Below are 115,343 nucleotides of genomic sequence, written 5' to 3'. Positions count from 1 at the left end.
GCGCCAGGCAATTGCCGCGCGCAGCCTGGACGAGCTGCTGGGCGACAAGGCGGCGCTGGACGGCGAGATCGCCTCACATGTGCAGGCCGCGATCGAGGGCCACGGCGTGCGGTTGCTCGGCGTCGGCATCAAGGACGTGATCCTGCCGGGTGAGATGAAGGAGATCCTCAACGGCGTGGTGCTGGCCGAGAAGCAGGCCCAGGCCAGCGTGATCCGTCGCCGCGAGGAGGCCAACGCCACGCGTTCGCAGCTCAACACCGCAAAGCTGATCGAGGACAACCCGGTGCTGATGCGCTTGAAGGAGCTGGAGGCACTGGAGAAGGTCACCGAGAAGATCGACAAGCTCACCGTGTTCGGCGGCCTGGATGGCGTGCTGAAGCAGCTGGTGACGATCAGGTAGGGGGTAGCGGCGGTGCAGGGACGCGCCGCCGGCCCATCAAGGACATAGACGAAGACATGGACACTCAACACAACTATCAATGGCTGCACGCCGAGGGCACCACGCCGATCAAGGGCTGGGTCAACGGTGTGCCGCTGGAAGCGCAGGCGCATGAGCAGCTGCGCAACATCGCCGCGATCCCGTTCGTCGGGCCGTGGGTGGCCGTGATGCCGGACGTGCACCTGGGCAAGGGCGCGACCGTGGGCTCGGTGATCCCGACCCGCGGTGCGATCATCCCGGCCGCGGTCGGCGTCGACATCGGCTGCGGCATGGCGGCGGTGCGCACCACGCTGCGCGCCAACGACCTGCCCGATGACCTGCGGCAACTGCGCAACAGCATCGAGCGCAGCATCCCGGTCGGCAATGGGCGCGGCGGCGAGCATCACCGCATGCCCGACAGCATCCACACCCGGCTGGTGCAGTCCGGGCTGGCCGCCGGCCTGGAGAAGATCAAGGACAGGCACCGCAAAATCCGCACCGACAAGCTGGACCGCCAGCTGGGTACGCTGGGCGGCGGCAACCACTTCATCGAACTGTGCCTGGACGAGACGGACACGGTGTGGGTGATGCTGCACAGCGGCTCACGCGGTACCGGCAACCTGATCGGCACCTACTTCATCGAGAAGGCGCGCGAGGAACTGGCCCGGCGCGTGCTGGGCTTCCACCTGCCGGACAAGGACCTGGCGTTCTTCATGGAAGGCGAGCCGCTGTTCGATGACTACGTCGAAGCGGTGTCGTGGGCGCAGGACTACGCCCGGCAGAACCGCGAGGCGATGATGTCGCGCGTGCTGGCCGAGATGCGCCACCGGCTGCCGAAGTTCCAGCTGGCGGCGATGGCGGTGAACTGCCACCACAACTACGTGCAGAGGGAGACGCACCACGGGCAGGAACTGCTGGTAACACGCAAGGGCGCGGTCAGTGCGCGTGAGGGCGAGCTGGGCATCATTCCCGGCAGCATGGGCACGCGCAGCTACATCGTGCGTGGCAAAGGCAACGCGGACAGCTTCCACAGCTGCAGCCACGGCGCCGGCCGGGTAATGAGCCGTGGCACGGCGCGCCAGCAGATCACCCTGGCCCAGCACCGCGAGGCCACCGCGCACGTGGAATGCCGCAAGGACAGCGGCGTGCTGGACGAGTCACCGGCCGCGTACAAGTCGATCGACGATGTGATGGCCGCGCAGCTCGACCTGGTCGACGTGGTGCACACGCTGCGCCAGGTGCTGTGCGTGAAGGGGTAACGGCGCGGTGCCGACCAAGGTCGGCACCCACCTGTGCAACGATCAGCGCGCCACGCTGTCCTCGGCCACCAGCGCGTGGTGCACGCCGATGCCCGCACGCACGCCCTCGGCAGCAGCCAACGTGATGTTGCCGACCGTCGTGGCGTCGCCTGCGGCATACACGTTCGGCACCGAGGTCTGCTTCATCATGTCGACTTCGATCAGCACACCGAGCGGACTCTCGGCCAGCGCACAGCCCAGCTGCTGCACCAGCGGCGTGGCCATCGCCTGGGTGGCCGGCACGAACAGCGCACGCTGGGCGACGCGGCGGCCATCGGCCAGTTCCACTTCCAGCCAGGTCGGCTGGTCGCCCTGCACGCCCAGCACCGGCGAGGTCTCGATCTGCACGCCGCGCTGCTGCATGGCGGCGCGCTCTTCATCAGTGACGTCCAGTCCCATGCTGAAGAACGTGACATTGCCCCAGTCGGCGAACAGCGGCGCCTTGCTGGCGGACATCGGATGGCCGCCAAGCAGGCCGATGGCACCACCACCCACTTCATAGCCATGGCAGTAGGGGCAGTGCAGCACGGTGCTGCCCCAGCGCTCGGTCAGTCCGGGCAACGCCGGCAACTGGTCGGCGATACCACTGGCCAGCAGCAGCTTGCGCGCCGCCATGACCTGGCCATCGGCGGTGCGTACTTCCACACCATCGGCGCTGGCGCTGGCCTGCACGGCTTCGGCATGCACCCAACGCACCGTGGGGTAGTCCAGCAGCTGCTGGCGCGCGGTCTTCAGCAGCTCGGCGCCGCTGACGCCATCCAGCCCCAGCACTCCGTGCGAATGACTGGCGAAACGATTGCGCGGCGAACCGGCGTCGATGACGGTGACCGGGCGACGGGCGCGGGCCAGGATCAGGCCGGCGGCAATGCCGGCGTAGCTGCCGCCGACGATGAGCACATCAGGATTCATGGTGACCTTCCAGGGAACGGTGATGGGCAAGATGGCGGGCGAAGTCGGCGCCGAGCTGGTCCAGCGTGGTCGCCTGCAGCCGCGCTTCGAGCAGGCGCTGCGCCTCGCGTGCGCCCTCGAGCAGGGCGCCGTTGACCAGCTGCTGGATCGGGCAGCCGCCACCCGAATCGCGGGCCCCGACCTGCACCAGCGGCGGTGCGCCCACGGCCAGATAGATGTCATGCAGGGTAATTGCGGCAGCATCGCGGGCCAGCAGGCTGCCGCCGCCGTGGCCGCGGGCACTGCTCACCAGGCCGGCCCTCTGGAGCTGCGTCAGCAGGCGCCGGATCACCACCGGATGGGTGGGCAGGCACGATGCCAGCTGCTCGGAGGTGCGCGGGGCGGCCTGGCCGACCAGGTGCGCCATTACATGCAGGGCGTCGGAAAGCGGGTTCGCGGATTTCATGTAACAACAATAGTTACATTTAAATCCTCTGTCGAGAGTCCGCATTCGTTCCATATGGACACATTTGTCCTATGAAACATCTCCTTCACATCACTAAACGAAACGCGAATGTGATGCACGTCCCACTTCAGCATGCGCGCATCGGGTCGATACCGCATTGCCCCTTCCCGAGAGTCCCTTCCATGAAAGCGTCTGTCCGTGCTCCGCGCCTGCAGTCCAAGCTGCTCGGCGCGGTTTCCGTTGGTCTGGCCGTGGTCCTGCTGTGCGCACTGGCGGGCCTGGCCTCCGCCTGGTTGAAGTTGTCCACCGAAGTTCCGCCCGAAGTCGCGCACAGCCGCGATGCGGAACGCCTGCAGCGTGAGTTCCGCGGCCAGGTACAGGAATGGAAGAACGTATTGCTGCGCGGCCGCGACGACGCACTGCGCCAGCGCCACCTGGAGGCGTTCGACAGCGAAGGCCGCCGGGTCGAGCAGCTGGCCAAGGGACTGACCAGCAGCCCGGATGCGCGCACGCGTGATCTGGCACAGGCCTTCATCGGCCTGCACGCACAGCTGCAGCAGGACTACCACGGGGCGCTGCAGGCGTTCGCCGAGGCCAGCTACGACCCCGCCGCCGGCGACAACCTCGTGCGCGGCAAGGATCGCCCGGTGGCGACGGCACTGGATGCGCTGAGCACGCACGCCACGCAGGTGGCCGAAGCGGCGCTGACGGCACGCTCGCAGCAGGCACGCCAGACCCTGCTGCTGTGCGCGGCGCTGACCGTGCTGGCTGCGGTGCTGCTGCTGATGGGGCTGGCCTGGTGGCTGCGGCGTGCCGTCGTGCAGCCGGTGCTGGCGGTGGAAGCCGCCGCGCGTGCAGTGGCTGCCGGCGACCTGCAGCACGTTGTGCAGGTGCGCAGCCGCGATGAGATCGGTCGCCTTGCGCAGGCCATGCAGGCGGTGCAGTCCACGCTGCGCGACGTGCTGGATGCACAGGCCACGATGGCACAGGCGCATGAAGCCGGCAGCATCAGCCACCGCATGGATGCCGATGCCTTCCCCGGCGCGTTCGGCACGATGGTGGCCGACAGCAACGCGCTGGTCGACGCGCATATCCAGGTAAAGCTGCGTGCGATTGCGATCATGGGCCGTTACGCGATCGGTGACCTCAGCGAGGACATGGAACGCCTGCCCGGCGAGAAGGCCGTGATCACCGACGCGTTGGATACGGCCAAGGCCAATCTCGGCGTGATCAATGGCGAGATCCGCCGCCTGGCCGAGGCCGCTGCCGCCGGTGACTTCAGCCAGCGCGGCGACAGCGCACGCTTCGAGCATGACTTCCGCGCGATGATCGACGGCCTGAACCGATTGATGCAGACCACCGAACTGAACCTCGGCGAGGTCTCCAGCATGCTGCGCGCGATTGCCGATGGCCGCCTCGGCGCGCGTATGCATGGTGATTTCCAGGGCGTGTTCGCGCGTATCGCCGGCGACGCCAACACCACCGCTACGCAGCTGGCAACCATCGTCACCGACATCAAGCACGCCTCCGGCAACATCCACACGGCGGCAGCGGAGATCGCCGCCGGCAACAACGATCTGTCACGCCGCACCGAACAGCAGGCGGCCAATCTGGAAGAGACGGCGGCATCGATGGAAGAACTGACCTCCACCGTGCGCCAGAACGCCGAGCATGCGCGCCAGGCCAACCAGCTGGCGATCGGCGCACACAGCGTGGCCTCGCAGGGCGGTGAAGTGGTCGGCCAGGTCGTGGCGACGATGGATGCGATCGAAGGCTCGTCACGGCAGATCGCCGAGATCATCAGCGTGATCGATGGCATCGCCTTCCAGACCAACATCCTCGCGCTGAACGCTGCGGTGGAAGCCGCGCGTGCCGGCGAGCAGGGCCGCGGCTTCGCGGTGGTCGCCAGTGAGGTCCGCACGCTGGCGCAGCGTTCGGCCGCTGCGGCGAAGGAGATCAAGTCGCTGATCGAAGCCTCGGTGGAACAGGTCGGGCACGGTGCACGGCGCGTGCGTGAGGCCGGCGACACCATGGCCGAGATCGTGGCGTCGGTGCAGCGCGTGACCGACATCATGGCCGAGATCTCCGCTGCCTCACAGGAGCAGAGCGCGGGCATCGAACAGGTCAGCCAGACCGTGATCCAGATGGACGGTACCACCCAGCAGAACGCCGCGCTTGTGGAGGAAGCCAGTGCCGCCGCACGCAGCCTGGAACAGCAGGCGAACCGCTTGATCGACGCGGTGGAGGTGTTCGATCTGTCGACATCGGCGGATGCGAAGGGCGGATTGGCCCACGCGGCCTGATGGGTCCGGTTGCCGGCCAGCGTCAGATGGGTAGCGCCCGACCGTTGGTCGGGCGATGGCAGGGGCAGTGCGGACCAACGGTCCGCACCCACCGTAACCTGCGGTAGTGCCGGCCGCTGGCCGACAACCCCACCACGACCTCAGCGCACGTAATCGCTCTGCGCCATCGCATCGGCAAGGTAATCCACGAACGAGCTGATCCGTGCGGACACCGCGGTGTTGCGGTAGTACACCGCGTGGATCGGCTGGTACACATCCAGCGTCTGCGCCGCCAGCACCGGCACCAGCGTGCCGGCAGCGCGGTCGCGGTCGGTGACGAAGTCGGACAGGCAGGTGATGCCGACGCCTTCCACCGCCAGTCGGCGTAGTGTTTCCCCGCTGGACACCGCGATATCCGGACGCACCCGCAGCAGGCCATCGGCGTCGCCCGGCAGCGGCCAGTGATTCAACGATTCCGGTTCGTTGAAGCTGAGCAGCGTGTGCTGGCCCAGCGCGGCGACGCTGGTCGGTTCGCCGTGTGCAGCCAGGTAGGCCGGGCTGGCCACCAGTCGCAGCTGGCACCGCCCCAACGGCCGCGCATGCAGGGTGGAGTCGGCCAGCGGCCCGATCCGGATCGCCAGATCGGTGCGCCGCTCGAGCAGGTCGATGTAGCGGTCGGAGCTGTTCAACTCCAGCTGCACTTCGGGGTAGCGCGCACGATAGCCGCTCACCAGCGGCGCGATCACGTGCAGCACGAACGGCATCGCCGCATCCACGCGCAGGCGCCCGGCCGGGCGCTCGCGGCGCGCCGCCATCTGTTCCTCGGCCGATTCCACCGCATCGATGATCGCCCGTGCATGGCGCAGGAATGCCTCGCCCTCGGCGGTCAGGTGCAGTCGGCGGGTGGTGCGGGTCAGCAGGGTGATCCCCAGCTTGTCCTCCAGCCGGCCCAGCGCACGGCTCACGCCCGAGGGCGTCTGCCCCAGCTGCTCGGCAGCGGCACTGATCGACCCGCTGTCGATGACCGTGAGGAAGGCCTGCATTTCGTCCAGGGTGGTCTTCATGCCGCCATTATTGACTGAGCGGCAATAGTGATTGGCGTGAAGACCGGTTTTTCGGCAAAGGTGCGCCGCGCACACTGCGCGCCTTCCTTCCCTCCGGAGCCGGCCATGATCCGTGGCATTCCCCTCGCCCTGCTGGCGTTGACCCTCGGTGCCTTCGCCATCGGCACCACCGAGTTCGTCATCGTCGGCCTGATTCCCACCATTGCCGCCGACCTCCAGGTCAGCCTGCCCTCGGCCGGCCTGCTGGTCTCGCTGTATGCCCTCGGCGTGGCCATCGGTGCGCCGGTGCTGACCGCGCTCACCGGCCGCGTACCGCGCAAGTCGCTGCTGGTGGCCCTGATGGTGCTGTTCACCCTCGGCAACGTCATCGCCTTCCTGGCGCCGGGCTACACCTCGCTGATCATCGCCCGCATCCTCACCGGCCTCGCCCACGGCGTGTTCTTCTCGATCGGTTCGATCATCGCCACCGCGGTGGTGCCGAAGGAGAAGGCCGCCAGCGCGATCGCGATCATGTTCACCGGCCTGACCGTGGCACTGGTGACCGGGGTGCCGCTGGGCACCTTCATCGGCCAGCACCTGGGCTGGCGCGCCACCTTCCTGGCGGTGGCCGGCCTCGGCGTGATCGCCCTGCTCGGCGCGCTGCTGTTCGTGCCGCGCAGCCTGCCGCAGAGTACGCCGGCCAGCTTCCGCCAGCAGCTGGCCGTGCTCGCCCAGCCCCGCCTCCTGCTGGTCTATGCGATGACCGCGCTGGGCTACGGCGGCACCTTCCTGGCCTTCACCTATCTGGCGCCGATCCTGCAGGACGTCACCGGTTTCTCCGCCAATGCGGTCAGCCTGGTGCTGCTGGTGTACGGCGTGTCGGTGGCGATCGGCAACCTGTGGGGTGGGCGCATGGCCGACCGCATGGGCCCGGTGCCCGCGTTGAAGCGCATCTTCGCCCTGTTGGCCGTCGTGCTGTTCGTGCTCACCTTCACCGCCTACAACACCTGGCTGATGCTGCTGACGGTACTGGCGCTGGGTGCGGTGGCGTTCGGCAACGTGCCCGGCCTGCAGGTGTACGTGGTCAAGCAGGCCCAGCGCTATGCGCCGCAGGCCACTGACGTGGCCTCGGGGCTGAACATTGCCGCCTTCAACATCGGCATCGCGCTGGGCGCCTCGCTCGGCGGCCTGGTGGTGGAGCACATCGGCCTGATGCACACGCCGTGGCTGGGCGCACTGGTGGTGGTAGGCGCGTATGCGTTGACGGTGCTCAGCGGCCGCCTGGACCGCCGCGACGGCATTGATGACCGCGCCGATGGCATCGCCGTAGCCGCGCATTGAGCGATGTCATGCCGTGCCGGCGCCTTGCCGGTACGGTGGTGCAATGCACCGTTGCCGGCACGCATGCAGCCAGTGGCCTACCCTTTGCCGGATATTCGCATCCCTCCCCCTCTGCTGGAGCTCCCCATGACTGTCCCCGCCTTCGGTCTCGGCACCTTCCGCCTGAAAGACCAGACCGTGATCGACTCCGTGCGCAACGCGCTGGATGTCGGCTACCGCGCCATCGATACCGCGCAGATCTACGGCAATGAAGCCGAGGTTGGCCAGGCCATCGCCGATTCCGGCGTGCCGCGCGAAGAGATCTACCTGACCACCAAGGTCTGGATCACCGAGTTCAAGCGCGAAGCGCTGCTGGCCAGCCTGCGTACCAGTCTGGAGAAGCTGCGCACCGACCACGTCGATCTGGCACTGATCCACTGGCCGTCGCCGAACGACAAGGTCGACGTGCCGATGGAGGAGTACCTGACCGCACTGGCCGAGGCCAAGGCACAGGGTCTGACGAAGGCGATCGGCATCTCCAACTTCACCATCGCGCAGACCCGCAAGGCGATCGGCATCCTCGGTGCCGACGCCATCGCCACCAACCAGATCGAGATCCACCCGTACCTGCAGAACCGCCTGCTGGTGAAGTTCCTGCAGGACAACGGCATCCACATCACTGCCTACATGAGCCTGGCCTATGGCGAGGTGATCAAGGACCCGGTGATCCAGGCCATTGCCGGCCGTCACCAGGCCACCCCGGCGCAGATCGCACTGGCCTGGGCGCTGCAGCAGGGTTTCTCGGTGATCCCGTCGTCGACCAAGCGCGAGAATCTCTCGAGCAACCTGGAAGCGGCAGCAATCCGCCTGACCGACGAAGACATGGCGCAGATCGCCAAGCTGGACCGCGGCCATCGCCTGGCCAACCCGGAAGGGATTGCACCCGCCTGGGATTGAACCCAACTGCGGTTGCGGATCGCAATCGGTAGGTGCCGACCTTGTCGGCACTGACCTCTGATCGATCATTGAAACACCGTGCGGACCAAGGTCCGCACCCACCAGAAGCGGCTTTGGCCTACGCCTGCAGCAACCACCCGCGCATCGCCGCACTGACTTCGTCTGGCTTTTCCATCGGTGCCAGGTGCCCGCAGTCGGGCACCACCACCAGCTGCGAATGCGGCACCAGGGCGTGCATTTCCTCGCTGACCGCCAGCGGCGTGATGCGGTCGTTTGCGCCGCACACGATCAACAGCGGATCGCGGTAACCGGCCAGCACATCATGCCCATCGCGGCGTTCCAGCGCGCTCTGGCGCAGGAACACTTCCGCGCCCAAGCGAGCGGTCATATCGCGCACGCGCTGCACCAGTACGTAGTCATCCAGCCGCGAGGCATCGATGTAGCTGCGCATCAGCGCGTCGCCGAAGCCATGGAACTTGCCGGGCAGGCGCACGCTGGCGCGCTGGCTGCGGCGCTGTTCGGCACGTTCCGGTGAATCAGCGTGGATCGAGGTATCGATCAACGCCAGCTGCAGCACGCGTTCCGGCGCGATGCGCAGGATCTGCTGGGCGACGAAACCGCCCAGCGAGAAACCGGCCAGCGCAAAATGCTCCGGTGCCTGCGCCAGCACGTCTTCGGCCACCGCCTGCAGGGTTTCGCCGCGGGTCTGGTCGCCTACCGTGCAATCGGCAATGTCGGCCAGGTCGGCCAGCTGCGCGCGCCACAGCTCGGCATCGTTGAGCAGGCCGGGCAGCAGCAACAGGGGAATACGGTCGGTCATGGGGGTATTGTCGCGCCAGCGTGGTGACGGAACCATGCCGCAACGGGCGATTGCGTTGTAGAGTCGAGCCATGCTCGACTTCTCCACAGCCAGTCGAGCATGGCTCGACTCTACAGAAGGCAGCGATACGGACGCGACCATGGCAGACCCCTACAACAGCGGCACCCCTTCCCCGCCCGCGCTGCGCTTCGACGATTCACTGGTCACCACCGCCTTCGAGCTACCCGGCCATCGCGTGGTGCGCAACCTCGGCGTGGTGCGCGGCATCACCGTGCGCTCGCGTTCGATCGTCGGCAACTTCCTGGGCGGCATCCAGACGATCTTCGGCGGCAACATCACCCTCTACACCGAGCTGTGCGAACAGGCCCGCGAGGAAACCTACCGCGACATGGTCAAGCATGCGCGGCAGCTGGGTGCCAACGCGATCATCGGCATGCGCTACGACGCCACCGATGTGATGACCGGCCTGACCGAAGTGCTGTGCTATGGCACGGCAGTGGTGGTGGAGCCATTGCGATGACGCAGATGCCAAGCGCACGCAGGAGCAGCCGAGCGTAGGCCCGGCTCTACAGGAATTACGCCACCGGCGGGACGTCGGGCACCTCGACCTGCTGCACCGGCAGGGTCACCATCATCACCGTCGGGTCGTCCGGGTCCAGCCGGGTCTTGAAGCCCAGGCTCTGGCACATCGCCAGCATGGTGCTGTTCTCGCGCAGCACCTGGCCTTCGACCACGTCCAGGCCCAGCCACTTGGCGTACTCGATCATGATCGCCATCAGCCGCCAGCCGATGCCGTGGCCCTTCAGGTCCGAGCGGATCAGGATGCCGTACTCGCCACGGTGGTAGTCCGCGTCGGCGTGCAGGCGCACCGCGCCCAGCATCTCGCCGCTGCGCGGTTCGATCGCCACCAGCGCAATCGAGCGTGCGTAGTCGAGCTGGGTCAGGCGCGCGATGAACTCGTGGCTGAAGTGCTTTACCGACTGGAAGAAACGCAGGCGCAGATCCTCATCGCTGACGCGGGCGAAGAACGCACGGAACAGCGCGTCGTCTTCCGGCCGCACCGGGCGCACGAAGGCGCGGCCGCCATCGGACAGTTCGATGATGCGCTCCCACTCTTTCGGGTACGGGAATACCGAAAAACGCGGATGGCCACGGCCCTTGTGCAGAATTCGCGAGGGCGCGATGGCCACGCGGGCGTCGAGGGCGAGGATGCCCTTGCCGTCGACCAGCAACGGATTGATGTCCAGCGTGCGTACTTCGGGAATGTCGGCGGCCAGTTGTGCCAGCTTGACCAGCGCCAATGCCAGTGCGCGCTCGTCGGCGGCAGGCACATCGCCATAGGCCTTGAGGATGCGCGAGGCACGGGTCTGGCCGATCAGCTCATGGGCCAGGCGCAGGTCCAGCGGCGGCAGCGCCAACGCCTTGTCGTTGATCACTTCAACTGCAGTACCGCCACGGCCGACCACGATCACCGGACCGAACGTCGCGTCATCGGCAATGCCAACGATCAGCTCGCGCGCCTTCGGGCGGACGATGGTCGGCTGTACCAGCAGGCCATCGATGCGTGCATCCGGCCGCAACTGGCGTGCGCGCGACAGGATCGCGTTGGCCGCGCTCTGCACCGCCGGCAGCGTGGACAGGTTGAGGCGCACGCCATCCACTTCCGACTTGTGCGGAATATCCGGCGAGAGAATCTTCAGTGCGACCGTGGCACCGCGCTCCAGCAGCGGCTGCGCCAGGTCCATTGCCTCGTGCGCATCGCGCGCATGCATCACCGGCGCGGAGGGAATGCCGTAGGCTTTGAGCAGTTCATGCGTGGCCAACGGGTCCAGCCATTGCTGGCCATTGGCCAATGCCGCATCGACCAGCGCGCGTGCGGCCGCGGCGTCGACACTGAAGTCCTGCGGCAGGCTGGGCGGCGTTTCCATCAACGCGCTCTGCGCTTCGCGGTAGCGCACCAGGTGCTGGAAGCCGCGCACCGCTTCGGCCTCGGTCGGATAGGTCGGCACCCGCGCCGCGTTGAGCGTGGCCGTGGCCTGGTCATCGTTGCCCAGCCACACCGCGAACACCGGCTTGTCGCGGTGATGGCGCGGGCGCAGGCCGAGCGTGCGGGTGAGTGCCTGCGCAGCGTCTGCAGACGAGGTGAATGCGGTCGGCACGTTGACCACCATCACCGCGTCATTCTCGTTGTCGGCCAGCAGCGCTTCGATGGCGGTGGCATAGCGCTCACCATCGGCGTCGACCACGATGTCGACCGGATTGCTGCGCGACCAGCCCTGCGGCAGCACCGCATCGAGCTTCTGCACCGTACTGTCGGACAGGTTTGCCAGCGTGCCGCGCAGCGCGATCAGCTGGTCCACGGCAAGGCGGCCGACACCGCCACCATTGCTGAGAATGGCCAGGCGACGACCGGGGAAGGTCCCCAACCGGCCCAGCGATTCAGCAGCGGTGAACAGTTCGTCCAGCGCGCTGACACGCAGCAGGCCGGCGCGGTTGAACGCCGCACCGTAGACGTCGTCGGCGCGGGCCAGGGCCTGCACATGGGTATCGCGGCTGCCCGGCTGCACCCGCTCGGCGCGGCCGGACTTCACCACCACCACCGGCTTGGCACGGGCGGCGGCACGCGCGGCCGACATGAACTTGCGCGCATCCTTGATCTGCTCGACATAGAGCAGGATGGCGCGGGTGCGGTAGTCGGTGGCGAAGTAATCGAGCAGGTCGCCGAAGTCGACGTCCATCGTGTCGCCCAGCGAAACCACGGCGGAGAAGCCGACCGAACGCGCCACACCCCACTCCACCAGCGCGGCGGCAATGGCCGAGGATTCGGAGATCAGGGCGAGGTCGCCGGCCTGCGGGAAGTGTGCGGCGATGCTGGCGTTGAGCCGTGCATGCGGTGCGATCACGCCCAGGCAGTGTGGGCCAAGGATGCGCAGGCCGTGCTTGCGCGCCACCGTCTCCACCTGTTCCGACAACGAGCCCGGGCCTTCGCCCAGGTGCGCGGTGAGGATGATCGCTGCCTGCACACCGCGTTCTGCGGCGGTACGCACCACCTGCGGCACGATCGCCGCCGGTGCGGTGATCACCACCAGGTCCGGCACCCAGTCCAGGTCCTTCAACCGTTTGATCGTGCGGATGCCATCGATCTCGGCATGCCGCGGGTTGATCCACGCCACCTTGCCGGGGAAACCGGTGCCGCGCAGGTTGCGCATCACCGCGCGGCCGGCCGAACGCTCACGCGGACTGCCGCCGATCACCGCGACCGACTGCGGACGGAACACAGACTGCAGGTGGTAGGTACTCATGCGCCTACGGTACCCAAAAAAGGGGACGGAGGGGATTAAGTCGTTTGTGCCGCAAACGACTTAATCCCCTCCGTCCCCTTTTTTGTTACAGCAGCGTGCCGTGCAGGATCATCGCGGCGATGCTGAAATAGATCACCAAGCCGGTCACATCCACCAGGGTGGCCACGAACGGCGCCGAAGCGCTGGCCGGGTCGAAGCCGAGTCGCTTGAGGATGAAGGGCAGCATCGAGCCGGACAGCGAACCGAAGGTGACGATGCCGACCAGCGCGGCGCCGATGGTGATCGCCAGCAGGATCCAGTGCTCGCCGTAGTCGTGCAGGCCGCCCAGCTGCCAGATCACGATGCGCACGATGGCCAGGCAGCCAAGGATCGCGCCCAGCACCATGCCGGTCGGGATCTCGCGCAGGGCCACCTTCCACCAGTCGCGCAGGCGCAGTTCGCGCAGCGCCAGGCTGCGGATCAGCAGCGAGGTGGCCTGCGAACCGGAATTGCCACCCGAACTCATGATCAGTGGAATGAACAGGGTCAACACCACCGCGCGTGCCAGTTCGTCCTCGTAGTGCTGCATCGCGCTGGCGGTCAGCATCTCACCCAGGAACAGCACGCTCAGCCAGCCGGCGCGCTTGCGCAGCATCTCGAGGAAGCCGATCTGCATGTACGGCTTGTCCAGTGCTTCCATGCCGCCGAACTTGTGCGCGTCCTCGGTGGATTCCTCGATCAGCGCATCGAGCACGTCGTCCACGGTGACGATACCCAGCATCTGCTGCTGGTCGTCCACCACCGGAATCGCCAGCAGGTCGTGGCGGCGGATCAGCCGCGCCACTTCTTCCTGGTCCATCAGCGCGTCCACCGTCACCGGCGGATTGACCTGCGCCACGTCCAGGATCGACTCCTCGGGCAGGCCGGTGATCAGCCTGCGCATGGTCACCACCTGCTGCAGCTGTTGGCTGGCCGGGTCCAGCACGTAGATCGCGTACACCGTTTCACGGGTGCGCTCGACCTGGCGGATGTGCTGCAGGGTCTGCGCCACGGTCCAGCTGGCAGGCACCGCCACGTACTCGGTGGTCATCAGCGCGCCGGCGGTGTTCGGCGGGTAGCTGAGCAGCTTCTGGATGGCCTGGCGGGCGTCGGTGCCCAGCAGCGGGATCAGCCGCGCGCGTTCCTCTTCGTCCAGCTCATGGACGATGTCGGTGGCGCGGTCGTCGGCCATCAGCCCAAGCAGCGCGGCGGCGCGCGCCGGCGGCAGCTCGGCCACCAGCTCCCCGCTGCGTTGCAGTTCGGGCGCTTCGAGCATCTTCACCGCACGCGGCAACGGCAGCGCGGCCAGCGTTTCCGCGGCGCGGGTCAGTTCCAGCGTGTTGAGGAATTCCACCGCATCGGCGGTGTTGTAGTTCGCCAGCGGTGCGGCCAGTGCGGCGGCATCGGCCACCTGGCGCAGCAATTGCTTCTGGTTCATCGGGTTTGCCTTGTGGGGGTGCGACCTCGCGCAACGCCAACGCAGGCAAACCGTCCCGATGTCAGGCGGTGGCCATCGCTGGCGTCGAACGAGGTCGACTTCTACTGTCGCTGGACATGGGTTGGGGACTCCGGGATGCCTATGCCGACGGACGCGCCGCCAGCGGCGGGCAGTCTGGACCCGTGGGCCATGCAGGTCAACCCGGCGGCCCTGCGGCGGGACCCGGCCGGTTGTTCTCGTGCGTACACAGACTGGCGCGCATAATGGTGCGGTGGCGTTCGCCACGCTTTCCCCCACCCGAACGGACGCACTGCGGGCTTCCCCGATGACCAGGTATTCCCATGCATAGCGGTGGTCTGGAACTGGCCCTGGTGCTGCTGCTGGCGGCGGTCATCGCCGTGCCGGTGTTCAAGAAGTTCGGCTTCGGCGCGGTACTGGGCTACCTGGCGGCCGGTGTGGTGCTGGGCCCGGACGGGCTGGGCTTCGTGCAGGATGCGGACCGCATCCTCGGCGCTGCCGAGATCGGCGTGGTGATGCTGCTCTTCGTGATCGGCCTGGAGCTGTCGCCGGCACGCCTGAAGGTGATGCGGCGCTCGGTGTTCGGCGCCGGTGCAGCGCAGGTGGCGCTGTCCGGGCTGGTGCTGGGCGGCCTGCTGCTGCTTGACCATTTCCAGTGGAAAAGCGCGCTGGTGGTGGGCGTGGCGCTGGCACTGTCGTCCACGGCGGTCGGCCTGCAGCTGCTGTCCGAGCACAAGGCGATCAACAGCGACCATGGCCGGCTTGGCTTTGCCATCCTGCTGTTCCAGGACCTGATCGCGATCCCGCTGCTGGCAGCCATCCCGCTGCTGGGCGGGGCGAAGAACGAGACCCTGCGCATCGAGGATGCGATGGTGGCGCTGGGTGCGCTGGCGGTGGTGATCCTGTGCGGGCGCCCGGTGCTGCGCAGGGTGTTCAGCATCATTGCACGCACCCGCAGCCCGGAAGTATTCACTGCCACCGCCCTGCTGGTGGTGCTCGGCACTGCCTGGTTCATGCAGGAGGCCGGCCTCAGCCCCAGCCTGGGTGCGTTCCTGGCTGGCGTGCTGCTGTCCGATTCGGAGTTCCGGCACGAACTGGAAGCGCAGATCGAGCCGTTCAAGGGGCTGCTGCTTGGCCTGTTCTTCATCGCGGTGGGCATGGGCATCGACCTCGACCGCATCGCCGCCGAGCCGTGGCTGATCGCTGCCGGGGTGGCGATCCTGCTGGTTGTGAAGTTCAGCCTGCTGTACGTGATCGGGCGTATCGCCAAACTCAGTTCGCGGCAGTCACTGCTGTTGGGCAGCGTGCTGTGGCTGGGCGGCGAGTTCGCCTTCGTCGTATTCAACGAGGCGCAGCGCGCGCACCTGCTGGGCAACGCCAACCACGACCGGCTGGTGGCGATCGTCGGCCTGTCGATGGCGATCACGCCGCTGCTGATGATCGCGCTGCTCAAGCTGCTGGGCCAGGAGAAGGCGGCGCCGCGCCAGGCCGCCGAGGCCGACAAGGTGGCGCCGGACAACCGGCCCAAGGTGCTGATCGCCGGCATGGGCCGCTTCGGCCAGGTGATCGCGCGCCTGCTGACCGCGCAGAAGGTGCCGTTCGTGGCGCTGGAAGCGAATCCGGACACCGTGGCCGACCTGCGCCGCTTCGGCAACCAGCTGTACTACGGCGACCCGACCCGGCCGGAGATGCTGCGCGCTGCGGGCGGCGAGCACATCGATGTGTTCGTGATCACCGTGGATGACCCGGAAACCAACCTACGCGCGGTGCGCATGGTGCGCCGGTTGTACCCGGACGCGAAGGTGCTGGCGCGTGCACGCAACCGCCAGCATGCGTGGCGCCTGATGGACATGTCGGCCGAGCCGTTCCGCGAAGTGTTCGGCACCAGCCTGGAGATGAGCGGTCGCGTGCTGACCGCGCTGGGCGTGGCGCCGGACGTGGCCGAGCGCCATGTGCAGCGCTTCCGTGAGCACGATGAGCAGCTGCTGCGCGACCAGTACCTGGTGTACGACGACGAGGCGGCGGTGATCCAGACCTCGCGCGATGCGCGCAACGACCTGATGCACCTGTTCGAGGCCGACGCGGAAAGCGACGGCAAGTAGGCGTGCCGGCCAGCGGCCGGCACTACCCTTTTCCAGGGATCAACCGTTGTCGCGCAGGAACCGCGCCATCGACGAAACACCCGGCACGCGCGGTTCGAACTCGCCGGCCACGTCGATGAAGCCACGCATCACCGCGATCTCGCGCGGGCTGCGGTTGAGGCTGTCGCGCGCTTCCGGATCGGCACCGGCGCGCAGCAGGCGCTGCACCAGCAGCGGCAGGCCATGCAGCGCGGCCAGGTGCAGCGGACCGAAGCCGCGCGGATCACGCACGTCCAGGCTGACGTCCTCATCCAGCAGGCGCTCTACCGCCGCCATCACCACCTGCTCGTCGCAGGCAGTGCCCGGCTCGGCACGCGCACCCAGCAGCAGCAGCAGCGGCGTGACCGAACCGGCGGCGGCCTGGTCCGGTTCGGCACCGGCCAGCAGCAGGGTGTCGAGCAGGGCCAGCAGGCGCGAGCGGTCGCGCGCACTGAAGCCGTACAGCGCGGCACAGTGCAGCGGGCCCAGCTGCTGCGCATCACCGGCATGCACGTCGGCGCCGGCGGTGAGCAGGCGCGCGACGATGTCCGGCAGGCCCAGCGCCGAGGCCAGCATCAGCACGGTCACGCCGCCCGGCAGGCGGTGTTCCAGCTTGGCGCCGGCATCGAGCAGGGCCGAAACGATATCCACCTGACGCATGCTGACCGCCGCCGACAGCGGCGTAGCCCCACTGGCCGCAGCGTGCTGCGGATCGGCGCCACGCGCCAGCAGCAGGTCGGTCACCGCCAGATGACCACCACCGGCGGCACGCAGCAGCGCGGTGCAGCCCTGTGCGTCGACCGCATCAACGGCGAAGCCCAGGTCGATCAGGCGGCGCACGGCATCCACATCACCGGCCATCGCGGCGGCCGGCAGATCGGCCTCGCGCAGCGTACGGCGCGGCAACGGCCATACCCGCCAGTCGAGCCAGTCGGCCAGATCACGTCGACCGATCGACAGCGCCACGCCCAGCGGCGTCTGGCCGTCGGCGGCACGGGCTTCCGGCGATGCACCGTGCTGCACCAGCAGCTTCAGCGCGCCTTCGCGGGCCAATGCAGTGGCCAGGTGCAATGCGGTCATGCCATGGCTGTCGCGCGCTTCGCGATCGACACCGGCCTTGAGCAGGGCCTGCTGCAGGCGCAGCCAGCCCAGGCGCACCGCCAGCGACAACGGCGGGTCACCGGCCGGCGAAGCGGCGAACGGATCGGCGCCACGTTCCAGCAGTTCCAGTGCCAGCTGTTCCAGGCCACGGGCGGCCTGGTCGTGCTGCGCACAAGCCGCCAGGAAACGCGCCAAGCCACCGCGTCCGGCCGGTGACAGGCCACGCTGCAGCATCACCTGCAGCGCCGGCACCGCATCGATGCCACGCGACAGCAGCGCGAACATCGGCGTGTCCGAGCAGGCATCGCGTACGTAGGGATCAGCACCGTGCGCCAGCAGCCAATCGACCGCGTCCGGCTCAAGCGCAAGTTCGGGGTCAAGCAGCAGGCTGCCCAGTTCTTCCGGCTGGCACAGCTTGGCCAGCGCGGCCATGCCGTCGGTGTTGCCGAAGCCCAGCGCTTCGCGCAGCAGGGTCAGCGGCGGGCGATCCGGCAGCAGGCCGCTGGCCGCGGCCGCTTCGCCGCGCTCGGCCAGACCATCGCTGACCGCAGCCGGCAACGGATAGGAGGGATCCAGCAGGGCCACGATCGCCCAGCGGCCGGCTTCGGCGGCGTAATCCACCGCACGACGGCCGACCGGATCGGTCGCATCGGCGGCAATACCCAGATCGACCAGGCGCTTGATCAGCAGCGGGGAGACGTCCTCGGCCATGACGGCCAGCTGCACCGCATTGCGGCCTTCGCCGTCCACCGCGATCAGGTCGGGCTTGTGCGGCAACAGATGTTCAATCACACCGGCGCGACCGGCGCGGGCCGCTTCCAGCCACGGCGTGCGACCAAGCGCATCGCGCGCTTCCAGATTGGCGCCGGCGGCGAGCAGCACACCGATGATTTCCACGTGGCCGGCCAGCGCCGCCTCGTGCAGCGCACTGCGGCGCTGGCGATCACGGGCGTCGGCGCGCGCCTTGTGCTTGAGCAGCAGCTGCACGCCGGCCGGATCATCGTCTTCGGTGGCGGCAGCGGCGAGCAGCACCGGCGTGCCCTCGGCCGGTTCGCTGCGCGCACCGCGTTCGAGCAGGAAGCGAGCCAAGCGCCAGTTGCCGACCTGGCAGGCCACGGCCAGCGGTGACCAGCCCTCGTTGTTCAACGCATCGACTTCGGCGGCAGCGTCGCGCAGCAGCGCCGCCACGCCCGGGTCGGAACTGCGCGCGGCATGGTGCAGCGGGGTGTTGCCATCGCTGTCGGTAGCACGCGAATCAGCGCCGTTGGCGAGCAGAGTCATGACCGCTTCGGGGCGACCATGCCAGCTGTCACGGGTGGCGGCCAGCAGCGGGGTCATGCCCCGGTGCGGTGCATTCACATCAACGCCGCGGGCGATCAGTTCGCGCAGCAGGCGCAGATCGGGCAGCACCGCCGCCAGCACCGCCAGGCTGCGCTGGTCGCGCCAGTTCGGGTCCGGCAGCGCATACGGATCGGCACCGGCCTGCAGCAGCTGCAGGCCGCGGTCGATGCGGCCATGGCGGGCGGCTTCATACAGTGCCGGGGTCAGCTCCTGCGGTGCCATCGCCTCCAGCGGCACGGATTCGGCCGCGGCGGCAAACATCGGTTCGTGCTCGTTGCTGGCCGTGGCCAACGGGCTGGAGCGCAACGACACCAGCGGCGCCGGCGCCACCCGCTGCAGCAGCAGGTGCAGCAGCGGCGACAGCACCAGCACCGCCAGCGCGGCAGGCCAGCGTGCGCTTTCCGGCAGCAGGTCGGGCCAGGCCGGCAACACCACCAGTGCAGCCAGTGCGATCACCAGCGCGGCCACGCCGAGGCCACGCCAGGCGGTCAGATCGCGCCCTGCCAGCGCCTGCCAATGCTGGGCCAGGCTGCCGTCAAGGCGTTCAACGTCGTTCCACAACGGCCAGGTACGCCAAGCCGCCAGCAGGCCGGCACTGACCAGCACGCTCAGACCCAGCACAGCGGCCAGGCTGCCGCTGTCGCGCAGCGCCGCCAGCGGCCAGGCCAGCAGCAGCGCCAGCAGCAGCGGTGCGGCGGCCCACAGCGCCAGCAGCGCGGGCAGGTCCTGGCGTGCGACCACCTTCAGCGGCAGCAGCGCACGGCTGCGGCGCCACCACGACACACCCAGCGCGAACGCAGGCTGCGCCAGGGCGGCAAGGATGGCACCCGGAATGCCGCCCACGGCGGCGCCCAGCGCCAGTACGGCACCCACGGCAAAGGCGATCGACAGTACGCGCGGACGGGAGGCGTCAGTCATAGTGCCGCGGCATCAGGCTGGCCACCGACGGCGGCACCTGCAGGTAGAACCCGCGTTCGCTCATTTCGCTGCGGACCTTTTCCGGATCGGCCTGGGCCAGGCGGCGCTGGGCATCCAGGGCCACCTCCAGGACGAAGGCAAGCGTCCCCAGCGAGGTGAGCAGCGGCGCAGGCAGCGCGCTGAAATCATCGCGTCGGGGAACGTAGACGTAGGTGTCCGGCTTGAGTTGGCTTTTATAGACGTAGGCGTGCATGTCCGCGGGACGATAACCCGGGAAGAGCCATGATTGTGTCGGAAAGCCGACACCGGGGAAAGCCGTCAGCCGACGATGGCGGCGCGATCGGCGGCGTTTCCCCTGCGGGGTTCAGCAATGTGGCGGTGGCGTTCAGCCACTCGCACACCTGGCGGCTGCGGGATCACTCGCCCCAGCGACGGAACACCAGGGACGTGTTGATGCCCCCGAATGCGAAGTTGTTGCTCATCACGTACTCGGCCTGGAGTTCGCGGCCCTGGCCGGTGATGAAGTCCAGCTGGCCGCAGCGCGGATCGACATCCACCAGGTTCAGGGTCGGGGCAAACCAGCCGGCACGCATCATCTCGATGCTCACCCAGGCCTCGAATGCACCGCAGGCGCCCAGCATATGCCCGACGTAGCTCTTCAGCGAGCTGATCGGCATCCGCGAGCCGAACACCTGCGCGGTAGCCTGGGTTTCGGCGATGTCGCCGTGCTCGGTCGCGGTACCGTGGGCGTTGACGTAGTCGATCTGCGCCGCGTCCAGTCCGGCATCCTCCAGCGCCAGGCGCATGGCCTGGGCCATGGTGTCCGCACTGGGCTGGGTGACGTGCTGGCCGTCGCTGTTGGTGCCGTACCCCACCACCTCGGCAAGGATGGTCGCACCACGCGCCTGCGCGTGCTCCAGGTCTTCCAGGATCAGCGTACACGCGCCCTCGCCCAGCACCAGGCCGTCGCGGCCGGCATCGAACGGGCGGGGCGTCGACTGCGGGGCGTCGTTCTGCACGCTGGTCGCGAACAAGGTGTCGAACACGGCAGCCGCGGCGGCGTCCAGCTGCTCGGCACCGCCGGCCACCATCACCGTCTGCTTGCCGCTGCGGATTGCCTCATAGGCCGCGCCGACGCCCTGGCTGCCGGATGTACAGGCACTGGACGTGGTGTAGACGCGCCCGGACAGACCGAAGAACACACCGATGTTGACCGGTGCGGTGTGGCTCATCATCTTCAGGTAGGTGGTGGCGCTGATGCCATCGGTGGTGAACTCGTTGAGCATGCGGCCGAGTTCGCCGATGGCCTCATGGCTGCCGGAGGAGGAGCCATAGGCCACTCCGGTACGCCCGCTGCGCAGCACCGGATGGTCGTGCAGCCCCGCTTCGTGCAGGGCGATTTCGGTGGCACGCACCGACATGATCGCCACCTTGCCCATCGAACGGGTGCTTTTGCGGTTGTAGGTCGGCGGCAGCTGGAACGGCTGCGCCGGTGCGGCCAGTCTGGTGTTCAGCCCGGCATAGACATCCCACTCGGGCATCGCGCGCACGGCGTTGCGGCCGCTGCGCAACTGCGCGTGGATGGTCGGCCAGTCGTGGCCGAGCGGACTGATGGCGGCGGCACCGGTCACCACCACGCGATGGTCGATGCCCATCAGAGCATGCCTCCGTTGACCGAAATCACCTGCCGGGTGATGTAGCCGGCCGGCTCGGACAGCAGGAAGGCCACCGTCGCCGCCACCTCATCGGGACGACCAACGCGGCCGGCAGGAATCAGTTTCAGCGCGTGCTCCACCACTTCCTCGTTGAGCATCTCCGTCTCGATCAGGCCCGGCGCCACGCAGTTGACCGTGATCTGGCGGCTGGCCAGTTCCAGTGCCAAGGCCTTGGTAGCGCCGATGATGCCGGCCTTGGCCGCGCTGTAGTTCACCTGGCCACGGTTGCCGGCAATGCCTGACACCGACGACAGGGTGACGATGCGGCCCGGCTTGCGCCGACGCACCATCGGCATGATCAACGGATGCAGCACGTTGTAGAAGCCATCCAGGTTGGTGTGGATGACCTGGTCCCAATCCTCCGGCGACAACGCCGGGAAAGCGCCGTCGCGGGCGATGCCCGCATTGCAGACCACGCCGTAATACGCGCCATGCGCGTCCACGTCGGCCTCCAGCGCCGCGCGGGCGGCATCACGATCGGACACATCGAAGGTGAGCACGCGCGCCTGCACGCCCAGCGCCTGGATCTCGGCGACCACGGCCTGTGCCTCGTCCACCCGGCTGCGGCAATGCACCGCTACATCGAATCCGTCATGGGCAACACGCAGCGCAATGGCGCGGCCGATCCCCCGGCTGGCGCCTGTCACCAGCACGCATCGATTCCCAGTCATGCCTGTCCACTCTCCAGATAGGCCTTCGCGTCGAGCGGCTCGTACACCGACACGTTGGCAACCGCCCATTCTTCCTCGCCCGCCAGGATCCGGCAGGCGAACATCCCCAGCCCATTGTCGCCCAGCAGTTCGCGACGCGCCTGCACACGCAGGCAGGTTCCGCTCGGGAAACCACTGCGCAGGCTGCTGTAGCGCCGACTGCCGAGCAGGAAGCCCAGCGGCGGCGCTGCGCCAGCCGCACGCGCGCGACACCCCGACCAGGCGGCAATCGCCTGCGCCATGTACTCGATGCCGATCCAGGCCGGCATTTCACCGTTCTCGATGAACAGACCCGTCCCGGGTACCACCAGTTCGGCCTCGATGCTGTCCTGGTCCCATCGCAGTATCCGCTGCAGCAGGCACATGTCCTGGCGATGTGGCACCACTTCCTCGATCGCGTAGAGAGGGTTCATCGGCGTTCCAGTGCCAACACCGCATTGCTGCCGCCGAAGGCAAACGAGTTGCTCAGTATCCGTCGCAGCGGGCGTGCCAGGCGGGTGCCTGGTGCCACCAGTGACAGTTCCGGCAGCGCCTCATCCACGGCGCCATCCCACCAGTGCGGTGGCAGCCGCTGCAGCGGGTTCTCGGCCAGCATCATCCAGCACAATGCCGCCTCGATCGCGCCGGAGGCGCCGAGCGTATGCCCGGTAAGCGGCTTGGTCGAGCTGGCCGGTACATCGGTACCGAGCACCTCCGAAACCGCCAGGCTTTCCATGGCGTCGTTGTGGTCGGTGGCGGTGCCATGCAGGTTCACGTAATCGACATCGGCGGGCGACCAGACAGCGCGCTTCAGTGCCTGCCGCAGCGCATCGATGGCGCCTTGGCCTTGTGGGTCGGGTGCGGACATGTGGTGGGCGTCGGAGGATTCACCCCATCCTGCCAGCGCCACCGGGCCGATGTCGCGGGTGAGCAGGAACAGCGCGGCGCCTTCCCCGATGTTGATGCCGGATCGATGTTGCGAGAACGGATTGCAGCGCAGCGCGGACACCGACTCAAGCGCGCTGAAACCCGCCACGGTAAAGCGGCACAGAGAATCGGCGCCACCGGCGATGACCGCATCGACCACCCCGGCGCGTAACAGGCGCGCAGCCGACACCAGGGCCTTGGCACTGGATGAACATGCCGTGGACAGCGTCCATGCCGGGCCCTGCGCACCACTGCGCAGCCGCACGAACTGCGCGGCCGTTCCCATTTCCTGCTGCGCGTAATCGTAGTCCGCCGGCCAATGACCGTTGCTGGCGTGGGAGCACATGGCCCGCTCGCCTTCGCCAATACCCGAAGTGCTGGTCCCCATCACCACAGCCACGCGCTCGGCGCCATAGCGGGCGATGGCCGCGGCCACCGCAGGCGCGATCTGCGCCAGCGCAACCGCCAGCAGCGCGTTGTTGCGCCCACGCAGGGCCAGCGGGAGTTCGTCCAGCGTCGGCAGCGGCGTGCACACCTCCCCCAACGCCAGGGTCCGCCCCGGCAACAGGCTGTCGTTGTTGCTCAGCCCACCCGGCACCTCGGCGAACATCGCCTCCGCCACCGCCGCGCGGCCCTCGCCCAGCGCGCAGACAATGCCCAGGTCGTTGAGGAAAACGGCAGTGTCCATCAGTCCTGCCCAGCCATATCGATCGATTCGATGCGCAGCGCGTAGCCTTCTGCGCGGTTGTCCAGCTGCAGGCTGCCATCCTGCAGGCGCTGCAGCTGCAGCCACACCGTACCGTCGCGCGACAGACTGCGCTGGTGGCCGTCATCACCGACCTGCCAGCCAGGCGGCAACACGGCGGCGATCGCGGCCGTCGGCCACAGCGCGAACTGCAGATCGTCCAGCACACGCTCCGCGCGAACCTGCGGCGGCAACCACGATGCACGCTGTTCGGTCAACTGCCGGCCATCCCAGCGCAGACGAACGCCGGTCTGGCCCATGGCCTGCACCGCCAGCTGCACCTGCTGCGCATCGGCTTCCAGCAGAGCATCGAGATCACGTTCGTGGCGCCCGAAGCGGAAATGCAGCTGCTGCTGCAGCGCCAGTGGCGTCGGCAGGCTGGACGGGGCCAACCGCAGCGGCGGCAGCTCGACCTGCGGCCTTGGCATGCGCCCGGCGCAGGCGGACAGCAGCGCGCACAGCAGCAGCGCCGCAATGCTGCGCACGATCAGCGGCGGCACGCGGCCTCCAGCACACGTGTACGGCAGCCGCTGTTGATGGGATTGTTCATGTAACGCCCTTCCGGATACGGGTCGAGGGGGGATAGATGATGTTCCCGAAGTGGTCGTCGCGCCAGCGTCGGGCCAAGGCGCCAGCGCTCCGATTCAGGACGGCGGCAATGCATGGGGTGACGGTCGGAACAACGGCGAGATAAGCCAGACCAGGCCGATGCCGAACAGCAACGTGAGGCCGAAGGCGCGCAGCGCTGGGGTCTGCGACAGCCCCAGCAGGCCGAACGACAGCCAGGTGCTGGCCGCGCCCACGCACACCGCCAGCCATGCGCTGGCATCGCCGCGGTGCTCGATCAGGAAGATGCCGTAGTCGATGCCCATGCCCAGCAGCAGCATCAGCGCCAGCACGTTGAACAGCTGCAGCGGCTGGCCGAACAGGCCCAGCAAACCCAGGGTCAGCGCACCGGCAATGAGCGTCGGCGCGAATACTCGCCAGGCCTGGCGGCGGTAGCGCAGCCACAGCGCGCCGAACACCAGCGCGATACCGACCAGCAGCAGCCCTCCCATCAGCTTGCGGTAGTGACCCAGCAGCTGCGAGAAATCGGCAGTGCGGTCCACCCAGCGCACGCCCGGCAGGCCTTCGGCCGCGCCCTGAAGGGTGGCCAGCGCATCGGCACGCGAGAGGTCATCGACCATCACCACGCTGATCATCTGCCCGCCCACGTCGCCCACCCACAGGTGGCGGAACGGCTGCGAGGCCGGCGAGGCCAGGAAGGCTTCGGCGGTGAGCGGCGCATTCGCGAACTGCGGTCGCTGCAGCGGCTCGCCCACGGCCTCGGACACGGCCGACAGCACACCCGGTTCCACTTTCGCGGTCAGCGCGGCATCGGCCTGCTGGCGCGATGGCGACGGCAGCCAATCGCTGATCGCGCGGTAGCCACCAATGCGTTTGTCGTTGGCCAATACACGCAGGCGCCCGGTCAATGCTTCCTCACGCTGCAGCAGCTGCGCGGCATCCACACCCTGCACCAGGTAGAACTGCGCCGGGCTGGGCATGCCCAGCAGCTGGCTGAGGCGGATCTGCTGTGCCATCAATGCCGGCGGCGAGGACTGCAGGCTGCGCAGGTCGTCGTTGCTCTGCAGGCGGGCGATGCCGATCGCAGACAGCGCCAGCGTGATGACCACGAACAGCGTCACCGCACGGCGACCATGCAGACGCGGGAATCGCTCCAGCGTGCTGCCCAGCCACTGCGAGAAACGGGTCTGTCGGATTTCACCACCATCCAGCCACGGGAACCAGAAGATCACCGTCAGGAACGCGGCCGCCAGGCCGACCACCGAGAACAGCGCCATCTGGCGCAGGCCCGGGAAAGGCGTCAGGCCAAGCGCCAGGTAGGCCAGTGCGCTGGTCAGCAGCGCCAGCCACAGGCCAGGCAGCAGGTGCCTCAGCAGCTTCCAGCGGCGATCAGCCGGCTCGGCCTGGCGCGAGGCGAACCAGTGAATGCCATAGTCCTCGGCCACGCCCACCAGCGAGGCACCGAACACCAGGGTCAACACGTGCACGTTGCCGAACACCAGCACGGTCACCGCCAGCGCCACGCCACAGCCGATCAGCAGCGACGTGGCCACCAGCAGGATCGGACGCAGCGAGCGGAACGCGAGCCACACCAGCAGCAGCACCGCCGCCAGCGAGCCCCAGCCGATGGTATTGATCTCCCGGTTGGCCTGCACTGCCGCCGCTTCGGCATGCAGCGGCACGCCCGCATGCAGGATCTCCAGGTCCGTAGCGGCAGCCTTCGCCGCCTGCCCGGCGCGTTCCAGCAATCCATCCAGATGGCGCTCGCCATCGAGCTTGAACGCCGAGCCCGGCGTATCGAACTGCAGTGCAGCCCAGTGCCTGCCTTCGGCGTCGAGCAGGCCATCATCGCCCAGCCGCAGGCCCGCGCCCTGGGCCTGCTGCTGCCACCATTGCGGCCACAGCGACAGCGGATCCTGCCGCCACTCGGTCAGACGTGGGGCCCCCATCGGGCCGTACAGCGCGGCCAGCGCCTGCTCGGCCAACGCGCCCGGTTCGCCGCCCTGCAGCTGCTCGCGCTGGGCCGGAGTCAGCAGGCGGTCGCGGTACGGCGCGTAGAACGCGCGTGCCTCATCGAACCAGCCTTCGATCGAGCCGCTGGGTACCAGCAACGCGTGATCGGCGTCCTTGGCCATGGCCGCAGCAAACGCGGCCTGCGCACGCTTGGCGGCAGCGCCGTCCTTGCTGCCGAGCAGCACCACCACCTGCCGCGAACTGCCATCGGCGATGCGCCGGGTGACGTCGCTCAACAGACGGTCATGCGCGTCCTGCGGCAGCAGCGCGAGGATGTCGGTGTCGATCCGCGATTGCTGGCTCCACAGGTGCCACTGCTGCACGCCCAGCGCCAGCAGCAGCACCAGCCAGGCGATGCCCAGCCAATGCCACCAGCGGCGCAACCGGTCCGGTGCATTCAACGCCACGTCCTCACTCAAAGCGGCGCGCCTCGTCTGCGCTGAGCGCGGCCGGAGCCTCGCTGAGCGCGTTGAACTGGATCAGCGTGCGGTCCTTGCTGGCCTCGACAATCTCGACCTGGCGCACGTAACGGTCGCCCTGCAGAGTCAGCGACTGGAACGCCTTGGCCAGCATCGCCGACTTCGGCGTCAGCTGCAGCCGCCAACCCTGCCCTTCGCGGCTGACCGTCACGGTGAACGGTCCGGACAGCGCCTGCACGTCGCCACTCATCAGCGCGAACATGATCGCGTTCACCGAGCGCATCGCCGGCTGCTGCCGCGCATCGAGCTCGACGCGGGTGCTGCCGTCACGCTGGCGGCTGAGGATGCGGTCGGCAGTGACCACCACCTCGGAGGGAAACGGCTTCAGCGTGGTCCAGATCACGCCATGCTGGCGCGCGACCACGAACCGGCCCTGCGAGCGCAATGGGTTCCTGAAGCCGCTGACCTGCTTTTCCTGCGTGAACTGGCCACGCAGTACGTCCGGCCGCGCCACCGCCTGGGTGATCGCGTCGATGGCCGGATCGGCGGCCTGCACCAGCGGTGCGGCCACCAGCAACACCGTGCACAGCAGCGCACGCGCGAAACGGTTGGCTCGGTTCATGGCGCAGGCACTCCCAGGCGTTCCCACAGTACCGGCGGGCACTGGTACAGCATTTCCCTGCTGGCCGCGTCCACCGCCACCTGGATGGTCATTGCGCGCGTCAGCACCTGGCCGCTCTGCGCATCGAGGATTTCATAGTCGATCTTCAGCCGGTTCTCCCATTCCACGAGGCGCGCGACCACGCGCAGCGGCTGGTTGAACAGCAGCGGGCGCACATACTTCACCCGTGCATCGACCACCGGCCAGAGGTAACCCGATTCGAGCATCTGCGGGTAGTCGTAGTTGTAACGACCCAGCAGCGCACAACGCGCGATCTCGAAGTACTTGAAGTAATGGCCATGCCAGACCACGTTCATCGGGTCGCAGTCATGGAAGGCCGGGGCCAGCGCAACTTCGGCCACCCGTTCGATTGCTTCATTCACCGGCATACAGCTCCCAACGTTGCGCGCGGATCTCCATCAGCAGGTCCCGCAGTTCGCGATCCAGCGCGCGGTCTTCTTCGACCAGGGCAATGCGCTGCCCCAGGTCGGCGTACATATCGGCCAGACTGCCATGCAGCTGCGCGTTCAGGCCAACCCGTTCGCGCAGCGCCAGGCCCTGGCGGGCAGCCACCAGCATCGCGGCCACCACCTGTTCGGTCAGTTCGATCACGCGCAGGCAGTCGCGCGCGGCGATGGTGCCCATGCTGACCTTGTCCTGGTTATGGCATTCAGTGGACCGCGAGAACACGCTGGCCGGCATGGTCTGCTTCAGTGCTTCGGCAGTCCACGCCGAAACGCTGATCTGCAGTGCCTTCAGGCCATGGTTGATGGCCGCACGCGGGCCGGTGGCGGCCGACAGGTTGGCCGGCAGTCCATGGCTGTAGCGCGCATCGACCACCAGCGCCAGCTGGCGGTCGAGCAGGTCGGCAATGTTGGCGACCGTGTTCTTCAGGGTATCCATCGCCAGCGCGATGTGGCCTCCGTAGAAGTGGCCGCCGTGCAGGATGCGCTCGCCATCCACATCGATCAGCGGATTGTCGTTGGCGCTGTTCAGTTCGGTTTCGATCAGCTGGCGCAGGAACGGCAGGCTGTCTTCCAGCACGCCGATCACATGCGGTGCGCAACGCAGCGAATAACGGTCCTGCAGGCGCTGTTCATTGCGCGGCGGGCGCTCGCTGTGCAGGTCGCTGCGCAGGCGCGCGGCAATGCGCATCTGGCCCGGGTGCGGCTTGGCTGCGAACAGGTCTTCGTCGAAGTGGTGCGCGTTGCCGTCGCTGGCCAGCACATTGAAGGCGGTCAGGCGCGTGGCCATGCGTGCCAGATAGTCGGCGCGCTGCCAGGCGAGGCAGGCCAGGCCGGTCATCACCGCGGTGCCGTTCATGATTGCCAGGCCTTCCTTCGGCCGCAGCTTCAGTGGCGCCATGCCGATCTTCGCCAGCACTTCGCCCGCTGGCTGCACGCGGCCGTCGTGCAGCACCTCGCGCTCGCCACACAGCACCGCCGCCACGTAGGACAGCGGGGTCAGGTCACCGCTGGCACCGACCGAACCTTCGGCCGGAATCAGCGGCAGTACATCGTGCTGCAGCAGCGTAGCCAGGCCTTCCAGCAGCGGTACGCTGACACCGGACATGCCACGCACCAGCGAGGCCAGGCGCGCGGCCAGCACCGCGCGGGTCTCGACCGGGTCCAGGTAACGGCCGAGGCCGCAACCATGGTAGGTGTACAGATGGTGCGGCAGTTCCGCTACCAGCGCCGGCGGAATGTTCACCGTGCACGAGTCGCCGTAGCCGGTGGTCACACCGTAGATGACGCCGTCATCGCGCAGCAGGCCGTCGAGGAAGTCGGCACCGCGCTGGATGTGCGCGCGGAACGCCGGCGCCTCGCTCAACGCGGCTTCGCAACGGCGCCGGGCCAGGGCAACCACGTCTTCGATGGTCAAGGGTGCATCGCCAAAGCGGCACACAGGTAAGGCGTCAGTCGTCATGCGGAGCCTGATCCCAGAAGGGGAAGAAATTGAACCAGTCCAGCGGCGACTGGATGACCTGCTGTTCCAGCCAGCCCGCATAGCGCTGCACCTGCGCGGACAATGCCGCATCACGCGACCCCCGTGGCAGCACGATGCGATCGGCGAACGGCTCGAACACGACCCGATAGCCCTCGCCCTCATGCAGGCAGGCCATGGTGTAGACCGGGCAGCCCAGTGCGGCGGCAAGTACATACCCACCGATGGGGAACGGCGCACGATGCCCGAGGAAATCGGCGCTGAGGCAGCGCCCACCACCGACCGGCGTGCGATCGCCGACAATGGCCACGAAACCGCCAGCGGCCACCTTGTCGGCCAGCATCATCGCCGTGGCAGGCCCCATTTCGGTGACCTGCACAAGTTCCACTGCTGCAAGCGGATCAAGCCGGCGCAGCAGGCGATTGAAGCGCTGCGCATGCGCGGTATGCACCAACACGGTAATGCACAGGCCGGGGACCCGCTCGGCCAGCACCTGGCACAGTTCCAGGCAGCCGATGTGCGCGGTAAGGATCAGCCCGCCTTCGCGCTGCGCGATCCTCTCCAGCACCGGGGTGCGATGCAGGTGGATGCGTTCGGGCGGATAGCGCCCACCGATGCCGAGGATCTTGTCCAGCATCGTGTCGGCAAATGCAAAGAAGTGGCGCAGGCTGTCGCGCCGGGTCGGCGCGCGACCCAGCACGCCGCTGTAGGCCTGCAGCCGCTGCAGATACTGCATCGAGGCCTCGCGGCCAACGCGGTTGCCCAGCCAGTGGCAGGCCACCACCGGCCACACGCACATGCGGAACGGCCAGCGCCCGAACCAGCGGTGCACCCAGTACAGGACCAGCACGCCGGCCACCGAGGTGGATTCACCGATATCGGCCCAGTGCGGGGCACCCTGAGGGGTCGCCATTTCAGCGCTGCCCCCGCAGGCGGCGGCGCAGCAGGCGCGGTGCGCGCCAGAGCATGCCGAAGAACAGGCGGGTGTGCATGCGGGTGATGCGTACGTTGTCGCGCCACATATCAAAGTGCGACACGCCATCGGAAGGATAGGTCACGCGCGTGGCCAGGTGCTCGACCGGCACCTGCCGCCAGTACAGGCGCACGATCACCTCGGTATCGAAATCCATGCGCCGGCCGATGGTCTCTTCGCCGGCCACGCGCAGAACCGGTGGCAGTGGGTACACGCGGAAGCCGCACATGGTGTCGCGCAGGTGCAGCGACAGCGTATTGATCCAGACCCAGATGTGGGTGGCGTAGCGGCCATACAGCCGTGCCTTCGGTACGCTGGCATCGTAGGCCGGGATACCACAGATCACTGCATCCGGATGGGCACGCGATACCTCGATGAAACGTGGCAGGTCGCTGGTATCGTGCTGGCCGTCGGCATCGATCTGCAGCACGTGGCTGTAGCCACGCGCGTGGGCCTCGGCGAAACCGGCCAGCATCGCCCCGCCCTTGCCCTGGTTGATGTCCAGGCGCAGCAGGTCGACCCCCTGGCGCTGCGCCAGCGAACGCAGCACTGCCGCACACGCGTCATGTGAGCCGTCGTCCACCAGCAGGCATGGAAGGCCGGAAGCCAGCACGCCGTCGACCACCGCCGCGATCGCATGTTCGTGGTCGTAGACAGGAATCACCACCAATGGCGCGAACGCGGCACTGGCACTGGAGGAATCAATCCGCATCGGCGAACACCACTTTTCCGCTGGAGTGCATTCCGTGGCTGGAGGTAAAGCGGAAACCCAGCACGCCACGCGCCGCATCCCAGTCCAGATGCAGGGTCAGCACGTCACCCGGCCGCGCGACGTGTTGGAACTTCACCGCGTCCATGCGCAGGAAACCCGCCGGCATCGCGAACGCCTGGCGGCCGAAACGCACCGCCCAGTCCAGCTGGGCCACACCGGGCAGGATGGGTGCCTGCGGGAAGTGGCCCTGGAACGGCCGCAGCGCCGGGTCGAGGGTCATGCGCAATGTCGCGCTGGACGTATCGCGGTGATCCCACAGCGGTACCGGCATCAGCGGCTGGAACAGTGCCGCCAGCGCCGCCTGGGTGACCTTGCCCTGCGCATTGAATGGCAGCGACTGGACCAGTCGCCAGCGACGTGGACGGGTCACTGCGTCGTGGCTGTGGGCCAGCCGCGCACCCAGGCGCTGGCCGAGTGCACGACGCGCCGCGTCACCACCGTCCAGCAACGCGGCATCTGCCGGCACCACCACCGCTGCAAGCTGCTCGCGCTGGCCCGGCAGCACCAGCACGCGTGCATCCTCCACTTCGGTGTCTTCGCGCAGCGCACGTTCCAGCGCATCCAGCGAGACACGCCGCTCTTCGATCTTGACGATGCGATCGGTTCGGCCCAGCAGGCGGAAACACCCATCGGCCAGCGCTTCGACGCGGTCCTGGGTGCGCCACCAGCCGGCGTTCTCCAGGTGTGGCGACGCCACGGCCAGGCATCCCTCCTCGATCCGCCACTGCACGCCCGGCAGTGGCTGCCACGGCGGCAGGTCGGTTTCCCAGCGACGCCAGGCGATGCCGCCGGTCTCGCTGCTGCCATACACCTCGGTGGGAGCCACGCCCAACCACTGCCGCACCTGCCGCGCCGCTTCTTCAGGCAGCGGGCCACCGGAGGAGAACACTGCGCGCAGGCGGCCATGCAGGCTGAACCAATCCAGCTGTTCGGGCAGGCGCTTGAGGTGGGCCGGGGTGGCCACCAGCACTGTTTCGGTACCGGACAGCGCCGCCACCAGATCTTCATGGAAGAACCGGCGCGGATGAATCAGGCGACCGGCGGCCAGCGGCCACAGCACACGGAACAGCAGCCCGTAGATGTGCTGGTGCGAAACCGTGCCATGCACCTCCGCCCCTTCCAGCTGCGCACCGAACGCAGCCTGCAGCGCGTCGACTTCGCGCGCCAGCTGGTCCAGGCGCTTGCTGATCGCGCTGGGTTGGCCGGTGCTGCCAGAGGTGAACACGCACAGCTCGCAGGCGCGCTCGTCCAGCATCCGCAACGTGCCGTCCACCTCTGCATCCACCACCGCCAGCGGGCGGTAGTCGGCGGGGACATCGCCAGCAAAACCACTCACCTGTGACTGCAGGGCCTGCAGCGTGGCCGGCAGGTTGTCAGCCGCCAGGAACACCCGCTTGCCGGCATGCCAGGCACCGTACAGCGCTGCAGCGAAGGCCACGGCATCGTCGAAGTACAGGGCCCAGTCGCGCCCCTCGGCAGCGGCAAAGGCCGAGCGCCACGCCAGCACGCGCCGGTGGAACCCGGCGTGGTCGAGCAGCACACCGTCGCAGACACCGACCGGGCGTTGCGGCCGCGCATCCAGCAGCAGCCGATCCAGGGCAATCCACTCAGCCATGCGTATGCACCGCCCTGACCCGTTGCCGCACCAGCCACTCACCCGCAAACAGGATTCCCATCAACACGTACGCCAGCAAACCGTTGTAGAGCATCCAGACCCGGTCCGACGCATACAGCGCGGTCAGCAGGGCCAGGCTGCCGTTGAGGACAAAGAAGCCGCACCACACCTGGGTGACGCGACGGGTATAGGGCACCGCCGACGCAGGCAGGTTCGGCTCCTGCAAGCGGGCCAGGCGCTCGACCACGGGAGGACCGAATCGAAGGCTGCCGGCAAACACGACCAGCATTACGGCATTGACCAGCGCCGGGTACAGCTTCAATGGCAGCGCCTGGTTGAGTACCGTCGCCAGCACTGCGAGCAGGCCGGCACCCGCTGCCGCGCCCCACCACACCGGTTGCCGCGCGCCCAGTGCCCGCAGCAGGGCCAGCGCGAACAACAGCAGCGACGACCAGCGCGGCTCGAAACGGCCCATCGCCAGATAGACCAGCAGCGGATAGGCCAACGAGATCGCAGCCACCGCCACCGTGCGTGCGCGTGCCATGGGAACGACGCTCGCGCTGCGGTCAGGCGGCCGCCTGGTCCGGCAGCAGGCCATGCGTCACATCGACGATGTCCTGCACCGTACGCACGGTCTTGAATGCTTCCGGCTGCAGGTTGCGACCCAGCAACGGCTTGAGCTGAACGATCAGATCGACCGCATCGATGCTGTCAATGTCCAGATCGTCGTTCAGCCGGGCCTGGGGCGTGATCCGGGCCGGTTCAATCTCGAAGCTGTCGGTGAGGATGGAAACGATGCGATCGAACAGTTCATTCTTGGTCATGGCAGTTCCTGGCACCGGTTACGACCGATGGGCGGCGACGAACTCGCCAAGCGCGCGCACGCTGGAAAAATGGCGGCGGGTCTCTTCCGAGTCGGATGACAGGCTCACACCGTACTTCTTCTGCAGCGCCAGGCCCAGTTCCAGCGCATCGATCGAATCCAGGCCAAGGCCCTCGACGAACAGCGGCGCAACCGGATCGATATCCTCCGGCGTGATGTCCTCCAGTGAAAGCGAGGAAATGATCAATACCTTGATCTCGTGCTCAAGTGCTTGCACGGGTGGGGTCTCCAGATAGGTCGAAGTAACGGGAAAGGTGCTCGGTGACGCGACGTGCCGCCAGGGCATTCCCTCCTGGCGAGTCGTCTTCGACCAGAAATGTCGAGATCGGGATATCTTCGCCGATCTGCAGCCGAACGTGAAAGCAACGTGAGGGAATACGATACCACTTCTGCCCTTTGGCCAGGGTCGGCGGAGTACAGGTGATCCGCACCGGCGTGATGTCCAGACGGCCGCGGACGGCGATGTTGGCGGCGCCGCGCTGCAGCCGCAGTGGCTGCCCGGGCACGCTGCGGGTGCCCTCCGGAAAAATGACCAGGCTGCCACCCGCACGGACCGCCTTCACGCAGTCATCGACCAGGCCCGGCCCATCGTCGTTGGCAATGTAGCCGGCGGCCCGCACCGCACCGCGCATGAACGGGCTGCTGGCTACCGCGCGCTTGACCACGCAGTCCGCGTTGGGCAGCAATGACACAAGGCAGACCACATCGATGAGTGTTGGATGGTTGGCCAGCACCAGCAGGCCGTCGCGCTGCAGGCGTTCGCGCCCTTCGATCTCGCAGGTCATCACACCCAGGCTGCGCATCAGCCGCAGCTGGCCGGCAAAGGCGAGCTGGACCAGGCGGCGGGCACGGCGGCGGCGCGCGAGTGGGTCGCGCATCAGCAGCAGCAGCGGCATTACCACCGTCCCCAGCACCAGCCCGCCCAGCCCAAAAGCAAGAAAGCACAGCGCCGTGCCGAACACACGCCAGGCATGATCGAGGCGGCGCAGCCCCTCAGCCACGGCGGCCCCAGGACCAGCGTTGTCCCTGCGTTACATGCTCAAGCGCCGGCATCCCCGACAACAGGAAACGGTGCAGGTCCAGTGCGTGCGGCAGATGGCCCGGCACGCCCTCGGCAGCACCCGCCGGTTCCCAGCGCAGTGACAGGGTTGGGCAGCCCTCGCGGGGCTGGGTGAGACGCCAGCACCATGCGAAGAACACGTCGGGTTCGTCGGCGAACGGCGCGTATATGCCCGGCAGGGGCGATTCGTACACCACCACACGCACCTCACGGGCGCCGTCGGCCAGCAGACCGACCGCTTCCAGGCAGGCGGCTTCCGCCGTGGCCCGGCCCGCGGCCAGCGCCAGGTAGTTGCCGCGATGACCACGGGCAATCGAGTACAGGGCGGCAATGGCGTTGTGCACCGACAGCCCGAAGGTCGTGGGCGACAGGGGTTCTTCGGCTGCCAGCGATGCCAGCAGATCCATCGAGCGGGGCACATCGCCATGTCGGCTGGCGAAAACCAAGGGCACCTGGCTGTCGGCACCCTGCGCGTCCTCGCACCAGCATGCGGCCTGGATCGCCATCCGGCCCAGCCGTTCGATACGCCGACGCTGCATCGCCGGGATTTCGGTGAGCGCTGGCGCGCCCTCGCCCACGGGCAGGAACGGCGCATCGGCCCAGCGCAGCCATTGGCTGCGCTCGGTCAGGCCAGGCGCCCAGGCGGCCCAGTCGACGACGGAGAATTCAATCATCTAGCGGTGGTGTTTCACTGGGGGAACGATAGGCACGGGCCACTCAAGGCGACGCGCGGCTCCCCCTTCCTGCAGCCGTGCGTCCGTCCAGGACGTTGCCGGCTACCCCCTTGGCTGCCGGAAAGGAGCGCACGCTATCACGTCCAACGCAGGGAATGCAGTCTTCACAAACAACAACGCGGGAACGGCCAGCCGCAGTTCCCGCGCAGGGTTCTCAGTGGTAGCCGGCGTCAGCGTGCACTTTGCCGCGAAATACCCGGTAGGACCACGCTGTATAGCCGAGGATGACTGGCAGCAATATGACCAGCCCGACCAGGGTGAATCCCAGCGAAGACGCCGGCGCGGCGGCCTGCCACAGCGTCATCGACGGCGGCAGCAGGTACGGCCACATGCCCAGCACCAGGCCAAGGAAGCCAAGCACGAACAGGGCCAGGCTGAGCAGGAAGGGCGGCAGATCGCGGCGCGGATGAGTGGCACTGCGCCACAGCGCGGCAGCCACCGCCAGGGTCAGCAACGGCACCGGCGAGAGCCACCAGAAGTTGCCGTCGCTGAACCAGCGTTCCATCAGGCGCGAATCGAGGAACGGCAACCAGCTGCTGACCAGGCCCATCGCCGCGATCACCGCCACCACCAGCGGGCGGGTCATCTGCCGCGCGAGCGCCTGCACGCGCCCTTCGGTCTTCAGGATCAGCCAGGTGCTGCCCAGCAGCGCATAACCGGCCACCAGCGCGGCACCGGTCAGCATGGCGAACGGGCTGAACCAGGCGAACGGGCCGCCGTGGTAGGCACCGTCCACCAGCGGGATGCCCTGCACCAGGGTGCCAAGGATCACCCCCTGGGCGAACGTGGCCAGCAGCGAACCGAGGCCGAACGCCACGCTCCACAGCCGGCGCGAACGATGTGCCTTGAAGCGGAACTCGAAGGCCACGCCGCGGAACACCAGCGCCACCACCAGCAGCAGCACCGGCAGGTACAGCGCCGACAACAGCGCCGCGTACGCCTTCGGGAACGCCGCCAGCAGGCCGGCGCCACCGAGCACCAGCCAGGTCTCGTTGCCGTCCCAGATCGGCGCGGCGGTGTTCATCATCAGGTCCAACTGATCCTCGTCCTCGGCGAACGGGGCCAGGATGCCGATGCCGAGCACGAAGCCGTCCAGCACCACGTACATCAGCACACCGAAGCCGATCACCGCGAACCATGCCACCGGCAGCCAGGTCATCAGGTCCATGTCAGCGCTCCTCCAGCGGTTCGTCGGCGGCCGACAACGGACGCGCCGGGGTGTGGCTGCCGTGGTCCAGCGACGGCCCTTCGGCATAGGGCTGCGGCCCGTGGCGCAGGATCTTCACCAGGTACCAGATGCCCCAGCCGAACACGAAGGCGTAGCCCACCACGTAGACGCCCAGCGACAGCGCGGTCATCCACGCGCTCTGCGGGCCCACTGCATCGGCGGTGCGCAGCACGCCATACACCACCCACGGCTGGCGGCCCATCTCGGTAACGAACCAACCCGACAGCAGCGCGATGAAACCGCTGGGCAGCATCCAGTTCCAGCCGCGCAGCAGCCACGGCGAATCCAGCAGCTTCTTCCGCCACAACTGGAAGGCCGACACCCAGGCCAACAGCAGCATCAACGTGCCCAGCCCCACCATGATGCGGAAGGCGAAGAACACCGGCGTCACCGGCGGGCGCTCGCTGGCCGGCACCGAGGTGAGAGGATCGAAGGTGCCGTCCAGGCTGTGGGTGAGAATCACGCTGCCCAGCTTCGGGATGGCCACTTCGAAATCGTTGCGCTCCTCCTTCTCGTTCGGCAGCGCGAACACCACCAGCGGCACGCCCTCGCCTTCCCTGGTTTCATGCCAGTGCGCTTCCATCGCCGCGATCTTCATCGGCTGGTGCTTGAGCGTGTTCAGGCCATGCATGTCGCCGACGAAGATCTGCACCGGCACGGTCAGTGCGGCGAACGCCACCGCCGCGATCAGCATGCGCCGTCCCGCTTCCACGTGCGTGCCCTTGCGCAGGTACCACGCGCCCACGCCACCGATCACGAAACAGGTGGTGATGAACGAGCCCAGCGCCATGTGTGCCAGGCGATAGGGGAACGACGGATTGAATACCACCTGCCACCAGTCCACCGGATGCACGATGCCGTTGACCATCTCGTAGCCGGCCGGGGTATGCAGCCAGCTGTTGGACGACAGGATCCAGAACGTGGAGAACAGCGTGCCCAGCGCGACCATGCAGGTGGACAGGAAATGCAGGCGCGGCGAGACCCGGCCCCAGCCGAACATCATCACGCCGAGGAAGCTGGCTTCCAGGAAGAACGCGGTCAGCACCTCGTAGGTCAGCAGCGGTCCGATGACGGTACCGGCCACCTCGCTCAGCCGCGGCCAGTTGGTACCGAACTGGAAGGCCATGACGATGCCGCTGACCACGCCCATGCCGAACGACACCGCGAAGATCTTCTGCCAGAAGAAATACAGCTCGCGCCACACGGGCAGCTTCGTGCGCAGCCAACGCCATTCGATGAAGGCCAGCCAGCTGGCCGTACCGATGGTGAAGGCGGGGAACAGCACGTGGAAACTGATGACGAATCCGAACTGGATCCGGGACAACAACAACGCGTCCAAGGGACGCCTCCTGCCTGAGACCGGTGGGATACCGGACCACTTTAGGAGGATTTCGTTAAGGTGGGATGCGACCGGGTGACGCGCTGCTTCACTTTGTCGCAGGGGGACCCGAATTACAGGATGAATGGGCTACAGAGGCTTCAGCAAGGTCAAGGGCGGCTCCTTGGCGATTCGCAGGGCCCGGGGTACCAGTGCAGTCAAGCAGGCCGCCATCACCAGCACGACAGCGCTCGATATCGAGAACCACGGTGAACCTGTGATGCCGTCCTGCGGCGACCCTACCCACTGCAACGACGACGCACCGAGCAGGGCGCCCAACGTGGTGAACAGTGAAACCTCGAACATGATTTCGGCAAAGATCACAGATCCGCGCGCACCCAAAGTGCGTCGGATTGCGATGGAGTGCCGGCGTCGATCAAGCCATGCACCTACAACTCCGGAAATTCCGGCCATCAGCACACCGAGAACAACGGCCGTCATGACCGCGAGCACGGTCGTAGCGAAGCGATCAGCTTTGACGTAGGCGTCGCGATATCCCGCCATCGTCTCGACACCGGTCGGATTCACGATCCGATAAGGCCGTTGCAGCGCATCGACAATGCGATCAAGCGATGAACGATCGACCATAGACCTCCACTTCGCCAGATAATAGCGACTCGCGCCCATGGGAAGGCCCGGAAGCAACGCCCACTGCGAGTCTCGCTCATTGCCTCCTGGCGCCGGCCCAGCAACAGACGCAAATACGCCCACGACGACCCGGCTGCTGCCGGGGCCGAAGTACAGGTGGCGGCCAACAGCACTCTCCGTTCCGAACAAATGTGCAGCCAGCGTTTCACTTATCAGCACCACCGGAGCGCCTTCAAGCATGTCGTCCTCTGCGGCATCCCGCCCCAGGACGATTCCCGCGCCCAGCATCGCCAGCAAGCCAGTGCTGGCAGTTACCACGGGAATGCGATCACATCCAGCAATGTCTGTCGTGCCGGAGCTCATCGAGTGCGCCATGGCCGACTCGCTGGTGCACACGCCGTATCGATGAGCTCTTCCCCCGAACGGAACGGAGTCGCTCACAGCCGCGCCCTGAACACCGGGTAGCCGGATCGCGGACAGGTCTGCCCGCAGCACTGCTTCATCCGCGCCTTCTTCGACATCCGAGACTCTGACCACACCAATCGATGCTGCCTCCCGGATGCTCCCGGTGTTCAATCTGGCGAAGCTGTCCAGCGTAGATTGCAGTGCGAACGCACATGCCAGGCTTGCAAGCGCTGCCTGCACTGCAAGCAGTGCGGCGCTTCCCAGGTGTCGTCGGGTCTCCCTCATCGATTCGAACATTTCAGGCAGCTCCCTTCGCGAAGGCACTCGACAGTGAGCTGACCCTGCAGATTTCAAACGATGGGACCAATGAGCAGAGCAACGTCGTGACGACTCCCAGGGCAGCCGCCATCAGCATTGCCCCAGCATGCATCGCTGTGATCGCGCTGGGCAGAACGTCTCCCGCAGCAACCACCCGGATTCCCAGTGCATAGGTGCCGACAGCGAGTGCACTGCTTGCGACTCCCGCCGCGATGGATTCCCACATGAGCTGGACGAACACGTCCCGGCGTCGCGCTCCCAGTGCACGTCGTATCGCGAGCTCCCGCCTACGGCGCCCCAGACTGAAGCTCAGCAGTGCCGCCGCATTGACGACGCACACACCGAGAAGGATCAGTGACAGCCGAAGCTGCATCCTGGCCCGCTCCGGAACCAGTCCCAGCCTGTCCAGCCACTCCATCAACGGCCAGAGTGCCACCTGTTGGGTACCTGGCGCGGTCCGAAGGCCCTTTGCCTGCGCATAGGCGTTCAGACCCGCGCGGTAGGCGGCGACATCATCTGCGGTAGGCAGCCACGCCCACAGTTGAAGCCATGAAACGTTCCCCCCTGCAAGATCCGTGTCCTGGTCACCACCCCAGATCGCCGTCCCGTCCACAACAGTCAACTTGTCCGCGATTGCGGTTTCAACTGGCAGGTAGATCTCGTCAGGCTCTACAAACGGCCGGCGTGTGAGATCTCCCTGAAACATCGGCACCGGATGCCAATCCTCCGCGACACCCACTACGGTGTAGGTGCGTCTGCCCAGTTCCAACGGATGACCAACGCAGTTCTGTGCACACTCACGCTTGGCGAGCGCACGCGACAGGACCACCATTCGACTCGCAGCATGTCCCTCCTCGGCAGTCCATGCCCGCCCTTGAACAACGGCAATGCCAAGGACACTGAAGACTTCGGACGTGGCGAACCTGGCGCGCAGTCTTGCGCTGGACTCTCCCGGCCGGGAGAGCGTCACCGCCCCCCCTGCCATAGCTGCCTGTTTCCACGTCCCGCCTTGGTTCAGAAGCGCCTTCGCGTCTGGCCAGGTCAGTGCCTGACCAGAATCCGGAGAACCACTGCGGAGTGCATCTGGACGCGCGTCAAGGTACGGGCGGAACAATGTCGAGCTCCGGTCTGGTGCGGGATCGGACGATGCCTGGAAAACAATGGAGAGCATCACAGTCGTGATCCCTACCCCTGCACCCAGCATGAGAGCGATTGCCAGATGAGTGCCGATTCGCTGCTTGAATCGGGCAAGCGAAAGCTGGATGTAGTAGAGCATCATCCAACTGCATCCGGTGTTGACTTACTGGCGCACCTGTCCATGTGATTCTCACTCCAACCCGTGGAAGCTGATGGTTGAGAGTCTCTGATTGTGAAACTCCGCCTCAAGCGGAGGCATGGAATTTGCAACTTTCCTCAGGAAACACACGTAGCTCGTGGACCTTGGATAGAGCGCCCGCCACTGATGACGAGACCGACGTGACGGAATCTGTCGGGAAAGGCCAACTGTCGATTTGCGGACAACGCCCGATGCCTGGATTTCTGATCGGGAGTTGGAGGAAGAAACGTCCCAAGGCAGGTGCAGACGTCAATGTTTCCCTAGACCCAGAAGTACCAGACCGCCGCAGCCACCAACGCGCCCAGCAACACCACCTGCACCACCACATAGCCCACGCCACTGTCGCGTGACTCAGCGGCGATCCGCTTCTGCAGCGCCTCGCTCACATCCGGCGTTTCTTCCTGCTGCACCTGCTCACGCAACGCGTGCGCCAGCGCGCGCTTTTCCGCATCGCGAGGGTCGGTCGATTGAGTCACAGCAGTTCTCCGGCGGCGGCATGCCGCGTCAGTTCCTGCTTCAGGACCTGGCGCGCGCGGTACAGGTGGCTCTTGATGGTACCGCGTGCCAGTCCGGTCACCTGCTCGATCTCGGCCAGATCGAAATCCTCCAGGTAATGCAGGCCGACGATCAGCCGCTGCGGCGCACTCAGCCGCTCGAGTGCCGCACCAAGCTGGCGCCCGGCCTGCAGCGCCTCGCTCAACTCAGCGGGCCCGGGACCTTCATCGCCGATCCCAAGTTCCTCCGGCACCTCCACGGCCATCATCCATTGCGCCTCCAGCCGCCGCCGGCGCAGGTGCTGCAGCGCCGTGGTGTAAGCGACCCGGGAAATCCAGGTGCGCAGCGAGGATTCAAAACGAAACCGATGCAACTGGCGGAACACGGCCAGGAAGGTTTCCTGCAGCAGGTCGGCCACCTGATCGCGGTCGCCCACCATGCGCCCGATCACGTGCGCGCAGGTGCGTTGATGGGTCTCGACCAGCTGCGAAAACGCCGCCTGCGAGCCGTCGATGATGGCTCGCACCAGAGCTTGGTCCGCATCCAGCGGTGCAGCGGGTGCCGCCGTCGCCGCCGTATCGTGGCGGCGGCGGCCCCGCAGTGCCGACAATGCTTCGCCGAGCAGGCTCATCTATGGGGCGCCCCCTGTGCCCATGGCATGGGCCGGCTCAGCCCTTGCGCGCAGCAGGACGGGTGAAGTGCCAGGCCAGCAGCTGGCCGAGGCCGGCACTACCGACCAGCGCGGCGGCGGCGCCAAAGGTCAGGTCACGGGCACCGATGGCTTCCAGCAGGGCCATGGCCAGGGCCAGGCAGACCAGGCTGATGCCCCAGCGCAGCGCGCCCTGGCGGCGGCGCTCTTCTTCCAGCACGGCCAGCGAGCGGATCACTTCCTCGGGCACGTGCGGGGCCACCAGTTTGCTGCGGGCGCGGGCATCGGCAATGGCATGGATCGCGTAGGCGATGCAGATGAAGAGGGTGATCGGGATCAGTTCCTGCATGGTCGGGCTCCTGTTCGGTGGATGATGCGGGTTCAGGAGAATGGATGCGCGAGGCCGGCCACCGGTTGCACCACTTTGCCAATCCCGCCGCCATGACCTGTGGCCCCTGCCCCGGGCCCTTGCGGCTGCTACGCTTGGCCGGTTTCCTCTACTGGTGCCGTCCGCCCATGTCCCGAGTGCTGCCCCTGTCCCTCCTGCTGTCGGCCGTGCTGGCCGCACCGGCTGCGCATGCCGCGCCGACGCCGATCACCATCGAACAGGCCATGGCCGACCCGGACTGGATCGGCCCGCCGGTCGAGAAGGCCTGGTGGTCGTGGAACAGCCAGCAGGTGGAATACCAGCTCAAGCGCAACGGCAGCCCGGTGCGCGATACCTTCCGCCAGCCGGTGGCCGGTGGCATGGCCGCGCAGGTGGCCGATGACCAGCGCGGCACCCTGGACGTGGCCGAGCCGGTCTATGACCGCAGCCGCAGCCGCAGTGCCTTCGTCCGCAATGGCGACGTGTTCGTGCGTGACCTGCGCAGCGGCGCGCTGACCCAGCTGACCCGCAGCAACGAGCGCGCGGGCAACGTGAACTTCGCCGCCGACAACGGCGTGATCTGGCGGGTCGGCCAGAACTGGTTCCACTGGACCGCCGCCAGCGGCGTGCAGCAGGTGGCCAGCCTGAAGGCTGAGAAGGACCCGCGCACGGCACCGAAGGCTGACGTGCTGCGCGACCAGCAGCTGCGCACGCTGGAAACCCTGCGCCGCGACCGTGACCAGCGCGAAGCACTGAAGGACCAGGACCAGCGCTGGCGCCAGGCCGACCCGACCCGCGCGCCGGGCCCGGTGTACCTGGGCGCCGACGTGGAGATCGCCGACAGCGTGCTGTCTCCGGACCTGACCCACTTGATCGTGGTGACCAAGCCGAAGGACTTCGACGACGGCCGTGGCGGCAAGATGCCGCTGTATGTGACCGAATCGGGCTACGAGGAAACCGAAGACACCCGCACCCGCGTCGGCCGCAACGGCTTCGAGCCGCACACGCTGTGGTACGTGGACGTGCGCACCGGCAAGGTCGAGAAGGTTTCGCTGGCCGGCCTGCCGGGCATCAGCACCGATCCGCTGGCCGAGCTGCGCCGCAAGGCCGGCAAGGACGCGCTGAAGGGCGAGCGCAGCCTGCAGGTGATGAGCGACTTCATGGGCGGTGGCATCCGCTGGAGCGCCGACGGCCAGCAGGCTGCGGTGATGCTGCGTGCCAACGACAACAAGGACCGCTGGATCGTCAGCATCAACGCCGCCGACGGCCGCGTGCAGAACCGCCATCGCCTGACCGACAACGCCTGGATCAACTGGGGCTTCAACGATTTCGGCTGGATGGCCGATGGCCGAACGCTGTGGCTGCTGTCGGAGGAATCGGGCTTCTCGCACCTGTACATCCAGACCGGCACTGCCAAGCCGCAGGCGCTGACCAGCGGCAAGTGGGAAACTTCGGCGCCGGTGCCGTCGGCCGATGGCAAGGGCTTCTACTTCCTGTGCAACCAGCAGGCGCCGCATGACTACGAAGTCTGCGCGGTCGACACCGGCAGCCGTCAGGTGCGCGAGCTGACCAGCCTCAATGGCGTGGAAGATTTCTCGCTGTCGCCGGACGGCCAGCAGCTGCTGGTGCGCTATTCCGGCGCCTACCTGCCGGCGCAGCTCGCCGTGCTGCCGAGCACCGGTGGCCAGGCCCGCGTGCTGACCGACACCCGCACCGCCGACTACAAGGCGCGCCAGTGGATCCAGCCGAAGCTGGTGGCAGTGCCGTCCAAGCATGGCGCCGGCGTGGTCTGGGCCAAGTACTACGAGCCCGAAAACAAGGAACCCGGCAGGAAGTATCCGATCGTGATGTTCGTGCACGGCGCCGGCTACCTGCAGAACGTGCACCAGCGCTACCCGGCCTACTTCCGCGAGCAGATGTTCCACAACCTGCTGGTGCAGAAGGGCTACATCGTGCTGGACATGGATTACCGCGGCAGCGAGGGCTACGGCCGCGACTGGCGTACGGCGATCTACCGCAACATGGGCCACCCGGAACTGGAAGACTACAAGGACGGCCTGGACTGGCTGGTCGACACCCAGCAGGGTGACCGCGACCACGCCGGCATCTACGGCGGTTCCTACGGCGGCTTCATGACCTTCATGGCGCTGTTCCGCTCGCCGGGCACGTTCAAGGCTGGCGCCGCGCTGCGCCCGGTGGTCGACTGGCACCAGTACAACCACGGCTATACCAGCAACATCCTCAACACCCCGGACATCGACCCGGAGGCGTACCGCGTGTCCTCGCCGATCGAGTACGCGCAGAACCTGCAGGACAACCTGCTGATCGCCCACGGCATGATGGATGACAACGTGTTCTTCCAGGACTCGGTGAACCTCACCCAGCGCCTGATCGAACTGCACAAGGACAACTGGTCGATCGCACCGTACCCGCTGGAGCGCCACGGCTACGTCCGCGCCGATTCCTGGCTGGACCAGTACAAGCGCATCCTCAAGCTGTTCGAGCAGAACCTGAAGTGAGCAACGCCGCGGCCACGATCCATATCGTGGCCGCGGTCATCCTGGATGACCGCGGCCGGGCGCTGGTGGTGCGCAAGCACGGCGCCAGCCGCTTCATCCAGCCCGGTGGCAAGCCTGAAGCCGGCGAAGCACCGCTGCAGGCACTGGCGCGCGAACTGGACGAAGAACTCGGTGTGCAGGTGTGCGCCGGGACCGCCGTCGCGCTGGGCACGTTCGAAGACTGGGCGGTGAACGAGCCCGGCCACCTCGTGCAGGCGCAGGCATGGTGGGTGCAGGTGGACGGCACGCCACAGGCACGCGCGGAGATCGCCGAACTGGCCTGGGTGCCGCTGCAGCCGCCGCACGGCCAGCCCTTGGCACCGTTGAGCGAACACCATATCCTGCCGGCCGTCGCCACCCGGGTGACAGCCCGCTGAGCGTGCGGGCGCCGACCGCAAGGACACCGGATGTCAATGTCGATCCCGCCGATTCCTTCGCTGGTCCAGCCGGGCTATCACGCCTGGGTGCGCCCGATCGCACAGGCTTCGTTCTGGCTGTCACTGCTGCTCACGGTCTACTTCGTGATGCAGGGACTGCTGCTGTGGCCGCTGCACAACCTTCCGATCTGGCACCTGGTTGAGAGGGAAGTGCAAGACCAGCACCTGCACAGCCTGATCTGGCTTTTGGCGCATCCGGTGGCCGCGTCGATGATTGTCGCGCTGCTGTGCCTGGCCTCGACCCTGGCCAGCTGGGGCCTGCTGCGCGAGCGCAGCTGGGGCCTGTGGAGCTTTGTGGTGATCCTGCTGCTGAGCGCATTGACCAACTTTGCGATCGCCGGCTGGTTGGACGTGTTCATGCGTGACGTCATCCCGTTTCTCTCCGACGACGCCGTCCTGCAGCAGGAACTCCATCTGAAACGCTGGTTGATCACGCTGACCGTGGTGGCCATGTCATTTGTGATCCTCGGCCTGCAGGGCTGGTTGGCCTGGCGCCTGTTGCGGCCGGACATCCGCTCGCGCTTCCACTGAGCCACACCTTTTCCCGCACGACAAGGACCGTCGCATGCGCTTGCTGACCCTTCTCCCCGCACTGCTGCTGTTGGCCGCGTTGCCTGCTGCCGCCAACGCGCTGCAGTGCGGCGAATACCGCAGCACCGATGGCGGCATGGCGCTGGTGTTCGAATCATCCACCACCGGCTATCGGGCTCTGGACGGTCAGGAACGCGCACCTCTGCGCATCGATCGCAGCGCCGGCGATCTGAACCTGGTGTTTCTCGACGACGGTGCATCCACCGCCATCAGCGTGGCTGCTGACGGGGCGCATATCAACGACGGTATGACCGACTTCGAGCTGCATCGACCCCAGGCTTGCCAGCGCGCCCCCGCGCCCGGCGCCTGCCTGGGCCAACCTGCGCTGTGCATTGCGCGGCTCGCGGATGCGCCCCCGCAACAGGCGCAAGGCGCGTGCGAGGAAGGCGTCGGCGCTGGATGCTCGGCGCTGCTGCGCCACTTTCTCGCTGCACCGGCCGCCGCGGCCGGTCAGCAGGACGCACCATTGCCTGCCGCGCAGCGCACCACGCTGCAGCGGCTCTGCCTGCACCAGCGCGGTGGGCGCTTCTGCACCGAGGTGGCCGAGCAGCAGTTGATCGCGCTGGAACCCACGCTGGCCGTGCAGGCGCTGCAGGTGGTCTGCGATGCGGGGCGCGTCAGTGCCTGCGAACGTACCGCGCCATTGCGTGAACTCGGCGCCCATCTACGCCTGGTGCCGGTCCAGCAGGTGCCCTGTGGCCGCTACCAGGCCGAGGGTGGCCAGGTCGACAGGCTCGACTTCGGCGATGGCACGCGCGGCCGCCTGCATGACGGCGCCATCCACCTGCAGCAGGACGGCGAAACCTTCGTCCTGCGCCAGCTGGGCAACGGCGACCTGCTCGGCATGGACACGCAGACCGGCTACCAGCAGTATCGGCCCCTCCCCAACGCACGCTGCCGGGCCGCGCCCGGCCATGATCACTGACCTTTACGCTGCCGTTCTGCCAGGAGTTACCGCATGCCTTCCGCCACCGACATCCGCCACCGCCTGTCACGGGGGTGGGGTGCTGCGCTTCTGTTGCTGCTGAGTCCGGTCGTGTCCGCACAGGCGCCGCTGTGCGGCACCTTCAAGGACGCCGACAGCGGTACCCGCCTGCAGGTGGAAAGCCCTGTGCAGGGCCGCCTGCTCGCGCCCGGCGTGGCGCCCGAACCGTATAACCTGGAGCGACTGGGCGAGTCGCTGGTGATGGCCAGCCTGGTCACCGGCAACGTCAGCGCACTGAAAATCGCCAGCGACGGCCGCGTCCTGGCCGGCGATGACCACCGCTACAGGTTGGAGAGCGCGACCGAGTGCCGCGCAGCACCGGCGTTTGCGGCCGGGAGTTGCCGCGCGGACATCGCGCAGTGCATCGATGACATGGCACTCGCCGGTCCCGAACGCTGGCGACAATGGTGCCGCGAGGATGTTCCCGTCGCCTGCAATCTGCTGATCGAGGACTACCGCAGCGATGCCCGCAACGACCTGCTGGTGGAAATGGCCCTTGCCAGCGATCGCGAAGAGCCGGCCACGCCAGCGGCCTGTGAACAGGACACCGCGAGCTACGACCGGGACGCGTGCGAGCAAGCCGAGACAGCCAGCCGTGCACGCGATATCGGTTGGGCGTTCTCACTGGCAGGCAGCACGCCGCACCAGGTGCCACTGCCTGCTGAGCAGCTGGACGAGGTCAGCACGCTGTGCCGCGAACATCCCAGCGCCAGCTTCTGCCATGCGACCGCCGTTGCGTTGTGGGCCTCCAAGCGCCTGTTGCCTGCACGCGATGCGCTGCAGCTGGCGTGCAGGGTCAGCGAGGATCCACAGGCCTGCAGCACGGCCACGCCGCTGGCGTCGCTGTCACCGGCGGATCTGGCCATAGCGCCTCTGGACGCACTGCCCTGTGGCCGCTACCAGGCACAGGCCGGCGACCTGGTGTTCGGCGAGGATGGCCAGGTCCGGGTGGCGGGGCAGGAGGCGCAACCTGCCACCCTGCGCGAGGGAGCCGTCCACGTGCGCAGCGGGAGAGGCGAGGACCGGGTGTTCTGGCGGCTGGCCAATGGCGATCTGGTGGCGAACGACCGCGACAACCGCTTCACCCGCTACCAGCGCGATGGGTCGGCCCCCCGCTGCGTCGCGCGCGCGGGTACCGGCACAGGGCCTGCGGTAAAGTAGGCGCCATGAACGAATTCGAGCGCGTTCGCGCCTACCTCACCGACCTGCAGGACCGCATCTGTGCGGCGATCGAGGCCGCCGACGGCCAGGCCCGCTTCCAGGAAGACCTGTGGCAGCGGGCCGAGGGCGGTGGCGGGCGTACCCGCGTGCTGCGCGACGGTGCGGTGTTCGAGCAGGCCGGCATCGGCTTCTCCGACGTGGCCGGCAGCCGCCTGCCGCCGTCGGCCTCGGCCAACCGCCCGGAACTGGCCGGCGCCTCCTGGCGTGCCACCGGCGTGTCGCTGGTGTTCCACCCGCTCAATCCCTACGTGCCGACCACCCATGCCAACGTGCGCTTCTTCCAGGCACAGCGCGACGGCGAAGTGGTGGCCAGCTGGTTCGGCGGCGGCTTCGACCTGACCCCGTTCTATCCGTTCGACGAGGACGTGCAGCACTGGCACCGGGTTGCGCGCGACCTGTGCACGCCGTTCGGCGAAGAACGTTATGCCGCACACAAGCGCTGGTGCGACGAGTACTTCTTCCTGCGGCACCGCAATGAAACGCGCGGTGTCGGCGGTCTGTTCTTCGACGACCTGCACGGCGACTTCGAGCGCGATTTCGATTACCTGCGCGCGGTCGGTGATGGCTTCCTCGACGCCTACCTGCCGATCGTGCAGCAGCGCAAGGACACCGCGCATGGCGAGCGCGAACGCGAGTTCCAGCTGTACCGTCGCGGCCGCTATGTGGAGTTCAACCTGGTCTATGACCGCGGCACGCTGTTCGGTCTGCAGAGCGGTGGCCGCAGCGAAAGCATCCTGATGAGCCTGCCGCCGCGGGTGCGTTGGGAGTACGGCTTCAGTCCGGAAGCGGGCAGCGCCGAGGCGCGCCTGGCCGACTATCTGGTGCCGCGCGACTGGCTCTGATCTTCCGGCGCCACGCCTGACGCGTGGCACTTTCTCCTGCCTGTGGTGCGCCCCGCACCGGACAGGCCCTGTCCCACTTCCTTCAAGGATGACCCATGCCTGCCGCTGTTTCCCTCCGCCCCCGCGCTGCGGGCTGGCGCTCCCTGCTGTTGCTCGCGCTGGCCTCGGCCAGCCTGCCGGCTGCCGCGCAATCGATGGCCTGCGGCACCTACAAGGACAGCGGCGGCAACACCACGCTGACCCTGGAGAGCGAAGGACACGGCTTCCTGTCCGGCCCCTACCAGGCCACCGAGGAACTGCGCGTTGCCCGCCAGGAAGACGTGCTCGGTACCGGCAACCTGTCCACCGGCCAGCTGGAAAACTGGTACTTCTCGGACAACGACCGCACGATCAGCACGCCCTATCGCGAGTTCACCCGTGAGCACGCCGCCGCCTGCAAGACGATGCCGGAACTCATCGAGGGCGGTTGCGTGATGAACACCTCCGACTGCCTGGAAGCGCTGCCGGAGGCCGCTCCCCAGAAGCTTCATGCATGGTGCGTTGAAGGCGTGGGCGCAGCCTGCATGCGTCTGCTGGAGACCTACCAGCAGCAGGCCAAGGACGCCGCGCCCAAAACGGAGGAACCGCCGATTCCCGAGATCTGCAGGAAGGAGCTGCCGTCGTTCGACGCCGAGGGTTGCATGACGGCAGCCAAGGAGATTGCCTCGGAAATGATGGGCAAGGCCCTGCTCGGCCTGCAGCATTCCGTGGATGCGCCCCTGCCGCCCGCGCAGCTTGATGAACTGATCGACCTTTGCCGCGTGCAGCAGGGCGAAACGTTCTGCGCCGACACCGCTGAAACCTTGTGGAGCAGTGGCCGCCTGCAGCAGGCCCGCGATGCGCTGCAGCGATCCTGTGCCCAGCGCGCCGATGCCCCGGCCTGCGGTCCGGCCAAGGACCTTGCCGTTCTCGCCAGCGCCTCCACCTCCGCGCTCACGCCGGTGCCGGCCACCGCACTGCCCTGTGGCAGCTTTGAAGCCGAGCGCAGCGTGTTGTCGCAGCTGCGCTTCCTCGAGGGGGGTGTGGTTGAGGCCGGTGGCCGCGAACAGCCACTGCGGGCGAGCCTGCGCGACGGCCGCATCCTCATCCATCGCGATATCGGCAGCGACTTCGTGCTGCAGCTGCTGCAGAACGGCAACCTGGTCGGCATCGACAGCGGCAACCGTTTCGCCTACTACGAGCGCAAACCGGCGGCCGGCACTACCCGCTGCACACCATGAATGATGCCGTGCAGCGCCGAGCCCATGCTCGGCGCTACACGATCAGGTGCTCTTCCGCGGAATGATGGTGATGTGTCCGGTCGTCTCCAGCAGGGCGATCTGCACGTCTTCGATCTGCAGCCCGCCCTGCTGGCGCAGCGCGGCGTCGAAATCAGCGCGACTGATCAGTTCGCGGCGGAGAACACCCTCCAAAAGCCGGCCATCGCGCGCGATCACGGTGGGTTCTCCTTCGATCATCCGCTCCATACGGCGATTCCGGGTGGTCAGCCAGCCCACCCCGTAATTGAGCAGGATGAGGGTGGCGGCCAGCAACAGGCCTCCACCCAGCGAAGTGTCCGTGCCCAGCAGCGCGTTCTGCACCGCATTGCCCAGCAGCACGATCAACAGCACGTCGAACGGCGTGATCTGGCCCAGCGCGCGTTTTCCGCCGAGGCGGACCATGCCCAGCACCACGACATAGACCACCACCGCGCGCAGGATGAATTCCCACCAGGGCATTGCCAGTGCGAACAGGTCGGGCATGGTCTTCCCCTGTGGAACGGTCGCCCAGCCTAGCATCTGGGGTCCGAAGTGCCGGCGGCGCAAATAAAAAGCCCCGCTGACCAGGGGGAGGTCAACGGGGCCGGGGAACGGGCACTTGGGGAGGAGTCCCCGTTCCGAGATCTGCTCCAGGGGATGGGAGAGATCCACAACAGGCATTGCGCCTGTCGAGAGTTATAGAAGCACTCCGAACACTAACGGTTCGTGAAGGGGCCCAATTTAATGAACATCGACCGGGGAAACATTCATGATCGAGTCAGAAACCTCTGACGAATGAACGAATTCACGTCGTTTTCCGCCTGAAACACCTTCAGTGCGCTTCGTCCCAGTTGTTGCCGATGCCGGTATCGACCACCAGCGGCACCCGCAACTTGGCCGCTTGCGACATGCGCTCCACCACCTGCAAACGCAAGTCTTCGACGAAACTGCTTTCGGTTTCGAACACCAGTTCATCGTGCACCTGCAGGATCATCCGTGCCGGTGCGCCGCTGTCACGCAGCCACTGGTCCACGTCCACCATCGCGCGTTTGATGATGTCGGCGGCGGTGCCCTGCATCGGCGCGTTGATCGCCGCGCGTTCGGCACCGGCGCGCAGGCCCTGGTTACGTGCATGAATGTCGTTCAGGTACAGGCGACGACCAAACAGGGTTTCCACATAGCCCTGGTCGCGGGCCTGCTGGCGCATCCGCTCCATGAAGTCGCGCACGCCCGGGTAGCGGCTGAAGTACAGCGCCACATAGTCCTGCGCCTGGCCACGGTCGATGCCCAGGTTGCGGGCCAGGCCGAAGGCGCTCATGCCGTACATCAGCCCGAAGTTGATCGCCTTGGCGGCGCGGCGCTCGTTCGGCGTCACGTCCTCCAGCGTACGCCCGAACACCTCGGCGGCGGTGGCACGGTGCACGTCGGCACCCTGCTCGAAGGCGCGCACCAGGCCCGGGTCTTCGGACAGGTGGGCCATGATCCGCAGCTCGATCTGCGAGTAATCGGCCGCCAGCAGCTGGAAGCCTTCCGGCGCCACGAACGCGCGGCGGATGCGGCGGCCGTCCTCGGTGCGGATCGGGATGTTCTGCAGGTTCGGGTCCGACGAGGACAGGCGGCCGGTGGCGGCACCGGACTGGTGGTAGCTGGTGTGCACCCGGCCGGTGTCCGGGTTGACCATCTCCGGCAGCTTGTCGGTGTAGGTGCTGCGCAGCTTGGCCAGGCCGCGGTAGTCGAGGATCACCCGCGGCAGCTCATGCTGGTCGGCAATGGCCTCCAGCGCCTCTTCATTGGTACTCGGCTGGCCCTTCGGGGTCTTCACCACCGCCGGCAGCTTCAGCTCGTCGAACAGTACCGCCTGCAACTGCTTGGGCGAATCCAGGTTGAAGCTGCGTCCGGCCAGTTCGGTGGCCTTCTGCTGCGCCGCCAACATGCGTGAGGACAGGTCCTGGCTCTGCCGGCGCAGTTCGTCGGTGTCGATCCGCACGCCGTTGGCTTCGATGCTGGTCAGCACCGGCACCAGCGGCATTTCGATGTCGCGGTACACGCTGTCCAACGCCCGTTCGGCCAACAGTTGCGGCTGCAGCGCACGGTGCAGGCGCAGCGTGATGTCGGCGTCCTCGGCCGCATAGCGGCTGGCTTCATCGATGCCCACCTGCGAGAACGGAATCTGCTTGGCACCCTTGCCGGCCACGTCCTCGAACTTGATGGTGCTGTAGCCCAGGTAACGCAGCGCCAGCGAATCCATGTCGTGGCGGGTGGCAGTGGAGTTGAGCACGAAGCTCTCGAGCATGGTGTCGTCGTGGTAACCCTGCACCTCCACGCCGTGACGGCGCAGCACATGCAGGTCGTACTTGCCGTGCTGGCCCAGTTTCTTCTTCGCCGGGTCCTGCAGCACCGGGCGCAGTGCATCCAGCACCTGCTGCATCGGCAGCTGGGCTGGCGCACCCGGGTAATCATGGCCAACCGGAATGTAGGCGGCCTTGCCCGGCTCGACCGCCAGGCTGATACCCACCAGGCGCGCACGCATCGCGTCCAGCGCATCGGTTTCGGTATCGAAGCTGATCAGGTCGGCCTGCTGCAGGCGCTCGACCCAGGCCTGCAGCTGCTCGGCGGTCAGCACGGTCTCGTATTCACCCGGCGCCGCCAGCGCCGGATCCAGCGTACCCGCGGCCGGTGCCTCGGCGCTGCCGCGGGCAAAGCCGGCGGCGGTGCCGCGCAGGCTTGGGGTGGCCTCACTGGCAGCGGCGGGCGCCGGCAGCGGTGCCCCCAGCTCCTTCAGCGCCTGGGTGAAGCCGTAGCGCGCATACAGCTCGGTCAGCTCCGGAACGTCCTGCTCGCGCAGGGCCAGCGTGGTCGGGCTGGCCTCCAGCGCGACGTCGGTGCGGATGGTCACCAGCTCACGGTTCAGCGGCAGGCGCTCCAGCGCGGCGCGCAGGTTTTCGCCGATCTTGCCCTTCATGGTCGGCGCGGCCGCCATCACGCCGTCCAGGTGCTGGTACTCGGCCAGCCACTTGGCGGCGGTCTTCGGCCCGCATTTCTCCACGCCCGGCACGTTGTCGACCGCGTCGCCCATCAGCGCCAGCAGGTCGATGATCTGGTCGGCGCGGACGCCGAACTTCTCCATCACCGCCGCATCCGAATCCATGCGGCTGCCGGTCATGGTGTTGACCAGCTCGATGCCCGGGCGCACCAGCTGGGCGAAGTCCTTGTCGCCGGTGGAAATGGTCACCTTCAGGTCCTGCGCCACGCCCTGCAGGGCCAGCGTGCCGATCACATCGTCGGCTTCCACGCCGGGAATGCGCAGGATGCTGATGCCCAGCGCCTCGACGATGCGGCACATCGGCTCGACCTGGCTGCGCAGCTCATCGGGCATCGGTGGGCGGTTGGCCTTGTACTGGTCGTACAGGTCATCGCGGAAGGTCTTGCCCGGCGCATCGACCACGAACGCCACGTAAGCCGGGCGTTCCTTCAGTGTCGAGCGCAGCATGTTGACCACGCCGAACAGCGCGCCGGTGGGTTCGCCCTGTGCATTGGACAGGGGCGGCAGCGCGTGGAACGCGCGGTACAGGTAACTGGACCCGTCGATCAGGACTAATCTGCTCATGGGTCGATTCTACGCGCCCGTGCCTGCATCGCGGCGACACGGTCCCCACGCCGCGATGGGGCATAATCGAAGCTCATTCCAGGCAAAGGAACCCCACCCATGAAGACTCTGATGCTGGCCTCTCTGCTCCTGCTGGCCGGCTGCGCCAGCATGGGTGGCGCCGGGGCTCCCCCGGTCGACGTCAAGGGCGCCGATGTCTCCAAGCGGACCATGGACAACGGTGACACCATCGAGGAGTACCGCGTGTCCGGGCAGCTGCGCATGGTCAAGGTGACCCCGTCGCGCGGCGCGCCGTACTACATGTACGACAAGAACGGCGATGGTCGTTTCGACAACGACAAGGACGGCGTGTCGCCGGTGTACTGGAAGCTGTACAGCTGGTGATGTGACCGGGGTCGGATCCGTGCGATCCAGTAGATCCTCGCCATGCGTGGATATGACGGCCCTCGGCCCCACAAAAAACAACGCCGGCGCGCATCCTGCGGCCGGCGTCGGGTCCCCTCCCCGGGAACGCTTGAGTCAGCGGATGACCAGCACCGGCAGCGTGCTGCGTGCCAGCACCTCGGCAGTCTGGCTGCCCAGCAGCACGCGGGTCACGCCACGGCGGCCGTGCGAGGTCATCACAATCAGGTCACTGTTGCGCTCGCCCGCCGTCTCGATGATGCCGTCGGCCGCATAGCGGTCGAGCACATGCACCGGATTGGCGGTAATGCCCTGCTCGGCGGCCTTGGCCAGCGCCGGCTGCAGCACCTTCTGCGCGCCTTCCTCGCGGTCGGCCTTGTACTCGGGGCTGTTCATGTAGCCCACGCTCCAGCCCATTGCGTCGTACATGCCGACGGCCCACGGCTCGGAAACGGTCACGATATCAACCTCGGCATTGAGGTCCTTGGCCAGCTCCAGGCCCTTGGCCAGGCCCTTGTCGGCCAGCTCGGAACCGTCGGTGGCAATCAGGATGCGCTTGTACATGGTGGGGCTCCGTGGCGGTCTGCCAGATGGGAACGACACCATTGCACACCGGATGTGGAGGCCGCGCCTTGAGCAGGATCAATCCGGCGCCGCGCAGCGGCGTGTGCGCATCGTCCGCTTGCCCGCCCCCTTACCGCAGCGCATGCTGGACCAGCGGCACCGCGCTGCCCCGGGAGAACGCACATGCAGGACAGCAAGCCAACACCACGAAGCCCCCTCAGGATCATCCTGTGGAGCCTCGCCGCCACCTTCGTCCTGCTCTGCGGCGGCTATCATCTGGGCAAGGATCTTGCCCAGCGCGACAACGCCCGGCAGTCAGCCGGCCGATAACCTGCTGCCGTAGAGTCGAGCTTGCTCGACTGCTTCTGCTCATAAAAAGGCAGTCGAGCAAGCTCGACTCTACAGCGCCCCCACCTTCAGGCGATCTGCACCACGCGTGCGTTCTGGCACAGCGGGTAGCTGGCCACGAATCCGGCGATCGCATCGCGCATCGCCTCGAACGATTCGCCATACATGTACAGCGCGGTCTCGGTCGGGCCCTGCCACCAGCTGCAGATCTCGCCCAGGCCGTCGATGTTCTCCGACAGCTGTTCGAACACATGGTTGGAATCGCACTGTTCGTAGACTTCGTCCGGCAGATTCAGGCCATCCAGGTAGATGCCCAGGCCTTCGGTCACGCCGAAGCTGCGGTCGGCTTCACCCGCGCCCTGCAGCTGCGAACCCTTCGGAGCACCCAGCTGTTCCAGCAGGTCGATCAGCTTCGGCACGCCGGCCGCATCGACCAGGGCAACTTCGATATCACCGTATTCGACCTCGCCGAGATCGGACATCGCGGTGCCGCCACCAGTCAGCTCGCCCACCTGGGCCGCCTGCAGCAGCGCGTCGAGCGGATCCTCGAACAGTTCGTGGCGATGCTCCGGCTGCAGCCGGGCGTTCAACTTCACGGTGACGTGCAGCGTGGGTTCGGTCATGGGGGCGGTCCTGGAAGAAGTGCCGCCTATTGTAGAGCCGAGCCATGTTCGGCTGGCTTTCCCGCCTCTGACGGTGATCAGATCACCGTCAGGTTGGCGTACGCCATCACCAGCCACTTGCTGCCGGCATCGGCAAACTCGACCTGCACGCGGGCGTGGGCGCCGCTGCCTTCGTAGTCGGTCACCATGCCCTCGCCGAACTTGGGATGGGTGACCAGCGCGCCGAGCTTGACCGGCGGCGCCTCGATCGAGGCATGGCCCATCACCCGGCTGGCACCCATCGAGGCCGGCCGCGAGACCTGTACCTTCGGGCGCACTTCGTGCAGCAGCTCGCGCGGAATCTCGCGCAGGAAGCGCGACGGCAGGCTGTAGTTGTCCTGCCCATGGATGCGGCGCGATTCGGCGTAGCTCAGCACCAGCTTCTGGCGCGCGCGGGTGATGCCGACGTAGGCCAGGCGGCGCTCTTCTTCCAGCCGCCCGCTTTCTTCCAGCGAACGTGCGCTGGGGAACAGGCCGTCTTCCATGCCCGCCAGGAACACCAGCGGGAATTCCAGGCCCTTGGCCGAGTGCAGGGTCATCAGCTGCACGCCGTCCTCGCCGGCCTGCGCCTGGCCCTCACCGGCCTCCAGCGCGGCATAGGCCAGGAACGCGACCAGCTCGTCCATGTCCTCGCCCACTTCCTCGATGTCGTCGGCGCGGCGCACGAAGCGCGAGGCGACCGAGACCAGTTCATCGAGGTTGTCGGTGCGCGATTCCGAATCCAGCGCGTTGCGGCTTTCCTTGCTCCAGTGCTCGCGCAGCTGCGAGCGGGCCAGCACGTGGTCCACGCGCTCGGCCAGGGTCATGTGCACGGTCTGCGCCTGCAGCTCGTTGACCAGCCCCAGGAAGCCGGCCAGTGCATTGCGCGCGCGTGCGGCCAGCGCACTGCCCTGGGTGACCAGCATCGTTGCTTCCCACAACGAGATGCCCTGCGCGCGTGCCTCGCGGCGCACTTCGTCCAGCGTGCGGTCGCCGATGCCCCGGGTGGGGGTGTTGACCGCGCGCTCGAAGGCGGCGTCATCGTTGCGGTTGGACAGCAGGCGCAGGTAAGCCAGCGCGTCCTTGATTTCGGCACGCTCGAAGAAGCGCATGCCACCATACACGCGGTACGGCACCTGTTCGCTCAGCAGCGCTTCTTCCAGCGCGCGCGACTGCGCGTTGCTGCGGTAGAGCACGGCCACTTCAGTGTAGCTGCCACCGTCGCGCACCCACTGACGGGCGCGCTCGACGATGTAGCGTGCCTCGTCCATCTCGTTGTACGCGGCATACAGATCGATCGGCTCGCCGTCGCCGCTGTCGGTCCACAGCTGCTTGCCGATGCGATCCGGATTGTGCGCGATCACCGCATTGGCGGCGCCGAGGATGTTGGCGGTGGAGCGGTAGTTCTGTTCCAGGCGGATGGTCTGCGCACCGGGGAAGTCACGCAGGAAGCCCTGCACGTTCTCGACCTTGGCACCGCGCCAGCCGTAGATGGCCTGGTCATCGTCGCCGACCACGAACACGTGGCCGGAATCACCGGCCAGCACGCGCACGAAGGCGTACTGGATGGCATTGGTGTCCTGGAACTCGTCCACCAGAATCTCGCGGAAGCGGGCGCGGTAGTGCGACAGCAGCGCCGGGTTGTCGCGCAGCAGTTCATGCGCGCGCAGCAGCAGCTCGGCGAAGTCGACCAGGCCGGCGCGGTCGCAGCGCGCCTGGTATTCGATGTAAGCCTGGCGCATGGTTTCCAGCCACGCGTCGTGCGGCTCGGGCTGGATGTGCTGCGGGCGGCGGCCCTCGTCCTTCTGCGCGTTGATCCACCACGCGATCTGCTTGGGCGGGTACTTGCCGTCGTCCAGCTCCAGCGCCTGCACCACGCGCTTGACCAGCCGCAGCTGGTCGTCCGAGTCCATCACCTGGAAGCCTTCGGGCAGCTTCGCGTCCTGCCAGTGCAGGCGCAGCAGGCGGTTGGCCAGGCCGTGGAAGGTACCGATCCACATGCCACGGCTGCCGTTAGGTAGCTGTGCGTCGATGCGGTGGCGCATTTCGCCGGCCGCCTTGTTGGTGAAGGTCACCGCGAAAATGCCGTGGGTCGGCACGCCGTCGACTTCATGCAGCCAGGCGATGCGGTGGGTAAGTACGCGGGTCTTGCCGGAACCGGCACCGGCCAGCACCAGGTGGTGGCCGGGGGGAGCGGAGACGGCTTCGCGCTGGGCCGGGTTCAGGCCATCAAGCAGGTGGGAGACATCCATGCCCCCATTTTACGGCATCGCCGTCGCGGCTCCTGCGACCACCTGGGTGGCCAGTGCCTGCGCCTGCTGACGCAGTTCAGGCACCGCCAGGCTTTCCCACAGGCTGCCGATGCGCAGGCTGCCGAGCACGCCCAGCCGTGCCTGCGGCTGGCCCCCGGCAGCACACAGGCGGTCGCCCGGCACCGTGCTGTCCAGGCCCAACCCATGCGGGCCGGGGCGGGCCAGCCCATCGGCCTGCAGCTGCTGCAGCAGCGGATTGCGCAACGCGCTGGCGCGGGTTTCCACGCCAGTGGCGTTGATCACCCCGCCAATCGTCCACCGCTGTTCATTGCCGGTGGCATCGCGGCCAGACAGCCGCAGGGCGTCGCCTTCGCGGCCGATGCGTTGCAGGCGGGACCGGTGAATACGCAGTTGGCCGCTTTCGATCAGCGCCTGCAGCTGTGCGTCGGCCTCTTCGGCGATGCGGTGGCGATGCACATCCCAGTAGCGCACCACATGGCGCAGGAAGCGGCGCTGGTCGGCCGCGTCGAGGCTGCACCACAGCGCCTGCCCGTGCGGACGGATACGGTCCATCACGCCCTGCCACGGCAGGCCGTCGGCCTGCGCCTGACGAGCGAACCGGCGCAATGCGCGCAGGCGCTGGCGCAGGTTCATCGGCAGCAGCGTGGCCGGGTCGAACGTGGGCAGGCCGCCATGCGCATGCGGCAACGGCAGCAGGCCATGGCGCGAGATCACATGCAGCAGGCCGGTGTGACCAGCGGCAACCAGGGCCAGCACGGTATCGGCCATGCTCAGGCCGGAGCCGACAATGGCCACAGCCTGCTCGCCGGCCAGGGTGCGTACGCCGTCGTAGTCCCAGGCCTCGATCACGTCATCGGCGGGCAGTGCCTCGGCACCGGCCACCGGCAGCGGCCGCATGCTGTTCCCGGTGGCGAGCACCGCCTGCGCGGCGTGCAGCGTGCTGCCATCGCCGAATGTCAGCTGGTAGCCGTGGTCATCCGGCTGCAGGCCCAGCACCGGCTGCGCGATCACCTGCAGCTGCGCCGGGCTGGCCGCAGCGGCCTCCTGCAGGCGCTGCTGCAGGTAGGCCGCAAAGTAGTGGCGGCATACATAGCGCTCGCCCAGCACCTCGCGCGCCTCGCCCGGGTAGGCGTTGGCGGCCATCAGGTAGTCGAGGAAATCGCCGGGCTGATCGGCAAACGCACTCATCTTCGCCGCCGGCACGTTCAGCAGGTGCTCCGGCCACGGCGTGGCGTAGGCGATGCCCTGGGCCAGCTGCGAGGCGGGTTCGAAGATGGCCAGCGCCAACGGCGCCTTGGCCTGGCGCAATACCTGGATCGCTACCAGCACCCCGGCCGCACCACCACCGATGATTGCCAGGTCCAGTTCGCCATTACGCGGTGAATCAGTCATGTGCCGATTGTAGGCCATCGGCGATGATGGGAATGACGGGGGTAGAGTCGACTGTTAGTCGACTGCTCTTGCAGAAAATCCCGCGCTGCGCGCGATAGTCGACTAACAGTCGACTCTACCCCTCCGGTTGCACCCATCCCGCCGGTTGTGCGCGCCACTCACATCAACGCATCGGCCAGCCGTGCGATGCCCTCGCGGCTGCGCCGCCACGTGGGGCGGCTGCGCCATTGCTGCAGATCCAGCTGCCGCGCTTCACGCAGGTAGCCATCCTCGATCGCACACAGCTGTTGCACCAGCGCGCGGTCGTAGCAGATCAGGCCGATCTCGGCATTCAGCGCGAACGAGCGGATGTCCATGTTGATCGAGCCGAGCACGGCGATGTCCTCGTCCACGCTCATGTGCTTGGCGTGCAGGAACTGCGGTTCGTACAGGGCGATGCGCACGCCACAGCGCAGCAGCTCGTCGTAGTACGCCTCCTGCGCCCATGAGGTCAGCCGCTGGTTGTTGCTGGCCGACAGGATCAGCTGCACCTGCACGCCGGACAATGCGGCGATACGCAGCGCACTCAGTGTGGCTTCGTCCGGCACGAAGTACGGGGTGACCATCACCAGCCGGCGTCGCGCCAGATGAATCAACGCCGCAACCGCATCACGCGCGTTGCTGTACGGGTAGGCCGGGCCGCTGGGCAGCAGCTGGGTGGCGATGTCGTCGCTGCACTCGGGCACATCGGCGATGACGTCCAGCCGCTGGCCGGTTTCCATGTACCAGTCGCTGGCGAACACCGCCTCCAGATGCGCCACCGCCGGGCCGCGCACGCGCGCCACCAGTTCGCGGTTCGGGTGGCCGGGCACGAACTGCGGACCCGCCAGGTTCTGTGAACCGACATAGGCCACTTCATTATCGATCACCGCAATCTTGCGGTGGTTGCGCAGGTCCATGCGGCCGCTGCGGCGCCAACGCAGGCCGCCGGGCAGCATCGCGCGTACTTCAACGTCACGTGATCGTAGTCGCTTGCTGTACGCGCGCAGTCCCCGTTTGGCGCCCACCGCGTCAAGCAGCACGCGGCACTGCACGCCACGTGCGGCGGCACGCTGCAGTGCTTCGACAATGGCCTCGCCGACCGCGTCATCGAACATCAGGTAGTACAGCAGGTGCACACGGTCTTCGGCCTGATCGATGTCGGCAATCAGCGTGTGCAGCGATTCGTCGTAGTCGGTCAGCAGGTCGACCGCGTTGCCGTGCACCGGCATGAAATCGCCCTGGCGCTGCACCAGCGGCACGATCTCAGCGCTGGCGGTGTCCGGCTGCGGGGTCCAGCGCAGGCGATGCTGCAGCGCCTGTTCCTCGCGGATGACCTGGGAGGCCTCGGCCTGGCGGCGGATGCGCTCGCGCGACAGCCATGGGTGGCCGAACAGCAGGTACAGCGGCAGGCCCAGCAGCGGCACGAAGCCGACCAGCAGCAGCCAGCTGCGCGCCGCACCCGGCGTGGTGCGGGTAGGAATCCAGCACAGCGCGACCAGCCGGATGAGCCAGTCGATCAGCAGCAGGTACGAACCCAGCAACCACTCGAACAGCATCGCGTCGTCCGTCGGGAGGTGATGGGCCATTCTGCCCAGCAGGGTGTGTAGAGTCGAGCCGCGCTCGACTGCGTTGAACCAGCGTGTCGACCAAGGTCGACACCTACCGGGGGCGGGACAAGTGTGCCAACCAAGGTTGGCACCTACCGGGTGTGGAGGGAGTGTGCCGACCAACGGTCGGCACCCACAGGCACCCACAGGCCCCACCGTCGGGCATGAAAAAACCCGCCACAAGGGCGGGTTTCTTCGGAAGCGACCAGCAATCCTTGCGGATTACTTGATCTTGCCTTCCTTGTACGGGACGTGCTTGCGCACGACCGGATCGTACTTGGAGAATTCCATCTTCCCCGGGGTGTTCTTCTTGTTCTTGTCGGTCGTGTAGAAGTGACCGGTACCAGCGGTCGAAATCATACGGACCTTATCGCGCTTGCCTGCCATGATCGTCTACTCCTCAGACCTTTTCGCCGCGCGCACGCAGCTCAGCCAGAACGGAATCGATACCGTTCTTGTCGATGGTGCGCAGTGCATGCGCGGAAACACGAAGCTTCACCCAGCGGTTTTCGCTGGCAACCCAGAAGCGGCGCTCGTGCAGATTCGGCAGGAAACGACGACGGGTCTTGTTGTTGGCGTGCGAGACGTTGTTACCCGTCTGCACTCGCTTGCCGGAAACCTGGCATACGCGGGACATTGCGCACCTCGATAGTAAGTTGTGTCAGCCCGTAGCCCGGGAGACGGCGGCCTCGATGGTTGCCCACCACACGTCAAGAGAATCAAAGGGTTACGCTGGCGTTGGGCGGCCGGGGACGTGCTCCCGGGGGCGCCGCCCGATAGAAAACCGGACACAGCGAGCCGCGCATTATGCACGGGTTCAAGCACTTGCGCAAGTTACCCACAGGCTGAGGCTGAATGCGACGGCCGCCTTCCTGTAGAGCCGAGCCCATGCTCGGCTGCTTCGGCCCGTAAGACCGAGCCGAGCATGGGCTCGGCTCTACAGCTACCAGGCCAGCTCAGCGCAGGTAGGGAATCACCTGAGCCAGCAGGTGCGCATCCTTCAACGCGCCATGCAGACCACGGTTGCCCGGGATGCGCAGGCGCTGCAGCACATCGTCCAGCTTGTTGCCCTGGCCGGGCCAGCGTCCCCGCGCCAGCTTCAGGCTGCAGGTGATGCGGCAATGCTGGGCCAGCGTGCCGGGGATGCCAGCCAGGCGCAGCTCGTTGTCCAGGAAGCCCACGTCGAAGGTGGCGTTGTGCGCGACCATCTCGCTGCCGCGCAGGAAGTCCAGCAGTTCGGCGGCCTTGCTGGAGAACAGCGGCTTGCCCAACAGCATCGCATCGCTGATGCCATGCACGCGCTGCGCGCCCCAATCGACCCTGCGCTGCGGCTGCAGGTAGGTGTGGAACTGGCGGCCGGTGAGCTGGCCATCGATCAGTTCGACGGCACCGATTTCGATGACCCGGTGCCCCAGGCGGTGGGAGATGCCGGTGGTTTCGGTATCCAGTGCGACGATGCGGCTCATCAGGGTGTGCGTTCTCCAGTACGTGCACGCCGATTTTCGCACGCGACCGATGCATTCACCCCAGCGCTTCCACCACCCAATCAATGAACACCCGCAACCGCTGGCTCATGTGCCGGTTCGGCGGAAACATCACGTGCATCGGCATTGGCGGCAGCTGCCAGTCCTGCAGCACCGGCAGCAGCTCGCCACGCGCCACATGCGGCCCGGACATATAGCTGGGCAGCGCCACCACGCCCAGCCCCGCAAGCGCAGCCGCCAGATAGGCGTTACCGTCGTCGAAACCGACCGTATAGCGGCCCTGCACCTCAACGCGCTCATCGCCGCGCTGGGCGCTGAACACCCGCGCCCGGCCACTACGAGGACTGAGGAAGCCGACCATGTGGTGATCGGGCCCTTCCAGCGCGCGTGGGTCTGTCGGCAGGCCGAAGCGCTGCGCATAGCCGGGGCTTGCGTGGAAACCGATCGGCAGCGCCGCCAGCGGCCGCGCCACCAGTGCCGGGTCGGCCGGGGTGCCACCACGGATCACGCAATCGACGTTGTCGGCGATGACATCGACCTCGCGGTCGCTGACGCCGATGTCCAGCTGGATCTCCGGGTAACGCGCCTGGAAATCCGGCAGCGCCGGTACCAGCTGCAACCGCGCGTAGGGTCCGGGCACATCCACGCGCAGCCGCCCGCGCGGCTGGGTAGCGGCGTCGCCCAGCCCGCCTTCCACCTCTTCCAGCTCGGCCAGCAGGCGGGCGATGCGCGGGTAGTAGGCCGCGCCATCGGCGGTGACGCTGACCCGGCGCGTGGTGCGGTTGAGCAGGCGCAGCCGCAGGTGCGCCTCAAGTTGCTGCACCAGCTGGGTGGCCGTAGTGCGGCTGATCTGAAGGGTCTGCGCGGCCCGGGTGAAGCTGCCGGTTTCCACCACGCGGGCAAAGGCCCGCATCGCCTCGAAACGGTCCATGGTGGGCCATGATTGTTTGGAATTGACAATCAATCTAGGCCGATCATCGCGGTTTATCCAGACAGCACTGGCGCGGAGGATGGCGTTCTCTCCCACGGGATCTTCCCCATGTCTCAGCGTGATGTCGTTTTTCCCGCCGGTCGCCAGGCCCTGTACGAGCGCAACCGCTACTCGCCGGCGATCCGTTCCAACGGCTTCCTGTTCGTCTCCGGCCAGGTCGGCAGCCGCGAGGACGGTTCACCCGAGCCGGACTTCGAAGCGCAGGTGCGCCGTGCCTTCGAGAATCTCAATGCGGTGCTGGCCGCTGCCGGCTGCACCTTCGATGACGTGGTCGACGTGACGGTGTTCCTGGTCGATCCGGAAACGAACTTCGAGAAGGCCTGGGCGATCGTGCCCGAGTACTGGGGCGAGGCGCCGCACCCGACCCTGACCGGTATCGGCGTGACCTGGCTGTATGGGTTCCAGTTCGAGATCAAGGTGATCGCGAAGCTGCCGTGACACGGGTAGTGCCGGCCGCTGGCCGGCAATGTGTCGGGGGTCGAAAAGCGTGTCGACCAAGGTCGACACCTACCAAGGCAGGAGGTCCGCACCAGGCAGGAGGTCGACACCTACCAAAGCAGGCGGCGCCGCCCACCTGAACGGGAGGTTCCGACGAATTCCCGAGGTGACCATTGATATTGTATCCGGCGAAAACCGCTTGCTAGCCTCCCTTCCATGCGCCGGATCACCCGCCAACTGCGTACGTACCTGATGATGCTGCTGATGGCGGCATTCGTGGTCGTTCCGGTGGCCGACGCACTGGTGTGTGCGGTGGAACCGCATGCCAGCAGCACCCATGTCGAGTCCCTTGCGGACGATGCAGGCGGTGACAGCGACAGCAAGCACACCGGTGCCTGCACGCATAACCACTGCCATCACTCCACGCTGAGCCTGCCAGCGAACGATTTCGCCGCCTTCGGTACGCCGCTGCCGGCGCGCTGGATGAATGCCGGCGACGTGGCGACCTATGCGGTCGCCCAGGATGAATTGACGCGTCCCCCCCCGGGCGTGAGTTGAGCGCGTCCCGCAATCGCGGGCTCCCGTTTCACTCACAACCGGAATCCCCCTATGTCGATCCTGACACCTCGGTCGCCGCGCGCGGCCGGGCTGGTCGTCGCCGTGTTGCTGGGCCTGGCCCCGGCGGCATCGGTGATGGCGCAAGCCGCCCCCTCCTACGACACCCTGCTTGAACGCCTGGACCAGCTGCCCGGTACCCGCGTGGGTACGGCACTGGCCGAGGCCGCCGACGCGCGCGCCGACCAGGCGCGTGCGTTGCCCAACCCTTCCCTTTCCTACTCCGCCGAAAACGCCTGGGGCACCGGCTCCTATGGCGGCATGGGCAAGGCCGATACCGTGCTCACCCTGTCCCAGCCGCTGGAGGTCTGGGGCCAGCGTGGCGCGCGTGTCCGTGCGGCCCGCGCCGAGGCACAGGCGGCCAACCTGCGTGGCGCGCAGAGTCGCAGCGATGTGGCCAGCCAGCTCGCGGTGGTCTACGCACAGGCGGAAAGTGCACTGCGCCGCTACACCCTGGCCGAAGAAGCGCTGACCCTCACCCGCGATGACGCCAACGCCGTCAACGCGATGGTCAAGCAGGGCCGCGAGCCGCAACTGCGCGCGGTGCAGGCGCAGAGCGAAGTGGCCAACGCCAGTGCTTCACTGGATGAGGCGCAGGCCTTCCGCGATGCCGCGCTGGCCCGCCTGGCCGGTGCCGCGCTGCTGGATGCGCCGGTGCAGTCGATCGACGACAGCCTGCTCGACCGCATGCCGCCGCTGCCGCGCGGCGCCACCGACGTGGCGCTGGCGGTGCGCATCGCCGAAGCCGAAGCCGATGCGGCGGGCAAGCTGGTCGACGTGGAGCGCAAGCGCGCCCTGCCCGACCTCAGCGTCACCGCCGCGCAGACCCGCTTCCGCGAAGGCGGCGAGCGTGCCTACAACCTCGGAGTCAGCCTCAGCATCCCGCTGTTCGACCGCAACCGCGGTGGCATCCGCGCCGCCAATGCCGACCAGCGCGCGGCCGAAGCACGCCTGGACCAGCAACGCCGCGACAGCGAGGCCGCACGCCTGTCCGCCGTTGCCGGACTGAAAGCCGCCAGCAGCCGTACCCGCGCCGCCGATGAAAGCGTGGTCGCCGCCGAAGAGGCGTACCGCCTGGCCCGCGTCGGCTTTGACGCCGGACGCATCTCGCAGCTGGAACTGCGCAGCACGCGCAGCGCCCTCATCGCCGCCCGCGGCACCGCCGTGGATGCGCGCCTGTCGCGCGTCGCCGCGGAAATCGATCTTGCCCGCCTTGAAGGGCGCGCACCTTTTGTGGAGGCCCCATGACTCTCTCCCGTACTTTCCCGCTGATCGGCGGCGTGCTGCTGACCGTCCTGCTGGCCGGCTGCGCTGGCAACGCGCAGACACCTGCCAATGAAGACCCCGCCGCGGCCAAGGCGGGCACCGACGATGGCCATGGCCACACGACCGACAGCAAGGAAGCCAAGGCGGAAGCCGCCAAGGCCCCTGCTGGCGCGGACGAAGGCGTGGTTGCACTGACCACGGAACAGATCAAGGCATCCGGTATCGAAGTGGTCGCGATCGGTCGCGGTGGCGGTGGTTCAACCCGGCTGTCCGGCAGGGTCGAGCCCACCGTGGGCGCCCGCGCTTCGGTGGCCTCCACGGTGACCGGCCGCGTCGAGCGCGTGCTGGTCGCGCCGGGCACGGCGGTGAAACAGAACCAGGCGCTGGCCATCGTGGTCAGTGGCGAGGCGGCGGTGTTCCGCGCCAATGCACTGGCCGCATCGGCCGAAGCCGAAGCCGCGCGCCTGGCCTATGGCCGCGACAAGGCCCTGGTCGACCAGGGCGTGGTCGCCCGCCAGGAAATGGAAGCCTCGCGCGCACGTTCGCTGGCGGCACAGGCCCAGGCCGCCGCCGCGCAGGCCCAGGCCGCCGCCAACGGGTCGCCGGACAGCAGCGGCCGTGTGCGCATCACCAGTCCGGTGGCCGGCATCGTCGGCAACGTGCAGGTCACCCCGGGTGGCGTAGTCGCCGCCGGCAGTGCAGTCGCCGACGTCGCCGACCCGTCGATGAACGAGCTGGTGTTCACCGCACCACCGGCGCTGGCCGCACAGGTCACGCCCGGCATGAAGCTGGAGGTGAGCGTGCCGGGTGGCAGCTTCACCGCCACCGTCACCGGTTCGGCCGCCGATGTCCGCCAGCAGGGCGGCGTCGCGGTGATCCGTGCCACGCCGGTGGATGCGTCGCTGCCACCGGCCGGCTCGCCGGTATCGGCCGTGGTCGTTACCGAGGGCCAGGATGGCTCGCTCAGCGTGCCGGCCGATGCGGTGCAGAACGTCGATGGCAGCAGCGCGGTGTTCGTCGCCGTTGAAGGCGGCTTCAAGGCGCAGCCGGTCCTGGCCGGGCGCCGCGCCGGTGACCGCATCGAGATCCTTGGTGGCTTGACCGGCAGCGAGCGCATCGTCGGTGCCAATGCCTTCCTGCTCAAGGCCGAACTGGCCAAGGGCGAAGCCGAGCACGGCCACTGAGGAGGCGACCATGTTCAAGCTGATCATTGAAACAGCGGTGCGCCACCGCTGGCTGGTGGTGTTCATGGCCGCGCTGATCGCCGCCGTGGGCCTGTTCCAGCTGGGCAAGCTGCCGATCGACGCGGTGCCGGACATCACCAACCGCCAGGTGCAGATCAACACGGTGGCACCGGCGCTGACCCCGGAGCAGATCGAGCGGCAGGTGACCTATCCGCTGGAAACCGCGCTGGCCGGCATTCCTGGCCTCACTACCACGCGTTCGCTGTCGCGTAATGGCTTCTCGCAGGTCACCGCCATCTTCACCGATGCGACCGACATCTACTTCGCCCGCCAACAGGTGGCCGAGCGCATGCGCGAAGCCACCGAAGACCTGCCCGATGGCGCATCGCCGATGCTGTCGCCGGTCACCACCGGTCTCGGCGAAGTGCTGATGTGGACGGTGGACTTCACCGCGTTCGATCCGGCCAAGCTGGCCAAGCCCGGTGAAGCGGGCTGGCAGGCCGGCGAGGTCTACCGCACGCCGGAAGGCAACCTGCTGCGTACGCCCGAAGAACGTGCGACCTACCTGCGCACCGTGCAGGACTGGATCATCGCGCCGCAGATGCGCTCCAGCCCGGGGCTGGCCGGCGTCGATACGGTCGGCGGCTACGTCAAGGAATACGGCGTGCATCCGGACAGCGCGCGGCTGGCCGCGCATGGCCTCGGCCTGGCCGATCTGGTCACCGCATTGCAGCGCTCCAACGTGCAGGCCGGTGCCGGCTTCGTGCAGCGTGCCGGCGAAGGCCTGGTGGTACGTGCTGACGGCCTGGCGCTGACCACCGATGACCTGGCACAGGCTCCGGTGGCCACCCGCAATGGCGTGGTGGTGCGCGTGGCCGATGTGGCCGACGTCGACCTGAGCCGCGCGCCGCGCCTGGGTGCGGCCAGCCGCAACGGCCATGAAGCCGTGCTGGGCACCGCGCTGATGATTGCCGGTGGCAACAGCCGCACCGTGGCGCAGGCAGCTGCGGCGCGCCTGGAACAGGTGAACAAATCGCTGCCGGCCGACATCGTGGCCGCGCCGGTGCTGGACCGCAGCGTGCTGGTCAATTCCACCATCAAGACCGTGGCCAGGAACCTCACCGAGGGCGCGCTGCTGGTGGTGGTGGTGCTGTTCCTGCTGCTGGGCAACCTGCGTGCAGCGACGATCACCGCGCTGGTGATTCCGCTGTCGTTCCTGTTCGCAGTGATCGGCATGAACCGCTTCGGCATCAGCGGCAACCTGATGAGCCTGGGTGCGCTGGACTTCGGCATCCTGGTGGACGGTGCGGTGATCGTGGTCGAGTCGACGCTGCTGATGCTGGGCCAGCGCCGCGCCGAGCTGGGTCGTGCATTGACCGCGATGGAGCGGCTGCGCGTGGCCGCCGATTCGGCAATGAAGATGGCGCGTCCAGCGGCGTTCGGACAGCTGATCATCCTGCTGGTGTTCGCGCCGATCCTCACGCTGGAAGGTGTGGAGGGCAAGACGTTCCACCCGATGGCGGCGACCTTCATGCTGGCCCTGGTCGGTGCCTTCATCTTCTCCTTCACCTTCGTGCCGGCGATGGCCGCGCTGCTGGTGCGCGAGCCCAAGGTGAAGGATGGCGACGCGCATGCGGACGACGGCGAGCACGAAACCAGGCTGATCCGCGTGCTGCGTGCGCGCATCGAACCAGCGGTGCGCAAGGCCGTGGCACATCCGCGCACGGTACTGGCCGGTGCGGTGATGATGGTGGTGGTGGGCATCGGCGCGTTCTCGCTGCTGGGCCGCGAGTTCATGCCGACGCTGGACGAAGGCAACGTGGCGATGCAGGCCCTGCGCGTGCCGTCGACCTCGCTGGAGCAGTCACTGGCGATGCAGCTGGCACTGGAAAAGGCGATCGCCAAGCAGCCGGAAGTGGAGACCATGTTCTCACGTACCGGTACCGCCGAGGCGGCCATCGACCCGATGCCGACCAATATCTCCGACAGCGTGATCGTACTGAAGCCGCGCAAGGACTGGCCCGATCCGAAGCTGGACAAGGAGGCATTGGTGGCGCGCTTTGAAACGCTGGCCGGGCAGCAGCTGGGCAACAGCTTCGAGTTCAGCCAGCCGATCGAACTGCGCTTCAACGAGCTGATTTCCGGCGTGCGTACCGACCTGGCGGTGATGATCTTTGGCGATGACTTCAGCCAGCTGCAGAAGGTGGCCGACCAGGTGGCGTTGAAACTGCGTGCGGTGGATGGCGCGGCCGACGTGCGGGTGGAACAGATCTCCGGCCTGCCCACGCTCAACGTGGCCATCGATCATGTGGCGGCGGCGCAGTACGGACTGACCGCTGCAGACGTGAGTGACGCGTTGTCCACAGGCATCGGCGGTACCGCGGCCGGCAAGATCTTCGAAGGCGACCGCCGCTTCAACGTGGTGGTGCGCCTGGACGATGCGTCACGCAACGATCCGGACCAGCTGGCCTCGCTGCCGATCGCCACGCCATCGGGGTTGGTGATTCCGTTGTCGTCGGTGGCGCGCATTACGGTGAGCGAAGGGCCGAACCAGATCAGCCGCAACAACGGCAGTCGCCGCGTGGTGGTGCAGGCCAACGTGCGCGGTCGCGATCTGGGCGGCTTCGTCGGCGAGGCGCAGGCCGCGGTGGCCGACGTGGCGCTGCCGCCGGGTGCCTACCTGACCTGGGGCGGTCAGTTCGAGAACCTGCAGCGCGCGGAGAAGCGGCTGGCGACGGTGGTACCGGTGGTGTTCCTGCTGATCGGCAGCCTGCTGTTCATGGCCCTGCGCAGTGGCAAGGAAGCCATTCTGGTGTTCAGCTGCGTACCGTTGGCGCTGGTCGGCGGCATCCTCGCACTGCTGCTGCGTGGCATGCCGTTCTCGGTGTCGGCAGCGGTGGGTTTCATCGCGGTATCCGGCGTGGCCACGTTGAACGGCCTGGTGCTGATGCAGGCGATCCGCGAGCGCCTGGACGCCGGTGACCTGCCGCTGCAGGCGGCGATCAACGGTGCCTCCAGCCGCATCCGCGCAGTGCTGACCACCGCGCTGGTGGCGATCGTCGGTTTCATTCCGATGGCGATTGCCAGCGGTTCGGGTGCGGAGGTGCAGAAGCCGCTGGCGACGGTGGTGATCGGTGGCCTGATCACCGCCACCGTGCTGACCCTGCTGGTGCTGCCGACCTTCGCAGCGCGGGTGGCCAAGCCACGGGCGGTGGGGTGAAACATGACGGGGTCGGATCCTGCGATCCGACCCCGTTTTCCGATCCCTGGTAGTGCCGGCCGCTGGCCGGCAATGTCGAACAATTGCGGTGCATGCGGGTTGCCGGCCAGCGGCCGGCACTACCCTTGCACGGTCAGGCCTTCTTGCGTTCGGCGATGTAGGCCTGGATCTGCTGTTCCAGCACCGGCAGCGGCACCGAGCCCTGCTTGAGCAGGGTGTCGTGGAAACCCTTGATGTCGAACTTGTCGCCCAGCTCCTTCTCGGCCTGCGCACGCAGGCGCACGATGGCGATCTCGCCCAGCTTGTAGCTCAGCGCCTGGCCCGGCCAGGATATGTAGCGGTCCACTTCGGTGGTCACTTCATGCTCGCTCAGCGCAGTGTGGTCACGCAGGTAGGCCAGCGCCTGCTCGCGGGTCCAGTCCTTGCTGTGCACGCCGGTGTCGATCACCAGGCGCGCGGCGCGCCACATCTCGTAGGTCAGGCGGCCGAAATCCTCGTACGGGGTCTCGTAGATGCCCATCTCCACGCCCAGCTTCTCGCAGTACAGCGCCCAGCCTTCGCCATAGGCGGAGATGTAGGCGTTGCGGCGGAACTCGGGCAGGTTCTTCTGCTCGGCGGCGATGGCGCCCTGCAGCGCGTGGCCCGGATCCGACTCATGCAGCGTGAGTGCCGGCAGGTTGTACAGCGGGCGCGACGGCAGGTTGTAGGTGTTAAGCCAGTAGGTGCCCATGCCACCGCGGCCGGCAGTCCAGAACGGTGCGATGTCCGGCGGCACCGGCACGATGGTGAAGCGGGCGCGCGGCAGGGTCATGTACTTGCCCAGCTGGCCATCGGCGCGCTTGGAGATCCACGCGGCACGCGACAGCAGCTCTTCCGGTGTCTTGGCGTAGAACTGCGGATCGGTACGCAGGAAGGTCAGGAACTCGGCGAAGCTGCCCTTGAACTTCACCTGCTTGATGATGTCGTTCATTTCCTTCTGGATGCGTGCGACTTCATCCAGGCCGATGCGATGGATCTCGTCCGGCGACAGGTCCAGCGTGGTGTATTCGTGGATCTGCTGCTTGTAGTACGCCTTGCCGTCCGGCATCGCTTCGGCGGCCAGGGTGGTACGCGCCTGCGGCACGTATTCGTTGACGAAGAAGGTCCGCAGCTGCTGGAACGCCGGCACCACCTTGCCGTTGATCGCTTCACGCGCCTGCGCCTGCAGCCTGGCCTGCTCGGCCGCCGGGATGCTGTTGGGAAGCTTCTTGAACGGCGCGTACAGCGGCGACTCGGTCGGGTCCTTCAACTCGGCGACGGTGGCGATGGACACCTCGCGGCCATCGAGCACCGCGCGCGGCACGCTGAAGCCACGCTTCAGGCCGGCGCGCATGTTCTCTGTCTGCTGCCCGAAATAGCGCGGCACATCGTTCAGCCGTGCGATGTAGTTCTGGTAGTCCTGCACGGTCTTCATCTCGCGCCGGGCCATGAAGGACAGGTTGGACCAGAACGAGGAGTCGGCGTTGAACGGCATCTCGTAGCCGCGCAGGCGCACCTCTTCGGCGAGGTTGAACACCTGGTCGCGGTAGATCGCGTAGTTGACCTGGTTGTCGGGCAACAGGGTCTTCGGGTCGATCTTCTTCAGCGCGGCGAGAGTCTCGTCCCACACCTTCAAGCGCGCCTGCTGCGCGGCCGGGCCGACGTCGGGCATGCGGGTGGCATTGGCCGGGGCGTCCTCGTCCTCGCTGGCCTCGCCGCCGCCATCCTGGCGCCACTTCCATTCCTTCTCGTACACCGCACGGAAGGCGGCGTCGGCGGGCAATTCGGTGGCCACGCTGGCCGGCGCGGCGGTGGCGGGCGGTGCAGCCAGCGCCACAGCGGGGGCGGACAGGGCGATCAACAGGGCAACGGCAAGACGGGTTTTCACGAGCACAGGTTCCCGGGAAGGCAGACCCCGATCATGGCACCGCTCACCGTCGGTGGCATGGGACGAAGGTCCTGCCTGCGCAGCAGGCAGGACCGGGAACCGGCCGCAGGCCGGGACCGCAGCGCCGAAGGCGCGTGGTAGAGCCGACTGTCAGTCGGCTGCCCTTCCGCCATATGTAGCAAAGCCCGCGCTCCGCGCGAAAGTCGACTGACAGTCGACTCTACCCACAGCAGGCAGGACCGGGAACCGGCCGCAGGCCGGGGCCGCAGCGCCGAAGGCGCGTGGTAGAGCCGACTGTCAGTCGGCTGCTCTTCCGCCACATGTAGCAAAGCCCGCTCCGCGCGAAAGTCGACTGACAGTCGACTCTACCCATGGCAGGCACCCCGCAGGCCTCAGTGGCTGGCCTTGTCCCGCTTCCAGCCCCGGTGCTTGATGTCCAGCTGCAGGCTGTACAGCGCGGTGAATGCCGGGAACAGGTTCTGCAGCACGCCCACCGAGTCCTGCTTGGCCGAGAACAGGAAGTAGCTCAGCGTCATCAGACTGCCGACCACGCTCATGTACCAGAACAGGCGCGGGATCACCGGCTTGCCCGCACGCTTGGAGGCGACGAACTGGACCAACCAGCGGCCGCCGAACATCAGCGCGCCGGTATAGCCGATCAACTTCCAGCCGGTCACGTGCAGGCCGGTCCAGTACAGCCAGGTCAGCGGCTGGTCGAGCCAGTGCAGTTCCAGGCCCATCACCGCTCTTCCACCGCGGTGCGCTTGCTGCGGGTGATCAGCCAGGCCACGCCGCGCAGGTCACGGATGCCGACCAGCGCACGGCCCAGGTTGTTGTACTTGGAGACGCCGGCGGTACGGTGGCGGTGGTTGACCGGCACGCTGGTGGTCTTCCAGCCGGCGCGCTGCATCAGCGCCGGCAGGTAGCGGTGCATGTGGTCGAAATACGGCAGGTCGAGGAACGCGCTGCGTTCGAACAGCTTGATGCCGCAGCCGGTATCGGGCGTATCGTCGCGCAGCATGCGTGCACGGATGGCGTTGGCCCACTTGCTGGCCCAGCGCTTGCTGCCGCTGTCCTGGCGGTTGACGCGCCAGCCGGCGAACAGCTTCACCTGCGCCTCGGCAGCGTCGCGCGCGGCGAGCAGCTTGGGGATATCGGCCGGATCGTTCTGGCCATCGCCATCCAGAGTGGCGATCCACGGCGCCCGCGCATGCTTGACACCGGTGCGCACGGCGGTGCTCTGCCCGCTCTGGTTCACGTGGTGCAGCACCCGCAGTTCCGGTGTGGTCGCCTTCAGGCCCTGCAGCACCGCCAGGGTGTCATCGCGCGAGTGATCATCGATGTAGACGATCTCGAACGGCAGCCGGCCACGCAGCGCAGCGGTGATTTCGGCAACCAGCGGGGCGACGTTGTCGCGCTCGTTGAACACCGGGACGACAACGGAAAGCTCGGGTTGGCTCATAAGGCACTCGGCCAAGGGGGGACAAAGACCGCGCATTCTCCGAAACCGAGGTTATCCGAAGATGAACCTGGTGGCGTGAGGATCCGTCCTCAGGCGCGGTCGCCAAAGTACTCGCGGCACCACTGCACGACAGGCGGCAGCCCTTCTTCGATCGGGGTCACCGCGTCGAAGCCGAATGCGTCATGGGCGCGCCGGGTATCGGCCATCGTGCGCACCATGTCACCGGGCTGCATGGGCTTGTAGACCTTCTGCGCGGGGCGGCCGGCAGCCTGCTCGATCACGCTGATGAAGCGCTCCAGCTCGACCGGCGTATGGTTGCCGAGGTTGAACACCCGGTGCGGCACCGGACCGTCGGCCGGATGCGCGAGGGCGCCGAGGATACCCGACACGATGTCGGAAACATGTGTGAAGTCGCGCTGCATGCGGCCTTCGTTGAATACGTCGATCGGCCGCCCGGCCAGCACCGCGCGCGAGAACAGCAGCGGTGCCATGTCCGGCCGGCCCCAGGGACCGTACACGGTGAAGAAACGCAGGCCGGTGGCATGCAGTCCGTACAGCTGTGCGTAGGTGTAGGCCATCAGCTCGTTGGCGGCCTTGGTCGCTGCATACAGCGAACGCGGCTGGTCCACGCGCTGGTCCTCGGAGAACGGCGGCGTGGCCGAATCACCGTAGACCGAGCTGCTGGAGGCATACACCAGGTGCTGCACGCCGCGGTGACGGCACAGTTCGAGCATGTTGACGAAGCCGACCAGGTTGCTGTCGACGTAGGCGTGCGGGTTTTCCAGCGAATAGCGCACGCCGGCCTGAGCGGCCAGGTGGATCACCGCCGTCGGCTTCACTTCGTCGAACAGCGCGGCCAGGCCCTCGCGGTCGGTCAGGTCGAGGGTGCGCAGGTCCAGTGTCGGGCACAGCGCGGCCACGCGGTCGCGCTTGATCTGCGGGTCGTAGTAATCGTTGAAGTTGTCCAGGCCGACCACCGGCTGGCCCGCCTCCAGCAGCGCGCGGGCGGTGTAGGCACCGATGAAGCCGGCAGCGCCGGTGAGCAGGATGGTCATTGCAGTTGCCTGGAAATCAATGAGTACAGGTGCAGAGGATACGCTGCGGGCTCAGAACAGCCCGAAACGCTTCTTCGCCACATTGGCGCGGCCGGGTTCGATCACGTCCTTGATCTTCTTCGCATCGAAGCGGTCGAGCAGCACCTCGGCGCCCTTTTTCAGCTTCAGGTCCATCTCTTCCGGGTACAGCGGAACCAGGCTCATGAAGCTGATGGTCTTGCCGTCCTCCAGCGCCAGCGTGGCGAAGTCCTCCGGGGCGGTCACCGGCGACAGCACGATGGCGCCGTCGAAACCCACGCCCGGCGCGTAGGGCTCGCTGGGATGGCCGTTGGGAATGGTGTGGCCGAAGCCCAGCCAGGTGTCGTACTCGTGCGGCAGCCGCGCCATGCCCTTCAGCAGGCGCACCGGCCAGTAATTGCGTTCGTCCTCGAAGGCATCCTGGGACATCGGCCAGTCGGCCGGCAGGGTCACCATCAGCTCCATGTAGCGCGGCACGTCCGCATCCACCTCGGCGGGCACGGTCATCGGCAGGTCGCTCATGCCGGAGGTGACCAGGCGCAGGTACGGGCAGTGTTCATTGGCCGGCACCACATGCACGTCGATGTGCACCAGGTCGGAGATGATTTCATGGAAGACACCGGACACCGGGCCCAGATGGCGTTCGAGGTGGGCGCTGATCGCCTCGATGTGCTGTTCTTTGCCGGTGGCGAGCACGAAGTCCTTTTCGCGGCGATGTACCAGTATCTGGGTGCCGTCCGGGCTGACGTCCTCGTATTCGTTGCTCATGTCCTGTTCCCTGGATGAGGCCACGGACCGGAAGGCAGTGCATTCCCACGGCGCGCGCGGCGGTACGTTCCCTGTCATTCGCGGGACACGGCAGGAACGGGCCGGCCCCTGGCGCTGCGCCGGGCTCAGCCCTGGCGCGCGCGCAGCTTTTCCAGCACGCCGTCCAGGGTATCCAGGTCGGTGTAGTGGATGATCAGCTTGCCCTTTCCGCCACGGCCGTGGCTGATCGCCACCTTGGCCCCCAATGCTTCGGACAGCTCGGTCTCCAGCGAGGCGATGTCGGCCTGCTGCACCTTCGGCGTGGCCGCCGGGCGGTTGCTCGGCACCTTGCCGGCCGCGAAGGCCTGCGCACGGCGCTCGACCTCGCGCACCGACCAGCCTTCATCGGCTGCTTCCTGGGCCAGCTTGCCGGCCAGCTCGGGAGCCAGGGTCAGCAGCGCGCGGGCGTGGCCCATTTCCAGGCGGCGGGTTTCCAGCAGCAGGCGGATCGCCACCGGCAGCTCCAGCAGGCGCAGCAGGTTGGACACCGCCGCGCGCGAGCGGCCGACGGCCTCGGCGGCCTCGGCATGGGTCAGGGTGAACTCGCTGATCAGGCGCTGCAGCGCCTCGGCTTCTTCCAGCGGGTTGAGGTCTTCGCGCTGGATGTTCTCGATCAGCGCCATCGCGATGACGGTGCGGTCTTCCAGCTCGCGCACCACCACCGGCACTTCGTCCAGGCCGGCCAGCTGCGATGCGCGCCAGCGGCGTTCACCGGCGACGATTTCGTAGTTGCCCGCCGGCAGCTGGCGCACCAGGATCGGCTGGATCACGCCCTGCGACTTGATCGAGTCGGCCAGCTCGGAGAGCTTGCCCTCGTCCATCTCGCGGCGCGGCTGGTACTTGCCCGGCTGCAGCTGACCCACGGCCAGCTTGCGCAGTACTTCACCCGGCAGCGGCTCGATCACCGCGGTGGTGGCCTGCACCTGGCTGACCGCCCCCTTGGGACCCAGCAGCGCATCCAGGCCACGGCCGAGGCCTCGCTTCTTGGCTGCCGGCTTGCTGCTGGTCATCAGACGGTCTCCACGGCCTTGGCGGCCTTGTTGCGTTCGTTGTTGCGGCGGATGATCTCGCCGGCCAGGCCCAGGTAGGCCACGCCGCCGCGCGAGGCGCGGTCGTAGCCGACGATGCTCTGGCCATGGCTGGGCGCCTCGGCCAGGCGCACGTTGCGCGGCACGATGGTGCGGAACACGCGGTCGCCGAAGTGCTCGGTGAGCTCGGCCGAGACCGCGTTGGCCAGGTTGTTGCGCACGTCGAACATGGTGCGCAGCACGCCTTCGATCTCCAGCGCCGGGTTGAGGTTGGCGCGTAGCGCTTCGATGGTTTCCACCAGCGCGCTCAGGCCTTCCAGCGCGTAGTACTCGCACTGCATCGGCACGATCACCGAATCGGCGGCGGCCAGCGCATTGAGCGTCAGCAGCGACAGCGCCGGCGGGCAGTCGATCAGGATGTAGTCGTACTCATCGCGTATCGGTGCCAGCGCACGCTTCAGCCGTTGCTCGCGCTCGCTCTGCGCCATCAGCTGGATCTCGGCGGCGGTCAGGTCGATGTTGCCGGGCAGCAGGTCGTAGCCTTCGGCGGTCTGCACGCGCACGTCGGCGGCGCTGGACTCGCCCAGCAGCAGATCGTAGGTGGAGGAGACCAGCTCACGCTTGTCCACGCCACTGCCCATGGTCGCGTTGCCCTGCGAATCCAGGTCGACCAACAGCACGCGCTTGGGTGCGTTGGCCAGGGAAGCGGCCAGGTTGACGGCGGTCGTGGTCTTGCCGACGCCACCCTTCTGGTTGGCGATGGCGATGATGCGGGCCATGCGGGTGTGCCTCGTCGACGTGTGCTGGGACCGGTCATTATGCGTACAACCGGCCCCTTGCGGAAATCGTGGATCGCCAACCCGTTGTTCCACAAGGGGCTGGCGGCGGGAATCAGGGACCTGTAACAGTGACCAGGTGGCGTTCGCCGGCCAGGCCGGGCACGCTCAACGGGGTCACCTCACGCACCTGCCAGCCAGCCGGCAGGTCCGCGATCTCCTCATGCGGGTAGACGCCCTTCATGGCCAGCAGTACGCCGCCGGGGCGCAGCAGGTGGCCGCCAACGCGGACGATGCCGGCCAGGGTGTCCATCGCGCGCGCGGTCAGCTGGTCGTAGCGGCCGGCCTCGTCCAGCGCCTCGGCGCGCGATTCGGCCACGCGGGCATTGTCCAGACCCAGCTGGCGCACGGCCTCGCGCATGAAGCGCGCCTTCTTGCCGTTGCTCTCGACCAGGGTGACCTGCAGGCCCGGGCAGGCGATCGCCAGCGGGATGCCGGGCAGCCCGGGGCCGGTGCCGAGGTCGGCCAGGCTGCCATCGGCCACGAACGGCTGCATCGCCAGCGAGTCGAGCAGGTGACGGGTGACCATCTCCTGCGGGTCGCGGATGGCGGTGAGGTTGTAGGTGCCGTTCCAGCGGTGCAGCAGGGCCAGGTAGCGCAGCAGCGGCGGCGCCAGCGCGGCGTCCAGGCCCATGCTGGCCAGGCCCTGTTCCAGCGTGGCAGCCACGCTGGCGGGAAGTGGGTGTTCGCTCATGCCGGCATTATCGCCGGTTTTGCGCGCTGATTCCCCGCTTCAGTGCGGATACCAGGCCAACGCCGCACGGAACTGGCCGGTGGCCTGCCATTCGTGCAGGTGCCACCGCGCGGCCTCGCCCAGTTCCGGGTCGCACCAGCGCAGATGCAGGGAACCATCCGCCCCCGGCGCCAGCAGCAGCCGGTGCAGGCCGAACGAAATGCCCTGCCCGTGCGCCTTCAGGATGGCCTCCTTGATGCACCACACGCGGAAGAACCAGTGCTCGCGCCCGGCCTCATCCAGGCTCTGCAGCCAGGCCACCTCCTCGGGATGGAAGAAGCGCTGCACGATCTCCAGCAGGCGCGGCCGCGGCCGCAGCAGCTCCAGGTCCACGCCCAGCCGCACGCCTTCGCCCAGCGCCACCAGCAGCACCTCGCCGCTGTGGCTCCAGCCGGTGCCGTAATGGGCCAGCGCGCCGCTCAGTTCCGGCCGGCCCTTGTCGTCGCGGACCAGCGGCAGCGTCTCCGGGTCGGCGCCCAATGCCTGCGCCAGCACCTGCCGTGCCTGCGGTTCACCGCGGTGGCCCGGCACGTGCGGGCGGCGCCAGACCGTCACCGGACCGAAGCGCCACGGGCCGTCGAGGGTGGCTGGCAGGCTCATCCGCACGCGCCCGTCACGCAATTGCACGACGGGTTCACAGCCGTGCGCGTCAACTGGTCACAGTTCCCCACCGGAGGTTCGATCATGGGCATCATCATCTGGCTGATCGTCGGCGGCATCGTAGGCTGGCTGGCCAGCATCATCATGAAGCGCGATGCCCAGCAGGGCATCATCCTCAACATCGTGGTCGGCATCGTCGGCGCGCTGATTTCCGGCTGGCTGTTCGGCGGCGGCATCAACGAAGCGATCACCATCCGCACGTTCCTGTTCTCGCTGATCGGTGCGGTGATCCTGCTGGCGATCGTCAACCTGTTCACCCGCAAGAGCATACGCTGACGCGGCGGTCGTGCCGGCTACTGGCCGGCAGGCGCATCACAACGGGCCCGGCAATCGTCGGGCCTTGTTCTGTAGAGTCGAGCTTGCTCGACTGCATGGGAGATCAGTCGAGCAAGCTCGACTCTACTTCCACCCACGCCGGCGCATGGTCGCTCGGGCGTTCCCAGGTACGCGGCTCGCGGTCGATGCCCGAGGCCACCGCACTGCCCTTCAGGGCGTCGGAGACCAGGGTCAGGTCGATGCGCAGGCCCAGGTTGCGGCGGAAACCGGCCGCCCGGTAATCCCACCAGCTGAAGGTACCCGCCTCGTCGTTGTGCAGGCGGAAGCCATCGTGCAGGCCCAGCTGCAGCAGCTTGTTCAATGCGCCACGCTCGGCGGTGGAGGTCAGGATGTGGTTTTCGTTCCAGACCTCCGGGTCGTGCACATCGCGCGCGTCCGGGGCGATGTTGAAGTCGCCCATCACGATCAGCTTCGGATGCCGCTGCAGTTCTTCGGCGATCCACGCATGCACCGCTTCCAGCCAGCGCAGCTTGTAGTCGTACTTGTCAGTGCCGATGTCCTGGCCGTTGACCACGTACAGGTTGATCACACGCAGGTCGCCGAAGGTACCGGCGATGACACGCTTCTGTTCGTCCTCGAAGCCGGGAATGCCGATCTGCACGTCCTGCGCAGGCTCACGCGACAGCAGCGCCACGCCGTTGTAGGTCTTCTGGCCGGCGAACACGCTGCGGTAACCCGCGGCGATCAGCGCCGAATCGGGGAACTTGTGGTCCTCCAGCTTGGTTTCCTGGATACCGACGATGTCCGGGCCGAACTCCTTGAGCCACTGCTCCAGGTGCGACAGGCGGACATTGAGCGAATTGACGTTCCACGAGGCGATCTTCATGCGGGCATTCTACCCGGGTGGGCCTTGATGGGCGCCCTTATACCCCGGTAGACGCCAACCTTGGTTGGCGCCGGCAATCACCCTGTGCCAACCAAGGTTGGCACCTACCGGAACCCGATCACCGCACCAACAGCTTCAACAGCCCCGCAATCTTCGAATACGGCGGCCGCAGCCGGTCACTGGCCGCCCAGCGCGACTGCCACAGCACCGGCAGCCGCTTGCTCATCGCATCGAACCCGGCCCGGCCGTGGTACGCGCCCATGCCGCTGGCCCCCACCCCACCAAACGGCAGGCCATCGGCGGCGAAGTGCAGCAGCGTGTCATTCACCGTCACCCCGCCGGCCACCACCTGGCCGAGGATGCGCTCCACCGTCGCCGTGTCGTGGCTGAAGGGATACAGCGCCAGCGGCCGGTCGCGGGACAGCACGTCGGCCAGCGCCGCCTCCAGGTCCGGGTAGGCCCGCACCGGCAGGATCGGCCCGAAGATCTCCTCGCGCATCAGCTCCAGGTCGTCCGGCGGGTCCAGCACCACGGTCGGCACCAGCAGGCGCTCGCGGTCGGCGCGCGCCTCATCCACCTGCGCCAGCGGAATCACCGGCACGCCGCGTTCGCGCGCCTGCGTCAGATAGCCCTGCAGGCGCCGGTACTGGCCTTCGTTGATGATGCGGGTGTAGTCGTCGGCGCTGCTGAAATCGCCGTAGCGCTCGCGTACCTGCTGCTGCAGCGCCTGCACGAATTCGCGCTGGCGAATGGTATCGATCAGCACATAATCCGGCGCGATGCAGGTCTGGCCCGCGTTGAACCACTTGCCGGTGGCCAGCCGCGCGGCGGCTTTGTCCAGCGGGAAATCGCGGCAGACAATCGCCGGCGACTTGCCGCCCAGCTCCAGTGTGACCGGTACCAGATGCTCAGCCGCGGCGGCCATCACCTTGCGGCCGACCGCCGTCGAGCCGGTGAACAGCAGATGGTCCAGCGGCAGCGAAGAGACTGCCGCCGCCACGTCCGCCCCACCCTGCACCACCGCAACCCGATCGGGCGGGAATACGCTCGCCAGCAGATCGGCCAGGAACGCGCTGGTGCGCGGCGTGTGTTCCGAAGGCTTCAGCAGCACATGGTTGCCGGCAGCGATCGCGGTGGCCAAAGGCACCAGCGCCAGGGTGACCGGGTAGTTCCAGGGTGAGATCACCCCGACCACGCCCAGCGGCGTCGGCCGCAGCTGCGCGCGCGCCGGCCACAGCCGCCAGCCGGCGCCGACGCGCTGCGGCTTCGACCAGCGCCGCAGGTGACGGCGCTGGTGGTCGATCGCCGACAGCACGCTCATGCCATCGGCCAGTTTCGATTCGACGTGGGCACGGTGGCCGAAGTCTTCGGCGATGGCCTGGGCCATCTCGTCCAGGCGCGGTTTCAACGCTTCGCGCAGGCGGCGCAGGTCGGCCTCGCGCTGGTCGAGCGAGGGGCGCTGCGACTGCCAGGCGCTACGCAGGGTGTGCAGGATGGCGGCTGGGGCGGTGGTGGTCATGGGCCGACTATACGGGGTGCTGCGCAACGCAATGGTAGTGCGCGCCGAAATGACACGGCGCAGAAAACAGAAAGGCCGCGGTCTGCACCACGGCCCCTGAAACCCGGTGGGTGCCGACCGTTGGTCGGCACACCGTTTACTTGGTGATATCCACGTCCTTGGTCTCGCGCAGGAACAGACCACCGATCACCACCGACATCAGCGCGATGATGATGGGGTACCACAGGCCGTAGTACAGGTTGCCGGTACCGGCCACCAGCGCGAAGGAGATCGCCGGCAGGAAGCCACCGAACCAGCCGTTGCCGATGTGGTACGGCAGCGACATCGAGGTGTAGCGGATGCGGGTCGGGAACAGTTCCACCAGGTAGGCGGCGATCGGGCCGTAGACCATGGTCACGTACAGCACCAGCAGCCACAGCATGAAGATGGTGCCGGCGATGTTGATGCGGGCGCCATCAGCCTTGGCCGGATACCCGGCAGTGGTCAGGGCGGTCTTCAGTTCCGCACCGAACGCATCGGCCTTGGCCTTGCCTTCTTCCTTGGTCAGGCCGGCGGCCTCATACGAGGTGACGCTGGCGCTGCCCACGTTCACCATCGCCAGCGAACCGGCGGCGGCGGGCTGCACGTCGTACGGCACACCGGCCTTGGTCAGCGCGGCGGTGGCCACGTCGCAGGAGCTGGTGAACTTGCGCAGGCCCACCGGATCGAACTGGAACGAGCAGGTGTTCGGATCGGCCACGACCAGGGCCGGCGAGCTGCTGCGGGCTTCTTCGATGGCCGGGTTGGCGAAGTGGGTCAGGCCCTTGAAGATCGGGATGTAGGTAACAGCTGCCAGCAGGCAGCCGGCCAGGATGATCTTCTTGCGGCCGATACGGTCGGACAGCCAGCCGAAGAAGATGAAGAACGGCACGCCCAGCGCCAGCGCCGCCGCGATCAGCAGGTAGGAGGTGGTGGCATCGACCTTCAGCATGCTGCTGAGGAAGAACAACGCGTAGAACTGGCCGCCGTACCAGACCACGGCCTGGCCGGCTGCAGCGCCGAGCAGGACCAGCAGCATCAGCTTCAGGTTGCCGCCCTTCAGGCTGTCACGGAACGGCGTCTTGGAGCCCTTGCCCTCGGACTTCATCTGCTGGAACAGCGGCGATTCGCTCAGCTGCAGGCGGATCCACACCGACACGCCCAGCAGCAGGATCGAGACCAGGAACGGGATGCGCCAGCCCCAGGCTTCGAAGGCTTCATTGCCCAGGAAGTAGCGGCAGGCCAGGATGATCAGCAGCGACATGAACAGGCCGAGCGTGGCGGTGCACTGGATGAAGCTGGTGTACAGGCCACGCTTGTCGTCCGGCGCATGCTCGGCCACGTAGGTGGCAGCACCGCCGTACTCGCCGCCCATCGCCAGGCCCTGGGCCAGGCGCAGGATGATCAGGATCACCGGCGCGGCGAAACCGATTGAAGCGTAGTTGGGCAGCACGCCGACCAGGAAGGTCGAGATGCCCATGATCAGGATGGTGACCAGGAAGGTGTACTTGCGGCCGATGCGGTCGCCGAGGCTGCCGAAGAAGGCCGCGCCGAACGGACGCACGAAGAAGCCGGCGGCGAACGCCAGCAGGGCGAAGATCATGCCCGTGGTTTCATTGACACCGCTGAAGAACTGCTTGGCGATGATGGCGGCTAGCGAGCCGTACAGGAAGAAGTCATACCACTCGAAGACCGTACCGAGGCTCGAGGCGAAGATGACCTTCTTGTGGCCCTGGGTCAGGGTGCCCGCTTTGTGTGCGGTGCTGGGTGTACTGGACATGGGACGCTTCCCCTCCGAAGCAATCGTTGTTGGTGGGTGCCGACCATTGGTCGGCACACAATCTCTGTAGGTGCCGACCTTGGTCGGCACTCCTTTAGAAGCTGTACTTGGTGGTGAACTGCAATCGGGTGATGTCACCCTTGTTGCCGTTCTCCACTTCGCGACGGCCGTACATCAGCTCGGCACCGATATCGACCTTGGGCAGCGGCGAGTAGAAGATGTTGCCGCGGATGCTCTGCACGCTCTTGGTCACCAGCGGGCCGAGGATGCTGTCGTTGTCGTAGTCGCTGCGCGCGTAGATCAGGTTGGTGCGCAGCTTCGGCGAGAACGCATGCCGCCAGCCCACGTAGCCGGCAAGCACGCCGGTCGGGTTGAGCTCGTCGCGGGCCACGTCGTAGGCGCTGTCGGCAGTGATGCCCAGGCCGATGTAGCGGGCGATGCCTTCGCCGCCGGTCAGCTGGTAGTGCAGCGAATCGCTGTCACCCATCACCCACTTGCCGCCCAGTGTCAGGCCGCCAGCCACCTTGTCGGCCTTGGCGCCGGTGGCCTGGTTGTCGACCTTTAGCTGACGGACGATGCCGCCGACACCGAAGGTGCCCCAGTTGCCCTTCCAGCCATAGCGCAGGGTCAGGTCGGGCAGGCTGCCACGGTCGGAGTTGGCGCTGGCGTTGGTCCAGGCCCCGGTGACCGGATTGCGGGTACCGGTGAGGGTGGTGGTTTCCGGGTTTTCCAGTGCGACGCTGAAGCCGCCCTGGGTGTAGCGCACCTGGGCCTGGCGCACGAAGATCACGCCGTCGGTGGGGCCGACGAAGTCGACCGCTTCCGGCAGCGACGCCGCATCCATGAAGTTGGACCAGGTCTGGCCGGCCATCCAGTTGTTCCAGTACATGTAGGCATGACGCAGGGTCACACCGTAGGTATTGGTGGCGGTCTGGTTGCCCAGCGAGTTGCCGAAGAAGTCCATCTCGAAGAACGCACCGGCCTTGTTGCCCGATTCGCTCACGTTGTCGATGCCCAGGTTGAAGCGCGAGAACTTGGCGTGGGCGTTGAAATCGGTGCCCGAACGCTTGCCGCTGCCGCCGGCGCCTTCCACCGGGGTCTGGCCCGGCAGGTACAGCGAGCGGCCGGTGGCGTCGTCGGCCAGCTGGCCATCGCTGGTCTGGGTGGCCAGGAAGTCGGCCTTGATGAAGCCACCGATCTTGACCGTGGTGCCCGGCGCCGCGCCCGGGGTGATGGTGGTGACCTGGATCGGCTGCTTGCCTGCCGGCACAGAGGCGACCGGCTTCTGCTCGGCCTGCACTGTGCGGACTTCGGTCACCGCCTGCTGGGTCTGGCTGATCTGGGTCTGTTGTTGTTGCTGCGAGGACAGCAGCAGCTGGACCTGGCGTTCCAGTTCGGCAACGCGTGCTTCCAGCGCTTTCTCTTTGGCGGTCTCTGCGAACGCCATGCCCGGTGCGACCAGGGCGACCAACAGGCAGGCCGCCAAAGGTGTGCGCACGGCTTTCAACGTACGGTGGCTCATGTTGCCCTCTCTCCCAAGTGGCAAGGTGATGCCGCGCGTGGGGCACGGTCGAGCCGAGACTGCGGGGCGTTCACGCACAGCGGCTATTGGCCATTGGTCGAACCCGGCCCTGCAGGACGCTCACTTTCGACCATGGTCTAACCAAGGTGGTGACGCGGCCGGGGGTGGATGGGGCAAACTGAGGGGGATCGGTCGTTGCGATGCTGCGACCGCACATACAAAGTCAACGTGCAAGTGAGGGTGCCATGGCTGATATCTACCCCGTCGATCCGCAGTTCGCCGCCAAGGCACGCATCGACAAGACGTCGTACGAACAGCAATACCAGGCGTCGGTGACCGACCCGGATGGTTTCTGGGGCAAGGCCGCCGAGCGCCTGCAATGGATGCGCAAGCCGACCAAGATCAAGAACGTCAGCTACGACCTGTCCGACTTCCACATCAAGTGGTTCGAAGATGGCGAGCTCAATGCCAGCGTGAACTGCCTGGATCGCCAGCTGGAAACGCGCGGCGACAAGACCGCCCTACTGTTCGAGCCGGACGGCCCGGATGCACCGGCCCAGCACGTGACCTATCGCGAGTTGTACGAGCGCACCTGCCGCCTCGGCAACGCGCTGCGCAACCTCGGGGTCAAGAAGGGCGACCGCGTCACCATCTACCTGCCGATGATCGTCGACGCCGCGGTGGCCATGCTGGCCTGCGCGCGCATCGGTGCGATCCACTCGGTGGTGTTCGGTGGCTTCGCACCGAACTCGATCGCCGACCGCGTCAGCGACTGCCAGAGCAAGCTGATCATCACCGCCGACGAGGGCCTGCGTGGTGGTCGAAAGATTCCGCTGAAGGCCAACGTCGATGCCGCGCTGAAGCTGCCGGGCACGAACACGGTTGAAACCGTGCTGGTGGTGCGCCACACCGGCGGCGCGGTGGACATGCAGGCCCCGCGCGACCGCTGGTTCCACGATGTGGTGGACAGCCAGCCGTCCACCTGCGAACCGGAACGCATGAACGCGGAAGACCCGCTGTTCATCCTCTACACCTCCGGTTCCACCGGCAAGCCGAAGGGCGTGCTGCACACCACCGGCGGTTACCTGCTGTACGCGGCCTACACCCATGAAGCGGTGTTCGACCTGCGCGAGGACGACATCTACTGGTGCACCGCCGACGTCGGCTGGGTCACCGGCCACAGCTACATCGTGTACGGGCCGCTGGCCAACGGCGCGACCTCGCTGATGTTCGAAGGCGTACCGAACTACCCGGACACCTCGCGTTTCTGGAACGTCATCGACAAGCACAAGGTGACGGTCTTCTACACCGCCCCGACCGCCATCCGTGCATTGATGCGCGAAGGCGAGGAGCCGGTGAAGAAGACCTCGCGCGCGTCGCTGCGCCTGCTCGGCAGCGTCGGCGAGCCGATCAATCCGGAAGCCTGGCGCTGGTACTACGAGGTGGTCGGCGACAGCCGCTGCCCGATCGTCGATACCTGGTGGCAGACCGAGACCGGCGGCATCCTGATCTCGCCGCTGGCCGGCGCGATGGACCTCAAGCCGGGGTCGGCCACCCTGCCCTTCTTCGGCGTGCAGCCGGCGCTGGTCAATGCCGATGGCGAGATCCAGGACGGCCCGACCGAGGGCAACCTGATCATCCGTGATTCCTGGCCGGGCCAGATGCGCACGGTGTACGGCGATCACCAGCGCTTCATCGATACCTATTTCCGCACCTACCCGGGCAGCTACTTCACCGGCGACGGTTGCCGCCGCGACGAAGACGGCTACTACTGGATCACCGGCCGCGTCGACGATGTGATCAACGTGTCCGGCCACCGCATCGGCACCGCCGAAGTGGAAAGCGCGCTGGTCTCGCACCCGAAGGTGGCCGAAGCGGCCGTGGTCGGCTTCCCGCACGACGTGAAGGGCCAGGGCATCTACGCCTACGTCACCCTGGTGGCCGAAGAGGCACCGAGCGACGAGTTGCAGAAGGAACTGGTTGCCTGGGTGCGCAAGGAGATCGGCCCGATCGCCACGCCGGACCACCTGCAGTGGGCGCCGGGCCTGCCGAAGACCCGCTCGGGCAAGATCATGCGCCGCATCCTGCGCAAGATCGCCGAGAACGCGCCGGACCAGCTTGGCGACACCTCGACCCTGGCCGATCCGTCGGTGGTGGCGTCGCTGGTGGACGAGCGCAAGGTGCGCTGATGGCGTGACTGCAGGCGCAGGACGCGCCAGGGACGTGGCCGGGAGGAGGGACCCGGCCGTGTCCGACCCGTCCTGCACCTGCCATCACGTCGCTCTTTTTCCTGATCGATAAGCTCGACCCATGACCACCCTCCTGATTGCCGATGACCACCCGCTGTTCCGCGAAGCCCTGCGTGGGGCCGTGCAGCGGGTCATCCCCGGCGTGCAGCTGTTCGAGGCCGACAGCGTGGAAGCGCTGTACGCGCTGGCCGACCAGCACAACGACGCCGACCTGGTCCTGATGGATCTCAACATGCCCGGTGCGCAGGGTTTCAACGCACTGGTGCACATGCGCTCGCTGCATCCGCACCTGCCGGTGGTGGTGGTGTCCGCGCGCGAAGAGGCGACGGTGATGCGCCGCGCGCTCGACCACGGCGCGCTGGGCTTCATCCCGAAGTCTGCGGATTCGGACACCATCGGTCATGCACTGGGCACCATCCTCGATGGCGAGACCTGGGCGCCACCGGAAGCGCACAACGTGCCGCCCACCGGCAGCGAAGAGCGCGAAGTCGGCCAGCGCCTGCGCGAGCTGACCCCGCAGCAGTTCCGCGTACTGCAGATGCTGGGCGCAGGTCGCTTGAACAAGCAGATCGCCTACGACCTCAACGTCTCCGAAGCAACGATCAAGGCCCACGTCACCGCCATCCTGCGCAAGCTGGGCGTGACCAACCGCACCCAGGCCGTGCTGATGGCCGGCAAGCTGGCGATCGACGACGACGCCATCGTGCTGCCGCCGGAAGAAGATTGAGACCTCCGCTGTAGAGCCGAGCCCATGCTCGGCTGCTGTTCGCCTGAAGCCCGCGCTACGCGCGTGAGCCGAGCGCAGGCTCGGCTCTACAGGACTCCACAGCACCTGCCTTTGTAGAGCCGAGCCTGCCCATGCTCGGTTGCTCTTCGCCGGGTTCCAGATCACGCTTCAAGCGGCCATCGACTCCACACATAGGGGTATTCCCCGATGCGCGCGGCCAGCCCAGCACGCACGGGATTGGCCGCGATGTACATCGCCTGCGTGCGCAGGCACTCATCGCTGCGCAGCGCATGATCGTAGTATCCCGGCTGCCAGATCGGCGCGTTGGCATCAGCGCGCCTGCCGATGGAACGCCCGCTCCGTGATTTGAGGATCTGCATGCAGCCGGCAAGCGTGCCGGTACGGAGTTCGAACAGCCAATGTAGATGATCCGGCATCACCACCCAGGCGAGGGAGGAGGTCCGCCCCGTTCGCTCTACGGTGCGCAGCGCTTCGATCAGCAGATCGACGTTGGCCTTGTCGTCGAACCAAGGACGGCGTGCGCGTGTCACAGCCGTGATCGCGTAGACATTGCCGGTCTGCGACCAGCGACCAAGGCGGAGTGCGGGACTGGCCATGCGAAGAGGCTATGGCACGCATGACAGCCCTTCCATCAGTTCAACACCGCAATGCTTGTCAGCCAATACCCTGAGGTAGAGCCGAGCCCATGCTCGGCTGCCGCTCGAAGCAGCCGAGCATGGGCTCGGCTCTACAGGGGCAGGTGTTACCCCACGCCGTGCAGGTGCTCGTACAGGATCGTCGCACCGATGATCACCAGGATCACGCCACCGATGATCTCGGCACGCTTGCCGACCATGCTGCCCAGCACGCGGCCGAGCATGATGCCGGCGGTGACCATGGTCAGCGTGCACAGGCCGATGACCGCGGCCATCACGCCGATATGCACGTCCATGAAGGCCAGGCCGATGCCTACCGCCATCGCGTCGATGCTGGTGGCGAAACCGGTCAACGCCAGCTTCCAGAAGCCATGGTGCTGGGAGGGGTCTTCGTTCTCGTCGGCACTTTCCGAGCGCAGGCCGTTGTAGATCATGTGGATGCCCAGTGCGCCGAGCAGGCCGAAGGCGATCCAGTGGTCGAAGGCTTCGACGTACTGCAGCGCGGCGCGGCCGAGCAGCCAGCCGATGATGGGCGTGATCGCCTCGATGACGCCGAAGATGATGCCGGCCCGCAGTGCATCGCGGAACACCGGCTTGCGCATGGCCGCACCCTTGCCGATCGCCGCAGCGAAGGCATCGGTGGACATGGCAAAGCCGATCAGGAGGATCGAAATGGGGGACATGGGCAGCTGCTGAGGTCGGGCTAGGACGGACGCACGGCCTGCGCTCGCGCCCAACCTGACGTTGCGCGCGCGGGCCGCTGGTCTCGCCAACCATCATGGTTGTCCACGCCACGGCGCACCGGCCGAGTATGTTGACGTGGACGATTCCTGCGAAGGAATCCGGCTACTCCCCAAGGGGACGCGAAGCTTAGCATCGCGATTCGCGCGTGGCGCATTTCCAGCGAAACGCGCAGGCAGGGCTGGTTTGTATAGCGATGGCTATATCAGCACCGTGCAGCGCGCGGAAGCCGAGCAAGGGCTCGGCGCTACAGAGGGCCCGCGCAACTGGATTTCTGTAGAGCCGAGCCCATGCTCGGCTGCTGTTCGGCCGAACCACGGAACACCATGCCTCGCGCAGGAGCCGAGCGTTGGCTCGGCTCTACACTTGCTATCAGGCATCGCTGTTGCCTGCATCGCGCAACGCGCCCAGGAAGGCGCGCAGCGAAGCCGGTTTGATCGGCTTGGTCAGCACGCGGTAGCCACGCTCGCGTGCCATCCGCTTCAGCTCATCGCGGCCATCGGCGGTCAACAACGCACCAGGCAGCGGGTAACCGGCGGCTTCACGCAGCGCCACCAGCGCATCCAGGCCGTCCATGCGGTCGTGCAGGTGGTAGTCCACCAGCATCACCTGCGGCCGCTCGGCCACTTTCTCCAGCGCCTGATCCACCGTCGATGCCGTAATCACCTGCACCTGCCAGCGGCCGAGCAACGCGCGCATGCCGTCGAGGATCTCTTCGTCGTTGTCCACGCACAGCACGCGCAGGGCCGCCAACGAATCGCTCCGCACCGGCGCGGCGACGGGCTGTACCGGCGCGGCCAGTTCGGTGTAGCCCGGTAGCGGCGCCACCCGCGGCAGAATGATCGAGAACATCGACCCTTTGCCGACCCGGCTGCGCGCATTGAGGCGATGATCGAGCAGGCGCGAGATGCGCTGGCAGATCGACAGGCCCAGGCCCAAGCCCTGCTCGCCCCAGTCGAAGGGCTGCTGGTAGCGGTGGAACTCGTCGAAGATCTGCCGCATGTGGTGCTCGGGAATACCGGGACCGGTATCCCACACCTGCAGCTCCACTTCGTCGCCGCGCTGGCGTACCGCCAGCACGATGCGCCCCTGCCGTGTGTAGCGCAGCGCGTTGGCCAGGAAGTTCTGCAGCACGCGGCGCAGCAGGCGGCGATCACTGCGCACCCATGCCGGTCGCGCGAACAGGTCCAGGCGCAGGCCACGACCGGCGGCGACCGGGGTGTACTGCGCAGCCAGTTCGCGCATCAGCGCGCTCACGTCGAACTCGCCGATCACCGGGTGCAGGCCACCGGCATCCAGCCGCGACACATCCAGCAGGCCATCGAGCAGCTCTTCGGCCGCGCGCAGCGATGCATCCACGCGCTCGGCCAGGTGCTTCTGCTCATCGCTCACGTGATCGCTGTCGCGCAGCGCGGAAGCGAACAGGCGTGCGGCGTTCAGTGGCTGCAGCACGTCATGGCTGATCGCCGCCAGGAAGCGGGTCTTCGACTGCTGCGCGACCTCGGCCTCATGCGAACGCTCGGCGACGCGCTGTTCCAGCGTTTCATTGGCTTCCAGCAGGGCCTTTTCCGCGTGCTTGTAGTCGGTGATGTCGTTGTAGCTGGTCACGTAACCGCCGCCGGGCAGCGCCTGCCCGCGCATCTCGATCACCTTGCCATCGCTGCGGGTGCGCTCGAACACATGTGGTGACCCTGCGCGCATGTAACCGATGCGGCGGTTGATCTGCACCTCGATATCGCCTTCGCCCAGCTCGCCGCGTTCGGCGTTGTAGCGGATCAGGTCGGCCACCGGGCGGCCCACGTAGAGCATGCCGTCGGGGTAGCCGAACATGTCCTGGTAGCGGCGGTTCCATGCGGTCAGGCGCATGTCCGGATCGACCACGCTGACCCCGGCGCTGATGTTCTCCAGCGTGGTCGACAGGATCTCGCGGTTGAAGCGCAGTTCCTGCCCGGCTTCGTCCAGCACCGCCACCACTTCACCCAGGTCCATGCCCGAACCACGCAACAGGCTGGTCAGCAGCAGGCGCGCCGAGGCCGCGCCGATCGAGGCCGCCAACAGGCGCTCGGTGAACTGTACCCAGGGGCGGTCCGCAGGCGCCGAAGATTGCAGCTCACGGCCCAGCGACTGTGCCTGCTCGAAGAACGAACGCCGCGCGTGGCGCTCGCCGACCACGCGCGAAGCCAGCGCCAGCAGATCGCCCACATGCACGTGACCCGGCCAACCACCCGCCACCGACGGGCGTTCGGCATACGGATCGAGGAAGGGTGCGGCACGCAGTCGCTCGTCGACGCCGGGCCGCCAGCGCGCGGACACCAGCATCATCGTCGCCGCATTGACCAGCAGTGACCAGAACGTGCCATGGGTCAGCGGATCCCAGCCGGTCATGCCGAACAGCTGCTGCGGGCGCAGCCACTCGATGCCGAACGGGCCGTGCTGCACCCAGCCGGCATCGACCCAGCCGGCCATGGTCATCGCCGGCAGCAGCAGGGTGTACAGCCAGGTGGTAAAGCCCAGCAGCATGCCCACCTCGACGCCGCGCCGGCTCGCGCCGCGCCAGTACAGGCCGCCGATCAGGCCCGGTGCGAACTGCGCCACCGCTGCGAACGCCATCAGGCCGTACGAGGCCAGCGTGCTGTCGTTGCTGCTGGTGCGGTAGTAGCTGTAGGCCATCAGCGCCAGCAGCAGGATCGCCAGGCGGCGGATCCACAGCACGCGCGAAGCGACGTCGGCCGCTTCCTGGTGGTCACCGCTCCGACGCAGCAGCACCGGCATCACCAGGTCGTTGCTGACCATGGTGGCCAGTGCGATCGAAGACACAATGACCATGCCGGTGGCCGCCGAGAAGCCGCCCACATAGGCGATCAGCGCCAGCGCATTGCGGCCTTCGGCCAGCGGTAGGGCCAGCACCATCGAATCGTCGGCGACGCTGCCGCCGGTGCCGAACAGGGTCACGCCGGCGGTGGCGATCGGCAACACCATGCCCGAGATCAGCACCAGGTAGCCACCGAACATCCAGCGCGCGCGGCGCACGTCACGCACGTCACCGCATTCGACCACGGCCACGTGGAACTGGCGCGGCAGGCAGATGATCGCGAGGAAACTGAGCAGGGTCTGCGAGATGAATCCCACCGGCGGCAGGCCGGTGAACAGCGTGTGCACCGACTCGACCACTGCGTCGCTGCGGTTGCTCAGCCACAGGTAGGCGAACACGCCCACGGCCAGCATCGCCAGCAACTTGATCACCGATTCGAAGGCGATCGCCAGCATCATGCCGTGGTGGTGCTCGGTGGCATCAACCTGGCGGGTACCGAACAGGGTGGCGAACAACGCCATCAGCAGCGCCACGTACAGCGCCGGATCAGTGAAGAAGCCGGTCGGGCCGGTGTTGCCGGTCAACACCTGCAGGCTCATCGCCACCGCTTTGTACTGCAGGGCCAGGTACGGAATGATGCCGATCAGCGCGATGATCGCCACCAGCGCCGCCAGCCGCCGCGAGCGGCCGAAGCGCGAGGAGATGAAATCGGCGATGGAGACTACGTTCTGGCTGCGCGCGATCAGCGCCAGGCGCTCGATGATGCGCCAGCCGAACAGCAGCAGCAGCAGCGGGCCGATGTAGATGGGCAGGTAGCCCACGCCGTTGCGCACGGCGGTGCCGACCGCGCCGTAGAAGGTCCACGACGAGCAGTACACGGCCAGCGCCAGGCTGTAGACCACCGGCCGCAGCCACGGCCGGTCGGGATACATCGGCCGACGGTCACCCCACCACGCCACGCCGAACAGCAGCGCGGCATAGGCAACCGAGACCAGCAGCAGGATCCAGCTGGAGACCACGCGCGCGTTTCCATCGGAAGAACCCGCAGTGTAGGCCAGGCGTGGCCGGGGGTGCGGGCGCGTTGGGGGCAACCACCCCCACCAAGGTGGGGGCCTACGCGGTGCGGGCCACGACCGTGGGTCGTGGCCGGCGTCTTACTGGGCCGGCACGCCCATTTCCTTCAGCAGCTCGGGCGCCGGGTAGACCTTGGCCAGCAGCCAGCGCAGGTAGCGCATGTCCACGTGCACGGCGCGCTTGTAGCGCGGGTCGAACCACCAGCTGGCGCTGACCGACTCCCAGTTGCTGTCGAAGTTCAGGCCGATCAGTTCGCCCTTGGCGTTGAGCACCGGCGAGCCGGAGTTGCCACCGGTGGTATCCAGGTTGGTCAGGAAGTTGACCGTCTGGGTCTTCAGCGCCGGGTCGGCGGTGCTGCCGAAGTCACCCTTGGCGATGGCGGCCAGCAACGGCTTGGGTGCATCGAACGGATAGGCGTTGGTGTTCTTCTCGACGATACCGGCCACAGTGGTCACCGGCGAGTAGGTCACGCCATCGCGCGGGTGCAGCGCCTCGACCTTGCCGTAGCTGATGCGCAGGGTGCGGTTGGCATCGGGATACACCGCGCGGCCCTGCTTGGCACGCCAGGCGAACAGCGCCTGCATGTACGCCGGACGCAGGCGCAGCTGCTCGCCTTCGCGGGTCTTGCTCTCGTTCTCGATGCGCAGCTGCGCGGCCACCAGCGGGCCGGCCACGGCGATCAGCGGATCGGCGGCCAGGGCCTTGCCTTCGCGTGCGGCGGCGAAGCGCGACAGGCGCTGCGCCTCGTCACCCAGCTGGGTGCCGGCATACAGGGTGTCCAGTGCCTTGGCCAGCTGCTGCGGGGTACGGCCGAAGGCCGCGTCGAACTCGGCCACGCGCTGCCCGTCCGGCAGCTGCTGGTAGCGGGTCAGCAGGGTGGTCAGCAGCGCCTTCTCGACCTCCGGCGCGTAACGGCGCTGGACCTGCTTGAGCACGCCTTCGATCATCGCCTGGTCGCGTTGCTGGAAACCGCTCTCACGCTGCGCGTCCGGCTTGGCCGATTCGATGCGCAGGCGTTCCAGCAGCAGTGCCGAACGCAGAAGCTGGCTCTGCGCGGCCATCTGGTCCAGCAGCAGGTCGCGCTCGCCCACCGCCGCGCCCTGCGACAGGTTGGCCAGCAGCGCCTTGATATCGCCCTGGTACTTGCGGTCGGTGGCAGCCAGCATCGCCGTTTCGTCGGCGGCACGCTGGGCCTTGGCGTCGCTGCGCAGCAAGCCTTCCAGCTCACCGGCGGCGCGCTTGCGGTTGTTCTTCAGCGACTGCAGCTGCGAGGCGTAGCGGGTGCGCGCCTGTGCGTCCTTGGCACTGGCGGCCTCGATGGTGTCGATCATCTGCTGGAACACCGACACGCGGCGCGGCAGCACGGTATCGATCTGACCGGCGAACTCGGCCGCGGTGCGGTGGCGGTAGGTGATGCCCGGGTAACCGGCCAGCATCGCGTAGTCGCCCTCCTTCGGGCCTTCCACCGATATCTGCAGGTGTGCCGGCGCCTGGTAGGGCACGTTGTCCTTGCTGTAGGCGGCCGGCTTGCCGTCCTTGCCCACGTAGGCGCGCAGCAAAGTGAAGTCGCCGGTGTGGCGCGGCCACATGAAGTTGTCGATCTCATCGCCGTAGTTGCCGATCGCACGCGGCGGCGCATACACCAGGCGCACGTCGCTCAGCTCCAGCTGGGCGATGCGGTAGAAGTCGGTGCCGTAGTACATGTTGGCCACCGAGCAGCGCACGCTGCCGTCCTTCTCGCACTCGGCCACGATCTGCTTGCTGGCCGCATCGACGGCATCGAAGTAGGCACGGCCGGTCTTGCCACGGGCCTGTGCCAGCACCTGGTCGGTCACCTTGTCGAAGCCGACGGTGACCAGCACGCGGAAGTCCGGGTTGGCCGGGCGCTCGTCGGCACGGTCCCTGGCGATGAAGCCGCCATTGATCAGGTCGTGCTCGGGCGAGCTGTTGTACTGGATCACGCCCATCGCCACGTGGTGGTTGGTCAGCAGCAGGCCGTCGGCAGACACGAACGAGCCGGTGCCACCACCGGCACGGACCACCGCGCTCAGCGGCGGCGCGGTGACATTGGCCAGGTCGGCCGGATTGCCCTTGAAGCCAGCGGCCTGCAGCGGCTTGGCCAGGTCCGGCAGCTGGGTCGGCATCCACATGCCTTCATCGGCGTGGGCACCGGCGGCCAGGGTCAGGCCCAGGGCCAGGGCGGTGGGAAGGGCTTTGCGTGGTGACATGAGGCAATCCGGTACGACAGAACAGCCCGGGACCATAGCCGCTGGGGACCGATGGGGCAACGGCCGATGGTTGGGGGCACGTACCTGTAGAGCCGAGCCCACGCTCGGCTGCTCTTCTGCCCGCCCCACCTTCCCACGCTGCGCGCGCAAGCCGAGCATGGCTCGGCTCTACAGGGATGCCACGGCGGATTATTTCTCCCGCCGCCAGTTGATCGAACCACGGTTTTCCACCGTGCTCGACTCCACTTCCACGTCGAAGCCACGACGCAGCAGGTACTTCAGCGTGATCACCGAACCGGCACCGACCAGCGACACGCCGTAGCCGACGTACAGCTTGGGCGAGATGTACTTGCCGACACCGATCACCGAGCCGCCCAGCGCGCGCGACTGGCTTACGCCGGCATCGTCCAGGCCCAGCTTGGCACCCAGCTGCGAGGCCAGCAGCCCGCTGCCCGCCGACAACGCAGCCGAGGCCGCGTTCACCTGCTGTGCCTGGTCGCTGCTGGCACCGGTCAGGCTGCGCCCCAGCACCAGGTAGGCCAGTGCTTCGGACTGCGACATCGCCGGATCGGACCACACGTCCGCACGCGGTTGCTGCGCACGCCCGGTCACGTCGATGCCGGCGGTGACATCACCGATCCGGCGCTCGGCGCGGATGTTGACGCGCGGGTCGGACACCGCGTTGTAGTTCCAGGTGAGGTTGCCACGGGTGATGGTCAGGTCCTGCCCGTACGCCTTGTAGCGACCACTTACTTCCAGGCCACCATTGGCGGTCATTTCGCGGCCAGGCTTGGCCCAGACCTGCATCTTGCCGGTCAGCGCGCCCTTCAGGCCGAAACCGGTCATCTTCACCTTGTCACCAAGGCTGACCACCAGGTCCATATCCAGCGGTGAAGTGCGCGACTCTTCCGGATCGGCCGGGTCCAGCACCACCACGTCTTCGGACACCGAGGTGCCGCGGTCAAGCCGCTCGATGTCGATGTCCGCTTCGGGCACGTGCACGGTGCCACGCAGCTCCATCGCCGCCTTGGCCAGGGTGAAGTCGAGGTTGGGATTGGCGACGATGCGCAGCTCGCTGGTGTTGGACAGCAGCACGTTCTCGCCATGGATCTTCAGCTGCAGCGGCTGTGCATCACCGAACCACGACAGGCCACCGTCGACATAGAGCGTGCCCTGACCCGAATTGGCCTGCGCAGTGATCTTGGCCGAACCATCGGGCTGGGCGACGAAGCTGCCCTTGCCCTGGTCAAAGGTCAGGCCCAGCGCCGGGAACTCGCCCTTGAAGTTGCTCAGCTGCGCATCACCGCCCAGCGACGGCTGGCCGCGCGTGCCGCGCAGGCTGACGTGGCCTTCGATCAGGCCGGTCGGGCGCACGATGTCCGGCGAGAACAGCTCCAGCCAGTACAGCCGTGACATGTTGAGGTAGAGCTCGCCGTTCAGCGGCGCACTCGCTTCCCAGCCGGTCTGCATCTTCGCGTCGACGAAGCCGTTGCCCTGGAAGCCCATGCCCAGATAGCCCTTGATGCTCGCCGGGGTCATGTCGAGCTTCAGCGAGAACTGGTCATAGCGCACCAGTTCGCCACGGGTGGTATCGCCCACGGTGTTGCGGTTCTCGCCCAGGCGCACGCCGCCTTCCTTCGAGCGCACTTCCACATGGCCTTCCCAGGCATTGCCGCGCGGGCGGATCTGGGCGTCCAGGCTGACATCGCCACGCAGATAGATGCGACGGCCGGACTGCGGCGGCAACCACGGCTGCACCAGCGCCAGCGGCAGCGCATCACTGCGCACCACCAGGCCCTCGCGCGGCCAGTTGGCCTGTGCACACAGCGCGCCGCTGCTGGCGGCGGCCAGGCAGGCTTCGGACAGCGTGTAGGTGCTGCCGTTGATCGCGAACGCCGCCGGTGCACGCAGCGACCAGGCATCGCCCTTCACCGGTGCGATGCGCAGCGCTGCCAGCTCGCCGCGCCACTGCGCGCCCTGCTGGCGGACGCTGCCCTGCAGCTCGATCGCGCCCATCTCGTTGCGGGTCTGCGCCGCCAGGCGCAGGTTGGACACACTGCCCTGCGCATCCACGTTCAAGCGTTCCAGCAGCATGCCGGCGTTGACCTGCTGGCCCTGGATCGCCAGCGTGCCACTGTCGCCGCGCCACGGCAGGTGGCCCTTGATGCTCACGCTCTCGGCGCCGTAGCCGTCCCAGTTGAGGTTGCTGCCGACCAGGTCGGCGGTGATGTCCGGCGCATCGCGCGGGCCCTTCACCTGTACCTGGCCACGCAGGCCGCCATCGGCGCCCGGCAGCAGATCGCTCAGCTGCAGCGGCTCGAAGCGCGCATCGATGTCGAGGCGATCACCGACCTTGCCCGAAGCGGTCACCCGGCTGCTGCCCAGCGACAGTTTCAGATTGCCCTCGCCCTGCGCGCCCTGCAGCGCGAACTTGCCCTGCGCGTCGAGATTGCGCTGGCGCAGCACACCCTTCAGCGACGGCAGATCGACGGTGGCTTCCAGCGTGCCGGCGGTACCCGGCGGCGCGTTTGCCGGCGGCGGCAGCTGGCGTCCCTTGGAGGCCAGGTTGCCGGACAGACGACCGTTCCAGCCCGGCACGAAATAGCCGGGGTCGAAATCTCTCAACGTGGCCTTGGCATCCCAGTCCAGCTGCGGTGCCCAGGCCACCTGGCCTTCCACCTGCAACTGGCCACCCGGCGTCTGCGCCTGCAGCTGGTGAATCGACGCGGCCTGATCGTTGCCGCGCACATCGAATTGCAGCTGCGCCTTCTGCGCCTCGCGCTCGACCTCGGCGCGGCCGATCGCCGCCCAGGCCTTCAGGGTACCGGCCAGACCGAAGCGTGCTTCCTTCAGGGTGACCGGCACCGGCGCGCTGCCGGCGGTGTTCGGATCGGGTGCCGGTACGTAGGTCAGATCATGGGCGACCACCGAGAAGTTGAGCTTCTGCTGGTCTTCCTGACTGAAATCGGCGGTGCCCTCCAGCCGGGCTTCGCCACCAAGGCCCTTCACCAGCAGCGGCGAGACCTTCAGTACCTGGTCCTGCAACGACACCACCGACGGTGCCAGCTCCAGTTCCTGATCGCCCTGCTTCACCTTGCCTCGCAGGTTGGCGTTGCCGCCCTTGCCGGCAGCGGTGAAGTCCAGCGCCAGCGGCGCGATCGCCGAGCTGGCCAATGCCGGCGACAACAGCGAAAGATCCAGTTCGTCACTGCGGATGCTGGCATTCCAGCTCGGATCGGTGCGGCCATCAAACACCAGCATGGCGTGCAGCGGCTTCGGCGCACGCCCGGCCACCGCCACTTCCATGTGCGACAGGTCACCGCGCGCGACCAGACCCACCGTGGCGGCGGTACGCCCACGCGGCGCTGGCAGCACCGCGGTGACGGTCACATCGGTGTCGTAGTCCTTGGCCGGGATGTAGCGGCCCTGGGCGGTGAAGTTGCCCATGTCGCTGTCCACCACCAGCTTGCGCGCCTGGAACTCACCATTGGCGATCTCGATGCCACCACGCACGCGGCTGATGTCGATCACAGGCTCGTTGGCCTGGCTGATGCGGAAGCCATCAATGGCGATGACGTCGGCCTGGATCGCCAACGGCATCTCGATCTGCGGCAGCGAATCGGGCCACGACGGCAGCTTGAACGGCTCGTCACTCTTGGCCAGGTTCAGCGTCGCGTTGGTCAGCTCCAGCTTGTCCAGCAGCAGCTTGCGACCCAGCAGCGGGCGCAGGTCCGGCTCCAGGTGCGCGCGCTCGGCGTGGAAATGGATGTCGTCGTAGCGGAAGTCGACGTTGTACAGCGTCAGCGGGCCGGCCACCGGGCCGTCCACCTTGTCCCAGGTGAAGCTGGCGCCCACCGGCAGCCGTGCGACCACCTGTGCCAGCAGCACATCACGGCCGGCCACGGTCTGCAGCAGCCAGTAGACCGCCAACAGGGCCAGCAGTACCAGGCCGATCACGCCGATGCCGGACCATGCCCAGAAGCGGCGGCGGCGATAGAAACGCACGCGCGGTGGCGGCGTGTTCGGGGTCGGTGCGGGCGTGCTCACAGGTCCGCTCCGATGTTCAGGTACAGCTGGAACTGCGAGTCCGGATTGTTCAGGCCGTGCGCCACGTCGATGCGCACCGGGCCCACCGGCGATTTCCAGCGCACGCCGAAGCCGACGCCGGTGTGCAGATCAATGGTGTTGTCGAAGGCGCTGCCGGTATCGACGAACACCGCCGCACCCCAGGGGCCGCCATTGAAATAATGCTCGTACTCGGCCGAGCCGATCACCAGGTTCTTGGCACCGAGCGCGTACTTGTCTGGCGCCGGGGTCCGCGGCCCCACCTCGCGGTAGGCATAGCCGCGGATGCTGCGGTCACCACCGGCGAAGTAGCGCAGGCTGGGCGGCATCGCCACCAGATCGCTGGTCCAGGTGGTGCCACCTTCGCCGCGCAGGATCAGGCGGTTGCTTTCACCCACCGGGATGTACCAGCGCAGCACGGCGTTGGCCTGCACGAAGCTGGTGTCCGAGCCGGCACCTTCAACGCCGGCACGCATCGTCGCCGTACCGCTGATGCCCTTGCGCGGGAACATCTCGTCATCGACGTTGACGTAGTCGGCAACCATCTGCGGGTAGACCAGCGTCGAGGTGTTGTACACCGCACTGGTGAACTCGGTGCCGGAGGCGTAGCGCCAGCGCTCGCGCAGCGCGTTGATGGAAGCGATCGCGGTCCAGTGCTCGTTGATCTCGCCGCTGCGGCTGGCAATCAGCTTGAAGTTGCGCAGGTCGATGTAGTCGGTCTGCTCGTCATAGGCGCTGGCGGCAAAGGTGTACCAGCCATCGAGCCAGTTGAACGCAGGAATGCGGTAGCTGGTGACCAGGCTCTTGCGCTTCTGCGCGTAGTCCAGCTGCGTGTTCATCTTGTGGCCGCGGTTGTTCAGGAACCGCCGCTCGATGCCGCCACGCACACCCGGGCCGCTCTCACTGCCGTAGCTCAGACCGGCGGTGTAGATGGTGCGTTTGGCGCGGGTCAGCTTCACGTCCACCGGCACGTCGCCGTTTTCGTCGGCCTGGTCCGGACGCGGCTGGATATCGATCACGCTGAAATAGTCCAGCTTGGTCAGCGACTGCCGCAGGCGATCCAGCTTGCCCTCGTGGTAGTAGCTGCCCTGGTCCCAGTACACCAGCGGATCGAACAGCTTGTCGACGAAGTAATCCTGCTCGAAGCGCACCGGGCCCATGTTGTAGCGGCGGCCACTGTCCCAGGTCAGGTCGATGTCGGCCGCATTGTCGGCGCGGGTGATCTGCACCTGGCGCTGGGTGTAGTCGGCGTCGAAGTAACCACGCTCGGCCAGGCGGCGGGTGATGGTGATCTTGCTGGCTTCGTACTGGGTATGCACGAAGCGCTGGCCCTTGCGCGGCTTGAACGCGGCCAGGTCGTCCTGCAGGTACTGGTCATACATCGCCGGGCCGGTGATATCGATGTGCTCGCGGCGCACGGTGACCGGGGTGCCCTTGTCAACGTGGATCAGCACGCGCACGTGCTCGTCCTCGCGCGGCGCCTCGACCTTGATCACCGGGTTGTAGTACCCGAACGGTTCCAGTGCCTGGCGGGTCTGCCGCTCGGCCTGTGACAGCAGGTATTCCAGGCGGGATTCGCCCTGTTCCTTGCCGATCGTGTCGTACAGCGACAGCGATTCCTGGATGTTCTCGATGATTGCGGCGTCGTCGCCCTTGTCCAATCCCTTGATGTCCACCTTGTCGATGGTGCCGCGCGCGTGGGCCACGGTGGTGGCGGCCAGCGACAGGACCATCAGCGGCAGGGCGTATTTCTTTGGCTGCATGCGGCACAGCATACCGACCGAAGGTGACGATGCGAAATGCATCACGTCATTGGGGATCGGTTGTTAAGTGGCGGTCAAAATACGCGCCGTTGTGGCGATCATCGTGATCGCAGCCGAGGATGCCGGCATCGTGCGCAATGCCGGCAATGACCCCGATGGACATCGCCTGCGATGTTCCGGTAGTGCCGGCCGCTGGCCGGCAACCCACAGATCGGTGGCAATGCCGGCCAGCGGCCGGCACTACCGATACCGGCGTCAGCTCGACAGATGCTCGATCGCCGCGACCTTGCCCAGGCGCTCACCCAGCATCGTCAGCAGCGCCAGGCGGTTGCCACGCAGCGCCGGATCTTCCGCATTGACCATCACGCCATCGAAGAAGGCATCAACCTGCGGGCGCAGGCGGGCCAGGCGGGCCAGCACCGCCACGTAGTCCTTGTGCTGCAGGCTGGCGCCGGTGTCGTCGATGGCCGCGGTGACCGCCTCAGCCAGCGCGCGCTCGGCATCTTCCTGCAGCAGTGCCGGGTCGATCTGGGCCGGAATGTCGCCTTCGGCCTTGCGCAGGATGTTGCGGATGCGCTTGTTGGCCGCAGCCAGTGCTTCGGCTTCCGGCAGCGCGGCGAAGGTGCCGATCGCATCCAGGCGGCGGTCGAAGTCGTACAGCGAGGCCGGCTTCAGCTCGGCCACGGCGTTGAAGTGCGTGGCCGGCACACCCTTGTCAGCGTAGTAGCCCTTCAGGCGGTCGAGGATGAAGTCGTACAGTTCGCCGATGTCGGCCTGCACGTTGCGCGCGGCCAGGCCGGCGTTGGCGCTGGCCAGCAGCGCGCGCAGGTCCAGCTCGAAGCCGCTTTCGATGATCGTGCGGGCCAGGCCCAGCGCGTTGCGGCGCAGGGCGAACGGGTCCTTGTTGCCGGTCGGCTTCAGGCCCGCGGCGAAACCGCCGGCCAGCGTGTCGACGCGTTCAGCAATGGCCAGCACCTTGCCCAGCGGCGAGAGCGCGATGTCATCGCCGCCGAAGCGCGGCTGGTAGGCCTCGTCGATGGCCAGCGCCACATCGGCCGATTCACCACCGGTCACAGCGTAGTGGCGACCCGCGATGCCCTGCAGTTCCGGGAATTCGTTGACCATGCGCGACTGCAGGTCGTTCTTGGCCAGCTCGGCGGCGCGCCTGGCCTGCGCCGGATCGGCGCCGACCTGCGGCGCGATCACTTCGGCCAGGGCGGCCACGCGCGCCACCTTGTCGGCCACGCTGCCCAGCTTGGCCTGGTAGGTCACCGTCTTCAGGCCCTCGCCCATCGATACCAGGCCCTGCTTCAGGTCCTCGTCGAAGAAGAACTTGGCATCGGCGAAGCGCGGGCGGATCACGCGCTCGTAGCCCTTGGCCACTTCGGCCACGTCCTTCGATTCGATGTTGGCGATGCCGATGAACTTCTCGGTCAGGGTGCCTGCGGCATCCAGCACCGGGAAGAACTTCTGGTTGATCTCCATCGTCTCGATCAACGCTTCCTGCGGCACGGCCAGGAACGCACGTTCGAAGCTGCACAGCACCGCCGACGGCCACTCGACCAGGTTCACCACCTGCTCCAGGTTGTCGTCGGTGATGCGGGCGCTGCCACCGGCCTTGGCCGCAGCGGCCTCGACCTCGGCGACGATGCGCGCGCGGCGCTCGCTCGGGTCGACCAGCACGAACGCGGCGCGCAGCGCTTCAACGTAGTCCTGCGGCTGCGCCAGCGACACGGCCTGGTCGTGGTGGAAGCGATGGCCACGGCTGACGCGGCCGGCCTGCAGGCCGAACATCTCGGCCTCGACCACGTTGGCGCCGTGCAGCAGCACCAGCCAGTGCGCCGGGCGCGCGAAGCCCCACGCGTGGTCACCCCAGCGCATCGGCTTGGGAATCGGCATCGCCGCAATCGCCTCGCGCAGGATCTCCGGCAGCAGGCTGGCGGTGGTCGCGCCCGGGGTCACCGCACGGTGCACGAAGCGCTCACCCTTGTTGTCGGTGGTCTTCTCCAGCGCGGTCCAGTCGATCCCGGCCTTGGCGGCGAAGCCTTGCAGGGCCTTGGTCGGCTGACCTTCGGCGTCCAGCGCGATGTTCAGGTACGGGCCCAGCACTTCGCTGTGCTGTTCCGGCTGTTCCAGGCCAACGCCCGGCAGCAGCACGGCCAGGCGGCGCGGGGTCGACAGCGGGCGTGCATCACCCAGTTCCATCGCGACACCGCGCTTGCGCAGGCCTTCGACGACACCGTCGAAGAACGCCTGGGCCAGGCCCGGCAGCGCCTTGACCGGCAGCTCCTCGGTGCCCAGTTCGATCAGCAGGGGGGACAGTTGGCTCATCGTTTCAATCCTGTGGTGGGGGCGCAGCGCGCGACGCGTCCGGCGCCCCGGAGTAAGGGGGGAGAGCGGCCCTCAGGCCTTCTTCGCGCCCGGGAAGCCCAGCTTCTCGCGCTGCTCGTAGTACGCCTTGGCCACCGCCTGGGCCAGCGCGCGCACGCGCAGGATGTAGCGCTGGCGCTCGGTCACGCTGATCGCGCGGCGCGCATCGAGCAGGTTGAAGGTGTGGCTGGCCTTCATCACCTGCTCGTAGGCCGGCAGCGGCAGGTTCACTTCCACCAGCTTCTGCGCTTCACGCTCGCAGGCGTCGAAACGGTGGAACATCTCTTCCACGTCGGCGTATTCGAAGTTGTAGGTGCTCTGCTCCACCTCGTTCTGGTGGTAGACGTCGCCGTAGGTCACCGGCTGGCCGTCAGGGCCGTAGGTCCAGATCAGGTCGTAGACGTTGTCGCAGTTCTGCAGGTACATGCACAGGCGCTCGAGACCATAGGTGATCTCGCCCAGCACCGGGCGGCACTCCAGGCCACCGGCCTGCTGGAAGTAGGTGAACTGGGTTACCTCCATGCCGTTGAGCCAGACTTCCCAGCCCAGGCCCCACGCGCCCAGCGTCGGCGATTCCCAGTTGTCCTCGACGAAGCGCAGGTCGTGCACCAGCGGGTCGATGCCCAGTGCCTTCAGCGAATCCAGGTACAGCTGCTGGATGTTGTCCGGCGCCGGCTTCATCGCCACCTGGTACTGGTAGTAGCGCTGCAGGCGGTTCGGGTTCTCGCCGTAGCGGCCATCAGTCGGGCGGCGCGACGGCTGCACGTAGGCCGCATTCCAGCTTTCCGGACCGATCGCACGCAGGAAGGTGGCCGGGTGGAAGGTACCGGCTCCCACCTCCAGGTCGAGCGGCTGGATGAGCACGCAGCCCTGCTGGGCCCAGAACTGGTTCAGGGTCTGGATCAGGCCCTGGAAGGTGATCGGAACGGTCGGGGTCGCGGACATGCGTACGAGTCTTGGCCGGCAAGGGGGTGCGTTAGTATAACGGCCGACCTGCGGGGCATTCCGTACCCGGGAGGAGCAGGCAGATGGAACATCGGCTGCCGGTCGGCACGCCCGGCGAAGCGGGCGGCGTCGCGCTGCCCTGGGGACGGTTGCAGTTCGAGCAGATTGCCGCAGCCGTGGTCGCCGATGGCCTGGTGGCCGAACAGGACCGCGAACGCATGCGGTTTTCCGCACAGGGCGCGCGCAACGCCAGCGAAGTGCACCCGCTGGTGCTGCTGTCCAACCTCAAGCTGGCCGCCAACGGCGGTGGCGAGCTGACCCTGGAACGTCTCACCGAATGGCTGGCGCAGCGTACCGGCAGCCGCTACCTGCGCATCGACCCGACCCGGGTCGACGTCGCTGCGGTGACCGCGCTGGTGTCCCACGCCTACGCGCGCCGCCACCGTTTCCTGCCGTTGGCGGTGGATGCCGAGCGCGTGCTGGTGGCCACCAGCGAGCCCCTGGTGCAGGAATGGCGCCGCGACCTGCAGCACCTGACCCGGCGCCGCATCGAGCTGGCGGTGGTCAACCCGCTGGACCTGCATCGCTACACCATGGAGTTCTACGGGGTGACCCGCTCGGTACGCGGCGCCCGTGGCGACGTGCGTGGCGAGGCCAACACCACCCTGCCCAGCTTCGAGCAGCTGGTGGAGCTGGGCCGCACCGGCGACGTCAACGCCGACGACCAGCACATCGTGCACATCGTCGACTGGCTACTGCAGTACGCCTATGAGCAACGCGCCTCGGACATCCACCTGGAACCGCGCCGCGAGATGGGGCGCATGCGCTTCCGCATCGACGGCGTGCTGCACAAGGTGTTCGAGGTGCCACCGGCGGTGATGACCGCCGTGGTCAGCCGTATCAAGGTGCTTGGCCGGATGGACCTGGCCGAGCGCCGGCGCCCGCAGGACGGCCGCATCAAGACCCGCTCGCCGGGCGGCCGCGAGGTCGAGATGCGCCTGTCGACCATGCCTACCGCATTCGGCGAGAAGTGCGTGATGCGCATCTTCGACCCCGATGCCGCCTTCAAGAGCATCGACCAGCTCGGTTTCAGCCCGCAGGAGGCGGCCGGCTGGAATGCGCTGGTCGAGCGCCCGCACGGCATCGTGCTGGTGACCGGGCCGACCGGCTCGGGCAAGACCACCACTCTGTATTCCACCCTGAAGCGCCTGGCCACGCCGGACGTGAACGTGTGCACGGTGGAGGACCCGATCGAGATGATCGCGCCCGAGTTCAACCAGATGCAGGTGCAGGCCAACATCGACCTGGACTTCGCCAGCGGCGTGCGCACCCTGCTGCGGCAGGACCCTGACATCATCATGATCGGCGAGATCCGCGACCTGGAAACCGCGCAGATGGCGGTGCAGGCCTCCCTGACCGGCCATCTGGTGCTGTCCACCCTGCATACCAACGACGCGCCCTCGGCGGTCACCCGCCTGCTCGACCTGGGCGTACCGCATTACCTGCTGGCCAGCACCCTCAACGGTATCCTCGCCCAGCGCCTGGTGCGCACGCTGTGCCCGCACTGCAAGCAGCCGCACAGCCTCGGCGCCGCCGATTGGGCGGTGCTGGCTGATAGCCATGGCGCATATCCAGATGCCGCCACGCCCTGTCGGCCGGTCGGATGCCTGGAGTGCCGGCGCACCGGATTCCTCGGCCGCATTGGCCTGTATGAGTTGCTGCCATTGGGTTCGCGGCTGCGCGGGCAGATCCGCGCCGACATGGATCTGGCCGGTTTCAGCCGTGCCGCACGGGCTGAAGGGCTGCGAACCCTGCGCCAGGCCGGGCTTGAAAAGGTGGCACAGGGGCTGACTACAATCGAGGAAGTCCTGTCAGTCCTGCCGCCCCCGGATGAATCCAGCCCCGTTCCTGATCGTTGAAACCGGCCGCCCGGTGCCGTCGCTGCGCCGCTACGGGCGCTTTCCGCACTGGATCCGCGTCGCCGCCGGGCTGGAAGAGCACGAGACGGTGGTGGTCGATGTCGAGCACGGCGACACCCTGCCTGATCCGCACGGCTTCGCCGGCGTGCTGGTGACCGGCTCAGCGGCGTTCGTCACCGACCACGCCGAATGGAGCGAGCGCAGCGCCGCATGGCTGCGCCAGACCGCCCACGCGGACCTGCCGGTGTTCGGCATCTGCTACGGCCACCAGCTGCTGGCGCACGCGCTGGGAGGCGAGGTGGCCTACAACCCGGCCGGCCGTGAGTCCGGCACGATCGAGCTGGAACTGCAGCCGCAGGCCGCGCAGGACCCGCTGTTCCAGGGCCTGCCGCAGCACTTCGCCGCTCACGCCACCCACCTGCAGACCGTGCTGCGCGCACCCGACGGCGCCCAAGTGCTGGCACGCTCACCGCTGGATGGCTGCCACGCCTTCCGCTGGGGCCGCCAGGCCTGGGGCGTGCAGTTCCATCCGGAGTTCGCCACCCACCACATGCGCGGCTACGTACGCGCCCGCGCCGACTGCATCGGTCGCCACGGCGGCTGCGCCCGCAGCATCGAGCGCGCGGTCAGCGCCGCACCGCTGGCCCGCCAGCTGTTGCGCCGCTTCGTCCGCCAGGCGCGGCTGTCTTCAGCCCAGCCGGTGGCAAAACAGGGATAATCGGCGGCACGGGCAGCCGCCCGGCCCCCTCCTGTCCTTCCCGGATGTCCATGAAAGAGATTCGCAAGCTGCCGGCTTCGGCGGGCGCCCAGTGGTTGCTGGATACGTTCTCGCTGTACCGGCGCGCGCCGCTTCAGCTGGCCCGGATCGGCCTGGCCTGGCTGCTGGTGAGCTGGGTGGTGACTCTGCTGTCGACGCTGATTCCCGGCGCTGCCGGCATGGCCGTGCAGCTGATGACCCTGGCCATCTCGCCGATCATGTTCGGCGGCATGTTGTACGCCGTGGGCGAGATCGACGAAGGCCGCCCGGGCCTGGCCTCGCACCTGCTGCAGCCGATCCGCGACCACCGCGTCAGCCACCTGCTGGTGCCGCTGGCGATCCAGGTGCTGGCGGTACTGCTGCTGGGCGCGCTGCTGTTCCTGATGATCGGCCGCGAGGGCTTCACCGCCTTCAGCGAGGTCATGACCAAGATGGAAGAGATCAGCCGCAGTGGCCAGCAGATCAAGCCGGACGATGCCGCCGCGCTGGTCGCCAACCTGCCGGCCAAGCGCATCGCGCTGTGGATGCTGCTGGTATTCCTGAGCGCGGTGGCGCTGTCGCTGGCAATGTTCACCCAGCCGGCGCTGGTGGTGTTCGACAAGCAGAGCGGCATGCACGCGCTGCGCCTGAGCCTGCAGGGCTGCATCGAGAACATCGGCGCGATGATCGTGTTCGCAGCGCTCGGCCTGATCGCTGCGTTCTGCATGTACATCCTGTTCGTGATCGTGATCCAGATCGCGATGCTGGTCGGCGGCCCGCTGGCTGCGGCCTTCATCGCCCAGCTGGTGCTGACCACGGTGCTGATGCCGCTGTATGTCGGCGCGGTCTACGCCGCGTGGAAGCAGATGTTCGTGCACCGCGGCAGCCGCGCAGCGCCTCCGATTCCGACCACGCCGACCTCGAGCGACGTGTTCCACGCCTGACGAAAAAGGGGACGGAGGGGATTAAGTCGTTAGCCGCACAGTGGCACAAACGACTTAATCCCCTCCGTCCCCTTTTTTCAGGCAGCGGGCTTCTTCACTACCGACGACGGCACCAGCCAGCGTGCGGCGTGGATGCCCAGCTCGTAGAGCAGGCACATCGGAATCGCCAGCATCAGCTGCGAGACCACGTCCGGCGGGGTGAGCACTGCGGCCAGCACGAAGATGCCGACGATCGCGTAACCGCGGCCTTCCTTGAACTGCTGCGGCGTCACCCAGCCCAGCAGCACCAGGATCACCATCGCCACCGGCAATTCGAAGCTGCCGCCAAAGGCGAAGAAGATCGCCAGCACGAAATCCAGGTAGGCATTCGCATCCGGGGTGATCGCGATCACGTCCGGGCTGAAGGTGGTGAGGAAGTGGAACACCGCCGGCAGCACCAGGAAGTAGGCAAAAGCGCAACCGATATAGAACAGCAGCACCGACGACACCAGCAACGGTACCGCCAGGCGTTTCTCACGCGCGTACAGACCTGGAGCGACAAAAGCCCACAACTGGTACAGCAGCCACGGCACCGCCACGAACAAGGCCACGAAGAAGGTCAGCTTCAGCGGCGCGAAGAAGGCACCCGCCGGATTGGTGGCGATCATCGTCTGCCCGTTGGGCAGCTGCGAGACCAGCGGTTCGGCCAATGCGTTGTAGAGCTTCTGGGTGAACGGCAGCAGCGCCAGCAGTACCACGCCCAAGCCCAGCAACGCGCGCACCAGGCGGCCGCGCAGTTCCACCAGATGTTCAACCAGCGAGCTTTCGCCGAAATCCTGTTCACTCATGGCTGGCGCTCCGTGCTCTGCGCCGGCGGCGGCGTACCGGCTTCAGCGGGCGCAGCGGAAACCGGCTCGGCGGCACCACCGTCCTGCGTCGGTTCAACCGCATCGGGCGCGGCACTCATGTGCGGCGGCAGATCGGCAGGCGCCGGTGAACGTACCTCCTGCGCCAGCGTATCGCCCTGCTGCTGCGCCTGCTGGGCTTCGCGACGGATCGCTTCACCGCTGGCACGCAGCTGGTTCTCGGTGTCCTGCATGCCCTGGCGCACGTCCTGCATCTGCCGCTTGATGTCCTCGGCCTGCAGTTCGCGTTCCAGTTCCTGTTTCACCGAATCCCACTGATTGCGGGCACGACGCACCCACAGGCCGGCGAAGCGGGCCGCCTTGGGCAGGCGCTCGGGACCGAGCACCACCAGGGCGACCACTGCAATCACCAGCAGTTCGCTGAAGCCGATATCAAACACCGCGACCGCTCCGGATCAGCGAGCGTTACGGTCGTGCTCGTCCTGCGCGGTGCGCGAGGCGTCCTGGCTGCGCGACTCATCGCCCAGCTGCGCGTTCGGCTTGTCTTCGTCGCGCATGCCCTTCTTGAATTCCTTGACCGCCGAACCGAGGTCCTTGGCGCCGCTGGTCAGGCGCTTGGTGCCGAACACCAGCAGGACGATGGCCAGCACGACCAACCAATGCCAGATGCTGAAACTGCCCATAAAGACGCTCGTTACGTTAGTGATCAGGCTGTCGAGCATAGCGCACCGGGTGTTAGCCGGCGCGCGTGACGAAAGTCAGTTTCCGCCCAGCGTTTCCGTGCGGATTTCGCCGTCGTTGACCGGCTGGAAGCCCTGCTGCTGCGGCGGCGGGGTCTGCGGCACGTTCTGCAGCGGCGCAGTGGTGGCTTCGGCGGGGGCGGCCGGCGCTGCCTGAACAGGCGCAGGAGCTGCCGCCGGGACCGGCGCCGGACGCGGCGCGTTGCCACCATTGCCGTTGCGGTTGTTGCGGGCGGCGTAGGTAGCCTCTTCCAGGCGATCGCGGAAGGCGACCACGTCCATCGACGGGGAACCGACGGCGCGACCTTCGAAGATCATGCGCGGCGTGGTGTTGCTGCCGTAGGCGTCCAGATTGGCGGCATCGTCGATCTGCAGCACCGCGCCATCCAGCGCGACGCCGGCGAACAGGCCGCGGGCGCGCGACCAGGACCAGATCTCGGCCTTCAGCTGGCCGTCGGTGGCAGCGGCGGCATTGCGGCCGACCGGGCCGGCGGCGACACCGGCATCGGCGCCCAGCGTGAACTTGCCGTTGACCAGATTGTCCAGGCTGCGGTCGTTGCGGAACACCAGCACCACGTCGGAAGACTGCACGCCGGCCTGGAAGCCGATGCTGCCGCCCGTGAGCTTCACGAATACCGGGTTGGACCAGGCGCCGTTGGGCATGCGCACCGACATCAGGCCGTGGCCACGACGTCCGCCAATGACCAGACCGGCCTTGATCGTATCGGGAATGACGATGACCGCGCGGCCTTCGTCGAGCAATTTATCCGGAATGCCCTGTTCAGGGATTTCCTGGATTTCAGCCAGCACGCGCACGGCATTGCGCGCACGCTGGTCTTCCTGCGGTCCGGCCATGGCCTGGCTGGACAGCAGGCTGGCGGCGATCAGCAGGGCTTGGATCGGGCGACGCATGGCAGGCTCCAGAAGTCAGTCCATAGGAAGATATAGCAAGTGACTGAAATTAGTAGTGTTGTCATGAATCGCCAATGAGCGCTCCCCGCTCACATAGATGCCCGCTATGCCTGCAATCCGAACCCTGCATCCCGGCGCGACACCGGATCGGCGACAATGCACCCCATGCTCGACGCACCCGATACCGCCGTGCTGGCGGTCAACCTAGGCACGCCCGAGACGCCGACGGCCCCCGCCGTACGCCGTTACCTGGCTGAATTCCTGTCCGACCGCCGCGTGGTCGCGATCCCGCCACTGCTGTGGCAGCCGCTGCTGCGCGGACTGATCCTGCCGCTGCGCAGCAGCCGTTCAGCGGCCAAGTACGCCCAGGTCTGGCTACCGGAAGGGTCTCCGCTGATGGTGCATACGCGCCAGCTGGCCCAAGCCATGCAAGCGCTGTTGCCGACCCTGAAGGTTCGCCATGCAATGCGCTATGGCGAACCGGCGCTGGCCAGCGAGCTCGACCGCCTGGCGGCCGACGGTGCGCGCCGCATCGTGGTACTGCCGCTGTATCCGCAGTACTCCACCACCACCACCGCCTCGGTCGAAGATCGCGTCGATGCCTGGCAGCGCCGCAATCCGGGCGTGACGGTGAGCCTGGTGCGCGACTATTCGGTCGATCCGGGCTGGGTCGACGCCGTTGCCGGCTCGATCCGCCGCTACTGGGAACAGCACGGTCGCGGCCAGAAACTGATGTTCTCCTTCCACGGCATCCCGCAGCGCCTGGCCGATGCCGGCGATCCGTATCCGCAGCGCTGCGAGGCCAGTGCGCAGGCCATCGCCAAGGCACTGGGCCTGGGTAGGGACGAGTGGCAGATGGGTTACCAGTCGCGTTTCGGCCGCGAGCGCTGGCTGCAGCCGTATGCCGAGCCCAGCCTGTGGGCGCTGGCCGAATCCGGCGTGAAGCAGATCGACGTGGTGTGCCCCGGCTTCGCCACCGATTGCCTGGAGACGCTGGAAGAGGTCGCCATGGGCTTCACCGAAACGCTGGCCGAGCGCGGCGCGACGATGCGCTACATCCCCTGCCTCAACGCCGAGCCGGAACACGCTCGCGCCCTGGCGCGGCTGGCCGTGGCCTCGCTGGCGTGAGTCTGCAACCGTTTGAACTGGAGGTCGGTGGCGCGCGCGTCGCCGGCCTGCGCAATCACGGCGATGGCCCGCGCGTGCTGGCCCTGCACGGCTGGCTCGACAACGCGGCCAGCTTCGTGCCGCTGGCGCCGCATCTGTCGTCGCTGCAATTGGTGGCGATCGACCTGCCCGGCCATGGCCACAGCGCACACCTGCCGGCCGGTGCCAGCTACACCACGGCCGCCGCGATCTGCCACGTGCTCGATGTGGCCGATGCGCTGGGCTGGGACCGTTTCAGCCTGCTCGGCCATTCGATGGGCGCCGGCATCGCCAGCCTCACCGCCTCGGTCAGCGAGCGTGTCGAACGGCTGGTGGCGATCGAAGCACTCGGCGGCCTGCGTGGTCCTGAAGAAGAGACCGCCAACCGCCTGCGCGAGCATGTGAATGCCACGCGTGGGCTGGCGCGCAAGCAGCTGCGCGTGTTCCCCGACCTCGCCGCGCCGATCCGCGCGCGGATGATGACCAACCAGCTCAGCGAGCGCTGTGCACGGCTGCTGGTCGAGCGCGGCGTGGAGCCGGTCGAAGGCGGCTACCGCTGGTGCAGCGACCCGCGCCTGATGCTGCCCACTGCGATCCGCCTCAGCGAAGGCCAGATCGACAACCTGCTGCAGGCCATCGCCTGCCCGACGCAGGTGATCTATGCCACGCCGGCACAGTCGTACTATCCCGAACCGATGCGCAGCGATCGCCTGCGGCATCTGCGCGATGGCCGTCTTGCGGTGTTTGCCGGCAACCATCACCTGCACATGGAAGATCCGGAACAGATCGCAGACGTGATCCTGCGCTTCTTCAACAACGACAACGCGGACTGAGCGAAGGCACCGGCGCGCTTCACTCCGCGCGTTTGCGGCCGATACATCAGTTGCGGGCCCCTGCGTCCGCAGCACGCAGGTCCGGTCGGGCCTGCGGCGTGTGTCTGGTTCTGCAAGGAAGTCCGCATGCCCGCTCTGCTGCACCGTCACCCACAGGATGTGGCCACGGTGTCCCGTCTCCGCGTCGCTGATCGCGTCGCATTCCCTGAATTCCCGGCTCGCGCCCTGGTCACGCACTCCTGCGTGCGCCGCGGCGTGGCCGTTGTCGTTTGCTGATCCAGGAGTCGCCGATGTCCGTTGCATCCTCCCGCCCCCCCGATACCGCCCGCCTGCCGCATCTGCAGCAGCTCGCCCGACACGCTGACCGCCGCCTGCTGATCGGCAGCGCGGCACTGGCCCTGGCTGGCCTGGTGCTGGCCCTGCGTGGTCCGCAGGTGCAGGCCGCCGCGTTGGCGTCCGTCGCCGTGCTGCCAGCCGCCTGGTTGGGCGGACTGCAGGCAGGCCGGGCCGTCGCCCGCAACGGTCTGGCACTGCTGTTGTCGCTGCAGCTGGCCGTGTTGTGCGCGATCGTCGGCCTGTCACCGGCCTTGCCGATTGCGCTGTTGCTGGGCGTGCTGCTGGGGCACCGCGATCGCCTTCCGGTGTGGCTGGCCGGTGGCGTCGGTACGCTCGCCCTGCTGGTACCGTTGCAGGGCGATGCCGCGCTGTGGCCAACGGTGCTGCAGGCCGGCATGTTCGCAGCCCTGACCCTGTTCCTCGGCCAGGTCGCACTGCGCCTTCGGCAGCAGACCGAGGCCCTGGGTCACGGCCCGCGTCGGCTTGCTGCGCTGGCACGCGATATCGCCACCGGTGCCGATCTTGGCGCGCATGCCGATACCGGCGCCTATGCGCCGGGTTCACTGGCCCACGCCCTGGCCGACACTGCACGCCACGTGCAGGCCCAGCGTCGACGCGAGGCCGCGTCACATGCCGAGAACGCGCAGATCCGCCAGGCGCTGGATGCCTCGCGCACCGCGATGATGATCGCCGACAACGACCATGTGATCCGCTATGTGAACCGCTCGGTGGTGGCACTGCTGCGCAACCAGCAGGCGACGTTGCGACAGGCCTTCCCCGATTTCGACGCCGAGCGCCTGGTCGGCAGCAGCATCCATCGCTTCCACGCCAACCCGGACCGCATCCGCGCGATCCTCAACGGTCTGCAGGTCACGCACAACGGCAAGGTGCAGATCGGCCCGGTGCATTTCGCGCAGGTGGTCACCCCGGTGTTCGACGCGCAGGGCGTGCGCCTGGGCTTCGCCGTGGAGTGGCATGACCGCACCCATGAGCTCGCGCTGGAGAACGCCGTGGCCGGCATCGTCGCAGCGGCAGCGGCCGGTGACCTCGACCAGCGCCTGCAGGCCACTGAAGGTGCCAGCTTCCTCGATGGGCTGACCGGTGGCATCAACCAGCTGCTCGATACGCTCGGCAGCACCGTCAACGACGTGCGGCAGATGCTCTCGGCACTGGCCAACGGCGATCTGGACCGACGCATGCGCGGGGAGTATCACGGCGCCTTCGCTGCCATCCAGCGCGATGCCAATGCCACGGCCGGGCAGTTGGCACGCATGGTCGGTCGCATCCAGGAATGTGCGGCGTCGATCAGTACCGCCGCCAGCGAGATTGCCGCCGGCAACGGCGCGTTGTCCGAGCGCAGCGAGCGCCAGGCGGCGCACCTGCAGGAGACCGCAGCATCGATGGAGGAACTGACCGCCACCGTGCGCCAGAACGCCGCCCATGCGCGTGAGGCCAGTGCATTGGCGGCCTCCACGCAGAGCGCTGCCAGTGACGGCAATACGGCCATGCAGCGGGTGGTCGATACCATGCAGGCCATCGAAGGCGCCTCGAAGCGGATCGGCGACATCACCGGCGTCATCGATGGCATTGCCTTCCAGACCAATATCCTGGCGTTGAACGCAGCGGTGGAGGCGGCGCGCGCCGGCGAGCAGGGCCGAGGCTTTGCCGTGGTGGCCAGCGAAGTACGCGTGCTGGCACAGCGTTCGGCGGCGGCCGCACAGGAGATCAAGAAGCTGATCGACGAAGCAGGCCGGCAGGTGGGTGAAGGTGCCCAGCTGGTGGCCGACGCCGGCCAGCGCATCCAGGGCATTGTCGGCGGCGTGGAGGATGTCAGCCACCTGATGCGCGAGATTTCTGCAGCGTCGCAGGAGCAGTCGATCGGTATCGAGCAGATCAACCAGACCGTGGTGCAGATGGATCAGGCCACGCAGCAGAACGCGGCGCTGGTGGAAGAAGCCACCGCTGCCGCACGTGAGCTGCAGTCGCAGGCGGGGACGCTGACCGAAGCAGTCTCGGTATTCCGCCAGCAGGAACCGCACGAGGTCTCGCAGGCCGCCTGACCCGGGCCTTTCATTCGAGTCTGATCAGGACGGCGCCCGCAGGGCGCCGTCTTTTTATGCGTGATCTGCGTGATGGGTCACGCAGAGAGCATCCCTGCACGGCGCGGATCTACGGGTAGTGCCGGCCGCTGGCCGGCAAACGATGGGTAGCTGCCAACCTTGGTTGGCGCCTGGGTCCCGCCCTGAGAGCATCCACGCATCGCCTGGATCTACCCGGCAAACGATCGCCGTGCGGGCCTGCTGTTGGTAGTGGCCACGCTTGGTTTGCGCCGTGGCTACTCGCAGGGGGCATCCACGCATGGCGTGGATCTACCGGCCGATGTAATGCCATCGGGTGACCGGCCCGCGGCCGGCGCTATCCGCATTTCCTGCGCACAAAGAAAAACCCCGCTGCGTGAGCAGCGGGGTTTTGGGTGTAAACCCTGGCGATGACCTACTCTCGCATGGCTTGAGCCACACTACCATCGGCGCAGCTGCGTTTCACTTCCGAGTTCGGGATGGGATCGGGTGGTTCCACAGCGCTAATTTCACCAGGGAGGCTTT

98 protein-coding genes, 1 rRNA gene and 1 riboswitch (1 of these 100 running past the window's edge) are annotated in these 115,343 nt (G+C 67.3%); of the genes, 30 read left to right on the top strand and 69 right to left on the bottom strand.

The genetic code is table 11. From position 1 onward, the window contains the following. On the top strand, positions 1-400 hold the 3' end of the coding sequence (locus HLA98_RS04790; protein WP_057500856.1) for a slipin family protein. It extends 725 nt beyond the left edge of the window; the window shows 400 of its 1,125 coding nt (coding positions 726-1,125); the start codon falls outside the window, past its left edge; it ends in the stop codon at positions 398-400. Positions 401-456: 56 nt separating this feature from the next. Continuing rightward, on the top strand, positions 457-1,677 hold the full coding sequence (locus HLA98_RS04785; protein ID WP_057500857.1) for an RtcB family protein: 1,221 nt from the start codon (positions 457-459) through the stop codon (positions 1,675-1,677). Between the two features lie 42 nt (positions 1,678-1,719). Here the strand turns inward: HLA98_RS04785 and HLA98_RS04780 are convergent, their stop codons facing one another. Further along, positions 1,720-2,625, bottom strand: coding sequence for an NAD(P)/FAD-dependent oxidoreductase (locus tag HLA98_RS04780; protein ID WP_057500858.1), 906 nt, complete (start codon positions 2,623-2,625; stop codon positions 1,720-1,722). Further along, positions 2,615-3,070: an Rrf2 family transcriptional regulator gene (locus tag HLA98_RS04775; protein WP_057500859.1), complete on the bottom strand. Its 456-nt coding sequence runs from the start codon at positions 3,068-3,070 to the stop codon at positions 2,615-2,617. The genes HLA98_RS04780 and HLA98_RS04775 overlap by 11 nt, the downstream gene beginning before the upstream one ends. A 182-nt stretch (positions 3,071-3,252) precedes the next feature. On the opposite strand from HLA98_RS04775, the gene HLA98_RS04770 reads away from it, so the two are divergent. Next, a complete protein-coding gene (locus HLA98_RS04770) occupies positions 3,253-5,373 on the top strand; it encodes a methyl-accepting chemotaxis protein (protein WP_057500860.1) in 2,121 nt (706 codons plus the stop codon). Positions 5,374-5,513: 140 nt separating this feature from the next. Here the strand turns inward: HLA98_RS04770 and HLA98_RS04765 are convergent, their stop codons facing one another. After that, a complete protein-coding gene (locus HLA98_RS04765) occupies positions 5,514-6,416 on the bottom strand; it encodes a LysR family transcriptional regulator (protein WP_049443582.1) in 903 nt (300 codons plus the stop codon). Positions 6,417-6,521: 105 nt separating this feature from the next. Here HLA98_RS04765 and HLA98_RS04760 point away from each other — a divergent pair, with 105 nt between their 5' ends. Next, a complete protein-coding gene (locus HLA98_RS04760; RefSeq protein WP_057500861.1) occupies positions 6,522-7,736 on the top strand; it encodes an MFS transporter in 1,215 nt (404 codons plus the stop codon). A gap of 126 nt (positions 7,737-7,862) precedes the next feature. Further along, positions 7,863-8,672 carry a 2,5-didehydrogluconate reductase DkgB gene (gene dkgB / locus HLA98_RS04755; RefSeq protein WP_057500862.1) on the top strand — a complete coding sequence of 270 codons (810 nt, stop codon included), beginning with the start codon at positions 7,863-7,865 and terminating at the stop codon, positions 8,670-8,672. A gap of 118 nt (positions 8,673-8,790) precedes the next feature. Here dkgB and HLA98_RS04750 read toward each other — a convergent pair whose 3' ends face one another. Next, positions 8,791-9,492 (bottom strand): alpha/beta fold hydrolase, encoded by a 702-nt coding sequence (locus HLA98_RS04750; RefSeq protein ID WP_057500863.1) that lies wholly within the window; start codon positions 9,490-9,492, stop codon positions 8,791-8,793. A 139-nt stretch (positions 9,493-9,631) separates the two neighbouring features. On the opposite strand from HLA98_RS04750, the gene HLA98_RS04745 reads away from it, so the two are divergent. Continuing rightward, positions 9,632-10,012, top strand: a complete 381-nt coding sequence (locus HLA98_RS04745; RefSeq protein ID WP_057500864.1) for a YbjQ family protein — start codon at positions 9,632-9,634, stop codon at positions 10,010-10,012. A 55-nt stretch (positions 10,013-10,067) separates the two neighbouring features. Here the strand turns inward: HLA98_RS04745 and HLA98_RS04740 are convergent, their stop codons facing one another. Both HLA98_RS04740 and mgtE read right to left on the bottom strand, forming a co-directional pair. Further along, positions 10,068-12,794: a bifunctional acetate--CoA ligase family protein/GNAT family N-acetyltransferase gene (locus HLA98_RS04740; RefSeq protein WP_057500865.1), complete on the bottom strand. Its 2,727-nt coding sequence runs from the start codon at positions 12,792-12,794 to the stop codon at positions 10,068-10,070. A gap of 85 nt (positions 12,795-12,879) precedes the next feature. After that, on the bottom strand, positions 12,880-14,250 hold the full coding sequence (mgtE, locus tag HLA98_RS04735; protein WP_057500866.1) for a magnesium transporter: 1,371 nt from the start codon (positions 14,248-14,250) through the stop codon (positions 12,880-12,882). Positions 14,251-14,591: 341 nt separating this feature from the next. Here mgtE and HLA98_RS04730 point away from each other — a divergent pair, with 341 nt between their 5' ends. After that, positions 14,592-16,370 carry a monovalent cation:proton antiporter-2 (CPA2) family protein gene (locus HLA98_RS04730; RefSeq protein ID WP_057500867.1) on the top strand — a complete coding sequence of 593 codons (1,779 nt, stop codon included), beginning with the start codon at positions 14,592-14,594 and terminating at the stop codon, positions 16,368-16,370. 39 nt (positions 16,371-16,409) lie between these two features. Here the strand turns inward: HLA98_RS04730 and HLA98_RS04725 are convergent, their stop codons facing one another. From HLA98_RS04725 to HLA98_RS04600, 26 genes are all read right to left on the bottom strand, one after another. Continuing rightward, positions 16,410-19,748, bottom strand: a complete 3,339-nt coding sequence (locus tag HLA98_RS04725) for an ankyrin repeat domain-containing protein (RefSeq protein WP_057500868.1) — start codon at positions 19,746-19,748, stop codon at positions 16,410-16,412. After that, positions 19,741-20,001 carry a YcgL domain-containing protein gene (locus tag HLA98_RS04720; RefSeq protein ID WP_014648833.1) on the bottom strand — a complete coding sequence of 87 codons (261 nt, stop codon included), beginning with the start codon at positions 19,999-20,001 and terminating at the stop codon, positions 19,741-19,743. Before HLA98_RS04720 ends, HLA98_RS04725 begins: the two co-directional genes overlap by 8 nt. A 163-nt stretch (positions 20,002-20,164) precedes the next feature. Beyond that, on the bottom strand, positions 20,165-21,403 hold the full coding sequence (locus HLA98_RS04715) for a beta-ketoacyl-ACP synthase (protein WP_057500869.1): 1,239 nt from the start codon (positions 21,401-21,403) through the stop codon (positions 20,165-20,167). Continuing rightward, entirely contained in the window at positions 21,403-22,134 is a 732-nt protein-coding gene (locus HLA98_RS04710; RefSeq protein ID WP_057500870.1) for a 3-ketoacyl-ACP reductase FabG2, read from the bottom strand. The genes HLA98_RS04715 and HLA98_RS04710 overlap by 1 nt, the downstream gene beginning before the upstream one ends. Beyond that, positions 22,131-22,586, bottom strand: coding sequence for a hotdog family protein (locus tag HLA98_RS04705; RefSeq protein ID WP_057500871.1), 456 nt, complete (start codon positions 22,584-22,586; stop codon positions 22,131-22,133). Before HLA98_RS04705 ends, HLA98_RS04710 begins: the two co-directional genes overlap by 4 nt. Then, complete coding sequence (locus tag HLA98_RS04700) at positions 22,583-23,767, bottom strand: beta-ketoacyl-ACP synthase (protein WP_057500872.1); 1,185 nt, start codon at positions 23,765-23,767, stop codon at positions 22,583-22,585. The genes HLA98_RS04705 and HLA98_RS04700 overlap by 4 nt, the downstream gene beginning before the upstream one ends. Next, positions 23,767-24,324, bottom strand: a complete 558-nt coding sequence (locus HLA98_RS04695) for a DUF3261 domain-containing protein (protein WP_057500873.1) — start codon at positions 24,322-24,324, stop codon at positions 23,767-23,769. The genes HLA98_RS04700 and HLA98_RS04695 overlap by 1 nt, the downstream gene beginning before the upstream one ends. Positions 24,325-24,468: 144 nt before the next feature. Continuing rightward, a complete protein-coding gene (locus HLA98_RS04690; RefSeq protein WP_057500874.1) occupies positions 24,469-26,823 on the bottom strand; it encodes an MMPL family transporter in 2,355 nt (784 codons plus the stop codon). Then, the gene (locus tag HLA98_RS04685; RefSeq protein ID WP_057500875.1) at positions 26,816-27,445 is read right to left on the bottom strand and encodes a LolA family protein; all 630 of its coding nucleotides are present in this window, start codon (positions 27,443-27,445) and stop codon (positions 26,816-26,818) included. The genes HLA98_RS04690 and HLA98_RS04685 overlap by 8 nt, the downstream gene beginning before the upstream one ends. Further along, positions 27,442-27,873, bottom strand: a complete 432-nt coding sequence (locus HLA98_RS04680) for an acyl-CoA thioesterase (RefSeq protein WP_049443727.1) — start codon at positions 27,871-27,873, stop codon at positions 27,442-27,444. Before HLA98_RS04680 ends, HLA98_RS04685 begins: the two co-directional genes overlap by 4 nt. Beyond that, positions 27,860-29,410 carry an HAL/PAL/TAL family ammonia-lyase gene (locus tag HLA98_RS04675; protein WP_057500876.1) on the bottom strand — a complete coding sequence of 517 codons (1,551 nt, stop codon included), beginning with the start codon at positions 29,408-29,410 and terminating at the stop codon, positions 27,860-27,862. Before HLA98_RS04675 ends, HLA98_RS04680 begins: the two co-directional genes overlap by 14 nt. Further along, on the bottom strand, positions 29,400-30,341 hold the full coding sequence (locus HLA98_RS04670; RefSeq protein ID WP_057500877.1) for a lysophospholipid acyltransferase family protein: 942 nt from the start codon (positions 30,339-30,341) through the stop codon (positions 29,400-29,402). Before HLA98_RS04670 ends, HLA98_RS04675 begins: the two co-directional genes overlap by 11 nt. A gap of 1 nt (position 30,342) precedes the next feature. Next, the gene (locus HLA98_RS04665; RefSeq protein WP_057500878.1) at positions 30,343-31,113 is read right to left on the bottom strand and encodes a glycosyltransferase family 2 protein; all 771 of its coding nucleotides are present in this window, start codon (positions 31,111-31,113) and stop codon (positions 30,343-30,345) included. After that, positions 31,103-32,788 (bottom strand): ApeI family dehydratase, encoded by a 1,686-nt coding sequence (locus HLA98_RS04660; RefSeq protein WP_057500879.1) that lies wholly within the window; start codon positions 32,786-32,788, stop codon positions 31,103-31,105. Before HLA98_RS04660 ends, HLA98_RS04665 begins: the two co-directional genes overlap by 11 nt. Then, complete coding sequence (locus tag HLA98_RS04655) at positions 32,781-33,332, bottom strand: COG4648 family protein (RefSeq protein ID WP_057500880.1); 552 nt, start codon at positions 33,330-33,332, stop codon at positions 32,781-32,783. The genes HLA98_RS04660 and HLA98_RS04655 overlap by 8 nt, the downstream gene beginning before the upstream one ends. 22 nt (positions 33,333-33,354) lie before the next feature. Continuing rightward, positions 33,355-33,612, bottom strand: coding sequence for an acyl carrier protein (locus HLA98_RS04650; RefSeq protein ID WP_057500881.1), 258 nt, complete (start codon positions 33,610-33,612; stop codon positions 33,355-33,357). Positions 33,613-33,630: 18 nt separating this feature from the next. Further along, positions 33,631-33,888 (bottom strand): phosphopantetheine-binding protein, encoded by a 258-nt coding sequence (locus HLA98_RS04645; RefSeq protein WP_046983475.1) that lies wholly within the window; start codon positions 33,886-33,888, stop codon positions 33,631-33,633. After that, complete coding sequence (locus tag HLA98_RS04640) at positions 33,875-34,672, bottom strand: lysophospholipid acyltransferase family protein (protein ID WP_049443742.1); 798 nt, start codon at positions 34,670-34,672, stop codon at positions 33,875-33,877. The genes HLA98_RS04645 and HLA98_RS04640 overlap by 14 nt, the downstream gene beginning before the upstream one ends. Next, positions 34,665-35,405, bottom strand: coding sequence for a beta-ketoacyl synthase chain length factor (locus HLA98_RS04635; RefSeq protein WP_057500882.1), 741 nt, complete (start codon positions 35,403-35,405; stop codon positions 34,665-34,667). The genes HLA98_RS04640 and HLA98_RS04635 overlap by 8 nt, the downstream gene beginning before the upstream one ends. A gap of 214 nt (positions 35,406-35,619) precedes the next feature. Continuing rightward, entirely contained in the window at positions 35,620-36,633 is a 1,014-nt protein-coding gene (cydB, locus tag HLA98_RS04630; protein WP_057500883.1) for a cytochrome d ubiquinol oxidase subunit II, read from the bottom strand. Position 36,634: 1 nt separating this feature from the next. Then, positions 36,635-38,032 (bottom strand): cytochrome ubiquinol oxidase subunit I, encoded by a 1,398-nt coding sequence (locus tag HLA98_RS04625; protein ID WP_057500884.1) that lies wholly within the window; start codon positions 38,030-38,032, stop codon positions 36,635-36,637. Positions 38,033-38,161: 129 nt separating this feature from the next. Next, complete coding sequence (locus HLA98_RS04620; protein WP_057500885.1) at positions 38,162-39,361, bottom strand: ABC transporter permease; 1,200 nt, start codon at positions 39,359-39,361, stop codon at positions 38,162-38,164. A 1-nt stretch (position 39,362) separates the two neighbouring features. After that, the gene (locus HLA98_RS04615) at positions 39,363-40,661 is read right to left on the bottom strand and encodes an ABC transporter permease (RefSeq protein WP_057500886.1); all 1,299 of its coding nucleotides are present in this window, start codon (positions 40,659-40,661) and stop codon (positions 39,363-39,365) included. 317 nt (positions 40,662-40,978) lie between these two features. Then, positions 40,979-41,194, bottom strand: coding sequence for a hypothetical protein (locus HLA98_RS04610; protein WP_057500887.1), 216 nt, complete (start codon positions 41,192-41,194; stop codon positions 40,979-40,981). After that, on the bottom strand, positions 41,191-41,844 hold the full coding sequence (locus HLA98_RS04605; protein WP_057500888.1) for an RNA polymerase sigma factor: 654 nt from the start codon (positions 41,842-41,844) through the stop codon (positions 41,191-41,193). The genes HLA98_RS04610 and HLA98_RS04605 overlap by 4 nt, the downstream gene beginning before the upstream one ends. Positions 41,845-41,881: 37 nt before the next feature. Next, positions 41,882-42,211, bottom strand: coding sequence for a hypothetical protein (locus HLA98_RS04600; RefSeq protein ID WP_005414880.1), 330 nt, complete (start codon positions 42,209-42,211; stop codon positions 41,882-41,884). Positions 42,212-42,378: 167 nt separating this feature from the next. On the opposite strand from HLA98_RS04600, the gene HLA98_RS04595 reads away from it, so the two are divergent. The 7 genes from HLA98_RS04595 to HLA98_RS04565 all read left to right on the top strand — a co-directional run bounded on the left by HLA98_RS04595 (position 42,379) and on the right by HLA98_RS04565 (position 50,122). Then, entirely contained in the window at positions 42,379-44,748 is a 2,370-nt protein-coding gene (locus HLA98_RS04595) for a S9 family peptidase (RefSeq protein WP_057500889.1), read from the top strand. Further along, the gene (locus HLA98_RS04590) at positions 44,745-45,164 is read left to right on the top strand and encodes an NUDIX hydrolase (RefSeq protein ID WP_057500890.1); all 420 of its coding nucleotides are present in this window, start codon (positions 44,745-44,747) and stop codon (positions 45,162-45,164) included. Before HLA98_RS04595 ends, HLA98_RS04590 begins: the two co-directional genes overlap by 4 nt. Before the next feature lie 30 nt (positions 45,165-45,194). Further along, complete coding sequence (locus tag HLA98_RS04585) at positions 45,195-45,755, top strand: hypothetical protein (RefSeq protein ID WP_057500891.1); 561 nt, start codon at positions 45,195-45,197, stop codon at positions 45,753-45,755. 34 nt (positions 45,756-45,789) lie between these two features. Beyond that, on the top strand, positions 45,790-46,740 hold the full coding sequence (locus HLA98_RS04580) for a hypothetical protein (RefSeq protein ID WP_057500892.1): 951 nt from the start codon (positions 45,790-45,792) through the stop codon (positions 46,738-46,740). Between the two features lie 33 nt (positions 46,741-46,773). Beyond that, a complete protein-coding gene (locus HLA98_RS04575; RefSeq protein WP_057500893.1) occupies positions 46,774-47,961 on the top strand; it encodes a hypothetical protein in 1,188 nt (395 codons plus the stop codon). 5 nt (positions 47,962-47,966) lie between these two features. Next, complete coding sequence (gene hemF / locus HLA98_RS04570; protein WP_057500894.1) at positions 47,967-48,863, top strand: oxygen-dependent coproporphyrinogen oxidase; 897 nt, start codon at positions 47,967-47,969, stop codon at positions 48,861-48,863. 95 nt (positions 48,864-48,958) lie between these two features. After that, on the top strand, positions 48,959-50,122 hold the full coding sequence (locus HLA98_RS04565) for a hypothetical protein (RefSeq protein ID WP_057500895.1): 1,164 nt from the start codon (positions 48,959-48,961) through the stop codon (positions 50,120-50,122). 42 nt (positions 50,123-50,164) lie between these two features. Here HLA98_RS04565 and HLA98_RS04560 read toward each other — a convergent pair whose 3' ends face one another. Then, the gene (locus tag HLA98_RS04560; RefSeq protein WP_049443778.1) at positions 50,165-50,644 is read right to left on the bottom strand and encodes a DUF421 domain-containing protein; all 480 of its coding nucleotides are present in this window, start codon (positions 50,642-50,644) and stop codon (positions 50,165-50,167) included. Positions 50,645-50,972: 328 nt separating this feature from the next. Then, positions 50,973-53,747: a DNA polymerase I gene (gene polA / locus HLA98_RS04555; RefSeq protein WP_057500896.1), complete on the bottom strand. Its 2,775-nt coding sequence runs from the start codon at positions 53,745-53,747 to the stop codon at positions 50,973-50,975. 99 nt (positions 53,748-53,846) lie between these two features. On the opposite strand from polA, the gene HLA98_RS04550 reads away from it, so the two are divergent. Next, complete coding sequence (locus HLA98_RS04550) at positions 53,847-54,131, top strand: DUF2782 domain-containing protein (RefSeq protein WP_057500897.1); 285 nt, start codon at positions 53,847-53,849, stop codon at positions 54,129-54,131. Between the two features lie 135 nt (positions 54,132-54,266). Here HLA98_RS04550 and HLA98_RS04545 read toward each other — a convergent pair whose 3' ends face one another. Further along, positions 54,267-54,713 (bottom strand): universal stress protein, encoded by a 447-nt coding sequence (locus HLA98_RS04545; RefSeq protein WP_005411629.1) that lies wholly within the window; start codon positions 54,711-54,713, stop codon positions 54,267-54,269. A 183-nt stretch (positions 54,714-54,896) separates the two neighbouring features. Between HLA98_RS04545 and HLA98_RS04540 the strand changes: the two genes are divergently transcribed. Then, positions 54,897-55,043, top strand: coding sequence for a hypothetical protein (locus HLA98_RS04540; protein ID WP_165284680.1), 147 nt, complete (start codon positions 54,897-54,899; stop codon positions 55,041-55,043). A gap of 86 nt (positions 55,044-55,129) precedes the next feature. Here the strand turns inward: HLA98_RS04540 and HLA98_RS04535 are convergent, their stop codons facing one another. The 8 genes from HLA98_RS04535 to HLA98_RS04500 form a co-directional block, all read right to left on the bottom strand. Next, positions 55,130-55,684 carry a hypothetical protein gene (locus tag HLA98_RS04535; RefSeq protein WP_057500898.1) on the bottom strand — a complete coding sequence of 185 codons (555 nt, stop codon included), beginning with the start codon at positions 55,682-55,684 and terminating at the stop codon, positions 55,130-55,132. 77 nt (positions 55,685-55,761) lie between these two features. Next, positions 55,762-57,954: a DNA helicase II gene (gene uvrD / locus HLA98_RS04530; protein WP_057500900.1), complete on the bottom strand. Its 2,193-nt coding sequence runs from the start codon at positions 57,952-57,954 to the stop codon at positions 55,762-55,764. A gap of 9 nt (positions 57,955-57,963) precedes the next feature. Next, on the bottom strand, positions 57,964-59,385 hold the full coding sequence (locus tag HLA98_RS04525) for an FAD/NAD(P)-binding protein (RefSeq protein WP_057500901.1): 1,422 nt from the start codon (positions 59,383-59,385) through the stop codon (positions 57,964-57,966). A gap of 140 nt (positions 59,386-59,525) precedes the next feature. Further along, positions 59,526-60,944, bottom strand: coding sequence for a cardiolipin synthase (cls, locus tag HLA98_RS04520; protein WP_057500902.1), 1,419 nt, complete (start codon positions 60,942-60,944; stop codon positions 59,526-59,528). A 273-nt stretch (positions 60,945-61,217) separates the two neighbouring features. Then, the gene (gene rpmG / locus HLA98_RS04515; protein WP_170272460.1) at positions 61,218-61,385 is read right to left on the bottom strand and encodes a 50S ribosomal protein L33; all 168 of its coding nucleotides are present in this window, start codon (positions 61,383-61,385) and stop codon (positions 61,218-61,220) included. A 10-nt stretch (positions 61,386-61,395) separates the two neighbouring features. Further along, the gene (gene rpmB / locus HLA98_RS04510) at positions 61,396-61,632 is read right to left on the bottom strand and encodes a 50S ribosomal protein L28 (protein WP_005411638.1); all 237 of its coding nucleotides are present in this window, start codon (positions 61,630-61,632) and stop codon (positions 61,396-61,398) included. 319 nt (positions 61,633-61,951) lie between these two features. Further along, positions 61,952-62,461 carry a DNA polymerase III subunit epsilon gene (gene dnaQ, locus HLA98_RS04505; RefSeq protein ID WP_057500903.1) on the bottom strand — a complete coding sequence of 170 codons (510 nt, stop codon included), beginning with the start codon at positions 62,459-62,461 and terminating at the stop codon, positions 61,952-61,954. A gap of 55 nt (positions 62,462-62,516) precedes the next feature. Further along, positions 62,517-63,410 (bottom strand): LysR family transcriptional regulator, encoded by an 894-nt coding sequence (locus tag HLA98_RS04500; RefSeq protein WP_057500904.1) that lies wholly within the window; start codon positions 63,408-63,410, stop codon positions 62,517-62,519. Positions 63,411-63,518: 108 nt separating this feature from the next. On the opposite strand from HLA98_RS04500, the gene HLA98_RS04495 reads away from it, so the two are divergent. From HLA98_RS04495 to HLA98_RS04475, 5 genes are all read left to right on the top strand, one after another. Next, positions 63,519-63,908 carry a RidA family protein gene (locus HLA98_RS04495; RefSeq protein ID WP_057500905.1) on the top strand — a complete coding sequence of 130 codons (390 nt, stop codon included), beginning with the start codon at positions 63,519-63,521 and terminating at the stop codon, positions 63,906-63,908. Between the two features lie 216 nt (positions 63,909-64,124). Next, complete coding sequence (locus tag HLA98_RS04490) at positions 64,125-64,466, top strand: hypothetical protein (protein ID WP_057500906.1); 342 nt, start codon at positions 64,125-64,127, stop codon at positions 64,464-64,466. A gap of 51 nt (positions 64,467-64,517) precedes the next feature. After that, the gene (locus HLA98_RS04485; protein ID WP_057500907.1) at positions 64,518-65,771 is read left to right on the top strand and encodes a TolC family protein; all 1,254 of its coding nucleotides are present in this window, start codon (positions 64,518-64,520) and stop codon (positions 65,769-65,771) included. Continuing rightward, complete coding sequence (locus tag HLA98_RS04480) at positions 65,768-66,973, top strand: efflux RND transporter periplasmic adaptor subunit (RefSeq protein WP_057500908.1); 1,206 nt, start codon at positions 65,768-65,770, stop codon at positions 66,971-66,973. The genes HLA98_RS04485 and HLA98_RS04480 overlap by 4 nt, the downstream gene beginning before the upstream one ends. Before the next feature lie 10 nt (positions 66,974-66,983). Next, the gene (locus HLA98_RS04475) at positions 66,984-70,193 is read left to right on the top strand and encodes an efflux RND transporter permease subunit (RefSeq protein WP_057500909.1); all 3,210 of its coding nucleotides are present in this window, start codon (positions 66,984-66,986) and stop codon (positions 70,191-70,193) included. 133 nt (positions 70,194-70,326) lie between these two features. On the opposite strand, the gene HLA98_RS04470 is transcribed toward HLA98_RS04475, so the two are convergent. The 9 genes from HLA98_RS04470 to HLA98_RS04430 all read right to left on the bottom strand — a co-directional run bounded on the left by HLA98_RS04470 (position 70,327) and on the right by HLA98_RS04430 (position 78,638). Continuing rightward, on the bottom strand, positions 70,327-72,099 hold the full coding sequence (locus HLA98_RS04470) for a DUF885 domain-containing protein (protein ID WP_057500921.1): 1,773 nt from the start codon (positions 72,097-72,099) through the stop codon (positions 70,327-70,329). 392 nt (positions 72,100-72,491) lie between these two features. Then, positions 72,492-72,839 carry a lipid-A-disaccharide synthase N-terminal domain-containing protein gene (locus HLA98_RS04465; RefSeq protein ID WP_057500910.1) on the bottom strand — a complete coding sequence of 116 codons (348 nt, stop codon included), beginning with the start codon at positions 72,837-72,839 and terminating at the stop codon, positions 72,492-72,494. Further along, complete coding sequence (locus HLA98_RS04460; RefSeq protein WP_005420380.1) at positions 72,839-73,561, bottom strand: glycosyltransferase family 2 protein; 723 nt, start codon at positions 73,559-73,561, stop codon at positions 72,839-72,841. The genes HLA98_RS04465 and HLA98_RS04460 overlap by 1 nt, the downstream gene beginning before the upstream one ends. An 89-nt stretch (positions 73,562-73,650) precedes the next feature. After that, complete coding sequence (locus tag HLA98_RS04455; RefSeq protein ID WP_057500911.1) at positions 73,651-74,616, bottom strand: NAD-dependent epimerase/dehydratase family protein; 966 nt, start codon at positions 74,614-74,616, stop codon at positions 73,651-73,653. A gap of 51 nt (positions 74,617-74,667) precedes the next feature. After that, positions 74,668-75,402 (bottom strand): suppressor of fused domain protein, encoded by a 735-nt coding sequence (locus HLA98_RS04450; protein WP_057500912.1) that lies wholly within the window; start codon positions 75,400-75,402, stop codon positions 74,668-74,670. Positions 75,403-75,527: 125 nt separating this feature from the next. Further along, positions 75,528-76,451 (bottom strand): ParB/RepB/Spo0J family partition protein, encoded by a 924-nt coding sequence (locus HLA98_RS04445; RefSeq protein ID WP_057500913.1) that lies wholly within the window; start codon positions 76,449-76,451, stop codon positions 75,528-75,530. After that, a complete protein-coding gene (locus tag HLA98_RS04440; protein ID WP_032128472.1) occupies positions 76,451-77,248 on the bottom strand; it encodes a ParA family protein in 798 nt (265 codons plus the stop codon). The genes HLA98_RS04445 and HLA98_RS04440 overlap by 1 nt, the downstream gene beginning before the upstream one ends. A gap of 112 nt (positions 77,249-77,360) precedes the next feature. Beyond that, positions 77,361-77,999, bottom strand: coding sequence for a 16S rRNA (guanine(527)-N(7))-methyltransferase RsmG (rsmG, locus tag HLA98_RS04435; RefSeq protein WP_049436024.1), 639 nt, complete (start codon positions 77,997-77,999; stop codon positions 77,361-77,363). 39 nt (positions 78,000-78,038) lie between these two features. Beyond that, the gene (locus HLA98_RS04430) at positions 78,039-78,638 is read right to left on the bottom strand and encodes a 4'-phosphopantetheinyl transferase family protein (RefSeq protein WP_057500914.1); all 600 of its coding nucleotides are present in this window, start codon (positions 78,636-78,638) and stop codon (positions 78,039-78,041) included. Positions 78,639-78,722: 84 nt separating this feature from the next. Between HLA98_RS04430 and HLA98_RS04425 the strand changes: the two genes are divergently transcribed. Continuing rightward, entirely contained in the window at positions 78,723-78,974 is a 252-nt protein-coding gene (locus tag HLA98_RS04425) for a GlsB/YeaQ/YmgE family stress response membrane protein (RefSeq protein ID WP_005411656.1), read from the top strand. A gap of 103 nt (positions 78,975-79,077) precedes the next feature. Here HLA98_RS04425 and xth read toward each other — a convergent pair whose 3' ends face one another. The 4 genes from xth to HLA98_RS04405 form a co-directional block, all read right to left on the bottom strand. Beyond that, on the bottom strand, positions 79,078-79,860 hold the full coding sequence (xth, locus tag HLA98_RS04420; RefSeq protein WP_057500915.1) for an exodeoxyribonuclease III: 783 nt from the start codon (positions 79,858-79,860) through the stop codon (positions 79,078-79,080). A 118-nt stretch (positions 79,861-79,978) separates the two neighbouring features. Then, positions 79,979-81,379 carry a coniferyl aldehyde dehydrogenase gene (locus HLA98_RS04415; protein ID WP_057500916.1) on the bottom strand — a complete coding sequence of 467 codons (1,401 nt, stop codon included), beginning with the start codon at positions 81,377-81,379 and terminating at the stop codon, positions 79,979-79,981. Between the two features lie 136 nt (positions 81,380-81,515). After that, complete coding sequence (locus tag HLA98_RS04410; RefSeq protein ID WP_049443821.1) at positions 81,516-83,177, bottom strand: MFS transporter; 1,662 nt, start codon at positions 83,175-83,177, stop codon at positions 81,516-81,518. Positions 83,178-83,271: 94 nt separating this feature from the next. Continuing rightward, positions 83,272-84,699 carry a DcaP family trimeric outer membrane transporter gene (locus tag HLA98_RS04405; RefSeq protein ID WP_049443822.1) on the bottom strand — a complete coding sequence of 476 codons (1,428 nt, stop codon included), beginning with the start codon at positions 84,697-84,699 and terminating at the stop codon, positions 83,272-83,274. A gap of 245 nt (positions 84,700-84,944) precedes the next feature. On the opposite strand from HLA98_RS04405, the gene acs reads away from it, so the two are divergent. Then, positions 84,945-86,888, top strand: coding sequence for an acetate--CoA ligase (gene acs, locus HLA98_RS04400; protein WP_057500917.1), 1,944 nt, complete (start codon positions 84,945-84,947; stop codon positions 86,886-86,888). Between the two features lie 121 nt (positions 86,889-87,009). Further along, complete coding sequence (locus HLA98_RS04395; RefSeq protein ID WP_006477308.1) at positions 87,010-87,675, top strand: response regulator transcription factor; 666 nt, start codon at positions 87,010-87,012, stop codon at positions 87,673-87,675. A gap of 161 nt (positions 87,676-87,836) precedes the next feature. Here HLA98_RS04395 and HLA98_RS04390 read toward each other — a convergent pair whose 3' ends face one another. The 8 genes from HLA98_RS04390 to glyQ form a co-directional block, all read right to left on the bottom strand. Beyond that, positions 87,837-88,292: an REP-associated tyrosine transposase gene (locus HLA98_RS04390; RefSeq protein WP_057500918.1), complete on the bottom strand. Its 456-nt coding sequence runs from the start codon at positions 88,290-88,292 to the stop codon at positions 87,837-87,839. Positions 88,293-88,438: 146 nt separating this feature from the next. After that, the gene (locus HLA98_RS04385; RefSeq protein ID WP_057500919.1) at positions 88,439-89,014 is read right to left on the bottom strand and encodes a manganese efflux pump MntP; all 576 of its coding nucleotides are present in this window, start codon (positions 89,012-89,014) and stop codon (positions 88,439-88,441) included. A gap of 88 nt (positions 89,015-89,102) precedes the next feature. Continuing rightward, a riboswitch (yybP-ykoY riboswitch) is annotated at positions 89,103-89,192 on the bottom strand. Positions 89,193-89,444: 252 nt separating this feature from the next. Beyond that, on the bottom strand, positions 89,445-92,903 hold the full coding sequence (locus HLA98_RS04380) for a hybrid sensor histidine kinase/response regulator (protein WP_129550612.1): 3,459 nt from the start codon (positions 92,901-92,903) through the stop codon (positions 89,445-89,447). A gap of 135 nt (positions 92,904-93,038) precedes the next feature. Next, on the bottom strand, positions 93,039-95,186 hold the full coding sequence (locus tag HLA98_RS04375) for a S46 family peptidase (protein WP_057499365.1): 2,148 nt from the start codon (positions 95,184-95,186) through the stop codon (positions 93,039-93,041). A gap of 189 nt (positions 95,187-95,375) precedes the next feature. Beyond that, entirely contained in the window at positions 95,376-99,233 is a 3,858-nt protein-coding gene (locus tag HLA98_RS04370; protein ID WP_057499366.1) for a translocation/assembly module TamB domain-containing protein, read from the bottom strand. Next, on the bottom strand, positions 99,230-101,026 hold the full coding sequence (locus HLA98_RS04365) for an autotransporter assembly complex protein TamA (RefSeq protein WP_080392815.1): 1,797 nt from the start codon (positions 101,024-101,026) through the stop codon (positions 99,230-99,232). Before HLA98_RS04365 ends, HLA98_RS04370 begins: the two co-directional genes overlap by 4 nt. Before the next feature lie 243 nt (positions 101,027-101,269). Then, on the bottom strand, positions 101,270-103,345 hold the full coding sequence (gene glyS / locus HLA98_RS04360) for a glycine--tRNA ligase subunit beta (RefSeq protein WP_057499367.1): 2,076 nt from the start codon (positions 103,343-103,345) through the stop codon (positions 101,270-101,272). 72 nt (positions 103,346-103,417) lie between these two features. Next, on the bottom strand, positions 103,418-104,329 hold the full coding sequence (glyQ, locus tag HLA98_RS04355; protein WP_057499368.1) for a glycine--tRNA ligase subunit alpha: 912 nt from the start codon (positions 104,327-104,329) through the stop codon (positions 103,418-103,420). 83 nt (positions 104,330-104,412) lie between these two features. Here glyQ and HLA98_RS04350 point away from each other — a divergent pair, with 83 nt between their 5' ends. Genes HLA98_RS04350 through HLA98_RS04340 form a run of 3 tightly spaced genes read left to right on the top strand, consistent with a single transcriptional unit; the run spans position 104,413 to position 107,928 of the window. Next, positions 104,413-106,248, top strand: a complete 1,836-nt coding sequence (locus HLA98_RS04350) for a GspE/PulE family protein (RefSeq protein ID WP_057499369.1) — start codon at positions 104,413-104,415, stop codon at positions 106,246-106,248. Next, complete coding sequence (locus HLA98_RS04345) at positions 106,220-106,966, top strand: glutamine amidotransferase (RefSeq protein ID WP_057499370.1); 747 nt, start codon at positions 106,220-106,222, stop codon at positions 106,964-106,966. Before HLA98_RS04350 ends, HLA98_RS04345 begins: the two co-directional genes overlap by 29 nt. A 50-nt stretch (positions 106,967-107,016) precedes the next feature. Next, positions 107,017-107,928 (top strand): BPSS1780 family membrane protein, encoded by a 912-nt coding sequence (locus HLA98_RS04340; protein WP_057499371.1) that lies wholly within the window; start codon positions 107,017-107,019, stop codon positions 107,926-107,928. Between the two features lie 77 nt (positions 107,929-108,005). Here HLA98_RS04340 and tatC read toward each other — a convergent pair whose 3' ends face one another. The 4 genes from tatC to HLA98_RS04320 all read right to left on the bottom strand — a co-directional run bounded on the left by tatC (position 108,006) and on the right by HLA98_RS04320 (position 110,425). After that, positions 108,006-108,755: a twin-arginine translocase subunit TatC gene (gene tatC, locus HLA98_RS04335; RefSeq protein WP_049403616.1), complete on the bottom strand. Its 750-nt coding sequence runs from the start codon at positions 108,753-108,755 to the stop codon at positions 108,006-108,008. Further along, positions 108,752-109,213 carry a Sec-independent protein translocase protein TatB gene (gene tatB / locus HLA98_RS04330; RefSeq protein ID WP_057499372.1) on the bottom strand — a complete coding sequence of 154 codons (462 nt, stop codon included), beginning with the start codon at positions 109,211-109,213 and terminating at the stop codon, positions 108,752-108,754. Before tatB ends, tatC begins: the two co-directional genes overlap by 4 nt. Before the next feature lie 15 nt (positions 109,214-109,228). Then, positions 109,229-109,456 (bottom strand): Sec-independent protein translocase subunit TatA, encoded by a 228-nt coding sequence (tatA, locus tag HLA98_RS04325; RefSeq protein ID WP_005420453.1) that lies wholly within the window; start codon positions 109,454-109,456, stop codon positions 109,229-109,231. 75 nt (positions 109,457-109,531) lie between these two features. After that, positions 109,532-110,425, bottom strand: coding sequence for a lipid-binding SYLF domain-containing protein (locus HLA98_RS04320; RefSeq protein ID WP_057499373.1), 894 nt, complete (start codon positions 110,423-110,425; stop codon positions 109,532-109,534). Between the two features lie 165 nt (positions 110,426-110,590). Between HLA98_RS04320 and hemH the strand changes: the two genes are divergently transcribed. The 3 genes from hemH (at position 110,591) to HLA98_RS04305 (ending at position 114,800) form a co-directional block, all read left to right on the top strand. Beyond that, entirely contained in the window at positions 110,591-111,553 is a 963-nt protein-coding gene (gene hemH / locus HLA98_RS04315) for a ferrochelatase (RefSeq protein ID WP_057499374.1), read from the top strand. Then, positions 111,550-112,404: an alpha/beta fold hydrolase gene (locus HLA98_RS04310; protein WP_057499375.1), complete on the top strand. Its 855-nt coding sequence runs from the start codon at positions 111,550-111,552 to the stop codon at positions 112,402-112,404. Before hemH ends, HLA98_RS04310 begins: the two co-directional genes overlap by 4 nt. A 290-nt stretch (positions 112,405-112,694) precedes the next feature. Next, on the top strand, positions 112,695-114,800 hold the full coding sequence (locus HLA98_RS04305; protein ID WP_057499376.1) for a methyl-accepting chemotaxis protein: 2,106 nt from the start codon (positions 112,695-112,697) through the stop codon (positions 114,798-114,800). Positions 114,801-115,220: 420 nt separating this feature from the next. Here HLA98_RS04305 and rrf read toward each other — a convergent pair. Beyond that, positions 115,221-115,335: ribosomal RNA gene (gene rrf, locus HLA98_RS04300) — 5S ribosomal RNA — on the bottom strand. Between the last annotated feature and the right edge of the window lie 8 nt (positions 115,336-115,343).

It is taken from the genome of Stenotrophomonas africana, assembly GCF_013004645.1.
GTDB classification, from domain to species: domain Bacteria; phylum Pseudomonadota; class Gammaproteobacteria; order Xanthomonadales; family Xanthomonadaceae; genus Stenotrophomonas; species Stenotrophomonas africana.
Note: the sequence above shows the minus strand (reverse complement) of the source record. Positions and strands in the feature narration are given on the sequence as shown.

Excerpts from the sequence above, each read along its gene's own strand:
- HLA98_RS04785 (WP_057500857.1), top strand. The coding sequence starts at position 457 with ATGGACACTCAACACAACTATCAATGGCTGCACGCCGAGGGCACCACG.
- HLA98_RS04780 (WP_057500858.1), bottom strand. The coding sequence starts at position 2,625 with ATGAATCCTGATGTGCTCATCGTCGGCGGCAGCTACGCCGGCATTGCC.
- HLA98_RS04775 (WP_057500859.1), bottom strand. The coding sequence starts at position 3,070 with ATGAAATCCGCGAACCCGCTTTCCGACGCCCTGCATGTAATGGCGCAC.
- HLA98_RS04770 (WP_057500860.1), top strand. The coding sequence starts at position 3,253 with ATGAAAGCGTCTGTCCGTGCTCCGCGCCTGCAGTCCAAGCTGCTCGGC.
- HLA98_RS04765 (WP_049443582.1), bottom strand. The coding sequence starts at position 6,416 with ATGAAGACCACCCTGGACGAAATGCAGGCCTTCCTCACGGTCATCGAC.
- HLA98_RS04760 (WP_057500861.1), top strand. The coding sequence starts at position 6,522 with ATGATCCGTGGCATTCCCCTCGCCCTGCTGGCGTTGACCCTCGGTGCC.
- dkgB (WP_057500862.1), top strand. The coding sequence starts at position 7,863 with ATGACTGTCCCCGCCTTCGGTCTCGGCACCTTCCGCCTGAAAGACCAG.
- HLA98_RS04750 (WP_057500863.1), bottom strand. The coding sequence starts at position 9,492 with ATGACCGACCGTATTCCCCTGTTGCTGCTGCCCGGCCTGCTCAACGAT.
- HLA98_RS04745 (WP_057500864.1), top strand. The coding sequence starts at position 9,632 with ATGGCAGACCCCTACAACAGCGGCACCCCTTCCCCGCCCGCGCTGCGC.
- HLA98_RS04740 (WP_057500865.1), bottom strand. The coding sequence starts at position 12,794 with ATGAGTACCTACCACCTGCAGTCTGTGTTCCGTCCGCAGTCGGTCGCG.
- mgtE (WP_057500866.1), bottom strand. The coding sequence starts at position 14,250 with ATGAACCAGAAGCAATTGCTGCGCCAGGTGGCCGATGCCGCCGCACTG.
- HLA98_RS04730 (WP_057500867.1), top strand. The coding sequence starts at position 14,592 with ATGCATAGCGGTGGTCTGGAACTGGCCCTGGTGCTGCTGCTGGCGGCG.
- HLA98_RS04725 (WP_057500868.1), bottom strand. The coding sequence starts at position 19,748 with ATGACTGACGCCTCCCGTCCGCGCGTACTGTCGATCGCCTTTGCCGTG.
- HLA98_RS04720 (WP_014648833.1), bottom strand. The coding sequence starts at position 20,001 with ATGCACGCCTACGTCTATAAAAGCCAACTCAAGCCGGACACCTACGTC.
- HLA98_RS04715 (WP_057500869.1), bottom strand. The coding sequence starts at position 21,403 with ATGGGCATCGACCATCGCGTGGTGGTGACCGGTGCCGCCGCCATCAGT.
- HLA98_RS04710 (WP_057500870.1), bottom strand. The coding sequence starts at position 22,134 with ATGACTGGGAATCGATGCGTGCTGGTGACAGGCGCCAGCCGGGGGATC.
- HLA98_RS04705 (WP_057500871.1), bottom strand. The coding sequence starts at position 22,586 with ATGAACCCTCTCTACGCGATCGAGGAAGTGGTGCCACATCGCCAGGAC.
- HLA98_RS04700 (WP_057500872.1), bottom strand. The coding sequence starts at position 23,767 with ATGGACACTGCCGTTTTCCTCAACGACCTGGGCATTGTCTGCGCGCTG.
- HLA98_RS04685 (WP_057500875.1), bottom strand. The coding sequence starts at position 27,445 with ATGAACCGAGCCAACCGTTTCGCGCGTGCGCTGCTGTGCACGGTGTTG.
- HLA98_RS04680 (WP_049443727.1), bottom strand. The coding sequence starts at position 27,873 with ATGCCGGTGAATGAAGCAATCGAACGGGTGGCCGAAGTTGCGCTGGCC.
- HLA98_RS04675 (WP_057500876.1), bottom strand. The coding sequence starts at position 29,410 with ATGACGACTGACGCCTTACCTGTGTGCCGCTTTGGCGATGCACCCTTG.
- HLA98_RS04670 (WP_057500877.1), bottom strand. The coding sequence starts at position 30,341 with ATGGCGACCCCTCAGGGTGCCCCGCACTGGGCCGATATCGGTGAATCC.
- HLA98_RS04665 (WP_057500878.1), bottom strand. The coding sequence starts at position 31,113 with ATGCGGATTGATTCCTCCAGTGCCAGTGCCGCGTTCGCGCCATTGGTG.
- HLA98_RS04660 (WP_057500879.1), bottom strand. The coding sequence starts at position 32,788 with ATGGCTGAGTGGATTGCCCTGGATCGGCTGCTGCTGGATGCGCGGCCG.
- HLA98_RS04655 (WP_057500880.1), bottom strand. The coding sequence starts at position 33,332 with ATGGCACGCGCACGCACGGTGGCGGTGGCTGCGATCTCGTTGGCCTAT.
- HLA98_RS04650 (WP_057500881.1), bottom strand. The coding sequence starts at position 33,612 with ATGACCAAGAATGAACTGTTCGATCGCATCGTTTCCATCCTCACCGAC.
- HLA98_RS04635 (WP_057500882.1), bottom strand. The coding sequence starts at position 35,405 with ATGATTGAATTCTCCGTCGTCGACTGGGCCGCCTGGGCGCCTGGCCTG.
- cydB (WP_057500883.1), bottom strand. The coding sequence starts at position 36,633 with ATGGACCTGATGACCTGGCTGCCGGTGGCATGGTTCGCGGTGATCGGC.
- HLA98_RS04620 (WP_057500885.1), bottom strand. The coding sequence starts at position 39,361 with ATGTTCGAATCGATGAGGGAGACCCGACGACACCTGGGAAGCGCCGCA.
- HLA98_RS04615 (WP_057500886.1), bottom strand. The coding sequence starts at position 40,661 with ATGATGCTCTACTACATCCAGCTTTCGCTTGCCCGATTCAAGCAGCGA.
- HLA98_RS04605 (WP_057500888.1), bottom strand. The coding sequence starts at position 41,844 with ATGAGCCTGCTCGGCGAAGCATTGTCGGCACTGCGGGGCCGCCGCCGC.
- HLA98_RS04600 (WP_005414880.1), bottom strand. The coding sequence starts at position 42,211 with ATGCAGGAACTGATCCCGATCACCCTCTTCATCTGCATCGCCTACGCG.
- HLA98_RS04595 (WP_057500889.1), top strand. The coding sequence starts at position 42,379 with ATGTCCCGAGTGCTGCCCCTGTCCCTCCTGCTGTCGGCCGTGCTGGCC.
- HLA98_RS04585 (WP_057500891.1), top strand. The coding sequence starts at position 45,195 with ATGTCAATGTCGATCCCGCCGATTCCTTCGCTGGTCCAGCCGGGCTAT.
- HLA98_RS04580 (WP_057500892.1), top strand. The coding sequence starts at position 45,790 with ATGCGCTTGCTGACCCTTCTCCCCGCACTGCTGCTGTTGGCCGCGTTG.
- HLA98_RS04575 (WP_057500893.1), top strand. The coding sequence starts at position 46,774 with ATGCCTTCCGCCACCGACATCCGCCACCGCCTGTCACGGGGGTGGGGT.
- hemF (WP_057500894.1), top strand. The coding sequence starts at position 47,967 with ATGAACGAATTCGAGCGCGTTCGCGCCTACCTCACCGACCTGCAGGAC.
- HLA98_RS04565 (WP_057500895.1), top strand. The coding sequence starts at position 48,959 with ATGCCTGCCGCTGTTTCCCTCCGCCCCCGCGCTGCGGGCTGGCGCTCC.
- HLA98_RS04560 (WP_049443778.1), bottom strand. The coding sequence starts at position 50,644 with ATGCCCGACCTGTTCGCACTGGCAATGCCCTGGTGGGAATTCATCCTG.
- polA (WP_057500896.1), bottom strand. The coding sequence starts at position 53,747 with ATGAGCAGATTAGTCCTGATCGACGGGTCCAGTTACCTGTACCGCGCG.
- HLA98_RS04550 (WP_057500897.1), top strand. The coding sequence starts at position 53,847 with ATGAAGACTCTGATGCTGGCCTCTCTGCTCCTGCTGGCCGGCTGCGCC.
- HLA98_RS04545 (WP_005411629.1), bottom strand. The coding sequence starts at position 54,713 with ATGTACAAGCGCATCCTGATTGCCACCGACGGTTCCGAGCTGGCCGAC.
- HLA98_RS04540 (WP_165284680.1), top strand. The coding sequence starts at position 54,897 with ATGCAGGACAGCAAGCCAACACCACGAAGCCCCCTCAGGATCATCCTG.
- HLA98_RS04535 (WP_057500898.1), bottom strand. The coding sequence starts at position 55,684 with ATGACCGAACCCACGCTGCACGTCACCGTGAAGTTGAACGCCCGGCTG.
- uvrD (WP_057500900.1), bottom strand. The coding sequence starts at position 57,954 with ATGGATGTCTCCCACCTGCTTGATGGCCTGAACCCGGCCCAGCGCGAA.
- HLA98_RS04525 (WP_057500901.1), bottom strand. The coding sequence starts at position 59,385 with ATGGCCTACAATCGGCACATGACTGATTCACCGCGTAATGGCGAACTG.
- cls (WP_057500902.1), bottom strand. The coding sequence starts at position 60,944 with ATGCTGTTCGAGTGGTTGCTGGGTTCGTACCTGCTGCTGATCGACTGG.
- rpmB (WP_005411638.1), bottom strand. The coding sequence starts at position 61,632 with ATGTCCCGCGTATGCCAGGTTTCCGGCAAGCGAGTGCAGACGGGTAAC.
- dnaQ (WP_057500903.1), bottom strand. The coding sequence starts at position 62,461 with ATGAGCCGCATCGTCGCACTGGATACCGAAACCACCGGCATCTCCCAC.
- HLA98_RS04500 (WP_057500904.1), bottom strand. The coding sequence starts at position 63,410 with ATGGACCGTTTCGAGGCGATGCGGGCCTTTGCCCGCGTGGTGGAAACC.
- HLA98_RS04495 (WP_057500905.1), top strand. The coding sequence starts at position 63,519 with ATGTCTCAGCGTGATGTCGTTTTTCCCGCCGGTCGCCAGGCCCTGTAC.
- HLA98_RS04490 (WP_057500906.1), top strand. The coding sequence starts at position 64,125 with ATGCGCCGGATCACCCGCCAACTGCGTACGTACCTGATGATGCTGCTG.
- HLA98_RS04485 (WP_057500907.1), top strand. The coding sequence starts at position 64,518 with ATGTCGATCCTGACACCTCGGTCGCCGCGCGCGGCCGGGCTGGTCGTC.
- HLA98_RS04480 (WP_057500908.1), top strand. The coding sequence starts at position 65,768 with ATGACTCTCTCCCGTACTTTCCCGCTGATCGGCGGCGTGCTGCTGACC.
- HLA98_RS04475 (WP_057500909.1), top strand. The coding sequence starts at position 66,984 with ATGTTCAAGCTGATCATTGAAACAGCGGTGCGCCACCGCTGGCTGGTG.
- HLA98_RS04465 (WP_057500910.1), bottom strand. The coding sequence starts at position 72,839 with ATGGGCCTGGAACTGCACTGGCTCGACCAGCCGCTGACCTGGCTGTAC.
- HLA98_RS04460 (WP_005420380.1), bottom strand. The coding sequence starts at position 73,561 with ATGAGCCAACCCGAGCTTTCCGTTGTCGTCCCGGTGTTCAACGAGCGC.
- HLA98_RS04455 (WP_057500911.1), bottom strand. The coding sequence starts at position 74,616 with ATGACCATCCTGCTCACCGGCGCTGCCGGCTTCATCGGTGCCTACACC.
- HLA98_RS04450 (WP_057500912.1), bottom strand. The coding sequence starts at position 75,402 with ATGAGCAACGAATACGAGGACGTCAGCCCGGACGGCACCCAGATACTG.
- HLA98_RS04445 (WP_057500913.1), bottom strand. The coding sequence starts at position 76,451 with ATGACCAGCAGCAAGCCGGCAGCCAAGAAGCGAGGCCTCGGCCGTGGC.
- HLA98_RS04440 (WP_032128472.1), bottom strand. The coding sequence starts at position 77,248 with ATGGCCCGCATCATCGCCATCGCCAACCAGAAGGGTGGCGTCGGCAAG.
- rsmG (WP_049436024.1), bottom strand. The coding sequence starts at position 77,999 with ATGAGCGAACACCCACTTCCCGCCAGCGTGGCTGCCACGCTGGAACAG.
- HLA98_RS04430 (WP_057500914.1), bottom strand. The coding sequence starts at position 78,638 with ATGAGCCTGCCAGCCACCCTCGACGGCCCGTGGCGCTTCGGTCCGGTG.
- HLA98_RS04425 (WP_005411656.1), top strand. The coding sequence starts at position 78,723 with ATGGGCATCATCATCTGGCTGATCGTCGGCGGCATCGTAGGCTGGCTG.
- xth (WP_057500915.1), bottom strand. The coding sequence starts at position 79,860 with ATGAAGATCGCCTCGTGGAACGTCAATTCGCTCAATGTCCGCCTGTCG.
- HLA98_RS04415 (WP_057500916.1), bottom strand. The coding sequence starts at position 81,379 with ATGACCACCACCGCCCCAGCCGCCATCCTGCACACCCTGCGTAGCGCC.
- HLA98_RS04410 (WP_049443821.1), bottom strand. The coding sequence starts at position 83,177 with ATGTCCAGTACACCCAGCACCGCACACAAAGCGGGCACCCTGACCCAG.
- HLA98_RS04405 (WP_049443822.1), bottom strand. The coding sequence starts at position 84,699 with ATGAGCCACCGTACGTTGAAAGCCGTGCGCACACCTTTGGCGGCCTGC.
- acs (WP_057500917.1), top strand. The coding sequence starts at position 84,945 with ATGGCTGATATCTACCCCGTCGATCCGCAGTTCGCCGCCAAGGCACGC.
- HLA98_RS04395 (WP_006477308.1), top strand. The coding sequence starts at position 87,010 with ATGACCACCCTCCTGATTGCCGATGACCACCCGCTGTTCCGCGAAGCC.
- HLA98_RS04390 (WP_057500918.1), bottom strand. The coding sequence starts at position 88,292 with ATGGCCAGTCCCGCACTCCGCCTTGGTCGCTGGTCGCAGACCGGCAAT.
- HLA98_RS04385 (WP_057500919.1), bottom strand. The coding sequence starts at position 89,014 with ATGTCCCCCATTTCGATCCTCCTGATCGGCTTTGCCATGTCCACCGAT.
- HLA98_RS04375 (WP_057499365.1), bottom strand. The coding sequence starts at position 95,186 with ATGTCACCACGCAAAGCCCTTCCCACCGCCCTGGCCCTGGGCCTGACC.
- HLA98_RS04365 (WP_080392815.1), bottom strand. The coding sequence starts at position 101,026 with ATGCTGTGCCGCATGCAGCCAAAGAAATACGCCCTGCCGCTGATGGTC.
- glyS (WP_057499367.1), bottom strand. The coding sequence starts at position 103,345 with ATGAGCCAACTGTCCCCCCTGCTGATCGAACTGGGCACCGAGGAGCTG.
- glyQ (WP_057499368.1), bottom strand. The coding sequence starts at position 104,329 with ATGTCCGCGACCCCGACCGTTCCGATCACCTTCCAGGGCCTGATCCAG.
- HLA98_RS04350 (WP_057499369.1), top strand. The coding sequence starts at position 104,413 with ATGGAACATCGGCTGCCGGTCGGCACGCCCGGCGAAGCGGGCGGCGTC.
- HLA98_RS04345 (WP_057499370.1), top strand. The coding sequence starts at position 106,220 with ATGAATCCAGCCCCGTTCCTGATCGTTGAAACCGGCCGCCCGGTGCCG.
- HLA98_RS04340 (WP_057499371.1), top strand. The coding sequence starts at position 107,017 with ATGAAAGAGATTCGCAAGCTGCCGGCTTCGGCGGGCGCCCAGTGGTTG.
- tatC (WP_049403616.1), bottom strand. The coding sequence starts at position 108,755 with ATGAGTGAACAGGATTTCGGCGAAAGCTCGCTGGTTGAACATCTGGTG.
- tatA (WP_005420453.1), bottom strand. The coding sequence starts at position 109,456 with ATGGGCAGTTTCAGCATCTGGCATTGGTTGGTCGTGCTGGCCATCGTC.
- HLA98_RS04320 (WP_057499373.1), bottom strand. The coding sequence starts at position 110,425 with ATGCGTCGCCCGATCCAAGCCCTGCTGATCGCCGCCAGCCTGCTGTCC.
- hemH (WP_057499374.1), top strand. The coding sequence starts at position 110,591 with ATGCTCGACGCACCCGATACCGCCGTGCTGGCGGTCAACCTAGGCACG.
- HLA98_RS04305 (WP_057499376.1), top strand. The coding sequence starts at position 112,695 with ATGTCCGTTGCATCCTCCCGCCCCCCCGATACCGCCCGCCTGCCGCAT.